102 protein-coding genes, 1 tRNA gene and 2 pseudogenes are annotated in these 113,217 nt (G+C 70.3%); 62 read left to right on the top strand and 43 right to left on the bottom strand.

Annotation, left to right across the window (positions count from 1 at the left end):
• Positions 1 to 186: 186 nt before the first annotated feature.
• The 15 genes and pseudogenes from VKV26_02910 to VKV26_02840 all read right to left on the bottom strand — a co-directional run bounded on the left by VKV26_02910 (position 187) and on the right by VKV26_02840 (position 19,481).
• The gene (locus VKV26_02910) at positions 187 to 4,029 is read right to left on the bottom strand and encodes an adenosylcobalamin-dependent ribonucleoside-diphosphate reductase (GenBank protein HLZ68838.1); all 3,843 of its coding nucleotides are present in this window, start codon (positions 4,027 to 4,029) and stop codon (positions 187 to 189) included.
• A gap of 251 nt (positions 4,030 to 4,280) precedes the next feature.
• A pseudogene (nrdR, locus tag VKV26_02905) lies at positions 4,281 to 4,715 on the bottom strand (transcriptional regulator NrdR).
• Between the two features lie 267 nt (positions 4,716 to 4,982).
• Positions 4,983 to 6,266, bottom strand: a complete 1,284-nt coding sequence (gene ftsZ / locus VKV26_02900) for a cell division protein FtsZ (GenBank protein HLZ68837.1) — start codon at positions 6,264 to 6,266, stop codon at positions 4,983 to 4,985.
• A gap of 180 nt (positions 6,267 to 6,446) precedes the next feature.
• On the bottom strand, positions 6,447 to 7,691 hold the full coding sequence (gene ftsA / locus VKV26_02895) for a cell division protein FtsA (protein ID HLZ68836.1): 1,245 nt from the start codon (positions 7,689 to 7,691) through the stop codon (positions 6,447 to 6,449).
• 54 nt (positions 7,692 to 7,745) lie between these two features.
• On the bottom strand, positions 7,746 to 8,522 hold the full coding sequence (locus VKV26_02890) for an FtsQ-type POTRA domain-containing protein (protein HLZ68835.1): 777 nt from the start codon (positions 8,520 to 8,522) through the stop codon (positions 7,746 to 7,748).
• Positions 8,523 to 8,541: 19 nt separating this feature from the next.
• Positions 8,542 to 9,486, bottom strand: a complete 945-nt coding sequence (gene murB, locus VKV26_02885; GenBank protein HLZ68834.1) for a UDP-N-acetylmuramate dehydrogenase — start codon at positions 9,484 to 9,486, stop codon at positions 8,542 to 8,544.
• Positions 9,483 to 10,871, bottom strand: coding sequence for a UDP-N-acetylmuramate--L-alanine ligase (murC, locus tag VKV26_02880; GenBank protein ID HLZ68833.1), 1,389 nt, complete (start codon positions 10,869 to 10,871; stop codon positions 9,483 to 9,485). The genes murB and murC overlap by 4 nt, the downstream gene beginning before the upstream one ends.
• A complete protein-coding gene (locus VKV26_02875) occupies positions 10,868 to 11,956 on the bottom strand; it encodes a UDP-N-acetylglucosamine--N-acetylmuramyl-(pentapeptide) pyrophosphoryl-undecaprenol N-acetylglucosamine transferase (protein HLZ68832.1) in 1,089 nt (362 codons plus the stop codon). The genes murC and VKV26_02875 overlap by 4 nt, the downstream gene beginning before the upstream one ends.
• Complete coding sequence (gene ftsW, locus VKV26_02870; GenBank protein HLZ68831.1) at positions 11,956 to 13,173, bottom strand: putative lipid II flippase FtsW; 1,218 nt, start codon at positions 13,171 to 13,173, stop codon at positions 11,956 to 11,958. The genes VKV26_02875 and ftsW overlap by 1 nt, the downstream gene beginning before the upstream one ends.
• Before the next feature lie 38 nt (positions 13,174 to 13,211).
• A complete protein-coding gene (murD, locus tag VKV26_02865) occupies positions 13,212 to 14,624 on the bottom strand; it encodes a UDP-N-acetylmuramoyl-L-alanine--D-glutamate ligase (GenBank protein HLZ68830.1) in 1,413 nt (470 codons plus the stop codon).
• Positions 14,625 to 14,626: 2 nt separating this feature from the next.
• A complete protein-coding gene (gene mraY / locus VKV26_02860; GenBank protein ID HLZ68829.1) occupies positions 14,627 to 15,589 on the bottom strand; it encodes a phospho-N-acetylmuramoyl-pentapeptide-transferase in 963 nt (320 codons plus the stop codon).
• Between the two features lie 113 nt (positions 15,590 to 15,702).
• Positions 15,703 to 17,484 (bottom strand): penicillin-binding protein 2, encoded by a 1,782-nt coding sequence (locus tag VKV26_02855; GenBank protein HLZ68828.1) that lies wholly within the window; start codon positions 17,482 to 17,484, stop codon positions 15,703 to 15,705.
• Between the two features lie 55 nt (positions 17,485 to 17,539).
• Positions 17,540 to 18,076, bottom strand: coding sequence for a hypothetical protein (locus tag VKV26_02850; protein HLZ68827.1), 537 nt, complete (start codon positions 18,074 to 18,076; stop codon positions 17,540 to 17,542).
• 33 nt (positions 18,077 to 18,109) lie between these two features.
• A complete protein-coding gene (gene rsmH, locus VKV26_02845) occupies positions 18,110 to 19,039 on the bottom strand; it encodes a 16S rRNA (cytosine(1402)-N(4))-methyltransferase RsmH (GenBank protein ID HLZ68826.1) in 930 nt (309 codons plus the stop codon).
• Complete coding sequence (locus tag VKV26_02840; protein ID HLZ68825.1) at positions 19,032 to 19,481, bottom strand: hypothetical protein; 450 nt, start codon at positions 19,479 to 19,481, stop codon at positions 19,032 to 19,034. Before VKV26_02840 ends, rsmH begins: the two co-directional genes overlap by 8 nt.
• Before the next feature lie 190 nt (positions 19,482 to 19,671).
• Here VKV26_02840 and VKV26_02835 point away from each other — a divergent pair, with 190 nt between their 5' ends.
• The 5 genes from VKV26_02835 to priA all read left to right on the top strand — a co-directional run bounded on the left by VKV26_02835 (position 19,672) and on the right by priA (position 24,048).
• Positions 19,672 to 20,166 (top strand): MogA/MoaB family molybdenum cofactor biosynthesis protein, encoded by a 495-nt coding sequence (locus VKV26_02835; protein ID HLZ68824.1) that lies wholly within the window; start codon positions 19,672 to 19,674, stop codon positions 20,164 to 20,166.
• Between the two features lie 4 nt (positions 20,167 to 20,170).
• Positions 20,171 to 20,464, top strand: a complete 294-nt coding sequence (locus tag VKV26_02830) for a hypothetical protein (GenBank protein ID HLZ68823.1) — start codon at positions 20,171 to 20,173, stop codon at positions 20,462 to 20,464.
• 32 nt (positions 20,465 to 20,496) lie between these two features.
• Positions 20,497 to 21,288 (top strand): tRNA (guanosine(37)-N1)-methyltransferase TrmD, encoded by a 792-nt coding sequence (gene trmD, locus VKV26_02825; protein HLZ68822.1) that lies wholly within the window; start codon positions 20,497 to 20,499, stop codon positions 21,286 to 21,288.
• Between the two features lie 90 nt (positions 21,289 to 21,378).
• A complete protein-coding gene (rplS, locus tag VKV26_02820; GenBank protein HLZ68821.1) occupies positions 21,379 to 21,735 on the top strand; it encodes a 50S ribosomal protein L19 in 357 nt (118 codons plus the stop codon).
• 54 nt (positions 21,736 to 21,789) lie between these two features.
• Positions 21,790 to 24,048, top strand: a complete 2,259-nt coding sequence (gene priA / locus VKV26_02815) for a primosomal protein N' (protein HLZ68820.1) — start codon at positions 21,790 to 21,792, stop codon at positions 24,046 to 24,048.
• Positions 24,049 to 24,329: 281 nt separating this feature from the next.
• Here priA and VKV26_02810 read toward each other — a convergent pair whose 3' ends face one another.
• Positions 24,330 to 24,566: a hypothetical protein gene (locus VKV26_02810; GenBank protein ID HLZ68819.1), complete on the bottom strand. Its 237-nt coding sequence runs from the start codon at positions 24,564 to 24,566 to the stop codon at positions 24,330 to 24,332.
• Between the two features lie 203 nt (positions 24,567 to 24,769).
• On the opposite strand from VKV26_02810, the gene VKV26_02805 reads away from it, so the two are divergent.
• The 4 genes from VKV26_02805 to VKV26_02790 all read left to right on the top strand — a co-directional run bounded on the left by VKV26_02805 (position 24,770) and on the right by VKV26_02790 (position 27,641).
• Complete coding sequence (locus VKV26_02805) at positions 24,770 to 25,300, top strand: metallophosphoesterase family protein (GenBank protein ID HLZ68818.1); 531 nt, start codon at positions 24,770 to 24,772, stop codon at positions 25,298 to 25,300.
• Positions 25,301 to 25,304: 4 nt separating this feature from the next.
• A complete protein-coding gene (locus VKV26_02800) occupies positions 25,305 to 26,504 on the top strand; it encodes a class I SAM-dependent methyltransferase (GenBank protein HLZ68817.1) in 1,200 nt (399 codons plus the stop codon).
• 62 nt (positions 26,505 to 26,566) lie between these two features.
• Complete coding sequence (locus VKV26_02795) at positions 26,567 to 26,968, top strand: TrkA family potassium uptake protein (protein ID HLZ68816.1); 402 nt, start codon at positions 26,567 to 26,569, stop codon at positions 26,966 to 26,968.
• A 13-nt stretch (positions 26,969 to 26,981) separates the two neighbouring features.
• Positions 26,982 to 27,641 (top strand): TrkA family potassium uptake protein, encoded by a 660-nt coding sequence (locus tag VKV26_02790; GenBank protein ID HLZ68815.1) that lies wholly within the window; start codon positions 26,982 to 26,984, stop codon positions 27,639 to 27,641.
• A gap of 242 nt (positions 27,642 to 27,883) precedes the next feature.
• On the opposite strand, the pseudogene VKV26_02785 reads toward VKV26_02790, so the two are convergent.
• The 3 genes and pseudogenes from VKV26_02785 to VKV26_02775 form a co-directional block, all read right to left on the bottom strand.
• A pseudogene (locus tag VKV26_02785) lies at positions 27,884 to 28,228 on the bottom strand (DCC1-like thiol-disulfide oxidoreductase family protein).
• A 192-nt stretch (positions 28,229 to 28,420) separates the two neighbouring features.
• Positions 28,421 to 28,654: a hypothetical protein gene (locus VKV26_02780; protein HLZ68814.1), complete on the bottom strand. Its 234-nt coding sequence runs from the start codon at positions 28,652 to 28,654 to the stop codon at positions 28,421 to 28,423.
• Between the two features lie 202 nt (positions 28,655 to 28,856).
• Positions 28,857 to 32,057 carry an AAA family ATPase gene (locus VKV26_02775; GenBank protein ID HLZ68813.1) on the bottom strand — a complete coding sequence of 1,067 codons (3,201 nt, stop codon included), beginning with the start codon at positions 32,055 to 32,057 and terminating at the stop codon, positions 28,857 to 28,859.
• 322 nt (positions 32,058 to 32,379) lie between these two features.
• Between VKV26_02775 and VKV26_02770 the strand changes: the two genes are divergently transcribed.
• Positions 32,380 to 32,928: a hypothetical protein gene (locus VKV26_02770; protein ID HLZ68812.1), complete on the top strand. Its 549-nt coding sequence runs from the start codon at positions 32,380 to 32,382 to the stop codon at positions 32,926 to 32,928.
• Between the two features lie 264 nt (positions 32,929 to 33,192).
• Here the strand turns inward: VKV26_02770 and VKV26_02765 are convergent, their stop codons facing one another.
• The 3 genes from VKV26_02765 to lon all read right to left on the bottom strand — a co-directional run bounded on the left by VKV26_02765 (position 33,193) and on the right by lon (position 36,828).
• Positions 33,193 to 33,597, bottom strand: coding sequence for an HNH endonuclease (locus tag VKV26_02765; protein HLZ68811.1), 405 nt, complete (start codon positions 33,595 to 33,597; stop codon positions 33,193 to 33,195).
• Between the two features lie 213 nt (positions 33,598 to 33,810).
• Complete coding sequence (locus tag VKV26_02760) at positions 33,811 to 34,308, bottom strand: CvpA family protein (protein HLZ68810.1); 498 nt, start codon at positions 34,306 to 34,308, stop codon at positions 33,811 to 33,813.
• A gap of 15 nt (positions 34,309 to 34,323) precedes the next feature.
• Positions 34,324 to 36,828 (bottom strand): endopeptidase La, encoded by a 2,505-nt coding sequence (gene lon, locus VKV26_02755; GenBank protein ID HLZ68809.1) that lies wholly within the window; start codon positions 36,826 to 36,828, stop codon positions 34,324 to 34,326.
• Between the two features lie 531 nt (positions 36,829 to 37,359).
• On the opposite strand from lon, the gene VKV26_02750 reads away from it, so the two are divergent.
• From VKV26_02750 to VKV26_02725, 6 genes are all read left to right on the top strand, one after another.
• Positions 37,360 to 38,289, top strand: a complete 930-nt coding sequence (locus VKV26_02750; GenBank protein HLZ68808.1) for an ABC transporter permease — start codon at positions 37,360 to 37,362, stop codon at positions 38,287 to 38,289.
• Between the two features lie 39 nt (positions 38,290 to 38,328).
• Complete coding sequence (locus VKV26_02745; GenBank protein HLZ68807.1) at positions 38,329 to 39,255, top strand: ABC transporter permease; 927 nt, start codon at positions 38,329 to 38,331, stop codon at positions 39,253 to 39,255.
• 167 nt (positions 39,256 to 39,422) lie between these two features.
• Positions 39,423 to 41,363: a peptide ABC transporter substrate-binding protein gene (locus VKV26_02740; protein HLZ68806.1), complete on the top strand. Its 1,941-nt coding sequence runs from the start codon at positions 39,423 to 39,425 to the stop codon at positions 41,361 to 41,363.
• Positions 41,364 to 41,498: 135 nt separating this feature from the next.
• Entirely contained in the window at positions 41,499 to 42,359 is an 861-nt protein-coding gene (locus VKV26_02735) for a histidinol-phosphatase HisJ family protein (protein HLZ68805.1), read from the top strand.
• Between the two features lie 426 nt (positions 42,360 to 42,785).
• Positions 42,786 to 43,637 carry an enoyl-CoA hydratase/isomerase family protein gene (locus tag VKV26_02730; protein HLZ68804.1) on the top strand — a complete coding sequence of 284 codons (852 nt, stop codon included), beginning with the start codon at positions 42,786 to 42,788 and terminating at the stop codon, positions 43,635 to 43,637.
• Between the two features lie 202 nt (positions 43,638 to 43,839).
• Positions 43,840 to 44,577 (top strand): cysteine hydrolase, encoded by a 738-nt coding sequence (locus VKV26_02725; protein HLZ68803.1) that lies wholly within the window; start codon positions 43,840 to 43,842, stop codon positions 44,575 to 44,577.
• A gap of 181 nt (positions 44,578 to 44,758) precedes the next feature.
• Here VKV26_02725 and VKV26_02720 read toward each other — a convergent pair whose 3' ends face one another.
• Positions 44,759 to 45,457 carry a hypothetical protein gene (locus VKV26_02720; GenBank protein HLZ68802.1) on the bottom strand — a complete coding sequence of 233 codons (699 nt, stop codon included), beginning with the start codon at positions 45,455 to 45,457 and terminating at the stop codon, positions 44,759 to 44,761.
• A gap of 193 nt (positions 45,458 to 45,650) precedes the next feature.
• On the opposite strand from VKV26_02720, the gene VKV26_02715 reads away from it, so the two are divergent.
• The 5 genes from VKV26_02715 to VKV26_02695 all read left to right on the top strand — a co-directional run bounded on the left by VKV26_02715 (position 45,651) and on the right by VKV26_02695 (position 50,473).
• A complete protein-coding gene (locus tag VKV26_02715; protein HLZ68801.1) occupies positions 45,651 to 46,445 on the top strand; it encodes a hypothetical protein in 795 nt (264 codons plus the stop codon).
• Positions 46,446 to 46,463: 18 nt separating this feature from the next.
• Positions 46,464 to 47,864, top strand: coding sequence for a hypothetical protein (locus VKV26_02710; GenBank protein ID HLZ68800.1), 1,401 nt, complete (start codon positions 46,464 to 46,466; stop codon positions 47,862 to 47,864).
• A complete protein-coding gene (locus VKV26_02705; GenBank protein HLZ68799.1) occupies positions 47,864 to 48,406 on the top strand; it encodes an A24 family peptidase in 543 nt (180 codons plus the stop codon). Before VKV26_02710 ends, VKV26_02705 begins: the two co-directional genes overlap by 1 nt.
• Positions 48,407 to 48,640: 234 nt before the next feature.
• Positions 48,641 to 49,279 carry a methyltransferase gene (locus VKV26_02700; protein HLZ68798.1) on the top strand — a complete coding sequence of 213 codons (639 nt, stop codon included), beginning with the start codon at positions 48,641 to 48,643 and terminating at the stop codon, positions 49,277 to 49,279.
• Between the two features lie 351 nt (positions 49,280 to 49,630).
• Positions 49,631 to 50,473 (top strand): response regulator transcription factor, encoded by an 843-nt coding sequence (locus VKV26_02695; protein ID HLZ68797.1) that lies wholly within the window; start codon positions 49,631 to 49,633, stop codon positions 50,471 to 50,473.
• Between the two features lie 379 nt (positions 50,474 to 50,852).
• Here VKV26_02695 and VKV26_02690 read toward each other — a convergent pair whose 3' ends face one another.
• Positions 50,853 to 51,242 carry an endonuclease domain-containing protein gene (locus VKV26_02690; GenBank protein ID HLZ68796.1) on the bottom strand — a complete coding sequence of 130 codons (390 nt, stop codon included), beginning with the start codon at positions 51,240 to 51,242 and terminating at the stop codon, positions 50,853 to 50,855.
• A 950-nt stretch (positions 51,243 to 52,192) separates the two neighbouring features.
• On the opposite strand from VKV26_02690, the gene VKV26_02685 reads away from it, so the two are divergent.
• From VKV26_02685 to VKV26_02635, 11 genes are all read left to right on the top strand, one after another.
• Positions 52,193 to 52,384, top strand: a complete 192-nt coding sequence (locus VKV26_02685) for a Flp family type IVb pilin (GenBank protein ID HLZ68795.1) — start codon at positions 52,193 to 52,195, stop codon at positions 52,382 to 52,384.
• Between the two features lie 26 nt (positions 52,385 to 52,410).
• On the top strand, positions 52,411 to 52,602 hold the full coding sequence (locus VKV26_02680; GenBank protein ID HLZ68794.1) for a Flp family type IVb pilin: 192 nt from the start codon (positions 52,411 to 52,413) through the stop codon (positions 52,600 to 52,602).
• A 108-nt stretch (positions 52,603 to 52,710) separates the two neighbouring features.
• Complete coding sequence (locus VKV26_02675) at positions 52,711 to 53,187, top strand: TadE/TadG family type IV pilus assembly protein (protein ID HLZ68793.1); 477 nt, start codon at positions 52,711 to 52,713, stop codon at positions 53,185 to 53,187.
• Between the two features lie 9 nt (positions 53,188 to 53,196).
• Positions 53,197 to 54,063, top strand: coding sequence for a Flp pilus assembly protein CpaB (gene cpaB / locus VKV26_02670; protein HLZ68792.1), 867 nt, complete (start codon positions 53,197 to 53,199; stop codon positions 54,061 to 54,063).
• Between the two features lie 35 nt (positions 54,064 to 54,098).
• Positions 54,099 to 55,301, top strand: a complete 1,203-nt coding sequence (locus VKV26_02665; GenBank protein HLZ68791.1) for a P-loop NTPase — start codon at positions 54,099 to 54,101, stop codon at positions 55,299 to 55,301.
• A gap of 482 nt (positions 55,302 to 55,783) precedes the next feature.
• Positions 55,784 to 57,337 carry a CpaF family protein gene (locus VKV26_02660; protein HLZ68790.1) on the top strand — a complete coding sequence of 518 codons (1,554 nt, stop codon included), beginning with the start codon at positions 55,784 to 55,786 and terminating at the stop codon, positions 57,335 to 57,337.
• Positions 57,338 to 57,456: 119 nt separating this feature from the next.
• Positions 57,457 to 57,849 carry a hypothetical protein gene (locus VKV26_02655; protein HLZ68789.1) on the top strand — a complete coding sequence of 131 codons (393 nt, stop codon included), beginning with the start codon at positions 57,457 to 57,459 and terminating at the stop codon, positions 57,847 to 57,849.
• 249 nt (positions 57,850 to 58,098) lie between these two features.
• Entirely contained in the window at positions 58,099 to 59,067 is a 969-nt protein-coding gene (locus tag VKV26_02650; protein HLZ68788.1) for a type II secretion system F family protein, read from the top strand.
• Positions 59,068 to 59,072: 5 nt separating this feature from the next.
• Positions 59,073 to 59,957 (top strand): type II secretion system F family protein, encoded by an 885-nt coding sequence (locus VKV26_02645; protein HLZ68787.1) that lies wholly within the window; start codon positions 59,073 to 59,075, stop codon positions 59,955 to 59,957.
• Positions 59,954 to 61,000 carry a Tad domain-containing protein gene (locus VKV26_02640; GenBank protein HLZ68786.1) on the top strand — a complete coding sequence of 349 codons (1,047 nt, stop codon included), beginning with the start codon at positions 59,954 to 59,956 and terminating at the stop codon, positions 60,998 to 61,000. The genes VKV26_02645 and VKV26_02640 overlap by 4 nt, the downstream gene beginning before the upstream one ends.
• Positions 60,997 to 61,977 (top strand): M23 family metallopeptidase, encoded by a 981-nt coding sequence (locus VKV26_02635; protein HLZ68785.1) that lies wholly within the window; start codon positions 60,997 to 60,999, stop codon positions 61,975 to 61,977. Before VKV26_02640 ends, VKV26_02635 begins: the two co-directional genes overlap by 4 nt.
• Positions 61,978 to 62,001: 24 nt before the next feature.
• On the opposite strand, the gene VKV26_02630 is transcribed toward VKV26_02635, so the two are convergent.
• Positions 62,002 to 62,694 (bottom strand): NAD(P)H-dependent oxidoreductase, encoded by a 693-nt coding sequence (locus VKV26_02630; protein ID HLZ68784.1) that lies wholly within the window; start codon positions 62,692 to 62,694, stop codon positions 62,002 to 62,004.
• Between the two features lie 250 nt (positions 62,695 to 62,944).
• Here VKV26_02630 and VKV26_02625 point away from each other — a divergent pair, with 250 nt between their 5' ends.
• The 6 genes from VKV26_02625 to VKV26_02600 all read left to right on the top strand — a co-directional run bounded on the left by VKV26_02625 (position 62,945) and on the right by VKV26_02600 (position 70,007).
• Positions 62,945 to 63,904: a universal stress protein gene (locus VKV26_02625; protein HLZ68783.1), complete on the top strand. Its 960-nt coding sequence runs from the start codon at positions 62,945 to 62,947 to the stop codon at positions 63,902 to 63,904.
• A gap of 66 nt (positions 63,905 to 63,970) precedes the next feature.
• Positions 63,971 to 64,918, top strand: coding sequence for a universal stress protein (locus VKV26_02620; protein ID HLZ68782.1), 948 nt, complete (start codon positions 63,971 to 63,973; stop codon positions 64,916 to 64,918).
• A gap of 166 nt (positions 64,919 to 65,084) precedes the next feature.
• A complete protein-coding gene (locus VKV26_02615; protein HLZ68781.1) occupies positions 65,085 to 66,125 on the top strand; it encodes a universal stress protein in 1,041 nt (346 codons plus the stop codon).
• Positions 66,126 to 66,211: 86 nt separating this feature from the next.
• On the top strand, positions 66,212 to 68,194 hold the full coding sequence (locus tag VKV26_02610; protein ID HLZ68780.1) for a PAS domain S-box protein: 1,983 nt from the start codon (positions 66,212 to 66,214) through the stop codon (positions 68,192 to 68,194).
• Complete coding sequence (locus VKV26_02605) at positions 68,194 to 69,387, top strand: ATP-binding protein (GenBank protein HLZ68779.1); 1,194 nt, start codon at positions 68,194 to 68,196, stop codon at positions 69,385 to 69,387. Before VKV26_02610 ends, VKV26_02605 begins: the two co-directional genes overlap by 1 nt.
• A 104-nt stretch (positions 69,388 to 69,491) precedes the next feature.
• Positions 69,492 to 70,007: a hypothetical protein gene (locus VKV26_02600; GenBank protein HLZ68778.1), complete on the top strand. Its 516-nt coding sequence runs from the start codon at positions 69,492 to 69,494 to the stop codon at positions 70,005 to 70,007.
• Positions 70,008 to 70,208: 201 nt separating this feature from the next.
• Here VKV26_02600 and VKV26_02595 read toward each other — a convergent pair whose 3' ends face one another.
• Positions 70,209 to 71,699 carry a cupredoxin domain-containing protein gene (locus VKV26_02595; protein ID HLZ68777.1) on the bottom strand — a complete coding sequence of 497 codons (1,491 nt, stop codon included), beginning with the start codon at positions 71,697 to 71,699 and terminating at the stop codon, positions 70,209 to 70,211.
• Between the two features lie 236 nt (positions 71,700 to 71,935).
• Here VKV26_02595 and VKV26_02590 point away from each other — a divergent pair, with 236 nt between their 5' ends.
• The gene (locus VKV26_02590) at positions 71,936 to 72,304 is read left to right on the top strand and encodes a hypothetical protein (protein HLZ68776.1); all 369 of its coding nucleotides are present in this window, start codon (positions 71,936 to 71,938) and stop codon (positions 72,302 to 72,304) included.
• A gap of 51 nt (positions 72,305 to 72,355) precedes the next feature.
• Here the strand turns inward: VKV26_02590 and VKV26_02585 are convergent, their stop codons facing one another.
• A complete protein-coding gene (locus VKV26_02585) occupies positions 72,356 to 73,756 on the bottom strand; it encodes a kinase (GenBank protein ID HLZ68775.1) in 1,401 nt (466 codons plus the stop codon).
• A gap of 42 nt (positions 73,757 to 73,798) precedes the next feature.
• Entirely contained in the window at positions 73,799 to 74,242 is a 444-nt protein-coding gene (locus VKV26_02580) for a pyridoxamine 5'-phosphate oxidase family protein (protein HLZ68774.1), read from the bottom strand.
• A gap of 193 nt (positions 74,243 to 74,435) precedes the next feature.
• On the opposite strand from VKV26_02580, the gene VKV26_02575 reads away from it, so the two are divergent.
• Genes VKV26_02575 through VKV26_02565 form a run of 3 tightly spaced genes read left to right on the top strand, consistent with a single transcriptional unit; the run spans position 74,436 to position 76,421 of the window.
• Positions 74,436 to 74,891, top strand: a complete 456-nt coding sequence (locus tag VKV26_02575) for a universal stress protein (protein HLZ68773.1) — start codon at positions 74,436 to 74,438, stop codon at positions 74,889 to 74,891.
• 36 nt (positions 74,892 to 74,927) lie between these two features.
• The gene (locus VKV26_02570) at positions 74,928 to 75,677 is read left to right on the top strand and encodes a hypothetical protein (protein ID HLZ68772.1); all 750 of its coding nucleotides are present in this window, start codon (positions 74,928 to 74,930) and stop codon (positions 75,675 to 75,677) included.
• 60 nt (positions 75,678 to 75,737) lie between these two features.
• On the top strand, positions 75,738 to 76,421 hold the full coding sequence (locus VKV26_02565; GenBank protein HLZ68771.1) for a response regulator transcription factor: 684 nt from the start codon (positions 75,738 to 75,740) through the stop codon (positions 76,419 to 76,421).
• A gap of 122 nt (positions 76,422 to 76,543) precedes the next feature.
• Here the strand turns inward: VKV26_02565 and VKV26_02560 are convergent, their stop codons facing one another.
• Complete coding sequence (locus VKV26_02560) at positions 76,544 to 76,987, bottom strand: Fur family transcriptional regulator (GenBank protein HLZ68770.1); 444 nt, start codon at positions 76,985 to 76,987, stop codon at positions 76,544 to 76,546.
• Between the two features lie 120 nt (positions 76,988 to 77,107).
• Between VKV26_02560 and VKV26_02555 the strand changes: the two genes are divergently transcribed.
• Together VKV26_02555 and VKV26_02550 are read left to right on the top strand one after the other, a co-directional pair.
• Complete coding sequence (locus VKV26_02555) at positions 77,108 to 78,055, top strand: phosphotriesterase-related protein (protein HLZ68769.1); 948 nt, start codon at positions 77,108 to 77,110, stop codon at positions 78,053 to 78,055.
• 130 nt (positions 78,056 to 78,185) lie between these two features.
• On the top strand, positions 78,186 to 79,067 hold the full coding sequence (locus tag VKV26_02550; GenBank protein HLZ68768.1) for an SDR family oxidoreductase: 882 nt from the start codon (positions 78,186 to 78,188) through the stop codon (positions 79,065 to 79,067).
• A 127-nt stretch (positions 79,068 to 79,194) separates the two neighbouring features.
• Here VKV26_02550 and VKV26_02545 read toward each other — a convergent pair whose 3' ends face one another.
• Positions 79,195 to 80,541, bottom strand: a complete 1,347-nt coding sequence (locus tag VKV26_02545) for a glutamine synthetase family protein (GenBank protein HLZ68767.1) — start codon at positions 80,539 to 80,541, stop codon at positions 79,195 to 79,197.
• A 273-nt stretch (positions 80,542 to 80,814) separates the two neighbouring features.
• Entirely contained in the window at positions 80,815 to 82,248 is a 1,434-nt protein-coding gene (glnA, locus tag VKV26_02540) for a type I glutamate--ammonia ligase (protein HLZ68766.1), read from the bottom strand.
• Positions 82,249 to 82,801: 553 nt separating this feature from the next.
• Here glnA and VKV26_02535 point away from each other — a divergent pair.
• The 3 genes from VKV26_02535 (at position 82,802) to VKV26_02525 (ending at position 84,687) form a co-directional block, all read left to right on the top strand.
• Positions 82,802 to 83,533 carry a response regulator transcription factor gene (locus VKV26_02535; protein HLZ68765.1) on the top strand — a complete coding sequence of 244 codons (732 nt, stop codon included), beginning with the start codon at positions 82,802 to 82,804 and terminating at the stop codon, positions 83,531 to 83,533.
• A 316-nt stretch (positions 83,534 to 83,849) separates the two neighbouring features.
• Positions 83,850 to 84,242, top strand: coding sequence for a VOC family protein (locus VKV26_02530; protein ID HLZ68764.1), 393 nt, complete (start codon positions 83,850 to 83,852; stop codon positions 84,240 to 84,242).
• Between the two features lie 34 nt (positions 84,243 to 84,276).
• Complete coding sequence (locus tag VKV26_02525) at positions 84,277 to 84,687, top strand: DUF3224 domain-containing protein (GenBank protein HLZ68763.1); 411 nt, start codon at positions 84,277 to 84,279, stop codon at positions 84,685 to 84,687.
• Between the two features lie 169 nt (positions 84,688 to 84,856).
• Here VKV26_02525 and VKV26_02520 read toward each other — a convergent pair whose 3' ends face one another.
• Genes VKV26_02520 through VKV26_02510 form a run of 3 tightly spaced genes read right to left on the bottom strand, consistent with a single transcriptional unit; the run spans position 84,857 to position 86,252 of the window.
• The gene (locus tag VKV26_02520) at positions 84,857 to 85,465 is read right to left on the bottom strand and encodes a methyltransferase domain-containing protein (protein ID HLZ68762.1); all 609 of its coding nucleotides are present in this window, start codon (positions 85,463 to 85,465) and stop codon (positions 84,857 to 84,859) included.
• Complete coding sequence (locus VKV26_02515; protein HLZ68761.1) at positions 85,449 to 85,631, bottom strand: hypothetical protein; 183 nt, start codon at positions 85,629 to 85,631, stop codon at positions 85,449 to 85,451. The genes VKV26_02520 and VKV26_02515 overlap by 17 nt, the downstream gene beginning before the upstream one ends.
• A gap of 18 nt (positions 85,632 to 85,649) precedes the next feature.
• The gene (locus VKV26_02510) at positions 85,650 to 86,252 is read right to left on the bottom strand and encodes a methyltransferase domain-containing protein (GenBank protein ID HLZ68760.1); all 603 of its coding nucleotides are present in this window, start codon (positions 86,250 to 86,252) and stop codon (positions 85,650 to 85,652) included.
• A gap of 107 nt (positions 86,253 to 86,359) precedes the next feature.
• On the opposite strand from VKV26_02510, the gene VKV26_02505 reads away from it, so the two are divergent.
• A complete protein-coding gene (locus VKV26_02505; GenBank protein ID HLZ68759.1) occupies positions 86,360 to 87,304 on the top strand; it encodes a LysR family transcriptional regulator in 945 nt (314 codons plus the stop codon).
• 54 nt (positions 87,305 to 87,358) lie between these two features.
• Positions 87,359 to 88,462: a zinc-binding dehydrogenase gene (locus tag VKV26_02500; GenBank protein ID HLZ68758.1), complete on the top strand. Its 1,104-nt coding sequence runs from the start codon at positions 87,359 to 87,361 to the stop codon at positions 88,460 to 88,462.
• 265 nt (positions 88,463 to 88,727) lie between these two features.
• On the opposite strand, the gene VKV26_02495 is transcribed toward VKV26_02500, so the two are convergent.
• Positions 88,728 to 89,303 carry a DNA-3-methyladenine glycosylase I gene (locus VKV26_02495; protein ID HLZ68757.1) on the bottom strand — a complete coding sequence of 192 codons (576 nt, stop codon included), beginning with the start codon at positions 89,301 to 89,303 and terminating at the stop codon, positions 88,728 to 88,730.
• Positions 89,304 to 89,467: 164 nt separating this feature from the next.
• On the opposite strand from VKV26_02495, the gene VKV26_02490 reads away from it, so the two are divergent.
• Positions 89,468 to 90,163 carry a phenylalanine--tRNA ligase beta subunit-related protein gene (locus tag VKV26_02490; protein ID HLZ68756.1) on the top strand — a complete coding sequence of 232 codons (696 nt, stop codon included), beginning with the start codon at positions 89,468 to 89,470 and terminating at the stop codon, positions 90,161 to 90,163.
• Here VKV26_02490 and VKV26_02485 read toward each other — a convergent pair.
• Both VKV26_02485 and VKV26_02480 read right to left on the bottom strand, forming a co-directional pair.
• On the bottom strand, positions 90,148 to 92,781 hold the full coding sequence (locus VKV26_02485) for a LuxR C-terminal-related transcriptional regulator (GenBank protein HLZ68755.1): 2,634 nt from the start codon (positions 92,779 to 92,781) through the stop codon (positions 90,148 to 90,150). The two genes, VKV26_02490 and VKV26_02485, sit on opposite strands and share 16 nt — an antisense overlap.
• Before the next feature lie 127 nt (positions 92,782 to 92,908).
• Positions 92,909 to 93,133 carry a hypothetical protein gene (locus VKV26_02480; protein ID HLZ68754.1) on the bottom strand — a complete coding sequence of 75 codons (225 nt, stop codon included), beginning with the start codon at positions 93,131 to 93,133 and terminating at the stop codon, positions 92,909 to 92,911.
• Positions 93,134 to 93,323: 190 nt separating this feature from the next.
• Between VKV26_02480 and VKV26_02475 the strand changes: the two genes are divergently transcribed.
• Entirely contained in the window at positions 93,324 to 93,875 is a 552-nt protein-coding gene (locus VKV26_02475; GenBank protein HLZ68753.1) for a helix-turn-helix domain-containing protein, read from the top strand.
• Between the two features lie 22 nt (positions 93,876 to 93,897).
• Complete coding sequence (locus VKV26_02470; GenBank protein HLZ68752.1) at positions 93,898 to 94,671, top strand: hypothetical protein; 774 nt, start codon at positions 93,898 to 93,900, stop codon at positions 94,669 to 94,671.
• A gap of 83 nt (positions 94,672 to 94,754) precedes the next feature.
• Here VKV26_02470 and VKV26_02465 read toward each other — a convergent pair whose 3' ends face one another.
• Entirely contained in the window at positions 94,755 to 97,031 is a 2,277-nt protein-coding gene (locus VKV26_02465) for an EAL domain-containing protein (protein ID HLZ68751.1), read from the bottom strand.
• Positions 97,032 to 97,489: 458 nt separating this feature from the next.
• Here VKV26_02465 and VKV26_02460 point away from each other — a divergent pair, with 458 nt between their 5' ends.
• Both VKV26_02460 and VKV26_02455 read left to right on the top strand, forming a co-directional pair.
• Positions 97,490 to 97,936 (top strand): hypothetical protein, encoded by a 447-nt coding sequence (locus tag VKV26_02460; protein HLZ68750.1) that lies wholly within the window; start codon positions 97,490 to 97,492, stop codon positions 97,934 to 97,936.
• Positions 97,937 to 98,248: 312 nt separating this feature from the next.
• Positions 98,249 to 99,808, top strand: coding sequence for an APC family permease (locus VKV26_02455; GenBank protein HLZ68749.1), 1,560 nt, complete (start codon positions 98,249 to 98,251; stop codon positions 99,806 to 99,808).
• Positions 99,809 to 100,138: 330 nt separating this feature from the next.
• Here VKV26_02455 and VKV26_02450 read toward each other — a convergent pair whose 3' ends face one another.
• From VKV26_02450 to VKV26_02435, 4 genes are all read right to left on the bottom strand, one after another.
• Complete coding sequence (locus tag VKV26_02450; protein HLZ68748.1) at positions 100,139 to 100,621, bottom strand: CinA family protein; 483 nt, start codon at positions 100,619 to 100,621, stop codon at positions 100,139 to 100,141.
• A 49-nt stretch (positions 100,622 to 100,670) separates the two neighbouring features.
• A complete protein-coding gene (locus VKV26_02445; GenBank protein ID HLZ68747.1) occupies positions 100,671 to 101,495 on the bottom strand; it encodes an SDR family NAD(P)-dependent oxidoreductase in 825 nt (274 codons plus the stop codon).
• A 447-nt stretch (positions 101,496 to 101,942) separates the two neighbouring features.
• Positions 101,943 to 102,014, bottom strand: a tRNA-Met gene (locus tag VKV26_02440).
• A 56-nt stretch (positions 102,015 to 102,070) separates the two neighbouring features.
• The gene (locus VKV26_02435) at positions 102,071 to 103,276 is read right to left on the bottom strand and encodes an acyl-CoA dehydrogenase family protein (GenBank protein ID HLZ68746.1); all 1,206 of its coding nucleotides are present in this window, start codon (positions 103,274 to 103,276) and stop codon (positions 102,071 to 102,073) included.
• A gap of 112 nt (positions 103,277 to 103,388) precedes the next feature.
• Between VKV26_02435 and VKV26_02430 the strand changes: the two genes are divergently transcribed.
• The 5 genes from VKV26_02430 (at position 103,389) to VKV26_02410 (ending at position 109,038) form a co-directional block, all read left to right on the top strand.
• Positions 103,389 to 104,198 carry an ABC transporter ATP-binding protein gene (locus VKV26_02430; GenBank protein HLZ68745.1) on the top strand — a complete coding sequence of 270 codons (810 nt, stop codon included), beginning with the start codon at positions 103,389 to 103,391 and terminating at the stop codon, positions 104,196 to 104,198.
• A gap of 20 nt (positions 104,199 to 104,218) precedes the next feature.
• Positions 104,219 to 105,841 carry a putative ABC exporter domain-containing protein gene (locus tag VKV26_02425; GenBank protein ID HLZ68744.1) on the top strand — a complete coding sequence of 541 codons (1,623 nt, stop codon included), beginning with the start codon at positions 104,219 to 104,221 and terminating at the stop codon, positions 105,839 to 105,841.
• Positions 105,842 to 105,963: 122 nt separating this feature from the next.
• On the top strand, positions 105,964 to 106,542 hold the full coding sequence (locus VKV26_02420) for a DUF1697 domain-containing protein (GenBank protein HLZ68743.1): 579 nt from the start codon (positions 105,964 to 105,966) through the stop codon (positions 106,540 to 106,542).
• 65 nt (positions 106,543 to 106,607) lie between these two features.
• Positions 106,608 to 108,461: an excinuclease ABC subunit UvrC gene (gene uvrC / locus VKV26_02415; protein ID HLZ68742.1), complete on the top strand. Its 1,854-nt coding sequence runs from the start codon at positions 106,608 to 106,610 to the stop codon at positions 108,459 to 108,461.
• Positions 108,462 to 108,555: 94 nt separating this feature from the next.
• Positions 108,556 to 109,038 (top strand): Uma2 family endonuclease, encoded by a 483-nt coding sequence (locus tag VKV26_02410; GenBank protein ID HLZ68741.1) that lies wholly within the window; start codon positions 108,556 to 108,558, stop codon positions 109,036 to 109,038.
• 208 nt (positions 109,039 to 109,246) lie between these two features.
• On the opposite strand, the gene VKV26_02405 is transcribed toward VKV26_02410, so the two are convergent.
• The gene (locus tag VKV26_02405; protein ID HLZ68740.1) at positions 109,247 to 110,014 is read right to left on the bottom strand and encodes a hypothetical protein; all 768 of its coding nucleotides are present in this window, start codon (positions 110,012 to 110,014) and stop codon (positions 109,247 to 109,249) included.
• Between the two features lie 225 nt (positions 110,015 to 110,239).
• Between VKV26_02405 and xerD the strand changes: the two genes are divergently transcribed.
• From xerD to VKV26_02390, 3 genes are all read left to right on the top strand, one after another.
• Positions 110,240 to 111,151: a site-specific tyrosine recombinase XerD gene (gene xerD / locus VKV26_02400; protein HLZ68739.1), complete on the top strand. Its 912-nt coding sequence runs from the start codon at positions 110,240 to 110,242 to the stop codon at positions 111,149 to 111,151.
• 276 nt (positions 111,152 to 111,427) lie between these two features.
• A complete protein-coding gene (locus tag VKV26_02395; protein ID HLZ68738.1) occupies positions 111,428 to 111,730 on the top strand; it encodes a nuclear transport factor 2 family protein in 303 nt (100 codons plus the stop codon).
• Positions 111,731 to 111,822: 92 nt separating this feature from the next.
• Positions 111,823 to 113,187, top strand: coding sequence for an ISKra4 family transposase (locus tag VKV26_02390; protein HLZ68737.1), 1,365 nt, complete (start codon positions 111,823 to 111,825; stop codon positions 113,185 to 113,187).
• The last annotated feature ends 30 nt before the right edge of the window (positions 113,188 to 113,217 follow it).

Here is a 113,217-nt window from a genome sequence, read left to right as displayed (position 1 = left end):
GCCTGCCGCGTGGGCGAGCGGACCACCGCGCCACACGCGCGAGTCGCTCAACCATCCACGGCGTCTCGCGCGAGGACACTGGCGCCGCGCTCCCCTCGCACACCCCCTGAAGCGCTCCAGGAGTCCCTTCCTCGTTTCGGGAAGGGACAGACGGCGCGAGCCGTCAGGGTTAGGCGCCTCGCCCTGCTACCCGCACTTCGTATAGCCGCAGCCGCGGCAGATCAGGCACCCCTCTGCATACTGCAGCACGGAACCGCATTCCGGGCAACCCACGCCCGAGCTAACGGTCGGCTTGCCGTTATAGTAGTGCCCGTTGCCATTGCCGTTGCCGTTCGTGTAGCCGGTTGCGCCCTCCGTGCCGGCGTAGCCCTCGGCCAGCGGCAGCGCTGCCTGCACGCCCGGCACCCCCGGCACCCCCGCCATCGGCAGCGCGGCCTGCTGGCCGGTGATGAAGCGCAGCTCCAAATAGCGGGCGATGTAGTCCACCAGCGAGGTAGCTGTCGGAATGTTGTGGTTGCGCGTCATGCCGTACGGCTCGAAGCGGCTGTTCTTCAGCTTGTCCAGCAGGCTGCCCATCGGCACGCCGTACTGCATCGCCATCGACATCAAGAGCGCGATCGTGTCCATCAGGCCGCTGACGGTCGAGCCCTGCTTCGAGACCTTGATGAAGATCTCGCCCGGCCGCCCGTCCTCGTAGAGGCCGACGGTCAGGAAGCCCTCCTGCTCGCCCACGGCGAACTTGTGTGTGATCGACTGGCGCTCGTCCGGCAGCCGCTCGCGCCGCGGCCGCGCCGGCTCGGCCGGCACCGCCGGAACGGCCTCGCCTGCCGCCGTCCCGGTCTTCGCCGGCTCGTGCGAGAGCACCTGCAGCGCCCGCGAGCCATCCCGATAAATCGTGATGCCCAGGCAGCCCTCTTCGTAGGCCAGCCGGTAGGCGCGGGCCACGTCCTCGACCGTTGCTTCGTTTCCGAAATTGATCGTCTTGCTCACTGCATTGTCCGTATGCCGCTGAAACGCGGCCTGAATACGGACGTGCCACTCGGGCGCGATGTCGTGCGCGGTAACGAAGACGCGCTTCACCCAGTCCGGCACCTCGGCGTGGTCGGCCAGGTGGCCGCCGGCCGCGAGGTCGTCCATCAGCTCCGGCGAATAGAAGCCCTCGCGCCGCGCCACTTCTGCGAAGTAGTCGTTGACCTCGGTCAGCTTCGTCGTCTGCGTCGGATTGTTGCGGTCCAAATAGTGCTGGCGGGTGAAGGCGAGGGCGAAGACCGGCTCCACGCCGCCGGAGCAGTCGGCGATGATGCTGAGCGTGCCCGTGGGCGCGATCGTGGTGCGCGTGGCGTTGCGCAGCCGCGGCCGCTCCGGATAGCGCTGCGACATGTTGTAGATCGAGCCGTCCCACTCGGGGAAGGTGCCGCGCTCGCGCGCCAGCTCGCCCGAGGCCTGGTCCGCCCGCTGCTGGATGAAGCCCATCACCTCTTCCGCGAAGGTGACGGCCTCTTCGGAGTCATAGGGGATGTTCAGCTTCATGCAGGCGTCGGCGAAGCCCATCACACCCAGGCCGATGCGGCGGATGCGATGGCTGACGTCCTCGATCTCGGGCAGCGGGTACTTGTTCATGTCGATCACGTTGTCGAGGAAGCGCACGCAGACCGGCACGACCTCGCCCAGCCGCTCGTAGTCGAACACCCGCTCCTCGCCGCGCCGCACCACGAATTTGGCGAGGTTAATGCTCCCTAAGTTACATGAGTCATACGGATATAACGGCTGCTCACCGCAGGGATTGGTGCTTTCAATAGGCCCCATTTTCGGCACCGGGTTGGCGCGGCCGGCGTTGATGCGGTCGATGAAGACGATGCCGGGGTCGCCGTTCTGCCAGGCGTTGGCCACGAGCTTGTCGAAGATCTCGCGGGCGTTGCGCGTGCCCGTGACCTGGCCGGTGTGCGGGTCGACCAACTCGTACGCTTCGCCGCGTTCCGCCGCCTGCATGAACTTCTCGGTCACGGCCACGGAGATGTTGAAGTTCGTGCAACTCACCATGTCGGCCTTGCACTCGATGAACTTCTCGATGTCCGGGTGGTCGACGGCGAGGATACCCATGTTGGCGCCGCGCCGCGTGCCGCCCTGCTTGATCGCCTCCGTCGAGGCGTCGAACACCTTCATAAATGACACGGGGCCGCTGGCCACGCCCGAGGTGCTGCGCACGAGTGAACCCTCGGGCCGTAGCCGCGAGAAGGCAAACCCGGTGTTGTGAATCATGGCGAGGCCAGATCGCCCGGCCGCGTAGGTGTTCCATCCGTCAACGGTCAGGTCGTAGTAGGGCTTGGCAACGGCGGCGCGTGCCACCGACTCGACTTCGAAGCCGTGCCTTGCGACACGCTGCAGCAGCGTGGCCAGTGCCGGATTATGCGGAGTAAGCCCCACGGCGATCCGCTCCAGCCCGACCCGTGACACCCGCTCACGCTCGTTGCACGACCAGTGGCTCAGATCGAGTGCGAACGGGCTGGCGACGCCTGGCCCACGCCTTCCCGCGAGTCCAAGCGCTGCCAGCGCATCACGCCAGGCATGGAAGGGCAGGCGCAGCGCTCCCTGGCCTGCTGGGGCGTTCAGAATGCGCGTGCGACGCCGGTCGTTCGCCATATAGGGGGCGATCTCGCCGGCGAGCGCCGGAACCTGAGCCGTGGTCCCGACGCGCACGGTATAGATCGTTCGCTTTCCCTTGCCGTGTGGCGCCTTGGACGCTACTCCGGGGTGAAAACCAAGCAGGCTCAGCAGTGCGGCCAGGTCGTCGGCCATCGCCGCGCTCACGGTCGAGTAGCTGACATGACCGCGCGAATCCACATACCCGTCGCTATCCAGAAGACCAGCCACGAAGGCGCGGACAACGGCCAACGGCGACTTCGCGATCAGCTCCGGTACGCGAATGCGACCATCTTTTGCGCCAAAGGTTTCCAACCCGCACGCCTCCAGCAGGTCGTGCACGAACCGTTGGTTCAGCGTCGCGACGGACAGCAGCCCGCGCCTATCGCGGGCGATGGAGACGTGGATACCATGCCGCGCGAGAATCGTGCGCACCCGCTCCAGCACGTCCTCGCTGCCGGAGAACCAGCGCACACGGTACTGGCGCAGCGCCGGCGCATAGCCAAAGGAGCCGTCCCCGAGCGTGAAGCCGATCAACCAGCCGAGATCCGCATCGGCGCTGAGGCTGCCTGCGCTCCGTGGCTCGCTCCAGGGCCAGAAGCTGTCGGGCCGGTCTGGGCCGAGCACGATGTCGCCCGGCGTCAAGCGGTCTGCGCGGACCTCCACGAGCTGCGTGCCTCGCACCGCCATGAAGGGATGCCAGGCGCTCGTCTGAACTTCGGCGCCGTCACGTAACCGGATGACAAGCTGCTCCGCCGCCGGCACTTCGAATCGCCAGACGTGTGTCACAGGGCGCAGACCGGTCTCGCCGCTTTGCGGATTCATCGAGAGCGTCTGGATGCCGAGATCGCCAACGTCATAGACGATGCCCGCGCCGTAGCGCTCACCGCTCCTCCCGTCCACCGTGGCACGGTTGAAGAGCACCTCGATCGGCTCGATGCCGCAGAACGTCGTCCAGACACGGGCGTCGCCGGCGATGCAGCCGCCCCCGCTCTGATGCACAAGGGCGGTGGCGCGGATCGTGTCGAAGATGCGGTCGATCGAGTCCTCCACCGGCAGCACGAAGCAGGCGGAAAGCTGCTGCAGCGGCCGGCCGGCGTTGCCCAGCGTGGGCGAGTTCGGCAGGAAGTCGAGGCTGGTCAGCGTACGGTAGAAGAGCTCCTCGACCTCGGCCAGGCGCGCGTCGTCGGCGCCGTAGTTGCGCTCGGCCTGCGCCAGGTTGCCCGCGACGCGGCGGAAGAGCTGCTCCGGCGTCTCGATCGGCTGGCCGTCGTCGTCCTTCGCCAGGTAGCGGCGTTCGAGCACGACGCGCGCGTTTTCCGAAAGCGACAGCCGTGCGCCGCCGCGCCGGGCGCCCTTACCGCTGCGGGAGTTGGACTCGATCACCATGATGTCACCCCTGTCGCGTTGGTCTGGCGTGAAGCCGAAGATCGCAAAGAGCGGAATCGCTGCTGTCCTGTCCGGGAGCGCGGGGCGAGACGGCCGGCGCCCTACGCCTGGGCGCGACGCCGGCTGCGGGCTTGCCGCTCGGCGCCGCGGGGCAGCGGCAAGATGCGCGGCGGCGCCAGCAGCCGTTGCAGCTCGTCTTCCGGCAGCAGGGTGAGCTGCTCGCGCGGGCGCAGGCTGCTCTGCGCCGCGTGCAGCTCGTCCAGCGTCTCGCGCAGCGTGTCCAAATCGGTGAAGGCGCGGTAGACGCAGGCGAAGCGCACGTAGGCGATCGGGTCCAGTTCCTGCAGGCCGCGCATCACCAATTCGCCGATGCCGGCGCTGGCGACCTCGGTCTGGCCCAGGCTGAGCACGGCCTCCACCACCTCGTCCACCAGCCCCTCGACCGCCGCCGCGTCCAGCGGGCGCTTCTCGCAGGCCTTGCGCACGCCGAGGAGGATCTTTTCCCGCGAGAACTCCTCGCGCCGGCCGTCCTTCTTGACAACCAGCACGCCGACCGGCTGCACGCGTTCGTAGGTCGTGAAGCGGTGGCCGCAGCGCAGGCAGGCGCGCCGGCGGCGGATCGCCGCGTCCACGGTGCGCGAGTCGGTCACGCGGGAGTCATCGTAGTCGCAGATCGGGCACTGCACCGGCAGATCGCCTCGGTTCGGCCACGCTTATGGAAAGCCAGATGCCACAACATCTGGTAGCCAGGAGCGCGAAATCGCCTACATCTTGTACCTGCAGAATGTCATTCTCCGGCAAATGACGCCATCCGTCAACCGGGCTAAGCGCCTGAGCAATAAGTTGCCATAACGGCCGGATCACCTCTCCGCTAGCCTCGCGGATGCACATAAGCGGCACTGCCGCCGGCATGCCGGCGGCAGTGTGGTGCGGGTGTTTCGGCGCTGGATGACTTAACGCGACGTCATGGAGCGACGTAAAAAGGTCGGCAGATCCGTGTCGCCGGCGCCGGGCAGCGGCTCGGTGCGCAGCCGCGGCTCCGGACGTTCCGCCGGCGGGGGCATGGGCGCCGGCTGGCGCGGCTCGGCGGGCTCCGCGCGGGCCACCCCGGGCCGCAGCGGGCGCGGGAAGCGCGGCAGTTCACTGTCGTCCAGATCGGGCAGCGCGGCCGCCGGCCGCGGCGCACTGGGCGCGGGGCGGATGCCGTTGCCGTTCGCCGCGGCCGCCGGCTCCTGCTCGGCCTGGTGCATGGCGGCCTCGCCGCCGCCCATGTCCGTCTCGGCCTCCGGGAAGCCGGTGGCGATCACCGTGATCTTGACCTCGTCGCCGAGCGATTCGTCCACCACGGTGCCGAAGATGATCTCGGCGTCGTCGTCGACGACGTCGGAGATCACCTCGGCCGCCATGTTCAGCTCGTGCAGCATCAGGTCGCGCGGGCCGGTGACGTTGAACAGCACGCCGCGGGCGCCGTGAATGTCCACGTCGAGCAGCGGGCTCTGGATCGCCTGGCGAGCGGCGTCCACGGCGCGGCTCTCGCCGCTGCCGTGGCCGATCGCCATCAGCGCCGGGCCGGCGTCGGACATGATCTTGCGCACGTCGTTGAAGTCGAGGTTGACCTCGCCGGGGCGCGTGATGATCTCGGAGATGCCGCGGATGCCCTGGCGCAGCACGTCGTCGGCCGACTTGAACGCCTCCTGCACGGTGACGCGCTTGTCGCACATCGAGAGCAGGCGATCGTTGGGGATCACGATCAGCGTATCGACCTTCTCGCGCAGGCGCATGATGCCTTCATCGGCCTGCTTGCGCCGCTTGGCGCCTTCGAAGGTGAAGGGCCGCGTGACGACGCCGATCGTCAGCGCGCCTTCCTGCTTGGCGACCTCGGCGATCACGGGCGCGGCGCCGGTGCCGGTGCCGCCGCCCATGCCGGCGGTGACGAAGACCATGTCGGCGCCGCGGATCGACTCGCGCAGCTCCTCGCGGCTCTCCTCGGCGGCGCGCAGGCCGACGGATGGATCGCCGCCCACGCCGAGGCCGCGGGTGAGCTTGTCGCCGATGCGGATCTTGGTTGGCGCTTCGGAGTGGACGAGCTGCTGCGCGTCCGTGTTCACGGCAATGAACTGGACGCCGAAGATCTGCTCCTGGATCATGCGGTTCACGGCGTTGCAGCCGCCACCGCCCACGCCGACGACCTTGATTGGTGGGAGGCCGTCGAGATCGGGCCTTGCCGTCTGCTTCATCGCTTCCTCGCCTCTCCTTTCGCGGACCCGGCCCACACCGCGGGGAACGGCGACCGTGCGCGGACACGTCATTGGTATGCTACATGAACGAATTGTGCAAGATCATAGCACGCAGCGCCCGTCCCCTTCAGCAGAGCAAAGCGTACAATCTGCTGTGCGCCGCTGCGGCGTGGCCGCAGTCTACTCCGGCAGAAAGCCCCGAATCATGCGGCGCACCCCGCTGAACCAGCGGGGCGCTGCGGCGTGCGCCGCCGCCGGCGCGGGGCGGACGTGCCTTCCCCCCTCGCGCATCGCCCAGTGTAGCAGACCGACGCCGGTGGCGTATGCAGGATTTGCGAGGCTGTCCGCCAGCCCGGCGAGCGGCAGCGGATACCCTATCCGAACGGGCATGTTGAGCACATCGTGCGCCAACGGCATGAAGCCGGGCAAGTTGGCGCTGCCGCCGGTGAGCACGAGTCCCGCCGAGATCATCTCGTTGTAGCCCGCCTGGCGCACCTCCGCGAAGATCATCTCCAGGATCTCCTCGCTGCGCGCCTGCAGGATCTTGCAGATGCCGCGGCGATGCACCTCGATCCGCCCTTCGCCGCCGAACGCCTCCAGCTCCACCACCTCCCCGTGCGAGACGGCGCTGGGCAGGGCGTTGCCGTGCTCGATCTTCGCCGCTTCGGCCGCCTCGAAGGGCACGCGCAGCCCGACGACCAGGTCGTGCGTGAGATGGTAGCCGCCCACCGGCAGCACGGCGGTGTGAAAGACGGCGCCGCCGACGAAGATCGCCACGTCCGTGGTGCCGCCGCCGACGTCCGCCAGCACCACGCCCTGCCGCCGCTCCTCGTCGCGCAGTACGGCGTCGGCGCTGGCCAGCGGCTCCAGCACCATGCCCTCGATCGCCACGCCCGCCTCTTCGACGCAGCGCGCCAGGTTGCGCATGGCCGAGACGGCGCCGGTGATGATGTGCGTGTCCACGTCCAGCCGCTGGCCGTGCATGCCGACGGGGTCGGAGACGTTGTCCTGGCCGTCCACGGCGTAGTAGCGCGGGATCACGTGCAGGATCTCGCGGTTGGTCGGCAGGCTCAGGTTACGGGCGCCGTCCAGCGCCCGATCCACGTCGTAGGCCGTGATCGCGTGGCCGCGGTCGGCGATCGCGGTGATGCCGCGGGTGTTCACCGAGCCGATGTGCGAGCCGGCGATGCCCACGTGCGCCCCGCCGATCTGCAGGCCGCTGGCGCGCTCCGCCTTCTCGACCGAGACGCGGATCGCCTCCGTCGCGTCGTGGATGTTCTCCACCATGCCCTTGGTGATCCCGGCCGAGGGCGCGACGCCGACGCCGAGCACACGCAGGCGCTCCTCCGCGTCCAGGTCGCCGATGATCGTCGCGACCTTCGTCGTGCCCACGTCGATGGCGGCGAATGCGTCTCTGCGTGCCACGGCCGGTTCTCCCTCTGGCTGGTACGGCGGGCGCCGGGTAGTTCATGCGATGCCTCAGCGGTAGTACGGCCGGTCGCCGTCGCGCAGGTCCAGCTCGTGCAGGCTGGCCGGATTGACCGCGGCCACGACCTGCTGCCAGACCGCGAGCTTGTAGTCCAGGTTCTCGCTGTCGCCGAGCTGGACCTGCGTGCCGCGGTCGGTGAGCACGCTGGCGCCCGCCTCGCGGTCGTACTGCACATGCACGGCGTGCTGGCCGATCGCGCCGGGAATCACCTGCGCGACCTTCACCGCGATCTGCAGCGCCTCCGGGTCCACGCGGCCGCCCACGCGCAGATCGCTGCTGGAGCCGGTGGCATCGACCATGGGCAGGCCGCCCGCATCGCTCGTCGTATCCAGCACCACGCCGTCCGCGTCGACCAGGTACTCGACGCCGCCGCTCGTCCATACGCCCGCGGGCTGCCGTTCGACCACCGCGATCGTGACCGTGTGCGGGAAGCGCCGCGTCACCGCCGCGCTCTTCACCCGCGGCAGGGCAAGCAGACGCTTGACCGCGCCGCCGGTGTCGGCGGTGAAGTAACGCTGGCCGGCGATCGCCGCCGTCTCGCGCAGGTCGTCGGGCGCGAGCGCCTGGGCGCCCGTCACGCGCACGTCGCTGATCACCAGCCACGAGGAGGTGTAGAGCCGCACGCCGCCGGCGCCGGCGAGGCAGAGCAGCAGCGCCGCGGCCAGCCACAGCCAACGCCGCGGGCGGAGGCGGGCGCGCCGGCGCTCCGCCGCCCGCGGCCCGCGCCGGCCGCTGCGGAAGCTCAGGTGCCGCGTCGGCGTGCTCACCCGCCCCGATCTCCTGCCATCAAAAGCCCTCGCCGATTAACGCCACTTCGGGGTGCAGCGCGATGCCGAAGCGCTCCTGCACGCGGGCGCCGGCCAGGTCCATCAGTTGCTTCACCTCGCTCGCCTTCGCCTTGCCGGCGTTGGCGAAGAAGTTGGTGTGCTTCTGCGAGATCTCTGCGTCGCCCAGGCGGCGGCCGCGCAGCCCCACCTGGTCGATCAGCCACCAGGCCGGGTGCTGCGGCGGATTCTTGAAGATCGAGCCGGCGTTGCGCCCGCGCGGCTGCGTCGCCAGCCGCTTCTCGTCCAGCTTCGCCACGTAGGCCATGATCTCGGCCGCGTCGCCGCGCCGCAGCGCGAAGTCGAGCGAGAGGATCACCCGATCCTGCAGCAGGCCGCGGGTGAAGACGCTGCCGCGGTACTCCAGCTTCAGATCGGCCGCGGCGATGCGGCGCTCGCTGCCGTCCGGCTCCAGCACCTCGATGCTCTCCAACACGTCGGCCAGACAGCCGCCGTAGGCGCCGGCGTTGTAGACCACGGCGCCGCCCAGCGTGCCGGGAATGCCGACGGCCCACTCCAGCCCCCACCAGCCGTCGCGACAGAGCCGCCGCGCCGTCGCGGCGAAGCTGGCGCCGCTCTCGCCGCGCAGGCGCACGCGGCCGTCGTCGAGCGGCTCCGGCTCCTCCAGGCGGCGGGCGTTGTTCTCGATCACCAGGCCGCGCACGCCGCCGTCCCCGACGAGCAGGTTGCTGCCCGAGCCGAGTACGAACAGCGGCACAGCCTGCGCCCGCGCCGCCCGCGCCGCCGCGGCCAGCGCCTCACGGCTCGTCGCCTTGAAGTAGAGGTCGGCGGGGCCGCCGATACCGAAGGTCGTGTGGCGCGAAAGCGGCTCGGCGCGCCGCAACTCGCCCAGGCCGTCGAGCGCGGCGGCGAGCGCCTCCAGGCGGGCGGGGTCCACGCCGCTCATCGCGTCAGCGCCTCCGCGAAGGCTCGGCCTACGGCATCTACCGTGCCCGCACCCAGGGTGATGACAACATCGCCCGCGCGGGTCTGTTCTCTAAGCCGGCGCACGGCATCGTCGGCGGAACTCGCCAGTAAGGGCCGGGGCCGAACAATCGCGTCCGCCAGGGCGGCGGCGTCGAGGCCCGCCTCGGCGGTCTCGCGCGCCGCGTAGGTCGGCAGCAGCAGCAGCAGGTCGGCGCCGGCGAAGCAGCCGCGGAACTCTTCAAGCAGATACTGCGTGCGGCTGAAGGTGTGCGGCTGGAAGACGGCGATGAGCCGCCGGCCGGGGAAGCGCTGACGCAGCGCGGCGATGTTCGCGGCGATCTCGGTCGGGTGGTGGGCGTAGTCGTCCATCACCGTGACGCCGCCGGCCTCGGCCACCAGCTCGAAGCGGCGGCGGGCGCCGTGGAAGCCGGCCAGCGCCGCACCGATCTGCTCGCGCGAGAGGCCGAGCGCGTCCAGCGCAGCCACCGCGCCCAGGCAGTTCGCCGCCATGTGCCGGCCCGCCAGCGGCGTCGTGAACACGCCAAACGGTGTGCCGCCGTGCAAGACGGTTAGCCGCTGCTCCACGCCGCTCGCCTCGACGCGCGCCGTCCAGTCCGCCGCGGCGTCGAGCGCGTACCTCTCGACCCGCGCCGCCGGGCGCGCGGTCGCCAGCACCGCCAGCAGCCGCGGACTGTCGGCACAGACGAAAACCCGGCCGCCCGCCTTCACCAGCTCGATGAAGCGGCGGAAGGCGGCCTCGATCCGCTCCGCCGTGCCGTAGTAGTCGAGGTGGTCGACCTCGACGTTGGTCACGATCGCGATATCCGGCGCGTAGTGGAGGAACGCCTCGGCGTACTCATCGGCCTCGACTACGATCTCGGCGCCCGTGCCCGGCGCGGCGTTGTGGCCGAGGTCCACGGCGTCGCCGCCGAGCAGGTAGCCTGGGTCGCGAGCGGCCTGCACGAGTGCGTAGGCGAGCAGACTGCTGGTCGTCGTCTTGCCGTGCGTGCCCGCCACGCAGACGGCGGTGCGCCCCTGCATCAGCGCCGCGACCATCTCCGCACGGATCAGGATCGGGATGCCGCGCGCCCGTGCCGCGGCCAGCTCCTGGTTCTCGCTCTTCGCCGCGACGGTGGTCACGACCAGCTCGGCCTCGCCGATATTCTCGGCCGCATGCCCCACGAACACCGTCGCGCCCTCCCGCTCCAGCCGCTCGGTGTAGCGCGAGGGCGCGATGTCGGAGCCGCTGACCTGCACGCCGCGCGCCAGCAGGATACTGGCGATCGCGGACATGTGCATGCCGCCGATACCGACGAGGTGCACGCGCCGCACGCGGGCGAGGTCGATGGCGGCCGCCGCGCTCATGCCGTCGCCTCCAGCACGATCGCGGCGATCGCCTGCGCGGCGTCGGGCCGGGCAAGCCTGTGCGCGGCTTCCCGCATGGCGCAGAGCCGGGCGCGGTCGTTCAGCAGGCCGAGCACGGTGTCGGCCAGGCGCGGCAGCTCCGCCTCCGGCAGCATGACGGCGGCGCCGCGCGCCTGCATGAAGGCGGCGTTGGCGCGCTGGTGGGCGCCCGCAAAGGTGCCGGGCACCAGCACCGCCGGCAGGCCGGCCGCGGCCGGCTCGGCCAGCGCCGAGGCGCCGGCGCGCATCACCGCCAGGTCGGCGGCGGCCATCGCCGCGGGCATCGCGTCCAGGTAGGCGACGGGGCGGTAGCGTTCGCGCAGTTCGTCGGGCAGCGCCGCTGCCCGACGCTGCGCCTCGGCCAGGCCGTCCGCGCCGGTCTGGTGCAGCACGGCGCAGCGCGGCAGCAGCGCCGGCAGCGCCGCGAGCACGGCGCGGTTGATCGCCCGCGCGCCCTGCGTCGCGCCCGTGACCAGCAGCAGCGGCAGGTCATCGGCAAAACCCAGCCGCTGCCGTGCCGCGCCGCGATCCTCGCTGAAGAAGGCGGCGCGCACGGGATAGCCGGTGACGCAGGTCTTGCCGCGCGGCAGGTAGGCAAGGCTGCCCTCGGAGGTGACGGCGATGCGCCGCGCCAGCCGCGCCAGAAAGCGCACGGCCCAGCCCGGCCGCACGTCGGGCAGGTAGAGCACCAGCGGCACGCCGCGCAGCCGCGCCGCGACCGAGACGGGCACACCGGCGTAGCCGCCGGTGGCGAGCACGGCCCACGGCCGGAAGCGCCCCAGCAGCCGCCAGGCCTCCGCCGTGCCCCGCGTAAGCTCCCAGGCCGAGCGGGCAAGCTGCCACGGCGCACGGCCGCGGACGGGGGCCGCGCGGACCGCGGCGAAGGGGATGCCGGCGGCGGCCGCCAGCCGCTCGACGTCGCCGCGCACGGTGCCGGCGAAGAGCAGCTCCACCGGCGCGCCGGCGCGTGCACACAGCGCCTCCGCCGCGCTGAGCGCGGGGTAGACGTGGCCGCCCGTGCCGCCGCCGGTGAGCAGAATCCGCATCAGGTGCGCCCCCGCTCGTATTCGTGGCGCCGGCGCCGGCTGCGGCCGCGCCTGAACATCGGCTGCTGACCGTGCGCCGGCGGTTGCGGGCCGCGGGCCATGCTGGCGATCGGCGGCGGCTCGAGCCGCGGTTCCGGCGCGGCTGCCGCGCGGGCGTAGCGCGAGATGTTGAGCAGCACGCCGGAGGCGGCCAGCGTCGCAATCAGCGCCGAGCCGCCGTAGCTCAAAAACGGCAGGGGAATGCCGGTCATTGGGATCGAGCGGGTGATGCCGCCGATGTTGATCACCGTCTGGAGGCCGATCCAGCAGGTGACGCCGATCGCCAGCAGGCGGCTGAACTCGTCCGGCGCCTTGAAGCCGGCGCGGAAGCCGCGCCAGATCAGCGCGGCGAAGAGCAGCAGCACCAGCAGGGCGCCGATGAAGCCCGCCTCTTCGCCGATGATCGCGAAGATGCCGTCGGTGTGGGCGCCGGGCACATAGAAGAGCTTCTGGCGGCTGGCGCCCAGACCGACGCCGCGCAGGCCGCCGCTGCCCAGCGCGATCAGCAGTTGCAGGATGTGGTAGCCCGCGCCGGAGGGATACTTCTCCGCGTCGAGAAACGCCTCCCAGCGCTGCGAGCGGTAGCCTTCCAAAAGCACCAGCAGCACGCCGCCGGCCACGCCCGAGGCGACCAGCGTGGAGACGTGGCGCAGCGCCGCGCCGGCGATAAAGAACATCGCCATCGTCGTCAGCGTGATCACGATCGTGGTGCCCATGTCCGGCTCGGCCAGGATCAGCCCGCCGACGAGGCCGACCATCATCACGAACGGCGCCACGCCGAGCGAGACCTGCTTCAGCTCCTCGCCCTTCGCCGCCAGCCAGGCCGCGATGTAGATCACCATCGCCAGCTTGGCGAACTCGCTCGGCTCCAGCGGCGGCAGCGGACCGAGCGCGATCCAGCGGTTGGCGCCGTTACTTCGCACGCCGATGTGCGGCAGCAGCACCACGAACAGCGTGATCAGCGAGAGCAGCATGATCAGCGGACTGAAGCGGCGCAGCCAGCGGTAGGGCAGCCAGGCGAAGAGGGCCAGCAGCCCCAGCCCGGCGGCCGCGCTCAACGCCTGGCGCAGGATGAAATAGTTGGGGTTGCCGAAGTCGTTCCAGCCCACGGCGAAGCTGGCGCTGTAGACGGCCAGCAGCCCCACGCCGGTGAGTGCCAGCACCAGCGCCAGCAGCACGTAGTCGGGCCGGCCCGGCTTGAGGCGCGCGGCGGTTCTCAGCGCGGCGATGGCGCACCGTCCTTCTGCACGGTCTGGCCGGCCAGCGCGCCGGCGAGGCGGCGGAACTCCTCGCCGCGCCGCTCGAAGTTGGGATAGGCATCGAAGCTGGTGCAGGCGGGCGAGAGCAGCACTACGTCGCCGGGCAGCGCCCGCCGCTGCGCCGCCGCCACGGCCTCCGCTAACGTGGTAACCCGCACGACGGCGGTGCGCGGCCCTTCGTCCGAATGCTCGGCGAAGGCGTTCGCCAGCAGCCGCGCCGCCTCGCCGAAGAGGATCACGGCCCGCGCCCGTGCGTTCGCCTCACGCACCAGCTCTTGCAGGGGCAGGTTCTTGTCGCGCCCGCCGAGCAGCAGGATCAGCGGCCCGTCGAACGACCGCATGCCGGCCAGCGTGCGCTCCGGCGAGGTGGCGATGCTGTCGTTCACGTAGGTGACGCCGCCCGCGCTGCCCGCGACTTCCAGCCGGTGCGCGACGGGCTGGAAGCGCCGCACGGCAGCCGCGACCGTCTCCAGCGGGATGCCGCAGGCCGTGGCTGTGGCCGCGGCGCAGAGTACGTTCTCGACGTTGTGCGCCCCGCGCAGCGGGACCTCGGCGCGGCCCAGAAAGGCCGTGTCGCGCCCGCCGCGCCGCGCGATCAGCGTCTCGCCGTCCAGGTAGAAGCAGTCGTCAGCGGCCATCGGCGCATTGAACCAGACGCAGCGACCTGCGATTTCATTACGGAAAGTTAGCGATACTGTATCGCTCGCATTGAGGATCGCGCAAGCGTTCGCCGGCTGGTTTTGCACCAACTGGCGCTTCAGCGCCACGTACTCCTCCCAGCGGAACTGGTCGAGGTGGTTCGGCGTGACGTTGGTGATCGCGGCCACCTCCGGCCCGTGCTCCAAGAGCTGCAGTTGCGTATGGCTGATCTCCAGCACCGCCCAGCTCTCGGGCGTGCCCGCGTCGAGCTGCGCCAGAAGCCCCGCGCCGATGTTGCCGCCCAAAATGTGCGGCCGGCCCGCGGCGCTGAAGGCGGATGCGACCAGCGAGGTCGTCGTCGTCTTACCGCTTGAGCCGGTGATGCCGCAGACCGGCCCCGGCCAGCGGCGCAGGAACTCGCGCAGCATCGAGCTGACCGGCCGGCCCAGCGCCTGCATGCGCAGCACGAACGGCTCGCGCTGCAGGAGCACACTCTGCGAGACGTAGAGCGCGTCGAAGCCGTCGGCCGCGGCCGCGTCGATCGGGCCAAGCCGTGTCTCCGCGCCCAGCGCGTCCAGTTCGATCACGGCGCCGGCGATCGCCGGCGCCTGGCGCGTGTCGAAGACCGTGACACGGGCGCCCCGTGCGCTGAGGAAGCGCGCCAGGTCGCGCCCTTCGATGCCGGCGCCGAGCACGGCGACCGGCCGGCCCTGCAGCTCGCCGTCGTTCATCATCACGACACCTTGATCGCCAGCGCCACGCCGATCATCGCCCCGGCGATGCCGGCCAGCCAGAAGCGGATCACGACCTGGACCTCCGACCAGCCGCCCATCTCGAAGTGATGATGCAGCGGCGCCTTGCGCAGGATGCGCTTGCCGTGGCTGTACTTGAAGTAGCCGATCTGCAGCACGTCGCTCGCCGCCTCGACCACGAAGACGACACCGATGATCGGCAGCACCAGCCACTGCTCCGTCATCAGCGCCACGACGGCGAGGCTGGAGCCCAGCGCCAGGGCGCCCGTGTCGCCCATGATCACCCGCGCCGGGTAGGCGTTGTGATAGATGAAGCCCAGCGTGGCGCCGACCACGGTGAAGCAGAAGGCGCCCAGGAACGGCTGCCCCTGGACGGCGGCGACGATGCCGTAGGCCGCGAAGGCGAAGACGCTGGTGCCGCCGGCCAGCATGTCCAGTCCGTCGGTCACGGCCACGGCGCTGGTGGTGAGCACGATGATCAGCACCGCCAGCGGGACGATGCCCCAGCCGAGGTCCAGGTGGCCGTAGTAGGGCACGGCCACGCGGTGGACTTTGAGCGGGAAGTAGAGCACGAAGCCGGCGACGAGTGCCAGCAGCGCCACCAGGCCGAACTTCAGCCGCCAGCTCAGCCCGGCGCGGGCGCGCCCCTGCAGCGAGCCGAGGTCGTCCACGAAGCCGATCAGCCCCGTGGCGCCGATCATGGCGAAGGGCAGCAGGATCGACCAGCGCCCGGCGAGGTTGAAGGGCACCGTCACCAGCAGCACCGTGAGGAAGATGATCAGGCCGCCCATCGTGGGCACGCCGGCCTTGATCTGGTGCGAGCTGGGCAGATACTCGCTGATCGCCTTGCCCAGCTTGCGCGCCTCGAGCTGGCGCACCACCGGCCCGCCGAGCAGGATGGCGATGATCAGCGCCACCACGCCGCTCACCAGCGCCCTGGTCACGAACGCGCAACCGTCGCGGCCGGCGCCGCGTGTCCCGCGAGTTGCGGCCGTGTCTGCCGCGTTTCCCATGCGTGCGCCGGCCGCGGTTGGCCGGGCGAAGCGATCGGCATTGCTTATCTCCCCGCGGCGTTGGTCTCGGTCGCGGCGGGAAGCGGCCGGTCCGGAGGAACGTCCAGATACGTCAGGATCTCGCTGGCCAGGTGCGAGAACATCGGCGCCGTGAGCACGCCGCCGAAATCAGCGCTCTTCAGGTTATCCAACTTGACGTAAATGAGCACGCGCGGATGGTCGAACGGCGCGAAGCCGATGTACGAAGGGATCGTCACCTCCTGCGCGTAGGCGTCGCCGGCGCTGGTCTTGGTTTTCACGGTCGGCACGTAGGCCGTGCCCGATTTGCCGCCGGCCGTGTAGCCGGGCACCGGCGCGAAGGTGTTCGCCTGCAGTACCAGCTTCATCATGTCGCGGATCGTCGCCGCCGATTCGCTGGAGATCACGCGGCGGCGCACCGTGGGCTGCGTGACGCGCGTGGTGCCGTTGCTGCGCACGTCCTTGACGACATACGGCTGCATGAGATTCCCGCCGTTCACGATCGCGGCCACGCCGGTGATCATCTGCAGCGCCGAGACGGAGATGCCCTGGCCGAAGCTGTTGGAGGCGAGGTCGGCCAGCGACCAGGCGGTGTCGGCGTTGCTGCGCACGATGCCGCTGGCGTCGCCGCTGAGGCCGGAGCCGGTGGGCTCGCCGAAGCCGAAGGCGCGCACATACTGGTAGAAGAGGTCCGGCCCCAGCACTTTGGTCGTCAGCCAGAGCGTGCCCAGGTTGAGGCTGCGCACCAGCACCGTGGTCATCGTCGTGGGGCCGTTGCAGGAGTAGTCCCAGTTGTGGAAGATGCGCTGCGACACCACCACCTGGCAGGTGTCGATGTAGGTCGTGTTCGGGTTCACCTTGCCAGAGTCGATGCCGGCGGACATGGTGAACAGCTTGAAGACGGAGCCGGGCTCGTAGATGTCGGTCACGGCGCCGTCTTTGAAGCCCTCGCCCTGCGGGTCGGCGCTGAGGTCAAGGGTCGAGAGCTTGAAGCTGGGCTCGTCGTCCATCGCCAGGATCGCGCCAGTGTTGGGGTCCATGACGATGCAGGTGCCGCCCGTGGCGTGCGTCTTGTCGATGCCGGCCTTCAACTCCTGCTCGCACATCTGCTGGATGTTGCGGTCGATCGTCAGCTCCACGTCGCTGCCGGGCTGCGGCGCCACGCTCTTGCGCACGCCGGCGGCGATCGGGTTGCCGAGCGCGTCGCGCTCGTACTCCGAGCTGCCGGGCAAGCCGGTGAGCAGGCTGTTCTCGTCCAGCTCCAGGCCGGTGAGGCCGCCGCCGTCGCGCCCGACGAAGCCGAGCAAGGGTGAGGCGAGATCGCCTTCAGGATTGACGCGCTTCTCGCGCGGCTGCGCGAGCACGCCGGGCAGGCCGAGCGCGGCGATGCGGCGGCCCGTGTCGTAGTCGACGTCCTGCGCGATCGTGGCCGGGCCGGTCGTGGCGTCGCCGAGCAGCGAGAGGATCTGCTCCGGCGTGCGGTTGAGTAGCGGCGCCAGCGCCTGGGCGCCGCGCTGGGCCGCGGCCGCGTCCTGCCAGATATGGCGGTCGACGCCGATGTCGTAGGTAGCGATGCTGACGGCCAGCGGGAAGCCGTTGGCGTCGAGGATGGCGCCGCGGTGGGCGGGCACGGTCGTCTGGTCGAGATGCTCGCCGGCGGCCTCGCTGCTGTAGCCCTTGTGCTGCACGATCTGCAGGAAGACGAGCCGCGCCACCAGCCCGCCGCCGGCGAGCAGCAGCGCCAGCGCCACGGCGGCGGCGCGCCATGGCGCCGGCTGGGCATGCGCTCTGCGGGAGATCGTCGCCATCGCTGCGGTGCTCGCTGTGCGGATTTTGGGGAGGGAGCGGGAGCAGGCCGGGCCGTTACGGCGGCGGACCGACGGAGGGGACCGGGCCGGGCGGCACGATCGTCGGCACGGCGGTTGGCGCCGGCGTGGCGCTCGGCGCGCCGGCGGGCGGGTAGCTCTGATCGGCCGGCGTCGGCGGCGCGGCGACGCTGCTCTCCGCGGCGCCGGCAACCGCGGTGAGCGTCGGCGCCAGGCCGTGCGGCAGGAAGACGCCGGCCGGCGCCGGCACGTTGACGGTGACAGCGCTGGCGCGGCCGGCGGGCACCATGCCCAGCCGCGCGGCCTCCTGGCGGATGCGCGTTTCGGATCCAAGATCGGCGATCTGCGCCTGCAGCGTATAGGTCTTGGCGCGCAGGTCGTCGAGCTGCTGCTGCGCGTGCTCGATCTGGTAGCCAGTCGAGGTCGCGTCGCTGTTCTGCAGCACGGGCAGGAACATCGCGCCCAGGATCATGCCGCCGGCGAGCAGCAGCGCGAGCAGCACGCCGGCACGGCGCAGCAGCGGCGTCTCGCCCGCCTGCTCACCGCTCGTCGCCCGTCTCTGCGCCAGCGCCATGCTCCGCCCCGCCCCTTCCGCTCCCGTACCCGGCTAGATCCGCTCGGCCGCGCGCAGCCTGGCGCTGCGGCTGCGCGGGTTGCGCTCGCGCGCGGCCACGCCCGGCATGACGGGGCGCCGGCCGAGCGGCCGAAAGGTCTGCGTGTGCCCGCACCGGCAGGCCGGGATGCCCGGCGGGCAGATGCAGTCGCGGCTCTCGCGCTGCAAGAACTGCTTGACGATGCGGTCTTCCAGCGAGTGAAAGCTGATCACGGCCAGCCGCCCGCCCGATCGCAACAGCTCCGGCGTGCGTTCCAGCGCTGCACTCAGCGTCTCCAGCTCGCGGTTGACGGCGATGCGCAGCGCCTGGAAGGTGCGCGTGGCGGGCGAGATGCGCTGTCCCGGCCGCCCGGCCACCCGCCCGACGATGCGGGCGAGCTGGCCGGTCGTCTCGATCGGCCGTTCGCGCACGATCGCGCGGGCGATACGGCGCGAGGCCGGCTCCTCGCCCAGCCGCCAGATCAGGTTCGCCAGCTCCGTTTCGTCGGACTCGTTCACCACCTCGGCCGCCGTCTCGCCTGAAGAGCGGTCGAAGCGCATGTCCAGCGGGCCGTCGAGCCGGAAGCTGAAGCCGCGCGCGGCCGTGTCGAACTGCAAGGAGGAGGCGCCGAGGTCGAGCAAAAAGCCGTCGCAGGGCGCGAGACCGGCGGCCAGCGCGTGCGGCAGGGCCTGTGCGTAGCTGTCGTGGATCAGCGTCACGCGCTCGCCGAAGGGCGCCAGCCGCTCGCCGGCGAGCACCAGCGCGTCGGCGTCGCGGTCGAGGCCCAGCAGGCGGCCGTCCGGGGCGCTGGCTGCGAGCAGCCGCGCGGCGTGCCCGCCGAGGCCGACGGTGCCATCGACGTAGCGGCCGCCGGGCCGCGGCGCCAGCGCGGCGATCGTCTCCTCCAGCAGGACCGGCTCGTGCACCGCGCCGCGCTCAGACATCGCCGCCCGGTCCCTTACGCTCATCAAGTTGCTCAAGGTGCTGCGGGTAGAGCGCCTCGGCGCCGGCCAGCTCGGCCTCGCAGACGGCGGTGTCCCAGATTTCAAGGTAGTCGCCGCAGCCGAGCATCGTCACCTGGCCTTCGAGCCCGAGCCGCTGGCGCAGCGCGGCGGGTACCAGCAGGCGAGAGGATTTGTCCAGCTCGCCCTCGTAGGTGCGGCCGAAGAAGGCGCGGCGCAGTTGTTGGCCGCGCTCGGTGTGCGCGCCCTGCGCCAGGATCAGCGCCGCCGTCCGCTCGTAGGCATCGGTCGTGTACACTCGCAGGCAGCGGGGCGGGGCGGGCGCCAGCACGGCGCCGCCGGCGAAGGCGTCGCGAAAACGGGTGGGCATCGGCACGCGGCCGCGGTCGTCCATGGCGTACTCAAACCGGCCCAGAAAGAGCATGGAAGCGTCGCCTCAGGCAGGAAACTGAGCCGGGATTCGGCGGTGTATGAAGACGCAAGTTGCTATGGAATAACGCTGAGACCGTGATTGTATCGCGGTCCCACCGTGGTCCACATTCTCCCACCGCCCCCCATCAAAGTCAACGCGATTCCCGCGGGCCCCGGGCGCGCGGCGGCGCAGAGGTTCCGCGATGGCGTTCACGGTCGGCGTCCTCACCCTCAGCGACAAGGGCTCGCGTGGCGAGCGGGAAGATACCAGCGGCGCCGCGATCCGCGAGCTGGTGGCCGGCGCCGGCGGCACAGTCGCAAAGTACGCGATCGTGCCCGACGAGGCGGAGCAGATCGCCGCGACGCTGCGCGAGTGGGTCGATGCGGGCGGGCTGGACGTGCTGCTCACAACCGGAGGCACCGGCCTCTCGCCGCGTGACGTGACGCCGCAGGCCACACGCACCGTGCTCGATTATGAGGCGCCGGGCGTTGCCGAGGCGCTGCGGATCGAAGGCCTGCGCCACACGCCGATGTCGATGCTGAGCCGCGCCGTGGCGGGCGTGCGCGGCCGCACGTTGATCGTCAACCTGCCCGGCAGCGAGCGCGGCGTGCGCGAGAACCTGGCCGTGCTGCTGCCCGTGCTGCCCCACGCCGTCGAAACCCTGCGCGGCGCCGCGGGCGATCACGTGGCAGGATAGATCCATGGGCTACGAACGCTGGGACAACAAGACGCTGAACCTGACCGATGCGTTTGACGACGAGGCGGAAGCGTTGGCCGCCGTGCGCGACGTGATCCTGCGGGATGGCCCATCAGCTATCGCCAACTGGGCGCTGGACCGCGTGGACGGCGCCTCGCCGCCCCTGGGCCGGCAAGACGCTGGTAGACCGCGCCCTGGGCAAACACCGCGGCCTGAAGGGTGGCTGCTTCGTGACCTGTGCCCGCCGTTGTGCCAGCGGCGGGCGTTTTGCTGTCTAATCGCTGTGGGGCCGTGCTGATCAGCCCGCGGCCCGCGGCGAGCGACGGCGGCATGCGTATCGACATCCTCACGCTCTTCCCGAACATGGTGGCGGCGCCGCTGGGCGAGAGCATCGTCGGGCGGGCGCGCGCGGGCGGGCTGGTCGAGATCGCCGTGCGCGACATCCGCGACTACGCCGCCGGCCGGCACAAGGTCTGCGACGACTACCCCTACGGCGGCGGCGCCGGCATGGTGATGAAGCCCGAGCCGATCTTCGCCGCCGCCGAGGCGCTGGCCGCCGCAGACCCGCGCCGCGGCCCCGTCGTGCTGCTCTCGCCCGGCGGGCGGCGTTTTACCCAGACGATCGCCGAGGAGTACGCCGCACACGAGCGGCTGACGCTGATCTGCGGCCACTACGAGGGCGTGGACGAGCGCGTGCGCGAGCATATAGCCACGGACGAACTGAGCGTCGGCGACTTCGTGCTCTCCGGCGGCGAGCCGGCGGCGATCGTGGTGGTCGACGCCGTGGTGCGCCTCTTGCCCGGCGTGCTGGGCGGCGCGGAGTCGCTGGCCGAAGAGTCGCACGCCTCGCATGGCGCGCACGGCGGCGGGCTGCTGGAGTACCCGCAGTACACGCGGCCGGCCAACTTCCGCGGCTGGCAGGTTCCTGCTACACTTTTGAGCGGCCATCACGAGGAGGTGGCGCGCTGGCGCCGCCGGCAGGCGCTTTTGCGCACGGCCCTGCGCCGCCCCGACCTCCTCGCCCGCGCCGAGCTTGCCGCCGCCGAGCGCGAATGGCTCGCCGGCGAGCTTGACGCCGCGCAGCGCCGCGAGGAACCAACCGGCCCGGATAACGACAGATAACCAAATCGGATCGCTGCTGTCCGCCGGACAGCGCAGGTCACTCCGCCGGCCCACGGCCGCCGCGGCGTGGGGCAGCAGGAGGACACTCCCATGGACATGAGCAGTTTCGTCGAGCTTCAGCCGAACCCCAACATCCCGGAGTTCGGCGCCGGCGACACGATCCGCGTCAGCGCCAAAGTCGTCGAGGGCGACCGTGAGCGCACCCAGGTCTTCGAAGGTGTGGTGATCCGCAGGCGCCGCGCCGGCAGCAGCAGCAACTTCACCGTGCGCCGCATCACGCACGGTGTCGGCGTCGAGCGCACCTTCCTCTTGTATTCGCCGCGCGTGGAGAAGGTCGAGGTCGTGCGCCTGGGCAAAGTCCGCCGCTCGCGCCTCTACTATCTGCGCGGCCTCACCGGCAAGGCCGCCCGCATCAAAGAGCGGGCGCGGCCGGCGGTGCGCAAGTAGCCGGTATCGTGCCCGCTGTATTCGCCCACCGCGCTCTCCGGCGGTAGAGCCTCCGTGCCGTTCGCCGAAGTCGCCGTCAACGCCCCGCAGCGGTTTGGCCAGACCTTCAGCTACGCCGTGCCCGCGGGTCTGCGGCTGGCGCCGGGCGACGCGGTGCTGGTGCCCTTCGGTCCGCGCCGGCTGCCCGGCATCGTCATCGACGTCGGCGAGCAGGCCGCCTACCAGGGCGAGCTGCGTCCGATCGAGCAACGCCTGGGCGACGAGCCGCTGCTCCTGCCGCACCAGGTCCGCCTCGCCCGCTGGCTGGCCGAGCGCTACCTCGCGCCGTTGCCTGCGGCCCTGGCGATGGCGCTGCCGCCCGGCGCCCGCGCGCCGGCCGATCTGCTGCCGCCCGCCCGCGCCGCGCTGCCCGGCCTGCGCCTGCTCGGGAGCGCCGAGCAGGCCCTGCGCGTCCTGGCGCAGTTGCCGCCCGCCACGGCCGGCCGTGCCCTGCGCAGCGTGGCCGCGCTGCTGGAAGGCGGCGGCATGCGCTCGCTGCGAGAGCTGAGACGCGCCCACGGTCTCACCCCGGCGGTGGAGAAGGCGCTCATCGAAGCAGAGATTGTTGAATCTGCGGCGCTGCCGTCCGAGCCGCCGCGCTGCGCATCAGCCGAGGAACAGGCGCCGCGGGCGCACCGGTTGACCCCGGACCAGCAGCGCGCCGTGCAGGCGATCGGCCAGGCGATGCGCAACCGCTTCGCCGGCATTGGCGGGCCGGGTTCTTTCCTGCTGCACGGCGTCACGGGCAGCGGCAAGACGGAGGTCTACCTCGCCGCGCTCGACATCGCCCGCGCCCACGGCCGCCAGGGCATCGTGCTGGTGCCGGAGATCGCGCTCACGCCGCAGACGGAGCGGCGCTTCGCCGAGCGCTTCCCCGAGCGCGTGGCCGTGGCGCACGGCCGGCTCAGCCGCGCCCGCCGCCGCGCCCTCTGGTTCGCCGCCCGCGCCGGCGAAGTCGATGTCGTCGTCGGGCCGCGCTCCGCCCTGTTCGTGCCCGTGCCGCGCCCCGGCCTGATCGTGCTGGACGAGGAGCACGAGCCTTCCTACAAACAGTCCGACCCGGCGCCGCGCTACCACGCGCGCGAGGCCGCCGCCGAGCTGGCGCGGCTCAGCGGCGCCGTGCTGGTGCTGGGCAGCGCCACGCCCGACCTGGGCAGCTACCGCCGGGCGCAGACGCACGATGCCGCCCTGCTGCGCCTGCCGCAGCGGGTGGCGCCGCGCGCCGACGGTACGCCCGAGCCGGTGGCGCAGCCCGCGCTGGACGTGATCGACATGGCGCGCGAGCTGCGCGAGGGCAACGCCAACGTGCTCAGCCGCGCCCTGGACGCGGCGCTGGCGCACACGCTGGCCGAGGGCGAGCAGTCGCTGCTCTTTCTCAACCGCCGCGGCAGCGCCACACTCTTGCTCTGCCGCGACTGCGGCTACGCGCCGCGCTGTCCGCGCTGCTCTGTCTCCTACGCGTTGCACGCCGCGGCGGGCAAGCTGCTCTGCCACCACTGCCGCCACGCGCGCGGCGTGCCCACGCGTTGCCCAAAATGCCAAGGCCAGCGCTTCCGCCCGGTGGGCATCGGCACGCAGCGGCTTGAGGAGCTGGTGCGGGAGCGCTTTCCCGCCGCGCGCGTGCTGCGCTGGGACGGCGACACGGCGGGCACGCCGGCGAAGCATGCGGAGATGGCGGCCGCGGTGGCCGGGCATAAAGTCGATATCGTCGTCGGCACGCAGATCATCGCCAAGGGGCACGACTTCAGCGGCGTGACGCTCGTGGGCGTGGTCAGCGCCGACCTCTCGCTCAACATCCCCGACTTCCGCGCCGCCGAGCGGACCTTTCAACTGCTGGTGCAGGTGGCGGGCCGCGCCGGCCGCCGCGCGCGGCCCGGCCGTGTCTTCGTGCAGACCTACGCCCCCGGCCACTACGCCGTGCGCGCCGCCGCCGAGCAGGACTACGCCGCCTTTTACGCGCGCGAGGCCGCCTTTCGCCGCCAGCTCGCCTATCCGCCCTATGGCGCGCTGACGCGGCTGGTGCACGCCAACCGCAACGAGGCGGCGGCCGAGCAGCAGGCCGAGCGTTACGCGGCGAAGCTGCGCGCTGAGCGCCAGCGGCTCGGCCTGCCGGGGCCGGAGATCGTCGGCCCGGCGCCTTGCTACCTCAGCAAGCTGGCCGGCCGCTTCCGCTGGCAGATCCTGCTGCGCGGCGGCGCGTTTCGCGAGCTGCTGGCCGCCGTGCCCCCGCCTGCCGGCTGGATCATCGATGTCGAGCCGGTAGACGTGCTGTGAAGGCGGGCGGGTGGCCCTCAACCTCGCCCCCTGACCCCTCTCCTTCTCCCAATGATCCGTATCGCGTGGAACGCGATGTCCAATCAGAAGAAGGAGAGGGGCGATCCGGGGGAGGAAGTTCCGGGGCTGCGGCGCGTTTGCAGGCTGCTGTAGAGGCGCACGCCGCGCGCCCTTCGCGCCGGCCGAGCCACGCCTTCAGCCCCAAACTCCCGGACTGCGTCCCCCATCGCCCAATCCTGGGCGAGGGGGACAGGGGGTGAGGGCCGAGAGCCGCGATTGGCTCAGCGGCCGGCGCGGCCGCCGCGCCGGCCAGTGGCCCGGTGCTGCCGTTGCCCCTGGGCGTTGTGACGGCTGCCGCGTGTGCCGGCCGGCGGCGTGGCGCTGGGGCCGCGCCGCGGCGCCGGCGGGGTGCTCGGCGGTGGTGTCTGCGCCAGCGCGGCGCCGGGCAAGACGGTGGCCAGCGCCAGGACACCGCCGAGGACACCGGCCAGGGCCAGCCGGCTTTGAGTTCCACGCATCGCTCTGCCTCGCTTTCATGCTTCAGCCGCGGGGCGCGGCTCGCGCCCGCTCCCACGCGGCGTACAGGCAGACTCTGCACCCGGCGCATAACCTGTGCGTTGGCCGCAGATGTGCGTATTCACATGCAGCGTCGCCGTCGCCTGCCGCGCCCGCGGCGATCGGCGATCTATGATGGCGGAAAGCCCGACATGAGGCGGCGCCCTTGCTGATCGGCCTGATTTCAGACACGCACATTCCGGAATCCGCGCCGGAGATCTGGCCACAGGTCTACGAGGCATTCAAGGGCGTCGACCTGATCCTGCACGCCGGCGACCTGCACGTGCTCGACGTGGTGAACCGGCTGGAGCGGCTGGCGCCGATCTACGTGGCTCGCGGCAACGGCGACGACGGCGGCGCCGGCCGCCCCGTGGTGCCAGAAGACCCGCGCCTGCGCGACTCCTGGGTACTGGACCTCGCCGGCTTCAAGGTCGGCATGACGCACGCCTTCGAGTTCCCCGAGTGGCCGCCCCACCGCACCTTCGACACGATGTTGCAGTATGCCTTCGGCGGGCCCGTGGACATCGTGATCTGCGGTCACACGCACGTGACGATGGTGGAGAACTACAAGGGCGTGCTGATCGTCAATCCCGGCAGCCCCATGTTCCCGCGCAACATGAACACTTCGCTGGGCAACATCGGCTTCCTGGAGCTGGCGCGCGGCCGCGCCCGCGCCTGGATCGAACAGCTCGTCTAGCCGCGTGCTCACGCTGGAGACGCTGGCAGCGCTGCGTACCCCGGCCGGCGAGATGCTGCTGGCGGAAGCCGGCGCCATCGCGGCCGAATGGCCCGACCCGCTGCGCGCCATCACCCGCCTGCGCCGGCGCCATCCGCCGGAACTGGCAGCGGCCGCGCTGGAGACGGTGCAGCTACGCGCCCGTGCCGCCGCAAAGTTCCCCGAGGCGGCGCGCATGTTCTTCACCGCCGAGGCGCTGGAGCAGGCGAGCAGCGCCGCCGCCGCCGCGCACATCGCCGCGCGTTTCGCCGGCCAGGCAGGGTCCATTCAAGATGTCCTCGACCTGGGCTGCGGCCTCGGCGGCAACACGATCGCGCTGGCCCGCGTGGCGCGCGTCACGGCGATCGATCGCGACCCCCTGCGCCTTGCCCTGGCGCGGGCGAACGCCGAGGCCTGCGGCGTGGCTGAGCGCATCAGCTTCATGCAGGCCGACCTGCTGGACGACTCGCTGCCGGCGGCCGGCGCGGCCTTCTGCGACCCCGGCCGCCGCACGCCCGACGGCGCTCGCCTCTTCGACCCGCGCCGCTGGCAGCCGCCGCTCGATGCCGCGCTGCGACTGGCGGCGCGCTTCCCCGCCTTCGGCATCAAGGCCGCGCCGGGGATCCGCGACGCCGACCTGCCGCCCGGCTGCGAGGCCGAGTTCGTGCAGGAGGGGAGCACGCTCGGCATCGCCATGCTCTGGCTGGGCGCCTTCGCCGGCGCCGAGCGCCGCGCCACGCTGCTGCCTTCGGGCGAAACTCTGGGCTTCACGCCCCTCGAACCGGTGGCCGTGGCCGCGCCGCGTGCCGTGCTTTACGAGCCGCAGCCCGCCGCGATCCGTGCCCGCCTGCTGCAGCAGCTCGGCCATGCGCTTGACGCCACGCGCATCGACGAGACCACGGCGTTTCTGAGCGCGGACGCCGCGCGGCCGACGCCCTTCGCCACGGCCTACGCGATCGACGAGTGGCTGCCCTTCAACCTCAAGGCGCTGCAACGCCGCCTGCGCGCGCTGCGCGTCGGCCGCGTCGTCGTCAAGACGCGCGCCTCACCGCTCGACCCGCAGCAGCTCGAACGCTTGCTGAAGCTCGACGGCCCCGAAGAGCGCGTGCTCGTGCTCACGCGCGTGCTGGGCCGGCACGCGGCGCTGATCTGCCGGCGCGTTGACACGTCCGAGCGGGCTTCCTAGCATGTGGGAGGTTTCACAAACGTGTTACGCGGCGGGAGCGAGGCGGCGGCGCGGAGAGGCAAATGAAGGTGATCATCATGGGCTGCGGCCGTGTCGGCGCCCAGCTCGCCACGACGCTCGACCGCGAGGGGCACGACGTCACGGTGCTGGACACGACCAGCGCCGCCTTCGCCCGCCGCCTGCCGCCGGAGTTCCGTGGCCGCGCCATCGTCGGCAACGGCATCGACGTGGACGTGCTGCGCCGCGCCGGCATCGCCACCGCCGACGCCTTCGTGGCCGTGACGCAGGGCGACAACCGCAACGTGATGGCGGCTCAAGTCGCGCAGCACATCTTCAACGTGCCGCGCGTGGTCTGCCGCATCTACGACCCGATCCGCGAGGAGATCTACCACACGCTGGGCATCGAAACGATCAGCCCGACGAAGGTCGGGGCGCAACTGCTGAAAGACGCGCTGCTGCGCTGACGGGGCGATCACCGTGTACATCATCATCGTCGGCGGCGGCAAGGTCGGCTTCTACCTGGCCAGCGAGCTGGTGGCCGAGGGGCACGAGATCCTGGTGATCGAGCAGGAGCCGGCCAAGGTCGCGCGCATCAACGACGAGCTGGGCGACGTGGCCGTGCAGGGCGACGGCTGCGAGGCGGCCGTGCTGGAGAACGCCGGCACCGGCCGCGCAGACATGTTCATCGCCGTGACCGGCGACGACGAGGATAACCTCGTCTCCTGCCAGGTGGCGCGCAAGAAGTTCGACGTGCCGCGCACGATCGCCCGCCTGAACAACCCGAAGAACGCGCTGATCTTCAAGAAGCTCGGCATCGATACGACCGTGAGCGCCACGGCGGCGATCATGGCGCACATTGAGCAGGAGCTGCCGACGCATCATCTGATTCCGTTGCTTAGCCTGCGCGGCAGCGGCCTGCAGATCGTGGAGGCGCAGATCACGGACGACTCGCCCTCACTGGGCCGCAAGCTGAACGACCTGCTCCTGCCGCAGCAAACGCTGATCGCGCTGGTGATCGACGCCGGCGGACACCCGCACGTGCCCAACGCGGAGACCCAGCTCAGCACCGGCGACAAGGTGCTCGCCGTCACCCGCCCCGACGCCGAAGACACGCTGCGGCAGATTTTGATCGGCTGAGCGAGCGGCCCTCATCCTCACCCCCATCCCCCTCTCCTTCTCCCAATACTGGGCGAAGGAGAGGGGGCGATCCTGGGGAGGAAGGTCCGGGGCTGCGCCGGGTTAGCCGGTTCTCGTAGGGGCGCACGGCGTGCGCTCTTCGCGGCGCGGGCGCGACAGAGGCGTTCGCCGGCCGAGCTGTTTCGTGTGGGGCAAGGTCACAGGGTCATGCGTCCCTACGGTATGTGCTGCGGGCGCCCCAGCTACTCGCCTTCGGGCAGGCAGCGGGCGCCCGGTCGCGCACAGGCGGGCGTGCTGCCGAAGCGGGCGAACAGCCCGCGGTGCCCGGCCACCCAGGCGTAGCCGCGTTCGGCGAGCCAGCGCACGCCGGGCAGATTCATCGCCCGACCCAGCGCCGGCCATGACCCGCCGAGTTCTCGGAAGCTGCGCGCCACGGCGCCGGCGCCGCGGAACACGCGCCCGTTCCGCGCGATGGCGTAGATCTCCCGATCGACCTGTGCCCTGGTCAGGCCGAAGCGCTCCCGCACGCCCGGGGTCTGATTCGGCAGCGCCAGCACACGGCCGGCGGGATCGCGCGCCCGGATCCATTCCGCGCAACGCGTTCAGAACCCTCACCAGCCGTCGAACAGCACGACGAGCCGCGCCCGCTCCCAATCGCTTTGCACGCTTCCTGCCTTCGGGTGAAAGCCCGCTCCTGCCTGAACGGTAACGCACGCCCCCGGCGGCGCCATAGTGCTCCGAGGCCGGATGCCGGCTCTGATCGGGCAGGAAGACAGGGTTCAGCCCGAAGCTCGCAGGCCGCGCGCCCGCCAGGCGAGTCGCAGAAAGCGCGCCGAGAAGTCGCGGCTCCAAAAGCGGGCACGGCGCGGGGCGCGCTGCCCGCCCACGGCCGCCGATAGTTCGCGCTCGCGCAGCAGGGCGGCATCGCGCGCACTGCGGGGTTGAACGACTGCGCGGCGGTACTGCCAGTCGATCTCGCTCGACAGCCGGGTCAGCGGTCCGTGCGGCTCCATCGCGATCCTCCATCCCTCACTGCGCTGCTCTCAGGTGAACGTTGCCGTTGATCTGAAGGTAGCGGCAGCCGGAAACGCTGCCATCCCGGCAGCGCACCATTTTCAGCCGAGGATGAGCGCAGCAGCGGCGGGGCGGGATGGCGGCAACTATGCAGCCAGGGCGACCTGAACCTGCAGATCCTGACCAGGGCAGAGCGCGCGGCTACACAAGGTCGCGGCGCACTGCATAGGCGGTGGCGTCGGCGCGGCCGTGGGCGCCGATCTTGCCGTAGAGGTTGGCGACGTGCCGCTCAACCGTATGCACCGAGAGCACAAGCGCTGCGGCGATCTCCGCGTTGCTCCGGCCCGCGGCCAGCAGCCGCAGCACCTCGGACTCGCGCGCGGAGAGCCCATCGGGCAGCGCGGGGCGAACCGCCGCCGTGGCCGGCGCCTGCTCCAGCAGCGCCCGCGTCTTGCCGGCCCAGTAGTCCATGCCGATCTCATCGTAGAGGGCGCGCGCTTGCTCCAGCAGCTCGCGGGCGCGGGCCGCATCGCCCCGCCGGCCGCGCCGCCGCAGCAGCCCGGCGAAGTCGCGCGCCGTGTCCGCCGTCGGCACCTTCATGCCCGTGCGCGTGTTCAGCGCCAGCGCGGCCGCGAAATGCCGCTCAGCATCGTCGAGGCGCTCGAGTGTCTCGGCGAGCTGCCCCAGGAAACGGTCAACGGCGCCAAGGGCATACTCGATGACCGGCATCGGGACGGCGTTCTGCCCTGCTGACGGGAGCATCATTTCGTAGAGGACGCCGGCCACGCCTCGCTCGCCCAGCTCATGGCTGACCTGGGCGAGCACGATGAGGGTTGGCAGCCACACCCAGTTCCGGGCCAGCGTGCGCACGCCGCGCTCGGCGAGTGCGGCGAGGATCGATCGTGCCTCCTCTTGCCGCCCCGTCTCGGCGAGCAGCAGCGCGATGGCCGCGTGTGAGAGCGGGAACTCCGGGAGTTCCCGCGCAACCTCCCGCAGCGCGTCTTCTCCGGCCTCAAACTGGCCAGACTGGCGGCCCTGCGAAAACGCATGCAGAGCGGTCATGAGTCGAAACCAGGGGTGTTGAACGCGGAGGGTCAGGACGTCCATCTCTTGCCGGTGCCGCGCTGCATCCTCGAGCCGCCCGTCGCGAAACGCCTGGAACTCGCGCCAATTGATCCCGGTAAGCCGGTACTGCGGTTGGCGAAGCGACTCGACCAAACGGACGATGATGTCGATCTCCCGATCGGCGGCTGCCATCTCTCCACGTCGCACCAGGTTGCGAATGCGCCAGCGACGGCCCTTGTAGCGCAGGTCGGGGTCGGCGATCCGCTCCGCCACCTCGATCAGCTCGGCTGCCACCAGCTCGGGTTCGGTCAGGTCTTCGGCGCCCCCCAGCGCCCAGTAGCGTTCGTTCAGGGTGAAGGCCAGCGTCCGCGCGTCGCCCAGCCGGCGCGCCATCGCCACGGCCTCCGCTGTCAAGGCGAGGCTGCGTGCCTCGTGATCGCCGCGCCACAACAGCACCTCGGCCAGCAGCCCGAGCACGCGGGTTTTCACGGCGCTGTCTCCCTCGGCAAGTCCTGTCAGCGCGTCTTCGAGCAACTCGATCGATGGTGTGGCGTCGCTGCCGGCGCCGGAGACCTCCGCATAGCCCAATGCCGCGCGCGCCCGTTGCTCGGCCGTGCCGCCGGCCCGCGCGGCGCGCAGAAACGTCTCCTTCCACGCGGGAAACGCGGCGGCCCGCCACTGCGCCTCGCCCAGCGCCAGCAGCAACTCGCAGTGTTCCTGCGCCGTGGCCGCGGCGCCCGCGGCCACCGCCTCCAGCGCGCCCTGCCAGTGTGCGGCTGCTTCCTCCCAGGCGAAAACCGTCAGCGCTGCCTCCGCCGCCTGCTTCGCGTACGCCAGCAGCTTCTCCGGGTCGGCCGCGGCGCCGGCCTGGCGGTAGTGCCCGGCGAGTGCCGCGGCGTGCGGCGCCAGGTGGCGGGCATGAACGCGTTCCAGCGCCTCGGCGGCGCGCAGGTGCAGCCGCTGGCGGCGCGGCAGGCTCAGCTCCTCTAGCAGCGTCTGGCGCAGCAGGGCATGCGCGAAGCGGTACTGCCCGCCCTCTTCGTGCAGTACGCCTGCCGCCGTCGCCTCCTCCAGCGCCGCCGTCAGCGCCGTCCAGTCGCCGGCATCCATCGCCAGCAGCACCTCGAAGCCGTTCTCCTCGCCCAACACTGCCGCCGCCTGCAGGGCGCGGTTCGTCTCCGGCTGCAGCCGCGCCAGGCGCCGGCCGATCACCTCGCGCACGCCCTCGGGAATGCCCCAGGCGGCCACGGCGGCGTGTGGGTCAGACAGATCCCGGCCCTGCTCGCGCAGGTGGCGCACCACCTCCTCGATGAAGAACGGGTTGCCCTGCGTCTCCGCCGCCACGGCCCGCGCCACCGCGTCCGAAGGCGCCGCGCCCGCGAGGCCGGCGATCAGGGCGCGGGCGTCTGCCTCGTCCAGCGCGTTCACGGGAACGCGTTCATACAGCCGCTCACGGCGCAGCTCGGCGAGCACATCGGAGAGCGGGTGGCCGCGGCTGAGGTCGGTGGTGCGGTAGGCGCCGACGACGAGCAGGCGGCCTTCGGCGGCGCGGCGGGCCAGGTGTTGCAGCAACAGCAGCGTGGGCTTGTCGGCCCAGTGCAGGTCGTCGAGCAGCAGTACGGCGCCGCTCTCGGCAGCATGGGCGATGACGAGCAGCGCGTCGCAGACGGCCTCGAACAGGCGGTAGCGGTCGGGCTCGCCGGCCGGCGGGAGCAGCTCAGGCAGCCGCCCGCGCAGCTCGGGCAGCAGCCGGGCAAGGTCCACGGCGCCGTCGCCGAGCTGGGCGGCCAGCGTCTCCGGCGGCGTACGACGGATGTGACCGCGCAGCGCCTCGACGAAGGACAGGTAGGGCGGCAGCCCTTCATCTTCATAAGCGCGGCCCGCGAGCACGTCCCAGCCCTGGCCGCGCGCCTCTACGGCCAGCTCGGTGAGGAGGCGTGTCTTACCAATGCCGGGCTCGCCGGCCAGCAGAACGACGCCGCCCCTGCCGGCCGCGGCCGCATCGAGCCGCTGATGCAAGGCGCCGCGCTCGCGACTGCGGCCGACCAGACTGGAGCGCTGCGCCGGCAGGGCAAACGGCGGCGCGGGCGGGGCGATGGCCGCGGCGGGCGGCCGCGCCGGCCCGCCGAACGTCGCCTGCTCCGCCGCGCTCAGCGCCAGCGCCTCGGCCAGCCGCCGCAGCGTGTGCGGAGAGGGATAGCGCCGGCGCCCGCGCTCCAGGGCGACGATCGCCGCTGCGGTGAGTCCTGCCCGCTCGGCCAGCTCTTCCTGCGTGAGACCGGCGCGCTCGCGGTAGCGGCGCAGCCGGGCGCCGAAGGTCAGCTCCGCATCGGTCATCGTGCAACGGCGCTCCCGGTGGTCTGGCGCTCGAACGGACCGGCACAGCCGCTGCCGGCGGGACGCACACGAGCATTGCGCGACGGGCAAACGCTCAGCGCCCATCATGCTCCGCCTACGTATGCGCTTCAACTGTGCGGGCGAGTGTGAGGGTAAGTGTCAAGGTAGCGTGCATGGCCGGCGTGCGGCCGCGGGGCGATGCTGGCAGCACCGGATGGGACATGGCGCCTGCCCCGCCGGACGGCATCGGAACCCGGACACCTCGATCGGCACGCACCTCCTGGCTGGCCATGCCAGCAAAGCACTGTAAGGAGCCGAACCCGTGCGATACCTCACTCTCTCCAGCCACGTGCTGCGGCACGGAAAGTTCGCCCTCATCGCCGGCGGCCTGGGCCTCGCGACGGTCGCGGCCGTGCGCGCCGGCCCTGCCACGACGCCGGGCGTAATCTCCGCCTGTGTGAACAACAGCAGCGGCACGATTCACATCGTCGACGCGACGACGACCTGCGCGACGAACGAGATGTTCGTCAGCTGGAACAGTCAAGGCATCCAGGGACCCGCCGGCCCCGCCGGCCCCGTTGGCCCCGTCGGTCCGCAGGGTCCGGCCGGCCCACAAGGCCCTTCGGGCGTCACCGGCTACCACATCGCCTCCATCGTCGATCAAGATGTCGGCAACTTCACGCAGTTGGAAGTCGATTGCAACGCGGGCGAGCATGTGCTGGGCGGCGGGGCCGAGGCGCTTGGGACCGTCTCGATTCTCAACCGCACGAGCCCCAACGGTAACGGCACGGGCTGGATCGCCGTGGGCCATCAGCCCGGCTTCACCAGCGTTGGGCTGTCCGTCTATGCAATCTGCGCGACGGTGAGTTAGTCCACCGCGAAGCATCGCGCCCGGCCGGGGTTCGCCTCTCACGGCGAACCCCGGCCCTCGTCTGCTCCACCGTGGCCCGCCCGTGCGGCGGGCTGTGCTGCGTGCCGGGCTCGGTCCAGCGCCGCACATCTGCAAGCTGGCTGAAGGCAAGAAGTACCTTACGCGGCCTGCCGCGCGCGGCGGCGGCCATGGCGCTGGAGATAAACGGGCGGAGGCCGAAGCTTGGCCTCCGCCCAGCGTCTGCCCGGAATCGAACAGCCGCGCTCACGAGAAGCCCGCGGCCGCTTCGTCCCAGCCGGGGATGAACTTGCGCCAGCCTTCTTGGCGTTCGAGGTACTGGTAAAAAATGTAGTAGCTGCTGACGTGCGGGCGCGCCGGCTCGCGGATCAGGCGCATGCGCGCCTCGGTCGGCGTGCGGCCGGCCTTGCGGTGGTTGCACGTTTTGCAGGCGGCCACCAGGTTCTCCCAGGTGTGCCGCCCGCCGCGGTGGCGGGGAAAGACGTGGTCCAGCGTCAGCTCGCGCAGTTGCTTGCCGCAGTACTGGCAGGTGTAGCGGTCGCGCACGAAGACCTCGCGCCGCGTCAGCCGCATCTGCGGACGCGGCCGCTTGACCATGTAGACCAGGCGGATCACCGAAGGCAGGGGGAAGAACGCGCGCGGGCTGCGCATCATGCCGCGCCCGTGTTCGAGAACCTCCGCCTTTCCCCGGTTGAGGAGGGTGAAGGCCCGACGGGCGTTGCAGACGTTCAGGGGCTCGTAGTTCTGATTGAGAACAAGTACGGAAGGCTCCACTAACGCACGCTCACGCGGCCGAACGGTCATCTGCGCTGTGACAGCATTCTAGCATCGGCCGCGGCAGGGCAGCAACGGCGCGGGCCGCCGTCAGAACACACGCACCTTGGCACGGAACAGGCCCGGCAGCAGGTTCAGCAGCCAGGGCACGCCCTTGAGGAAGACCGGCGCCAGCAGCGACTTGTCGATCGCCGACGCCGCCCACACGGCCGCGGGAAAGACGACGAAGGCGATCAGCAGCAGCTCGACGATCACGCAGGCCTTGACGAAGCCGAAGATCAGCCCCAGCGCCTGGTCGGCCGAGCCCAACTTCAGCAGGTTGCCCGCCTGGTCCGTGGTGCCGCCGATCAGGTGCGCGGCCAGCACGCAGGCCACGAAGATCGCCAGGAACGCTACCAGCCGGTCGGTGTCCTGGCTGTCGTAGACGATCTTCACGTCGTCCGCCAGCCGCGGATAGAGGTGCCCGGCCAGCGTCACGCCGATCAGCGCCCCGGCGAGCGCGATCAACTCCCGCACCAGGCCCGTGGAGAGCCCGTTGAAGGTGAACCACACCACGATCAGGATGATCACGAGATCGACCCAGTTCACGGCCGGTCTCCGCTGTCAGTTCGGCAAGGGTGAGGTCGGACGCGGCTCGGGCGGCACCGGTGTGCGCAGCCGCGGCAGCGCCACGCCACGCGGCCGGCCGGCGGGCGCCGGCGTGGGCACCGCTGCCGGGCGGTTCTGGCGTGCCCGCGGCGCCCGCGCCGCCTGGCGCTCTACCGGGCGCTCGGCGTGCCAGCCATGGAAGGCCGTGCTCAGCACGTCCCGCATGTCGCGGGCGAACACGAAGGTCAGGCCGCGGCGCACGCTCACCGGCACTTCATCCAGATCGGGCCGGTTCTTCTGCGGCAGCACAAACGTCGTAATGCCGGCGCGGTGCGCGGCCAGCACCTTCTCCTTGACGCCGCCCACCGGCAGCACGCGGCCGCGCAGGGTGATCTCGCCCGTCATCGCCACCTGGCGGTCGATCGGCCGGCCGGTGAAGACGGAGATCAGCGCCGTCGCCATCGTGATGCCGGCCGAGGGGCCGTCCTTCGGCACCGCGCCCGCGGGCACGTGCACATGGATGTCCTGCTTCTCCTGCTCCTGCAGCGGCAGCCCCAGCTCGGCCGCGCGCGAGCGGGCGTAGGAGAGCGCCGCCTGCACCGACTCGCGCATCACTTCGCCGAGCTGGCCGGTGAGGATCAGGTTGCCCTTGCCGGGCATCAGCGTCACTTCCACGCTGAGCACGTCGCCGCCCTGCTCCGTGCGCGCCACGCCCGTGGCCACCCCGATCTCGTCCCGCTCCTCGGCCATGCCCCAGAACGCCTTCTGCGCGCCGAGGTAGCGCTTGAGGCTCGCCGGGCTGAGGCGCACCGTGCGTGCATTGCCCTCGGCCACGCGCCGCGCGACCTTGCGGCAGATCTGGCCGATCTCGCGCTCCAGGCCGCGCACGCCGGCCTCGTGCGTGTACTCGCGCACGATCGTGCGCAGCGCCGCGTCTGAGAAGATGGCGGCTTCCGCTTCAAGGCCGTTCTCCGCCACCTGCTTCGGCACGAGGAAGCGGCGGGCGATGTGCAGCTTCTCGTCCTCGGTGTAGCCGGAGAGCTCGATCACCTCCAGCCGGTCGCGCAGCGCCGGGATGATCGGATCGAGCATGTTCGCCGTGGTGATAAACAGCACCTGCGAGAGGTCGTAGGGCACGTCGAGATAGTGGTCGGAGAAGGCGGTGTTCTGCTCCGGGTCCAGCGCTTCCAGCAGCGCCGAGGAAGGGTCGCCGCGGAAGTCGGTGCCGACCTTGTCGATCTCGTCCAGCATAAACACCGGGTTGACCGTGCCCACGCTGCGCATCATGTGCAGGATGCGGCCGGGCATGGCGCCGACGTAGGTACGGCGGTGGCCGCGGATCTCCGCCTCGTCGCGGATGCCGCCCAGGCTGACGCGAGCGAACTTGCGGCCCAGCGCCTCCGCGATCGAGCGGCCCAGGCTGGTCTTGCCCACGCCGGGCGGCCCGACGAAGCAGAGGATCGGGCTGCGATGCTTCTCCCGCGCCAGGCTGCGCACGGCCATAAACTCGAGCACGCGCTCTTTGACGCGGCGCAGGCCGTAGTGGTTGTGGTCGAGGATCTCGGCGGCGCGCTTCAGGTCGAGGTTGTCCTGCGTGCGCTTCGTCCAGGGCAGCGCCACCAGCCAGTCCACGTAGCCGCGGATCACGCTGGTCTCCGGCGCGGCCAGCGGCATCTGCTCCAGCCGGCGCAGCTCCTCCTCGGCCTTCTCCGCGACCTCCTGCGGCATGCCGGCGGCGGCGACCTTCTCGCGCAGGTTGGCGACCTCGCGCGCCTGCGGGTCGATCTCGCCCAGCTCCTTCTGGATCGCCTTGAGCTGCTCGCGCAGGAAGTACTCGCGCTGCGACTTATCGACCTCCTCCTGCACCTGGTTGTGGATGCGGCTCTGCAGCTCCAGCACGTCAAGTTCGCGCGCCAGGATGATGTTGATGCGCTGCAGCCGCTCGCCCACATCCAGCGTGGAGAGGATCGCCTGCGCCTCGCCGTCGTCCAGCTCCAGCGAGGAGGCGACGAAATCGGCCAGCCAGCCCGGCTTCTCGATGTTCATCGCCATCACGTAGGCGTCTTCAGGCAATGTGGGCGAGAGCTGCACGACCTTCTCGAACAGCGCCAGCACGGCGCGCATCAGCGCCTCGGTGGCGACGGGGCGCTCGTCATCTTCGAGGATCGGCGTGACGCGCACCTGGTAGTACGGCTCGGTGAAGACGATCTCGTCGATACGCAGCCGGCGCTGGCCCTGGGCCCAGACCTGCGTGGTGCCGTCGGGCAGACGCAGGGCGCGGTTGATCACCGCCTCGGTGGCGATCGGGTAGATGTCTTCGAGGCGCAGGTCGGTCAGCGCCGCGTCGCGCTGGGTGACCACCGCGACCTCATAGCCGCGGGCCGTCGCTTCGTCCACGGCGCGTACGGAGGTGCGCCGGCCGACGAGGATCGGCGCGGCCACGTTGGGAAAGAGCACGCCACGGCGGCGTGGCAGCAGCGGCAGCAGGAAACTGCGCGGCTGAGAGCGTCTACGGGGCACGACACCTACCCTGGCAAGCGCACTGCCTATGCGAACAGGCGTTCAACGGCAGAAAACGCGCGGAAAGCTCAAGCAAGCGATGCAAGCGCGCCGGATCTGCCGTTCACATGCCCATTCGCCGGCGGTTGCTGCACGTTCGACTATACGTGCCGGCACAACGACGTCGGCGGGTTCTTATGCGTTGCTGGTCAACTCGACGGCCGTTTACGCCGCCAGCATGCCGGCTCGTTTATATGGTATCACGCCGTGGGGGCACGGCCGGGCGGGGCGCCTATCCCTGGTTTCGCCTGTCCTCAGACAACCCTTCTCCGTGGGGAAGGGAGACGCGGCGTACTTCAGATCGCCGCGGGGCGGCGATGTCGAAGCAACGCGGGGCTAGGCGACGGCCGGCGGCAACGCCGATGTTCCCTGATCTTCTCGGCGGCATGGCGGCCTTCACTTGCCCAAGGACGCTCAGGGGAGTATAACTCGTGTAATTTTCCGAAGCGGCGCGCCCGAGTGTACACGGGCGCAGGGGCGGAGGCGTGGGCGATGCTGCGCTACACCATTTTCCGGTTGGCGTGGATGGTGCCGTCGCTGCTGGCGCTCTCGCTGATCACGTTCGTCTTCATGCACCTCACACCCGGCAGTCCCCTGCAGCCCGACGCGGCCAACAACCCGCTCACCCCCGCCGAGCAGAAGGTCCTGGCCAAGCAGTTTGGCCTGGACAAGCCCGTCTGGCAGCAGTACGTCACGTTCCTCGGCAAGGCGGTGCGCCTCGATTTCGGCAAGTCGTACGTGTTCAAGACCCGCTCCGTCACCGAGATTCTCAAGAAGCAGACCAAGGTTTCGGTTGAGCTGGGGCTGGTCGCCCTGGCGATCGCGGTGATCGGCGGCCTGGGCCTGGGCATCATGGCCGCGATGAACCAGAACGGGCCGGCAGACTACATCTGTACGTTCTTAGCAATGCTGGGCATCGCCTTGCCCAATTTCGTGCTCGGCGTCTTTTTGATCCTGCTCTTCGTGCTCGTCTTCCACCTGATTCCGCGCACGGGCGGCTGGACCAGCCCCGTCGACGTGATCCTGCCCGCCATCGCCCTCGGCATGACGCCGCTGGCGACGATCGCCCGCTACACCCGCTCCAGCATGGTGGACGTGATCCGCTCCGACTACGTGCGCACGGCCCGCGCCAAGGGCTTGACCGAGCCGCGGGTGATGCTGGTCCACGTCGTCAAGAACGGCCTGATTCCGCCGCTGACGATCATGGCGCCGATCTTCGCGGCCGTGCTCACCGGCTCGCCGGCGATCGAGTCCATCTTCCGCATTCCGGGTATAGGGCAGTATTTCGTCCAGAGCTTCACCTCGCGCGACTATCCGATGATCATGGCGATCATCCTGCTGCTGGGGGTGTTCATCATCGCGCTGAACCTGATCGTGGACCTGCTCTACGGCGTGGTCGATCCGCGGATCCGTTACTCATAACGAGGGCGCGAACGCGCGGGAACGCAAGGGAGAACGGCCATGGCGATGCAGGATACGCAGCTCTCGACGCTGACCGCCGGGCGCGAAAGCGTGCTCGAGGCCGAGGGCATCGCGCTGCAGCGCGCGAACCTCTGGCTGGACGCCTGGCGACGGCTGATCCGCAACTGGCTGGCGATCGCCGGCCTCGTCGGCGTGATCGCGCTGATTCTGGTCGCCGTGCTCGCCGACCAGTTCATGCGCAACGGCGGCTACGCCCGCCAGCACCTGGCCGACCACGGTGTCGCCCCGAGTTCGCACTACTGGTTCGGCACGGACCTGATCGGTCGCGACCTGTTCAGCCGCATCATCTACGGCTGCCGCATCGCCATGGAAGTCGGGCTGCTGACGATGTTCTTCGCCACGATCATCGGCGTGACGATCGGCAGCATCGCCGGCTTCTACGCCGGGCAGGTGGATAACCTGCTGATGCGCGTGGTGGACATCATGTATTCCATCCCGACGCTCTTCTTCGCCATTCTTGTCATGTCGGCCCTGGGCCGCAGCGTACCGCACCTGATCATCGCGCTCTCGCTCACGAGCTGGCCGATCATGACGCGCTTAACCCGCGCACAGATGCTCTCGCTGCGCGAGAAAGAGTACATCAAGGCGGCGCGCCTCTCCGGCGGGCATAGCTGGCAGATCATCCTGCGCCACCTGCTGCCCAATTCGATGACGCCGATCATCGTGGCGATCACCTTCGGCATTCCCACGGCGATCTTCACGGAGGCCACGCTCAGCCTGTTCGGCATCGGCGTGAACCCGCCGATCCCGAGCTGGGGCCAGATGGTCTCCGAGTCGGTCAAGGAGTTCCGCTCGTACTGGTACATGGCCTTCTTCCCGGCGACGGCGCTGGCGATCACCATGCTTTCCTTCACTTTCCTGGGAGACGGCATCCGCGACGCGCTCGACCCGCGCGCGAACAACTGACCGTTCCACCGGTACGTCATCGAGGCGGCGCTGCCCGACGGCGCGCCTCGTGAGAAAGGGGGGCCACGGAGAGGAAGAGCGTTCAGCCACGAAGGCGCGGTGAGATCGTCGTACCCGGCCTCACCGTTGGGTGAGGACCGCAGCAGACGAACGCAGGAGGAGACCCCGTGACCGAAGAGATTCCACAGACAACGGACGGGTTGCCGGTGCTCGACGAGGCGGATCAGCTGCGGCGGTTCCAGCGGAACCTTGCGCGTGTGAAGATCGATCGTCGTGTGGCGCTGCAGGTCTTCGCCGCCGCCGGCGGCGCTGCGGCGCTGGCCGCCTGCGGCAGCAGCAACAACAACAAGACAGCGAACGCCCCGGCGAACAACGCGGCGGCGAAGCCGGCCGCCAGCGCCCCGCCGGCCGCTGCCGCCACCTCCGCGGCGCCCTCGGGCAGCGCCGCGGCCAAGCCCGCTGCCAGCGCTCCGGCAGCGGCGGCAACCGGCGGCTCGCCGTCAGCCTCCGGAGCATCGTCCCTGGAACCCGGCCCCGTGCCGGCCGGCGTGAAGCTCGCGGCCGACCAGACCTTCCTCGTCAACGTCGAGCAGGATGCATCGAGCCACGACTTCAACAAAGACCTCTACTGCCAGGGCGACGTGGCGATCTGGGCCGGCCTGCTGAAGTTCAACCCCGATCTGAAGCCAGTGCCGGACATCGCCGAGTCGTGGGATGTCAACGCCGACGCAACGCAGTTCACCTTCCACATCCGCAAGGATTCGAAGTGGACCGACGGCACGCCGGTCACGGCGAAGGACTTCGACTACTCGTTCCGTCGCCAGCTCAACCCGGCGACGAAGGCGCCCTACGCCTCGTTCCTCTACGACGTGATCAAGAACGGCGAGGCGTACAACACGGGCAAGATCACCGATGACTCCACGCTGGGCATCAAGGTGGTCGACGACTACACGCTGCAGCTCACCACCGAGCACCCGGCCGGGTACGCGCCGGCCATCCTCGCCTACTCGGCGGCGCTGCCGGCGAACAAGGGCGCCGTGGAAAAGTTCGGCGACAAGTGGACCGAGGCTGCCAACATCGTCACCAACGGCCCCTTCAAGCTGACGAAGTGGGACCATGGCGTCGGCTGGGAGCTGGCCAAGCACGACGGCTACTGGAACGCCAAGAACGTCCATCTCACCAAGGTTACGCGGCCGATCATCGCCTCGGACGCTGCTCAGTCGGCCTACGAGAACAACGAGATCCAGTGGACACAGCGCGTCGGCCCCGGCGACTACAAGCGCATCCTCGGCGACGATAAGCTGAGCAAGCAGGTCGTCAAGTACTTCCTCGACGGCACCTGGTACCTGGTGCCGGAGGCGGACAAGGAGCCGTTCACCGAGCCGAAGGTGCGCCAGGCGATGGCGCACGCCGTCGACCGCGACTCGATCATCAAGAACGTGCTGCAAGGGCTGGGCAGCCCGGCCTTCACCTTCAACCCGCCGGGCACGCCGGGCTTCAACCCGGCCAAGTACGAGGAGTTCACCAAGTTCGACCCCCAGCTCGCCAAGGACACGCTCAAGGGCACCAAGTACGAGGGCGGCAAGAACTGGCCCAAGATCACGATGACGCAGCGCAAAGAAGGCGACGCCGAGGCGCAGGCCGGCGATGCGATCATCCAGATGCTCGGCGACAACCTGGGCATGAAGATCGACCACGAGATCGGCGACCCCAAAGAGGTCTACAACCGCATGTGGCAGCGCAAGCTGCAACTGATCTGGATCCGCTGGTATGAGGACTACCCCGACGCTAACGACGAGGAGAACCTGGTCTTCTGGTCGAAGGCGGGCGGCGACAGCGGCCACCGCCAGGCCTGGCACGACGACAACTTCGATAAGCTTGTGGTGCAGGCCGCTGCGGAGCCGGATGCCAAGAAGCGGGCCGACCTCTACGCCCAGGCCGACCAGATCCTGGCGCAGCAGGCCGGCGTGATCTTCGTCTACTACCCGCAGAACATGGGGCTGCTCAAGCCGAACATCGGCGGCATGCCGAAGGACAGCAACGGCAACCCGACGCCGAGCTGGAACATCTTCGTGCGCATGCTGGAGTTCCTGTATGTGACGGCGTAGGGTTTTCGGCCCTCACCCCCAACCCCCTCTCCCAATCCTGGGAGAGGGGGCTTTTCCTGATTGGCGCTGGCGCCTGTACGATCGGGGCGCCGGCCGGTTGCGGCCGATAGCCAAACCCGGCACGCGGAGGCGCAGGTGCTGATCGACGCGCACACGCACTTGCAGCCGCACGGCGGCTGCCGGCCGGTGGACCGCGCCCTGATCGAGCGGTACGCCGAGGCGGCGCTCGCCGCCGGCCTCGACGGGATCGTCTTCACCGAGCACCTCTTCCGCTTCCGCGAGGCCTACGATCTGCTCGACGGCTGGTGGAATGCCGACCCGAATCCCCAGCTCGCCGCCACCACCGCGGCGTACTGGCGCGACCACGTCAACCTGCGCCTGTCCGAGTACGTGGCGCTCATCGAAGACGCGAAGAGCGCGGGGCTGCCGGTGTTTCTCGGTATCGAGATGGATTGGATTCCCGGCAAGGCCGCGGTGCTGCGGCGCATGCTGGCGCCGTACGCCTGGGACCTCGTGCTCGGCGCCGTGCACTGGGTCGGCGCCTTCGGCTTCGACAGCGATGAGTTCATCGACGAATGGGACCGGCGCGACGTGGACGCCGTCTACGCCGAGTACACGCGGCTCCTCGTCGAGCTGGCCGGTAGCGGCCTCGCCGACGCGATCGCCCACGCCGACCGGCCCAAGGTCTTCGGCCACCGGCCGAGCGACCCGGCGCCGTTTCATGCAGCCGTGGTCGCCGCGGCCGTGCGCAACGGCCTCGCGCTGGAGATCAACACGAAAGGGCTGCGCTCCGCCGCGCGGGAGCTGTATCCGGCGCCGGAGCTGATCGCCCTGGCGCACGCGGCCGGCGTGCCGGTCACGCTCGCCTCGGATGCACACGTCGCGGAAGGGCTCGGCCAGGATTTTGCCGTCGCGATCAGGGCGGCGCGGGCGGCGGGCTACGAGGGCTACGTGCGCTTCGAGCGGCGGCGGCGAATCGCGCAGCCGTTCAGGTGAGCGGTCAGCAGCGCGCGGCTCACCTCAGGTCGTTTGATTTCATAGCGTTGGACCTGCCCACGACGCCGTTGATCGCCGCTGGCGCGGCGACGGGCCGTTCACGAACGGTCCCGACCGAGCCTGGGGCGCCTCCACGGGGCCGTGACCCCGCCGCAATCGCGCACGGCACTGCCCGAGATATGAACATGCGTGTTCGTTCTGTTAGGTCATTGTAGATTCTCGTGTGTGTGAGGCGGCGCGCGGGATCGGAGACAGCACCGCACCCGGCGCAGGCAACGACCGTTGGTAGGGGCGGTTCGTGAACCGCCCGTCGCGGCGGAGGCCGCGACACGCAGCGTGCCGCTCTTCCCAGCCGGCGCGGTTCGCGGCCATACTGGGCGCGGGCGGCGCCGCCTGCACCGACTCGCGCCGCCGGGAGAGCAGCGCATGGCCGAACCGCTCGTGCTCAGCGAACCCATCGAGGGCGGGGTGATCATCCGCCTCAACCGCGCGGAGAAGCGCAACGCCGTCAACGACGCCCTCGCCGCCGCCGCGATCGCCGCGATCGACGCAGCCGACGCCGACCCCGAGGTGCGGGTGATCGTCTTCACCGGCACGGGCAACTCCTTCACGGCCGGCCAGGACATGGGCGAGGCCTCGGGCCGCGCGGCCCCCTCCCCGACCCTCCCCCATGGCGATGGGGGAGGGAGAACGACTCAGCAACTAACCCTGCAGAACCCCTCCCCCAACGCGTTGGGGGAGGGGCAGGGGAGGGGGCCGAGCCCGGGCGGCTCCGGTGGCCTCAGTGCGCGGCTCGGCCGCGTGGAGAAACCGATCGTCGCCGCGATCAACGGCTTCTGCATGGGCGGCGGCACGGTCACCGCCTTGCAGTGCGACATCCGCATCTGCAGCGACCGCGCCACCTTCAAGTTTCCCGGCGCCTCGTACGGCCTCGTCGTGACGGCCAGCCTGCTGCCGGCCGTGGTGGGCCAGGCGCAGGCCAAAGACCTCGTCTTCACCGGCCGCGCGATCGACGCCGCCGAGGCGCTGGCGATGGGACTGGTGAACAAGGTCGTGCCGCATGAGCAACTGGAAGCCGTGGCGCTGGAGTACGCCCGCATGATCGCTGCCAGCTCGCCGCTGGCGATCCGCCACGCCAAGCGCGTGATCAACGCCGCCGCGCTGGACGCCGCGGCGATCGCGCTGGAGCGCGACGCCAACCGCGAGTTGCGCGGCGGCCCGGACCACACCGCCCGCTTCGGCGCCGCGACCGATCGCGTCGTCGGCCCGCGGGCGTAAGGCGAGGCGGCGCGTGCAGTCTGCCACCTCCCCTAACACTATGAAAAATCCGTGGAGGAGATCTCCCCAACATCTCCTGCACGTCTCTGGTCCGCGGCACAGGTCAAGCCGGGACCCGCACGCGTGCATGTGGCTGCGTCCCTCGCCGCGGTGCTACACTTGGCTGCGCTGCGTTTCCGCCGTTTGCCGCGGGAGGGGTGTCATGTCGTCGGCGGCTCAGCTTCTTGTTATTCCGGCCACCCCAGACCCGCTGACCCTGGACGTAACACGCACCGCCGTGCTCGTCATCGACATGCAGAACGACTTCGGCGCCGAAGGGGGCATGTTTCAGCGGGCCGGTATCGACATCACGCCCATCCAGGCAGCGGTCGCCCCGACCGCCCGCGTGCTGGCGGCCGCGCGGGCGGTGGCCCTTCCGGTCATCTACCTGACGATGGAGTTCCGCCCCGACCTGTCCGACGCTGGCGCCCCGGACTCGCCGAACTTCCTCCGCCACCGGCGCTTCGGCGTCGGCGAGCGGGTGACCGCGCCCGATGAGTCAGAAAGCCGCGTGCTGGTGCGCGGGACTTGGAACACAGCGATCCTGGACGCGTTGACACCGCAGGCTGGGGACATCGTGGTCGCCAAGCACCGCTACAGCGGCTTCTACCAGACCGACCTGGACATCATCCTGAAGACGCTGGAGGCCAGGTATCTGATCGTGACGGGCTGCACGACGAGCGTGTGTGTGGAATCCACCATCCGCGACGCCATGTTCCGCGATTACAGTTGCCTGCTGCTTGCCGACTGCACCGCGGAGCCGTTGGGGGCCGAGTGCAGTCGCAGCAACCACGAGGCGTCCCTGCTCACCATCCAGGCGCTGTTCGGCTGGGTCTCGACCTCTACCGAGTTGCTTGCTCGTCTGCCCGTTCCCCGAGCGACAGGGAGCGGCACCGCGTAGCCACCACGACGGCATGCACTCGTCTCCACCGGGCGCCAGCCATGCACGCCGCGGCCGGCATGGGAGCAAACCAGCCTCTTGGGCTGGTCACCCAGACACCGCAACCGGTCTGAAGACGCCAAATTCTGCTGAAGAATCCCCGCCGTTTACCGCTGAGAGTAATAGCCGCCTTTCCGGCCGCCTACTGCTTCGCCGCCTGCGCCTTTTGGTCCAGCAGGTCGATCAGCGGCTGCAAGGCAGCCAGCGAGGCGTTGCCCGCCGGGAAGAATTCGCCCACGCCGAGGATGATGCGCCCGCGCCGCCAGGAGAGCGAGTAGCCGGTCTGGCCGTTGCTGGTGACCTCGATCGCAAACGACTGGTCACCGAGCGGCCGCGGCAGCGTAACCTCGTGGTACTGTGTGCCGGCCTCCGGGCGCGGATACTGGTCGAAGTACTGCTTCGCGCCGGCGGCGTCCTGCCACACGTCGATCGTGATCGCCGCCCCGGAAGGGCTCTCCTGCGTCGTGAACTGGCGCAGATAGCCGCCCAGCCGGCCGGTCTGGTTCATCCGCTGCAGCACGGCCGCCGGATCGGCGAAGCCGTTCACCGCGACCTCGTTCGGTTGGTAGGCCTCAAACTGGCCGAAGCCGAAGCCGGGCGGCAGCTCGCCGGGCCGCGGCCGCACCTGCTCGGTGATATCGGTGACGGCCTTCGGCGGGGCGCCGGGCGGCCGCAGCGTCACGGCCGGCGTCGGGCTGGCGCCCCGCTCCGCCGTGGCCGTCTGTGCCGGCGGCGCGGTCGGCCCGGCGGCGCGGGGCGAGTTGCGCTTGTGGTTCGAGCCGCCGCACGCGGTCAGCACGAGCGCCGCGGCCACGAGCGCGAGCATGATCGGACGGCGCATACCTCACCCCGGCGCGTACCGCGCCGAAGAGCAGGATAGCGGCGGCCGCACGCCGCGAACAGAGCGGCCGGCCTGAACCGGGCCCGCGCAGGAGCCGAACAAGATCCCAACAATGCGCCGACGGGATCTGGATCGCCCGCTGTTATGGTCAGCTTCGGCAGGCGTGTGCCTCGCCTTGCCCGGAGGGCAGGCCGTGAACAGTACCACCACCAACTCCGTGCCGGCACCACCAGACAGCCCCCCGGCGGACGGCGCCGTGGCCGGCGCCCCGGGCGATCCGCTGCTCAACCTGCGCGATCGCATCGCCGCCGACGGCAGCGTCGAGCGGCGCTGGCGTATGCCGCGTCTCGGCAGCCCCGCCCTCTGGCTGCTCGACGAGCCGCTGCTGTTCGGCGCCGTGCTCGTCGCGGTGCTGCTGCTGGGGCTGGCGCTCGGCGCCCGCCTCTTCCACTCCCAGGACACGCGGCGGCTGATCGTGCCCACGGTCGTCGTGCAGCAGAACCCGCCGGCGCCCACCGTCGTGCGCGCCGCGCCTGCGACTCCGCCGGCCGTCAGCACCGAACCCACCGTCGCGCCGGCGCCGGCCGCACCGGCGGCCCGCCCCGCGGCGCCTGCGCCGGCCGCTGCCGCCCCGCAGGCGGCCACCGCCGCCACGCCCGCCGGCGTGCCGCCGCCCGCGGCCGGGTCGGCGCCCGCGGCCGCACCTGCCGGCGGCTCGTCGCTCTCCAACATCGTCGGCAACGCCGCCCGGCAACCCGCACCCGCCGCCGGCGTGCCGCCGCCCGCGGCCGGCTTTCCGGTGGGCGGCGGCGCGGCCACGGGCGCCGGCTCGGCAGGAGCGGCCGCCGGCGGCAGCGCGGCGCGGACGAGCCAGCCGCCCGATCTGGACGCGGCCTTTGAGAACGTCGTCACCCAGGGCCGGCGCGCCGCCACCGCGGCCGCCCAGCGCGGCCCTGCGCCTGCCCAGCCCGCCGCACCGCAGCACTAACGCAGCACGAGGACGAGCATGGCCGGTCTGATCGCCGTGGAACCAGGCGCCGGCGCGGCGCCCGCCGCGCAACCGGCGCCCGCCGAGCCGATGCCCCGCGCGCCGCGGTCGGTGGCGGAAACGGGCGTCTCGCCGGTCTACCTCGACGAGCTGGCGCTGAAGACGATCCACAACGCCGGTCCCTCCACGCTGGATGAGCTGATGCGGCGCATGGGCCTGTCGCTCCCCGTCGTGCAGGAGGTGAAGGAACGGCTGACCCGGCGGGGGCTGATCGAGGCGGCGGGCATCCCCGGCTACGCCGGTCCGGACTACTCCACCTTCGGCTACCGCTTCTCGCTCAGCGAGCGCGGCGAGCAGCGCGTCGCAGCGGCGCTGCAGCGTTCGCGCTACGTCGGCCTGGCGCCCGTGCCGATCGAGCAGTACGCAGACCTGGCGCGCGTGCAGTCGCTGCGCGCCTGCCCGGCCACGGCCGACCAGATCTACGACGCGCTCTCGCCCTTCGTTCTGCAATCGATCGTGCGCCGCGCCCTCGCGCGCGCCTTCCACGCCGGCCGGCCGGCGCTGATCTACGGCGACACCGGCAACGGCAAGACCTCGATCGTCGACGCCTACGCCCGCAGCTTCGGGCAGGCGGTCTGGATTCCCGCCGCCCTCTACGCCCACGGCCACACCATCCGCGTCTACGACTCCGCCGTGCACCACCAGATCGAACCCGAGGCCGCGCCCGCCGACGAGGCGCCGGCGGCGAACGGCCGGCGTCCGATCGACCTGCTGCGCGCGGAGAGCGGCCCGCCCGACCGTCGTTGGTTGCGCGTGCGCCGCCCCGTGGTCTCCGTCGGCGGTGAGCTGGTCGCCCAGCACCTCGAACTCGCCTATGACGCCGAGGGCGGCTACTACCAGGCGCCGCCGCACGTGCAGGCGCAGGACGGCATCCTGATCATCGACGACTTCGGCCGCCAGCGGCTGCGGCCCGAAGACCTGCTCGACCGCTGGATCGTGCCGCTGGAGCGCGGCTACGACCTGCTTTCGCTCGACGCCGGCGAACGGCTGCTGGTGCCCTTCGAGACCTGCGTGCTCTTCTCCACCAACCTTTCGCCCACCGACCTGGCCGACGAGGCGCTGCTGCGGCGCATTCCCTACAAGGTCAACATCCCCAACCCCAATGGCCAGGAGATCGCCGAGATCACCCGCCGCGAATGCGACCGCCGCGGCCTCACCGTCTCCCCCGCCGCGATCGACTCGCTGGTGAAGGCGCTGTTCCGCCCCGGCCAGCCCACGCCGAAGGGCGTCTTTCCGCGCGATCTGCTCTCGATCATCGAAGACGGCGCCCGCTTCGACGGCGCCGCGCCCGAGCTGACGCCCGAGGCGATCGAGGACGCCTGCCAGGTCTACTTCGTCAGCGAGGATGTGCGCCGGTGATGCAGAGCCGCTTCGCCCTGCCGCCGCGCACGCTGCGCCTGCCGCGCGCCCGGCAGGCGGGCATCGCGCTGGCGCTACTGCTCGTGGCCGCGCTGGCGCTGCGCCGCGCCCAGAACCCGTTGCACGGGCTGATGCTGCTCGGCTTCGGCGCCGTGTTCGTGCTGCTGGCGGCCGAGGACCTGCGCTCGCGGCTTTTGCCGAACCGGCTCACGCTGCCGGCGATCGCCGCCGCGCTGGTCCTGGCCGGCGCCTGGCCGGGGCACGGCTGGCCGTCGTCGCTTGCGGGCGGCGCCGTGGGCTTCGCGCTGATGCTCGCCGCCTTTCTGCTGCTGCCCGGCTTCGGCGCGGGCGATGTGAAGCTCTGCGGCCTGATCGGCCTTGTGTGCGGCTGGCCGCTGGTGCTGACGGCGTTGACGCTGGGCGTCTTCTGCAACGGGATAGCCGGCCTGGCGCTGCTGCTGAGCGGCCGGGCGGGGCGCCGCAGCGTGATGCCGTACGGCCCCGGCCTGATCCTGGGGGCGCTGCTCGTGCTGCTGCGTTAGCGGCGCAGGCGGCGACGCATGGGGGGTGTGCCACGCGATATCTGCGCTGGATCCTCGCCTTCCTGATCCTGGTGGAGCTGGCGGCGATCGGCCGCAACGCCGCCGGGGTGCCTTCGATCCACGCGCAGATGGGCGCCGCGCACCAGGCCACGGCCCAGTCCCGGGCGCCCTGAGGCCCGCCGGCGCCGAAGACGGCGCCCCGCACGACCGTACTCCGGCCAGAGGAGCGACCCTATGCTGCGTCCCGCCGCGCTGCGCACCGACACCGCCGCCGCACTCTGGCGCGTGCTGAGCACGGCGGCGCTGGTCAGCCTCTTCACCGTCTTCGCGATCGCGCACTTTCAGCGCTGGCACAGCGAGGGCAGCGTGCGCGGCCTCGGCCTGGTGCTCGACCAGGCGCTGCTGGCCGCGCTCTTCCTGCTGCGGCGCCCCGCGCGGCGGGTGAGCGGCGCGCCGGCCGACTGGCTGCTGGCGCTCGGCGGCACCTGGCTGGTGCTGGCGCTGCGCCCCGCCGGCCGGCCGCTGTTCGGTCTGGATGCGCCGTATCTTGCGCTGCAGCTCGTGGCGCTGGCCGGCACGCTGCTGGCGCTGGGCGTGCTGGGCCGCTGCTTCGGCATCGTCGCGGCCGACCGCGGCCTCAAGACGAGCGGTCCCTACGCCCTGGTGCGGCACCCCGTCTACGCAACCTATCTCGTCGGGCAGATCGGCTACCTGCTGCAGAACCCGAGCGCCTGGAACCTGGGCGTGATCCTGCTGGCCACGGCCTGCCAGCTCGGCCGCATTCACGCGGAGGAGCGGCTGCTGCGCGCGGACCCGGCCTATGCGGCCTACGCGGCGCGGGTGCGCTGGCGCCTGCTGCCGCACGTGTACTGAACGCTGCGGAGGCATGGCATCCATCGTGATTGATCTCCGGCAGCATGCTGCGACGAGCTGTACATGTCGGTTGCGTTCGGGTGGCCGCGCTCGGGCACGCGGCGGGGGAGGACGCCGGGCCGCAAGCGGACCGAATCCTGTTCAAATCTCGCCGGCCAGGCGCAGCGGCGCTCGACCCGGCACAATTCGACATAAATCTGCTATTCGAAACTATAGAATTCCGACGCAACAGTTGCTGTATTGTTTCGTTATGCCAGGCGACGCCCGCGATTGTCGCGGACGCAATAGGGAACTTCCCTAATTTTTCAGCAGGGCCGGGCGGACCGCCCCAGGGCGCGGGGGAGTGGCAGCATGGCGATCCTGGTTGTCGACACCGATGCGGACCTGATCGACTTGATCTGTTATACCTTCCGCCGCGGCGGCCTGGACGTGATTCCGGCCTACGACGGCAACGCCGCGCTCAAGCTGTGGCAGACCAAGGGGCCGGAGCTGCTTTTGCTCGACCTGGAAGTGCCGCGCGTCAGCGGTTGGGAGGTCTGCAAGCAGGTCTGCCGCGACGGCTCGACGCCGGTGATCGTGCTCTCCGCGCTCAATGCCGAGAAGACGATCGCGCAGGCGCTGGAGCTGGGCGCCGACGACTACATCACCAAGCCGTTCAGCTTCAACCTGCTGCTGGCGCGCGTGCGCGCCGTGTTGCGCCGCGTGCAGCGCGTGGGCGGCGCCGCCGTCGCCGGCTGGCAGGCGCTCAGCTCCGGCGACCTGGTGCTGGATACGCGCTCGCACTCGGTGACGCGCGCCGGCCAGCCGCTGCGTCTCACCGTCACCGAGTTCAAGCTGCTGCAGGAGCTGATGGTGCACGCCGGCCAGGTGTTGCCTTACCAGACGCTGGTGGACCGCGTCTGGGGCTACGACGACCCGGCCGACGCGGGGCTGCTGCGCGGCCATGTGCTGAACCTGCGCCGCAAGCTGGAGGACGGCCGCAACGGCGTGACGCTGATCCACACGGTCTACGGCGTGGGCTACTCCTTCCGTCGCGAGTCGCCGGAGGAGCTGGCCGAGGCGGCGCTGCCGGTGCGCTCGATGATCGCGGCTAACGGCGGCGAGCTGGCGCGGGCGATGCGCGACACCCGCGCCCGCATCCCCGCGCGCCCGGACCTCAGCGCCGTGGGCGAACGCGAGGCGAGGCCCTCATAGCCTGCGGCCCTCATAACCCCCTTCCCCTTCTCTCCCATACCGCCCTCAACCCCCTCGCGGTCTCAAGGCCTCGTGTGTATGGGAGAGAAGGGGCGATCCGGCGTGAAGCGATCCAGGGCGGCATGCGGTTGCCCGGAGCGCTGTTTATCGCGCCTGCGGCCGCGACAGGCCGCTCACGAGCTGCCGGAGTCTGGGAGCCCAATACTGCCCGAGCCAGCACCCCACGATCGCCCCTTCTCTCCCATACGCTCTTGATCCGTAGCGGATCTCCAGCAGATTGTGTATGGGAGAGAAGGGGAAGGGGGTTATGAGGGCCCCCGCGGGCGAGCGTCGTCAGCGCGTCGAATCGCCCGGCATGCCCGCACCGTCCGCCGCGCCTTCAGCCCCCGCGTGCCCCGTGCGCCGCGGCGGCGCGCGCGATCGTCGCCAGCGCCGCGCCGGTGTTGTTCAGAACTTCGGCGTTGTCCAGGCGCAGGACGCGCACGCCGGCGGCGGCAAGCTGCTTGCTGCGCTCGGCGTCGCGGGCGCGCTGCTCCGGCGCGGCGTGCACGGCGCCGTCCACCTCGATCGCCAGCCGGCGTTCCGGGCAGTAGAAGTCGAGCACGAAGCCCAGCACGGCGTGCTGGCGCCGGAACTTGAGCCCGCCGAGCCGCCGGTCGCGCAGCCGCTCCCAGAGCAGCGCTTCGGCGGGTGTCGGCTGCTGGCGAAAGGTGCGGGCGGCCTCGCGTACGGCGGGGCCGACGGCACGGAAGCGGCGCTCTGCCCTCATAACCCCCTTCCCCTTCTCTCCCATACACAATCTGCTGGAGATCCGCTACGGATCAAGAGCGTATGGGAGAGAAGGGGCGATCGTGCGGTGCAGGTGCAGATGGTTTCGGGTTAGGGCGTGTCCGATAAATCATCCAGCCGCAATAAGTTACAGTAGTTGGCCATCCCGACCGGCTGCTCTCACGCCTGACGAACTGATTGAGAGACCAGCAAATCACGCACTTTGCTGAGGCTGAGCCAATTGTCGGACACGCCTTAGCGAGATTTACCCTGGCATCGTGACCGCCGGTTCTCGGGCGGCGCGGCAGGGAATCTCGCGCCCCGATTGTCGCGCCGTTGGCGCGAACAACGCGGTGGTTGAGGATGCCCGCGGAGCGGCCATGGGCGTGCGCTCGTCGCCGCGGCGCTTTCCTTCGGTTAGCGCCGCGCCGCCTCGCCCACCTCCCATGGCTCGCCCCTTCTCTCCCATACGCTCGTGAACAGCCGCGGATCTCCAAGCCGCTGTGTATGGGAGAGAAGGGGTCGGGGGTTGTGAGGGCCGCTTTACAGAATCCCCACCTTTCCGCCCGCATCCGCATAACTTGCCAATGGTTAGGAAACCGCAAGGCCAGACTGCGCCCCATACACTGCGGCTGGTCGAGGGAGGTTCCGACTGCGACGGACTTCCCGCCCGCACCCGGACGCGGCCGCCGCCCTGGCGCCGCGGCGCCGCCCTCGACACGGCCAGGCCCGCCTCCCACCCACCGCGTTGCGCCACCCGCGCGGCCGGCGGCGCGAGACGGGCCGCAAACGGCGGCAGCGCCGCCGGGCCACTGTCGAGGGAGAGCAGCCGGCACGCGCCAATCCGGCGGCCGAGGACGAGGAGGTCGGGACGGGAGCAACGAAGCCACGCGCGACAGCCGCGCCACCCAATCTGCCGAGACATCATCATCAACAGGAGCACAACTGAAAATGCAGTACGCAATCACCCTCGTGAACGAGCTGGTTAACCGCCTGCAGACCCGCGAGGAAGGGCAGGGGCTGGTTGAGTATGCGCTCATCATCGCGCTGGTGTCCATCACCGCCATTGCAGCCCTTGGGATTCTAAGTGGGGACATCAACGGTGTGTTCACGAGCATCGGCGGCACCCTGGCGGGAGCCTAAGTGCGTTGATGCCGACGGAGTTCACCATGCGTTCCCTGATCACTGTCGTGAGTGAGCTCGTCTACCACCTTCGCAGGCAGCAACATGGGCAGGGATTAGTCGAATACGCGCTCATCCTCGCCTTTGTCGCGATCGCCGCAATAGGAGCTCTAGGGATCCTGAGCGGAGGAATCAACGGTATCTTCACGAGCATAGGCGGCACCTTGGCTGGCGCATAGCCTAGTGCGCGGACTGGGCGGCGTCTTCGGTCATGGTCTCTGCTTGTCAGAGTCAACTTCGAAGACGCCGCCTTGCCAACTATCCAGTGTTCATGGACTGAGTCGGTGATGATGAAGCATCGCTATTCTCGGTGGTTCCTTCAGCCTCGCTGTAATGATGGTCGATTTTCACTTCGTAACCGCTCCGATCAATCTGGCGTTGCACTCGTTGAATTCGCTCTTATAGTACCAACATTTCTGTTACTCATCTTCGGAATGATTGACTTCGGTCGAGCCTACTCAACGTCAATCACCCTGACTAACGCAGTCCGTGAAGGTGCTCGCTACGGCATCACCAATCCTACTGACACCGCAGGCATCATTGCGAAGGTTCAAAACGCTGCTGGCCCATACAACACTGGGAGCCTGACCGTTCCAAATCCAACCTGTAGCGCGAGCTGTTCGAGCGGCCAATCTGTGGTCGTGACATCGAGCTACAGTTTTTCATTCATCACGCCGCTCGCGGCCATCGCCAACTTCATTTCGGGCGGCTCGATTCCGTCCACGTTCACGATCAACAACTCCGCCACCATGCGCATCGAGTGAGGTCTGACCATGGCCGTCACCTGGACCCCGCGCGATCCCGCCGCCATCGCCTCGTCGGGCAGCAACCGGCGTATCCTGCTGATCTCGCTGGTGCTCGGCCTGCTGGCGGCGCTGCTGCTCTGGCGGCTGCTCGCCTCCACCCAGGCGAAGACGGTGCAGGTCAACACCGTGCCCGTCGTCGTGGCGAAGCAGGACATCCCCGCCCGCACCACGATCACCGCCGGCATGCTGGACGTGAAGCAGGTGCCGAAGGGCGTGCGCCTGGGCAGCGCCTTCACCGATACGAAGGCCGCCGTCGGCCAGGTCGCGCGCGTGCAGGTCAACGCCGGCGAGCAGGTGCTCAGCGACCGTGTCGCCGCCTCGGTGCGCGATCTCGACTTCGCCGCCCAGGTGCCGGCGGGCATGCGCGCCGCCTCGATCACCGTGGCCGAGGTCGTCACCAACGGCGGCCTGATCGAGCCCGGCGATGAGGTCGACGTGGTCGGCGTCTTCGAGGTCCAGGGCGGCGCGGCTGCCAACGGCGCTTCGTTTGCCAAGGATGCCGGCGGCACGGTCAAGCACTTTGCCGCCGTCACCGTGCTCACCGACGTCAAGGTGCTGGCCGTGGCGCAGCGCAGCGACGACGGCGTGAGCAGCAAGACCAGCACCAAGGCCCAGCCCGACGCCAAGAGTGTCACCCTCGCCGTCACGCCGGACGACGCGCAGAAGCTGTTTTTGGCCGACCAGATGGGCACGCTGCGCCTCTCACTGCACAAGCTGGGCGAGCACGACGCGCCGCAGCTCAACCCCGTGCCCAACACCCTGCCCGCGATCGGCGGCGGCGGCAACAGCCAGGCGCAGCCCGGCCAGACGCAGCCCGGCGGGGCCACGCAATGAGCACCAGCGCCAGCCAGGCTCGGGAGACCACTTCGATGAGCACAGCGCCGAAGGCCGTCATCCTCGACCCCAGCGCCGAGAACCGCGCCGAGGCGCACCGCGTGCTGGCGATGGCGGGCGTCAACGTCATAGCCGAGGGCGGCCACGGCGTCGAAGGCCACACGCTCGTGGGCGAGTCGCGCCCCGACTGCGTGCTGCTCTCTTTAGAAGCGCCGGTCGCGCGCGGCCTGCAAACGCTGGAGGCCGTCGCCGCCAGCTTCCCGGCCACGCCGGTGATCGCCTACTCGACCATCGCCGACGGCCCCTCCGTGCGCCAGGCGATGCTGGCCGGCGCCGCCGACTATCTGAGCTTTCCGCTCGCCGGCAAGGACTCGATAGAGAGCATCGGCCGCGCCCTGGAGCGCGCCGCCAGCCAGACGCCGGCCGCGGGCCAGGCGAAGGGCGCTGGCGCCGGCATGATCGTCACCGTCTTCGGCGCCAAGGGCGGCACGGGCAAGACCACGATCGCCACGAATCTGGCCGTGGCGCTGGCGAAGACGCAGGACGCCGCCGTCGCCGTCGTCGATCTCGACCAGCGCTTCGGCGACGTGGCGATCATGATGGATACCAAAGTCGAGACCAGCCTGGCCGACGCCGCGCGCGACGCGGCGCAGCTCGACCGCGGCTCGATCAAGCGCTACCTGACGAAGCACGAATCGGGCGTCTTCCTGCTGCCCGCGCCCACCGAGCCGACCGACTGGGATGCGGTTACGCCGCCGCAGATCGTGCAGATCGTGCGGCTGCTGGCGCAAACGCACGACTACGTGATTCTCGACACGCCCGGCGCCTTCAACGAGATCATCGCCGCCGCGCTCGACCTCGCCACGATCGTGCTGCTGATCACCAGCCCGGAGATGTCCAGCGTCAAGAACTCCGGCCTGGTGCTGAAGATGCTGCGCTCCTGGTCCTTCCCCGAGGAGAAGCTGCGGCTCACGGTCAACCACGCGAACCGGGTGAACAGCGTCTCGGCCGCGGACGTGGGCAAGACGCTGGACATGAGCGTCTTCTGGTCGGTGCCGCACGACGAGGCGGTGCTGCGCAGCGTGCAGGTGGGCAAGCCGGTGGTGACGCTGCGGCCCAACTCGAGCGCCGCGGGCAACATCCGCAAGCTGGCCGAATCGATCGGCGGCGCCGCGGCGAAGTCCGCGAACGGTCAGAAGCACGGCCTGATCCGCCGGCTGGTGCCGCTGGGAGGCTGAGCGAGGCCGTCGGCCCCCACCCCCCGTCCCCTTCCCCCAATCCTGGAGGGAAGGGGGCTACTTTCGGGGCATGAGGGCTGAAGGCACGGCGCAGAGTCCCGCTCTCCTGGAAGGAGGGGACTCTGTGGATGGACGAGTGGGGCTGAGGGCGAAGCCGCCCAGCGTCTCCCCTCTCCCCCTCTCCCCCACTCCCAGGAAGGGAAGCGGAGATCGCGGGACGGCGGATCGAGACCGCGGCCGCGGCGCAGAGTCCCCTCTCCCAGGAGAGGGGGATCTACCGCGGGAGGCTTGGGGCTGAAGGCGGGGTGCAGAACCTCCCCAGCTCCGGCCCGAAGCTCCCCTCTCCCAGGAGGAGGGGAAGCTTCGGACGGACGCGTGGGGCTTGAAGGCGCGGCACTGAGTCCCCCCTCTCCCAGGATTGGGAGAGGGGCCGGGGGTGAGGGCCGACGGTGAGGGCCAGCATGAACGGACTGGTGATGTAGATGGAACCCGAGTCCTTCCCACGGCCGCCCGCGGCCACCGGCCTGCTCGACGGCGCGCCGGCCGGGCCTGCCGGCTCCGTTGCAATGCCCCATGAAGTCGACAACATCGACAACGGGACAGCAGGCGGGGACGCGGGCGCCGCCTCGCAGGCCGCTCGCTGGTACGACCGCGGCCGCGACCCCTCCCTGCCGGCCGTGCGGCATGCGCGCTTCCTGGACGGGCTCACCCCCGGCTCGACGGGGATGCTGGGCAGCGGCAGCCTTGAGCACGGGCTGGAAGAGGCGCGCGAGCGCGTGCACCGCCGCCTTATCCAAGAGCTGGACGCGACGCGGCTGGAACGGCTCGGCACCGAAGAGGCGCATGCCGCGGTGCGCGAGGCCGCCCGCCGCGTGGTCGCCGTCGAAGCGCCGGAGGTCGTCGGCCTCGGCCGCGACGAGGTCGTCTCCGCCGTCACCGACGAGGTGCTCGGCCTCGGCCCGATCGAGCCGCTGCTGCGCGACAGCGGCATCACCGAAGTCATGGTCAATGGTCCCGACCAGGTCTGGGTGGAGCGCAACGGCCGCCTCTCGCGCAGCGGCGTGCACTTCCGCGACGACGCGCACATCATGCGCATCGCCGAGCGCATCGTCTCGCGCATCGGCCGGCGCGTGGACGAGGCGGCGCCGATGGTGGACGCCCGTCTGCCCGACGGCTCGCGCGTCAACATCATCATCCCGCCCGTGGCGCTGAAGAGCCCGACGATCACGATCCGCAAGTTCCGCGCCGACAAGATGACGCTGGAGCAGCTCATCTCCGTCGGCTCAGTCACGCCGGAGGCGGTGGCCGTGCTGCGCGCCTGTGTGCGCATCCGCCGCAACATCATCGTCTCCGGCGGCACCGGCTCCGGCAAAACCACGCTGCTCAACGCCGTCTCCAGCGCCATTCCCGACGACGAGCGGCTGGTGACGATCGAGGACCCGGCCGAGCTGCGCCTGCAGCAGCCGCACGTGGTGGCGCTCGAGGCGCGGCCGCCCAGCATCGAGGGCAAGAACGCCGTCTCACAGCGCGACCTGGTGCGCAACGCCCTGCGCATGCGCCCCGACCGCATCGTCGTGGGCGAAGTCCGCGGCGGCGAGGCCTTCGACATGCTGCAAGCGATGAACACGGGCCACGAAGGCTCGCTCAGCACCGTCCATGCGAACTCACCGCGCGACGCGCTCGCCCGGTTGGAGAACATGGTGCTGATGGCCGGCATGGAGCTGCCGCTGCGCGCCGTGCGCGAGCAGATCGCCTCCGCCGTGCACATGCTCGTGCATTTGAACCGCTTCAGCGACGGCACCCGCAGAGTCACGCACATCAGCGAGATCACCGGCATGGAGGTGCAGACGATCGCGCTGCAAGACATCTTCGCCTTCGAGCACGAGGGGCTGGACGGGCAGGGCCGCGTGCGCGGCACGCTGCAGTCCACCGGCATCCGCCCGACCTTCTCGGAGGAGTTCTACCTGGCCGGCATCCCGCTGCCGGCGGAGACGTTTCACAAGCCGCCGCCAACGCCGCGCTGGGGGCGGGCCTAACCCTGCTTTGCTTCAATATCGCCGCTCTGCGGCGATCTGAAGAATGCCGCGTCTCCCTTTCCCTCATGTGCCATGGGGTTGAAGCGGCCGTGAACGCGTAGGACTGAAAGGAGCCTGGCATGCGGTACGTGCGATGGATGGTGATTGCCCTGTTTCTCGTGCAGCTCGCGGCGCTGAGCCACGGCGCGGCGGGCGTGCCCAGGGCGCGGGCCCAGGTGGCGGCCGCGGTTGGCTTCGACCCGGCCAGCGGCGCCATGACCGACCTGCGCGTCGTCAGTTTCTCCGGCTTCGGCTCGGGCGAGACGCTGGACTTCACCTTCACCGACCCGACCGGCGCCGCCGCGAACGTCGGCGACGGCACGACCTGGTACGCCGTGACCCAGGACGACGGCACCGGCTCGTTCGAGTTCACGCCGTCCGACTGGCTGACGCCGCTGGCCGGCACCTGGACGGTGACGATCACGGGCGAAACGTCTGGTATGCAGACAACGGCAATCTTCGTCGTCGTCTAGGCTGGTCGCCCGGCCCCGCCGCCTGACCTTGCTTTTGATTCGGCATCGCCGCCGCGCGGCGATCTGGAGCAAGCAGCGTCTCGCTTCCCGGCACCGGTCGGGTGGGGATTGAGCACAACCGCTCGACCTCACCCCACCCCTCCCGCCGCGGGAGGGGACAGACGGCGCTAGCCGTCAGGGGTAGGCGCTCCGGGGGGCCAGCGGCGCTGGGAACGCTCGCCGCAGCCGTCAGCCAAAGTGAGGAAGCCCGTGGTCCTGCTCACCGCCGCGATCGCCGCCGCCTGCATCGCCCTCTTCGGCTACGCCATGGCGATGCGCGCCGCCATGGCCCGCCGCGCCCGCAGCGGCCGCCTGGCGCTGGCCGGCCAGCCGGGCATGGGGCCGGGCGCCAACGCCTTCAGCATCGGCCAGGACCCGGCGCTGCGCAAAAGCCGCTTCGGCGTCAGCGGACCGTTCACGCGGCTGCTTTCGCGCGCCGCTTCGATGCAGTGGCTGGCGGAACAGCTCGAACGCGCGGCCTGGCGACTCACCGTCACCGAGTTCTTGATGATCACGGTCGTCAGCGGCATGGCCTTCGCCCTGCTCGGCTCGGCCTTCAGCCGGCTGCTGGCGCTGCCGCTGGGCCTGCTCGGCCTCTACCTGCCGCTGTTCGTGCTGCGCATCGCCGTCTCGCGCCGGCGCAAGAAGTTCGTCAAGCAGCTCGTGGAGATGCTGCCGCTCGTCGCCAACGCGCTGAAGGCCGGCGTGGCGCTGATGCAGGCGCTCAACCATGCTTCCGAGCAGCTCAAGCCGCCGATGTCGGACGAGCTGCGCCGCGTAATCCGCGAGGTGCAGCTCGGCGCCACGCCGGAGCTTGCCTTCAGCGCCTTGAACGAGCGCATGAACGACCGCGACCTCGACATCGTGGTCAGCGCCATCCTGATCCAGCGCGGCACCGGCGGGAATTTAGCCGAGATCCTGGACAGCGTGGCGCACACCATGCGCGAGCGCATTCGTATCCGCGGCGAGATCAAGACGCTGACCACGCAGCAGCAGTTCAGCGGCTACATCCTCGCGCTGCTGCCCGCCGGCCTGCTGGCCGCGCTCACCGCGATCAACCACACCTATATGGCGCCGCTCTTCACCACGACGGGCGGCCGCATCACGCTGATCGTCTGCGGCGCGGCGCAGCTCCTCGGCTTCTTCATCATCCGCAACATCGTCAACATCGAGGTGTAACGGCCGTGCTGCTGATCGCGCTGCTTGGCTTCGTCGCCTTCGTCCTGCTGGCCTACGCCGCGCTCACCCGGCCGGCGCCGGCGGCGCGTCGCCGCCTGGGCGAGCTTGCGCTGGGCCGGCCGCGCCTGCCGTCGCTCGAGCGGGAAGGCCCAACGCGGGGCGAGGCGCTGCGCCGCTGGCTGCGCGAGGCGCTGCCCGGCCGCACGCGCGACCGCATGGCCAGGGCGCTCTACGCCGCCGGCCTGGGCCTCGACCCGGAGACGGCGCTGATCCTCTGGGCGCTGTTCGGCGCCGGCCTACCCCTGCTGATCCTGCTGGAGCTGAGCGCGGGCAAGGCGGGACTCGGTGGCCGCGGCGTGCTCGCCGTGGGCGCCACGGCGGTGGCTTCGCTCTACGGCCCGCTGGTGCTGGTGCGGGCGCGGGCGCGCGGCCGCCGGCACAAGCTGCTGCGCGCCATGCCGGACATGATGGACCTGCTCACGACGTGTGTGGAGGCGGGACTCGGCATCGACGCGGCGCTGGCGCGCGTGGCCGAAAAGGTGCGCGAGCCGCTGCGCACGGAGCTGCGCCGCACGCTGGGCAGCGTGGCGATTGGCCGCAGCCGCAAGCAGGCGCTGCAGGACCTGGCGGCGCGCAACGGCGTGCCGGACCTGAGTTCGTTCGTCACGGCCGTGGTGCAGTCGGAGACGGTGGGCAGCAGCCTGGGCGAGACGCTGCGCGTGCAGGCCGAGGTCGTGCGCGTGGCGCAGAAGCAGCGCGCCGAGCAGGCCGCGCAGAAGGCGCCGATCAAGATCATCTTCGTGCTGGCGCTGCTGCTCTTCCCCACGATGTTCGCCGTGATCCTCGGCCCGGCTGTGATCGGCTTCGTGCAGCGCGGAGGCCTGCTATGAACCGCTCGAACCCCGCACTACGCCGGCGAGGCTGGCTGCACCGCGGCGAAGAGGGCCAGGCGCTCGTGCTCTGGGTGCTCTGCCTCACCGTGATCATCGGCATGACCGGTCTTGTGCTGGACGGCAGCAACCTGCAGAACAACCGCCGCCACCTGCAAAACGCCGCCGATGCCGCCGCCTTCGCCGGCGCCTACCGCCTGCCGCAAGATCCCACTGCCGCTACGACCGAGGACCTGCAATGGCTGACGGCCAACGGCAGCAGCGGCGGCGAGGTCACCACCAACGTTGTCAGCCAGACCTACGTGCCCAACGACACGATCACCGTCTCGCTTACACGCACGGTGGGCTACTCCTTTATGCGCGTGCTCGGCCTGACCAGCGGCAGCGTGGGAGCCAGGGCGGTGGTAGTGGTCGGCACGATCACGCAGGGAGCCGTCGGCTGCGGCGGCTTCGTGCCCTATGCGATCTGGTTTGAGAACAAGGACGGCACGCCTCTAGCAGTTGGTGACGTGGTCGTCTTCCGATCGAATGCCTGGGTGCAGAAGAGCGTACAAGCCGTCCCCGGACCCGACTGGACGGGCACATCGAAGGATTTTAAGGGCTTCTTCAGGACGGGCAGCAATTTCGTGAGCGGCTGCGGCAGCAGCAACCCCTTCGTTGCCGACGGCGATATCTTGACGAAGGGCGGCGACGCCTGCGGCAGTGTCACAGATCCGACGAAAGAAGCCTATTGGATTAACCTGATCAACCAGGCCTACATCAACCAGACACCAATCATAGTAACCGTCCTCAATTACGAATCTGGCAACGGCAATGTGAATGTTACGGTCGAGACCTTCGCGGCCTTGAATGTGAACATCTCCCAGAATGCAGGAACGCTGCCGATCAACCCGCCGAACGCCTGCTCGAAAGACATTTACGGACAGATCACCCAGCTCAGCACCACGCTCGCCGGCTTCAACACCGGCACCGGCACACCGCCGCCGCCGGGCGGCTCCTGCGGCACCGGCATCGGCGTCTGCATGCCGAAGCTGATCCAATGAGCGTGGCGCCAGCCGAACACGGCGAGACTGTTCGACTGCTGGTGCCGGCCGCGCCTCGGGAATCGGACCCGCGGCGCTGGCAGGAGCGTGCCGCGCGGCGCCGGCGCGGCCGGCTTGTGCTGGCGACGATCGCGATCGCGGCGATGCTCGGCGCCGGCCTGCTGCTCAGCCCCCGCCTCTCGCGGCGCCGCCTCACGCTGGTGCAGAGTCCGGACGCGGCGGCGCCCGCCCCGCTGTCCGCCGCAAGCGACGCCGACCCGGAGTCGGTGCCGGCCGGCCCGCCGCCCGTCGACGCGCCGCGGCAGATCGTGCAGGCGCTGGCCGGCCACGCGGCAAACGCCGCCGGTGCAGCAGGCGCCCCCGGCCCGGCCGCCGGCCCCGCGCCCGCCGCGGCCGCGGACGCTAGCACGGAGGCCGCGTCCGACGCCGCTGCCACGAATGCTGAGCCAGCACCGTCCGGGGTCGGCGGACCTGCCGCGGGCGATGCAGCCGCCGTGCCGGCGGCGCCGCCCGCGGCGATCAGCGCCGCACCGACCGCGGCAGCCGACGGCCGCTCCTACCTGAATACGACTGCGCCGCCTGCCGTCGCGTCATCGGCAGGCGCCGTGATCGTCTGGCCGGCGCGCGGGCCGATCACCAGCCTCTTCGGGCCGGCGCATCCGCTCGGCATCGACATCGGCATTCCGCAGGGCACGATCGTGCAGGCGATGGCCGACGGCCGCATCGCCTTCGCCGGCGGCAACGCCTGCTGCAGCTACGGCTACTACGTCGACATCGACCACGGCGACGGCATCATCACCCGCTACGGCCACCTGCTCTACGTGCCCGCGCTCGCCGTGGGCCAGCCGATCCACGCCGGCGACCCGATCGGCCTCTCCGGCACCACGGGCAACAGCACCGGCCCGCACCTGCATTTCGAGGTCCGCCTCAACGGCTTCCCCGTCAACCCGCTGCTGGTGTTGCCCGGCGGACGCTGACGGACGCGATGCCCGCCCGCGCGTTCAGGCCCGCCGTCCCGCGGCCGCTTGCGGGCGCTGCTGCTCCCACGCCGTGCGCCCCAGGCGCAGCCAGTCCGTCACGCGGGCCACGCGTTGGCCCAAATCGCGCGCCGCCGCCAGTTCGGGCGGCCGCGCCAGGCGGTTGCCTTCCGCGCCGGCGATCACGGTGGCGCCGTAGGGCGCGGCGTCGTTGGCGAGGATCGGCGCCCCCTGTCCCGGCGTCACCGTGATCATGCCCAGGTGCATCATCAGCGTCAGGATCGAGTGCAAGCCCTGCTCGTTGCCGCCGTGCGCCGTGGCCGAGGCGGTGAAGGCCGCGCCCACCTTGTCGCGGAAGCGCTCGGCGTACCAGGGGCGCGAGCGGTCGTGCTGCGGCGGGTTGCTCGCGGTCAGGCAATCCTCGAAGAAGCGCTTGATCGGTGAAGCCATGCTGCCGAAGTACGACGGCGCGCCGACGATCAACGCGTCCGCGGCGGTGAGGCGCCCGAGCAGCGGCGCCCGGCGCAGCGCCACGGCCTGCTCATCCTCACCCGGCCGCGGCATGTCGATCGGATCGTCGCCGATCTCCAGCAGGTGCACGTCGGCGCCGGGTTCCTGGAGCACCCCCTCCGCGATCGCTTCGGCCAGGTCCTTGAGTACGCCGAAGCGGCTGTAGTACAGGATCAAGACTTCACTCGCGGGTCTGGCAGCGGACATCGCAGCATCTCCCGCGGCGCCTGCCCTGTGCGCCGCCCGGCCTCCTCCGGCCTTGTTGCATCATCGCGCCGCGCGCCCGCCGCGTCTGTCCGGCAACTGCCCCCTCTGCAGCCCGGCAATCGCCCGACACGTTTGCCTGCCTGTGTCTGACAGACCGCCGGCCGCGTGCAGTGGAGACTGGTCTCGCGGCCAGCGGCATGCGCGGCGTCTGCAGGGACGCGCCAGCTGCCGGCGTTGCGGGAGGATAGTGATGCAGATGCTGACAGCGCTCGATCTGCGGCAGCCGCACGAGGCAACCGTTGCCCTGGCCGTGCGCGCGGCGCAGCGGCTGCAGGCCGATGTTCACCTGCTGACCGTCATTTCGCCGCACCACGAGCACGGCACCTTCGTGCCGGCGGTTCCGTTCGGGGGAGCAGCCTCGCGGCCGGCGGCCGACCCGAGCGGCGGGCTGATTCCCTACCCCACGCCGCCGTCTGCCGCCGATGTCATCGTCGAGACGCGCACACAGGCGGCCGTCCGCGCCGTTGACGAAGCGCACGATCGCCTGGCCAACCTCGGCAAGCGCTTCAGCGGACGTCCCGTCACCCTCGCCGTCGAGATCCATGAGCGGCCGGCGGCGGCGATCGCGGCCTACGCCCGCCGGCAGCCGATCGATCTGGTGGTGATGGGCACGCACGCGCGCGGCGCCGTGCGGCGCACGGTGCTGGGCAGCGTCGCCGAAGGCGTGGTGCGCGAGCTGGAGATTCCCGTGCTGCTGGCCGGCCCGCACATGCAGATCGATCACACGACGGGCTGGACGACGCTGATCGTCTGCGTGGACGGCTCGCCCTTCGCGGAGTCGATCCTGCCGCTGGCCGCCTGGGTGCGCCGCCTGGACCTGCGGGTGGTGCTCGTCTCCGTCGCGCCCGTCGATCCCGTGGCGGTGCCGCCGGCCGATGTGCTGGAAGGCAACTACGTGCACGGCCTGGCGGAAGCCCTGCGCCGGCAAGGCGTCGATGCGCAGTGGGATGTCCTACATGGCGACGATGCCGCGCGCGCGATCAGCGACTACGCCGCCTCGTGGCCCGGCAGTGTGATCGCCCTGGCGACGCACGCGCGGCACGGCCTGCCGCGGCTGTTCTCCGGCAGCGTCGCCATGCGCGTGGTGCAGCAGGCCCGCGGCCCCGTGCTGGTCCTGCATCCGCGCACGCTGCTCGGGGAACACCGCTGACGGGCCGAGCGGCGCAATGCCCTGAGCATGACTCCATGCTTTCGATTCAGGGACGAGGAAGAACGCATGACCGATCACGTCGTTTTGCTGCCGCTGGATGGCTCCGAACTGGCGGAGGGCGCCTTGCCGCTCGCCCGCGCCGTCGCAAGGGCGCTGGGCTTCGGCATCCGCCTTGTCAGCGTCGTCGACACCGGCCCCGCCTGGCCACACGCCCGCGCGACGGCGGAGCACGATCGGCTGCTGGAGGCCGAACAGGAAAAGGCCAAGCACTATCTGCACCAGCAGGCCGCCAGGCTGGAAACGTCGGGCCAGCCGGCCGGCGTACTGCTGGCGCAGGGCGAGCCGATCGAGCAACTGCTTGCCGCCGCCGAGGATGCCGACGTGGCGCTGGTCGTGATCGCCACCCACGGCCGCGGCGGCCTGCAACGCTGGTACCTGGGCAGCGTGGCGGATAAGCTGATGCGCCTGGCACCGCGCCCCGTGCTGCTGCTGACGCCGGAGCCGTCCGCCGATCGTACGGCCGCGGCGCCGCTGCGGCGGATCGCAGTGCCACTGGACGGATCCGAGCTCGCCGAGGCGGCGCTGCCGGTTGCCGCGCGCCTCGCCCAGGCGACGGGCGCCGCGCTGCTCCTGATCCGGGCGCAGCCGTTCGTGCTGACGGCGACGGAACCCTATGCCTATGTCCCGGACCTGGCCGAGATCCAGGCAGAGATCGATCAGGCCGACCAGGCGTATCTGCAAGAGGTGCGCACGCGTCTGCAGTCCATACCCGAGGTCGAGACGGTGCTGCTGCGGGGTGCGGCCCCGCTGGCCCTGCTGGACTACTTCAAGACCGAGCCGGCGGACCTGGTGGTGATGACCACGCACAGCCGCGGTGGCGTCAAGCGGCTGGTGCTGGGCAGCACGGCCGATCGGATCGTGCGCTCCGGCGTGCCCACGCTGCTGTTGCGGCCCGATCTGCAACCCGGCGCTGCCATCTCCTTCGAGACAGCCGGCGCGGAGCGGCCGGCGTAGCACGGCTCGCCCCGTGGGGCAAAACCGGCCCGCCACTGTCTCTGCCTGCCCGGCATACGTGAGCGCCTCCGTTCGGCAGTGTTGAGAGACAGACGGCCCGCGACGCGCGGAGCTTTTGGCGCCCGGCGCCCGCACGCGGGGTCGGGCCGGCGCAGGAGCGGTGGAGATGGTTGCGGAGCGGATCCTGGTGTGTCTCGATGGCAGCGGCGTGGCCGAAGCGGTGCTGCCCCTGGCAATGGCGATCGCGCGCGGCACGGGCCAGAAGCTGGTGCTGCTCGCCGTCGTCGAGGCCGATCCGCGGCTTGCGCCCACGAGCGACGGCGATCGCGAGGCGGCCGCGCAGCAGCGGCGCCAGGCGCTGGAGCAGTACCTGATCCGCAGCGAACGGCGCCTGCGCGAGGACGGGCTGCAAGTCGCCACCGCGCTGATGTGGGGCGATCCGGCCGGCGAGATCCAGGGGGCGGCCACGGCGCTGAATGCGTCGCTGATCGCGATGGCGACGCACGGCCGCGGCGAATTGGCCCGCTGGGCGCTCGGCAGTGTCGCGGATGATGTGGCCAGCCGCGGCAACCGCCCCGTCCTGCTGGCTAACAGATGGTTTCAAAACCGGCGTTCAGGTGCGATCGCACACCTACAAGCGGGAACTCGAGCCGGTTTTGAAACCATGTCTAAGTACGACGGTGGGGAGCGGCAGGCTCCGGCTTCCATCCAACGCATCCTGGTGCCCCTGGACGGCACCGCGCTGGCCGAAGCCGCGCTGGCGCCGGCGACCGAGCTCGCCCGCGCGCTCGGCGCCCGCCTGCTGCTCGCCCGCGTTGTGCAGGAGTACGCCTCGTGGACGCCGGGCCATGGCCACGTGCCCGACGCCGGGGCCACCGAGCGCCGCCAGACCGCGCGCGCCGAAACCTACCTCAGCGGCAAAGCCACAGGGCTGCCGCCGAATCTGCCGGTCGAGTCCCTCGTCCTGCACGGTGCGGCGGGCGCCGAGCTGATCGCGCTGGCTCGCGCCGCCGGCGTTGACCTGGCTGTGATCGCCTCGCACGGCCGAACCGGGCTGAGCCGAACGCTGCGGGGCAGCGTCGCCTTTGACCTGATCGCCGCCGGGCTGCCCACCCTGATCGTGCCGCAAGGGGCGGTCACGCCACCGGCTACCGACTCGTCCGACACGAATGGACGCGCGCTCCATTCCGCCCGCGCGACGTCCTGATCGTGCTGACTGCGCACCGTATCATGGCTGCGGATGGCCGCATGGCCGAGCGGGTCCGGCGGCAAGCTGCGCGCCTGGAGAGATGGATGACGGAGAGCAACGGCGTGCCGGCGGGAACCGAACGAACCGCGTCGGCCGACGACGCGCGCTTTCGCAACCTGCTGGAGGCTGCGCCCGATGCGATCGTGATCGTGGATGCCGCCGGCAAGATCGCGATTGTCAACCAGCAAGCCGAAGCGCTGTTCGGCTATCGCCGCGATGAACTGCACGGCCGGCCGATCGAGCTGCTGATCCCCGCCCGCTTCCACCATCGGCATGTCGCCGATCGCCAGGGCTACATCGCCGCGCCGCACACCCGGCCGATGGGTGTCGGCCTGGAGCTGTACGGCCAGCGCAAGGACGGCGGCGAGTTTCCGGTCGAGGTGAGCCTGAGCCCGCTCGACTCGGACGGCCAGTTGCTGATCACCAGCATCGTGCGGGACATCAGCCGCCGCCGCCAGATCGAGGCGATCGTGCGCGAGCAGGACCAGCGGCTGCGCGCCCTGCTCGAGGGGGTGCGCGACTACGCGATCTTCATGCTCGATCCGGACGGCCGCATTGCAAGCTGGAACGCCGGCGCCGAGCGCATCCTCGGCTACCAGGCCGATGAGATGCTGGGGCAGCACTTCTCGCGCTTCTATCCACCCGAGGCCGTGGCCACCGGCGCGCCGGAGCGCGAGCTACAGGCCGCGCGCGACGAGGGGTACGTGCACGATATCGGCGTGCGCGTACGCAAGGATGGCTCGCGCTTCTGGTCCGAAGTCGTGCTGACGGCGTTGCGCGACGAGCACGGCGGCCTGCAGGGCTTCGCCAAGGTCACGCAGGATATCACCGCGCGCCTGGAAAGCGAGCGCGAGCTGCAACACGCCAAGGAGGAAGCCGAGCAGGCGAATTTGGCCAAGAGCGAGTTTCTTTCGCGCATGAGCCACGAGCTGCGCACGCCGCTGAACGCCGTGCTCGGCTTCGCGCAACTGCTGGAGTTCGATCCGCTTGAGCCGCAGCAGCAGAAGAACGTGGAGCGGATCCTCAAGGCCGGCCGCCACCTGCTGGAGTTGATCAACGAGGTGCTCGACATCGCGCGGATCGAGTCCGGCCGCCTGCCGCTTTCGCCGGAGCCGGTGCGGCTGCGTGAGGTGGTCACGGAGACACTGGATCTGGTGCGGCCGCTGGCCGCTGAACACGAGATCAGCGTGTCGCTGGCCGGCGACGCCGAGATCGACGGCCGCTTTGTGCTGGCCGACCGCCAGCGGCTCAAGCAGATCTTGCTCAACCTGCTCTCCAACGCCGTGAAGTACAACCGCGACCAGGGCAGCGTGAGCGTCGTCTGCTCCGCGCCCGCCGCCGGCCGCCTGCGTATCAGCGTGCGCGACACGGGCCGCGGCATCCCCGCGGCCAAGCTCTCCCGCCTGTTTCAGCCCTTCGATCGCCTGGGCGCCGAGACGACCGAGGTCGAGGGCACGGGGCTCGGGCTGGCGCTTTCGCGGCGGCTGGCGGAGGCGATGGGCGGCACGATCGGCGTGGAGAGTACGATCGGCGCCGGCAGCGTCTTCCACATCGAGCTGATCGAAGCCGCGGATCCGCTGCTGCAGCAGACGTTCGCCGCACCTGCCGGCGAGCCGCGACCGGAACCGTCCGGCCGCACACAGCGCGTGCTCTACATCGAGGACAACCTCTCCAACCTGGAGCTGGTCGAGCAGATCCTCGAACGCTGGCCGGGCGTTGGCTCGCTCGCCGCCATGCAGGGTCGCCTCGGCCTCGACCTGGCGTTCCAGCACCGGCCGGACGTGATCCTGCTCGATCTGCACCTGCCGGATATGAACGGCCTTGACGTGCTGCAGGTGCTCAAAGCGAACCCGGAGACGGCGGCGATCCCCGTGGTCATTCTCAGCGCCGACGCCACGCCGGGGCAGGTCGAACGGCTGCTCACCGCCGGCGCCCACGCCTATCTGACCAAGCCGCTGGACGTGGCGGAGTTTCTGACCGTCGTGGCGGACGCCCTGCAGCGGCACGCCGGATCGCGGGAGGGCTGATGGCCGAATCCAGCCTCGCCGGCGCCCGCATCCTCGTCGTCGACGACGAAGAGGCCAACGTCGACCTGCTGCAGCAGTTGCTGGCGCGCGCCGGCTTCCAGCATGTGGCCGGCCTCACCGATCCGCGCGCCGTGCTGCCGCGGATCACGAGCGAAAGCTTCGACCTGGTGCTGCTCGACCTGCTGATGCCGCACCTGGACGGCTTTGCGGTGCTGGAGCAGATTAAAGGCGCACTCACGCCGGACGATTATTTGCCGATCCTGGTGCTCACCGCCGACGTGACGCCGCAGACGCGGCAGCGGGCGCTCGCCTCGGGCGCGAAGGACTTTTTGACCAAGCCCTTCGACCGCGTCGAGCTGGTGCTGCGCGTCAGCAACCTGCTGGAGACGCGGTTGCTCTACCTGCGCCTGCGGCAGCAACGGGAGGCGCTGGAACAGCTCTACGCCCGCGCCCGCAGCGATCTGCACGACCGCGACGCCGCGCAGTCGGTGCTCTCGCACGATCTCGGCCAGCCGCTGGCGGCGATCCGCGCGGTGAACCGGCGGCTGCGCCGTCGCGCCGAGGCGGGCACACCGCCGCCGGCGTCCGAGCTGGCCGGCCAACTGGCGCTGATCGACGAGGCCTCAACCGCGATGCTGGGGATGCTGCGCGAGCTGCTCGACCTGGCGCGCTTGCAGGCCGGCCGGCCGCTCGACCTCGACTACGCGCCGGTTGACCTCAACGCGCTCGTGCAGGCGCAGGTGACCCTCCACCAAGCGACGACGAGCCGGCATCAGATCCGCGTGGCCGAGCCGGACGGCCCGATCACGGGCGAGTGGGACGAGCAGCGGCTGGCCCGGGTGATCTCCAACCTGCTCTCCAACGCCGTGAAGTTCAGCCCCGCCGGCGGCACGATCACGGTCGAGATACGGCGTGAGCAGCAGGACGCGGCGCGGCAGGCGGTGCTGCGCGTGCGCGACGAGGGGATCGGCATTCCCGCCGACGAGCGGGAGCGGTTGCTGCAGCCCTTCTACCGGGCGCGCAACGCCGCGGGCACCCTGCGCGGCAGCGGCATCGGCCTGGCAGCGTCGCGGCAGATCGTCGAGCAGCATGGCGGCTCGATCGCGCTGGAGAGCCGCGAAGGCGCCGGCACGACGGTCACCGTGCGGCTGCCGCTGGACGAGGCCGACGAAGACCCGGACCTCCGCAACTGAGCGGCATGGCGCTGACCGTTGATCGCCTTCAGCACTGTCATGCGCTGCCCGACAGACGCGCGGTTCGCGCCCGCCTACGCTCGGCGTACGAGGGAGGTGGCGCGATGACGACGACCATGAGCCCCGCCCGGCCAGTCGTCGGCTCCGAGCGTGACGGCTACCGTCGTGCCGGACACCGCCGTCCGAGCGCGCGGAAGGACCGCGGCGGAGCCGACTCGCCGGCGCACACCACGGCCGGGCGCATCGTCACGCGGCGGCAGGCAGCGCTGGCGCTCGATCCGACGGTGCGGGCGTTGTTGCCGCGGCTGTCTGCCCGGCTGCTGGTGATGCAGCCGTCGCTCACCATCTACGACACCATCTGGCCGGCAACACCGGAGGCCGGCGCCTGCTGGACGTTGACGGCGCGGATCTTCGGGCCGGTGATGCACATCGTCTGCTCGTACGCGGTAACCCTTTGCTTCGACGCGGAAGACCGGCCGCACCATTTCATCGTCAGCGGCGCCACGCTTGCCGTGAGCGAGGACGCATCCGGGCCGGCGCTGGCCAGGGCGATCGCGGCGGCCAGGCGAGCCGGCCCGCTCTGCACGGCGTCGCCAAACGTGCAGCCCTTCGCCCTGTGACCGGGGCAACCTAGGGCCCACGAAGACGCCGCTGGTTCTCTCACCAGCGGCGTCTTCGTGGGCCCTGCCGGCGCGGCGGTGGTGCCGCTCACGGACCAGCGCGGCGAGGTCGCTACGCAAAGAGAGGGCCGGCGCCCGCTCGGGGTGTGAGCGGGCGCCGGCTGAGGAGAACGGTGCGGGAGACTGGCCTCCCGCGCCCGTTCACTTGACGGTGAGCGTGCCGGTCATCTCGGCGGGATGCACGTCGCACTGGAACTTGTAGCTGCCCGGCTGCGTCGGCGTGAAGGTCACGCTGCCGCTCTTGCCGCCCTCGAGCAGCGCGGTCTGCACGTCCTTGCCGTCCGCGCCCTTCAGGCCGATCACGTGCAGGTTGTGCATGGCGCTGCCTTTGTTGGTGAGCGTCAGCGTCAGCGCCTCGCCGGCCTTCACGCTGAGCTGCTTCTGGGTGAAGGCGTTATCCGTCGCCGTGATCGCGTTGCTGCCGCCCGCCGCGGCCTGGCCGCCGCTTTGCGCCTGCGCCCCGCTCTGCGCCGGCTGCGCGGGAACCTGCGCCGTGGGCATAGGCATCGGCGCGTTCATGTCGTGCACCGCGGCGCCGCTCACCGGCGGCTGGCCGACCTGGATGACGCCGATCGCGCCCTTCGAGGCATCGGCGAAGGAGTGGGTGACGAAGGGGTAGGTGCCGGCGTTGGGCATCGTCATCTCGAACATCGCGCCGCCGCCGGGCGGCACGTTGTAGGTCTGCACGCCGACCAGCTTGTTCGCCGTGTTGCCGTCGGGGTAGACCGCGCTGAAGATCGTGCCGATCACGTGGAAGGCGCTGGTGTCCACCGGCCCGGCGTTCACGACGTAGAGGCGGACCAGCTGGCCCGGATCGGCCGTCAGCGGGTGCTCGCGGTACTGGTTGAACATGCCGTTGAAGACGACGTAATCCGGCGTGCCGGCCAGCATCTTGTTCACGTCACCGACGTAGACATCGCCCTGCTGCTTCAGGTAGTACTCGGACTGCACCAGCACGTACTCTTTGGCGGGCGGCAGCGGCGTGGGCGGATCGACCACGATCGCGCCGAACATGCCGTCGGCGATGTGCTGGATCACCGGCGCGGCGCTGCAGTGGAACATGAACACGCCGGGCCGGTTCGCCGTCCAGCTGAAGCTGAACGATTCACCGGGCAGCACGGTCTTGTAGTTGGCGCCCGGATCGATCTCCGCGGCGTGGAAGTCCATGCCGTGGCCCATCGTGCCGTTATTCGTCAGCGTGAACTTGACCGTGTCGCCCTGGCGCACGTGCAGCGGCTTCGCCGGGATGCTGTCGCCGAACGACCAGCCCTGGAAGTTGATCCCCTTGGCGATGCCGATCATCGTGCTGTCGCTCGCGGTGAGCGCGATCTCCTTCACCGGCGTGTCGGCCAGCGGCGGCAGCGTGGCGTCGAACGGCTGCGCCTGCGCCTGGTCCGAAACCTGCATCGGGAGAGTGCTCGCGGCCGGCCGGCCGGCCCCGGCCTTCAACTGATCGATCTGGTGTTGCAGGCCCTGCGTATCGCCCGCCGACCAGTCGCTCAGAATCGCGGCCTGCACGGCCAGCGCCGCCCAGACCGCGCCTACCAGCACGGCAAGGGCCAGTAATGTCTTGCCGGAGGGGAAGGGGAAGCCTCTCCTCGGTGCGGCAGGCTGCTGTGAAACTAACGCCATCGCTGCGCCTCCACTACGATCGGTCCGGCGCTCGCCTGAGGAGGGCCGGATTCTTCTGTCTGCAGTGTCAATGCCGCGGAGCTGCGCGTCTGCCGGGCCAGATCGGAGAAGCGCCGGTCGTTTTCCCTGACAAAGCGACGCCCCTCGCTACGGCATTACCCGACAGACGGCGGCGCGTAGAACCCTGATGCTGATCGGAGCGGGCGCGGCGGCTGCCGCTTCCCTTCGGCCAGCGGATGACGGCGACGAGCAACCAGCCCGGCGGCGAAGTTCAGCGCCCCACGCTCAATCGCACGCTGGGCCTGGCCGAGGTCACGGCCGGCGGCGTGGGCATGATCGTCGGCGCCGGCATCCGCGTGCTGATCGGCGCGGCGGCGCTGGTCTTCTTCGCCTTCCTCGGCTTCGACGAGGTCAACACCGTGGCCGAGGAGACACGCGACCCCACGCGCACCGTGCCGCGGGCGCTGCTGCTCGGCCTGTTCGCCGTGGCGGCGATGCTGGCCAACCTGGAGACGCGGGCGTTGCGGCTGGGCGCCGTGCTGACCGTGCTTTTCATCGTCGCCGGGCTCGGCCGCGCCCGTGGGGCCGCCGCTCGCGACCGCTGATGCGCTGAGCCGGGGCATGTGCCGCCCGGCCCGCACCCGCGGCTGCGATCGCTATCCTCTGGCGGCGCGCGGAAGCCCGTGCAGCGCGCCCAGGGCGGCGCGCACGGAGCCGGTTTCCGCCAGCCGCCGCGCTCCCGCCGGCATTGCGCCGGTGCCCAGCACGTACATGGCGAACGGCGTACGCGGCGGCAGGCAACCGGCCAGCTCGTGCAGCTCCGGCGGCCCGCCGAGCACGGCGCCGATCCCCTGCCGCAGCCAGTGCGCGGCCTGGTCCGCGGCGCTCGTTACGTCCGCGGCCTCGATCGGCACGGCGCCGCGCCGGCTGGCGAGCGCCGCCGCCACGGCCGCGCGCAGCGGGCCTTCGTCGCCGGACACGAGCGTCACGCTGGGCCGCGCGCGCCGCGCGTAGCCCGCGGCGAGGCGGAAGCGCGCCCGCGCCGTCAGCGCTGCCCGGCGCCGCTGCGCCGGCGGTACCTCGCGCTCGTCCAGTTGGAAGCTGTACACCTTGCCGCGCACATAGGCGCGGTAGCACAGGTAGAACGGCAGCACGGCGCCGAGCGTCGTGTCGCCGCTGGCGGCCATGAAGGCGGCCACGAACTCATCAGCCAGGTCGGGACGGCCGTGCGCGTCGAGATCCATCGCCAAAAAGGCGATGTCGGCGGCCACATCGGCGTGGCGGAAGCGCTCGTTGAACTCGATGCAGTCGTAGATCTGGATCGTCTCGCCTTCGACGCAGACGGCAGAGAGGCGCAGATCGCCGTGGCCGTCGCGCGCTCTGCCCTCGGCAATGCGCTGCCGCCAGAGCGGCCGCAGGCGCAGCAGATCGGCGTAGGCCGCCGCGGCGATGCGCCGGTACTGCGCCGCGGTCAGCGTGCGGTCCACGTATGGCAGCGTCTGCGCGAAGTTCTCCTGCCAGTTGGTGAGCAGCATGGCGGGCCGGGCGCCGTCGTCGATCGCGGCGCCGCGATCTGCCTGCCGGTAGAAGCGGGCGAGCCGCTCCGCCAGCCGCGCGATCAACGCCGAGGAGAGCGCGTCCCGCTCCACGAGCCGGTCGAGCATCCCCGCCTGCGGCAGGCGCCGCATCAGCACGGCGTAGTCGGCCGCGGCGTCCGCGTCTCCCGCCCCGGCCAGCGCGAAGCCGCCGGGCGCCTTGACTACGGCGGCGATGCGCAGGTAGACGTCGCTGGTGAGCCGCCGGTTCAGCTGCAGCTCGGCCTCACAGGCGCGGCGCCGCTGCGCCGGCGTGGTGTAGTCGAGGAAACCGAAGTCGAGCGGCTTCTTCAGCTTGCAGACGCGCGTGGCGCCCAGCAGCACGTAGGAGCCGTGCGTCTGCACCAGCTCGGCGCGGCCCTCCCCCGGTCCCAGCGCGTCGGGCGCGAGCAAGGCCGTCACGTGCGCGGGCAGCGGGGAGGCGTCCACCCGCCCGGCCGCGGCGCGGCGTCTCGGCGGCATCGTGGCGTTTGGCTCCTTCCGGCGGCCGCGCTCAGGCTCAGTCTACCCGCCGCGGGGCTGCGGCACCTCACTCTCCTCGTAGCGGCCGCTGATCTCCCGCACCGGCACGCGGTAGACCACGAGATGTTCCGGCCCGTCCAGGTAGGGCGCGATGCTCGGCGGCTGGGCGCCGGCCTGACGCACGATGGCGGCCAGCGCGGCATCGCGCGCCGACTCCTCACCGATCTCCTCGAAGCTGCCGTGCACCATCACGCTGCGCCAGCGGGCGGGGGTGATGATCTGATCGACCTGCACGCAGACTTCTGGATGGCGGCGCATGCCACGCACCTTTTCGCCATCGCGCGACTGCAGGTAGAGGTTCGCGCCGTCGTAGCCGTAGTTGACGGGATAGATGAAGACGCGCTCGCCGTCCCAGACGCCGAGCCGGCCGATGCGTTCCTGGCGCAAGACCGCTCGCGCGTCCTCGTCTGTCAGTGTGCCCAGCATGGCCGTTCTCCCCAACCGCCGGAAGCCGAACCAGCGATCCGGTGTACAGGCTAGCGCCGCGGGGGCAGGGTGTCTGCCGGGCAACGCCAGACGCGGCGGGCGTAGCTTGCCCGACTGACACTCAGCCGGCGACGCGTTGAGATCGAATTGGACACAGCGCCACTACCGCTGCCAGCTTCGCAGGAGGCGCGCCATGCGACCGCCCGTGGTTCTCATTCCGCTCGATGGATCCGCCGAAGCCGAGGCCGCGCTGCCCGAAGCCGAGGCGGCCACGCGGGCGATGGGCCGCAGTCTGCGGCTGCTCGGCCTCAGCGCCGCCGCCGGCCCCGACGAGGCACTGCCCGAGTCGCCGCAGCAGCTTCGCGCGCTTGAGCGGCGCGAGCGGCTGGAGGACTACCTCCATCGCACGGCGCGGGCGCTGCAGCAGCGTGGCATTATGACCGAGGTGCTGGTCGCCGGCGGTGAGCCGCTGGCGGCGCTGCGGGAGGCCGTGGCGGCGCCCGAGGTCGTGCTGACCGTGATGGCGCGGCCGCGGGATGACGATCCGCGGTCGCTGGCGCCGAACGAGGCGGAGCGCGTGCTGATCGCGGCCGCGGCCGGCGCCGTGCTGGTGATCGCCCCGCGGCGTGCGGCACCGCAGCCCGCGTGAGCCGGTCGCCCGGCACCCGGCTCGTGGTGGAAGCGCATGCTACTGTACGGGCAGCGGCGCCTGGTCGCGGGCAAGCAGATCGCCGCGGATGGCAATCGCGCGATCGTGCCGGTTCACGCCCTGCTGCGCCTGCGGCTCGGCGCGGTGGGCAGGGTCGCCCTGTACGGCGAGCTCTGCACGCCGATCGGCGTGCTCGAACGCTCCGCCGGGCGGCGCTGGCACGGCGTGCCGGTCGTCGCCCGCGGGCCGGCCGGGTTGCTGGCCGGGCTGCTCGTCGCCGGCCTGCCGCGCACACGCTTCCGGCGCGCGATCGTACAGCGGCAACCGGGAGGAACGGCCATGGTTAACCAGGACAGCCGGGGGCAGACCCGAACGGAGAACGAAAGCAGCTGGCCCGATGCCCAGCTCTTGTCGGCCGTGGGCCGGGCCGCCGGCGCCGAGACGATCGCGGGCGCCCTGGCCGCGGCGGCCCGCCCCGAGGCGGCGGTCGGCCAGGCGATCGCCGCGCACGGTTTCACGGCGGTGCCGCTGCTGGAGACGATGTTCGGCGGCGGCTACGGTATCGGGCTGGGCGGCGGCACGGGGCCGCGGCCGGACGGCGCCCCCGGCAGCAGCGGCGGAGGCGGCGGTGGCGGCGGCGGCGGGCGCAGTCGGGCTGTTGCGATCGTAGTAGTTGGCCCGGACGGCGTGCAGGTGCGGCCGGTGGTGGACGTCACCAAGCTCGGCCTCGCCGCGATCGCCGCGGCGCTGGGGCTGCTCGGCATCGCGCGCTGGCGGCGGCGTTAGGCGGGCGGTGCAGGGCTCCCCGAACGGATCCGATCGCCGCGTCGCGAGTGAAGGGCGAAAATGACGACCTCGACCGAGCACACCCCGCTGCGCATCGTTCTGGCCGATGACCACGCCGTGCTGCGGGCGGGCCTGCGCGCCCTGCTGGAGGACGAGCCGGACTTCGCGATCGTGGGCGAGGCCGGCAACGGCGCCGAGGCGGTCACGCTCGTTGAGCGGCGGCGGCCCGACGTGGTGGTGATGGACCTCGACATGCCGGAGCTGGACGGGCTGGAGGCCACACGCCGCATCAGCGCCGCGGGGCTATCCACGAAAGTGCTCGTGCTCACGATGCACGACGAAGAGGCCCATATCCTCAAAGTCCTGGAAGCCGGCGGCTCGGGCTACGTGCTGAAAAGCGCCGCCGAGCGCGAGCTGATGCAGGCGATCCGCACCGTCGCGCGGGGCGAGGTGTTTCTCTATCCCGCGGCCACGCGCCTGCTGCTGCGCAGCTACCTGGCCGGCGAGCGCGGTGCGGCGGAGAGCCGGCCGGCGCGGGGCCGCCTCTCCGAGCGCGAGGAGCAGGTGCTCGCGCTGACGGCGGAGGGCTACAGCAACCACGAGATCGCCGGACGGCTCTATCTCTCCAGCAAGACGGTCGATACCTACCGCCAGCGCATCATGGAGAAGCTCGACCTGCACCATCGCTCCGAGCTGGTGCGCTACGCCCTGGACAAGGGCTTGCTGAAGCCGGGCGGCGCCTGAATCGCCGGCCCTCGCCCGCGCTTCGGCTCGCGGTCGCCTGCGGATCGGAGATGGCTGCCGCGCGGCCGCAGGAATGCCCCCACTGCATTTATTTGTCCTACGCCCTACGCCCTGTGCGACGGTCAGGCGGGCCGCGCGCCGTTCGCCTTCGCGCTCTGGCAGGCGCCGCAGCGGCCGAACAGCTCCACACGGTGATTGTCGATGGCGAAGCCGGTCTGCTCGGCGGCGTGCTGCACCGCCAGCTCGATCGCCGGGTCGTCGAACACGCCGACGCCGCCGCAGTCGGAGCAGACGACGTGGTGATGGTGGCCGCCCTTCACCAGCTCGTACTTGTAGGTGCCGGCGCCGAAGTCGATCTTCGCCGCCAGGCCGAGGCTCTGCAGCAGGTCCAGCACGCGGTAGACCGAGGTGAGTCCGGTCTTCTGACCGGCGCCGCGCAGGCGCAGGAAGATCTCGTTCGCGTCGAGGCAGCAGTCTTCACGCTCCATCGTCTCGACCACGGCGCGGCGCGGCCCGCTGAGCCTCAGGCCGGCCCGTCGCATGCGCGCGTCGATCGTCGCGTCCATCGTTGCTCTGCCTCCGCCAATATTGTACCCGACACGCACGATCCGCTCATGCGGTCATGCCCTGGCCGAATCGCGGTACCATACGCAGCGCGGGCGCAGCGGCCCGCGGAGGAGACGGCGATGGCGACGATCCAGGCGGTGACCGGCCCGATCGACACCGGCAAGCTCGGCCGCGTGCTGATGCACGAGCACATCATCACCCTCTCGCCGGGCGTCATCGAGAACTGGCCCGGTCTCTGGGACCGTGAGACGGTGAAGCAGCAGGCGATCGTGAAGCTGCAGGACGTGCAGCGCCGCGGCATCGACACGCTGGTGGACCTGACCACCGTGGACCTGGGCCGCGACGTGGCCTTCGTGCGCGAGATCGCCGCCGGCGCCGGCGTGAACGTGATCGTGGCCACGGGGATCTGGTGGCAGCCGCAGCGCTACTTTCACAGCCGCGAGGTTGACGCGATCGCGGACCTGTTCGTGCAGGATATCGAGCGCGGCACGGCGGGCACGAACATCCGCTGCGGCATCATCAAGTGCGCGACCGACACCGAGGGCGCCACGCCGCCGATCGAGAAGATCCTGCGCGCCTCGGCCCGTGCCCACCGCCGCACCGGCGTGCCGATCTCCACGCACACCTACGCCGCCGGCGAGATGGGCACCGTGCAGCAGGACATCTTCGCCTCCGAAGGCGTCGATCTCTCGCGCGTGATCATCGGCCACAGCGGCGACTCGGAGGACCTCGGCTATCTCAAGCGGCTGATGGACCGCGGCAGTTCCATCGGCATGGACCGCTTCGGCATCGACCGCCTGCTGCCGACCGACCGGCGCGTGGCCACCATCGCGGCGCTCTGCAAAGAGGGCTACGCCGGCAAGATGGTGCTCTCGCATGACGCGAGCTGCTTCTCCGACGCGCGCGACGCCGAGACGGTGCGCAGGCAGTGGCCGAACTGGCACTATAACCACATCCCTGACGATGTGCTGCCGGCGCTGCGGGCGCAGGGCGTGAGCGAGGCGCAGATCTCGCAGATGCTGGTCGACAATCCGCGCCGCATCTTCGAGCAGCAGGGGGCGTATTAGGCGGGCGAGGAACGAGGAAATAGGACGTAGAAAATAGGAAATAGTGCGTCTTCTTCGTTGCTATTTTCTGGTTCCTCTATCCTATTTCCTCCGGCTCCCGCACGCTGACCGACCTACCAGGAGGTGCCTCATGGTCGCGCAGGGGGTGTTCGGCAACCAGGTCCGCGGCGCCACGGTGGTTGTCACCGGCGCCACCAGCGGCATCGGCTACGAGACAGCGCGGGCCTTCGCCGGCGCCGGTGCCAGCGTTGTCGTCGCCGGCCGGCGCAAGGACCGCCTGGACGAACTCACCGCCGCGATCGAGAAGACGGGCGGCCAGGCGCTTGGCGTGCAGACGGATGTCTCCGACTTCGCCCAGGTGGAGGCGCTGATCGCGCGGGCGCGCGAGCGCTTCGGCCGGCTCGACGTGCTGGTCAACAACGCCGGCGTCGGCCTGGCCGCCGCCTTCGCCGATGTCACGCTCGAAGAGTTCCGCCGGCTGATGGACGTGAACTTCTGGGGTGTGGTGCACGGCTGCCGCGCCGCGCTGCCGGTGATGACCGAGCAGCGGCGCGGCGTGATCATCAACGTCGCCTCGATCATGGGCAAGCGCGGCATGCCCTTCAGCACAGCCTACTGCGCCAGCAAGTTCGCCGTGGTCGGCTTCACAGAAGCGCTGCGCACGGAGCTGGCCTCCAGCAACATCGCCCTGAGCGTCGTCTGCCCCGGTGCGGTCGAATCCGAGATCTGGCAGGCGGCGGGCAACCGGCTTGGCGGGCAGTTGCCGGAGTTCCCCAAGTACCCGGCTAGCCAGCTCGCGCAGGTGATCGTCAACGACGCGCGCTGGCCGCAGCCGGAGATCGTGCTCTCGCTCGACGCGCAGGCGATCGACTTCTTCAGCACCTTCGCCCCGCGGCTGATGGACTGGACGCTCTCGGCCGCGGCGCCGTTCATGCAGGCGCTGCAAGGCATGCAGGGCGGCCCGGCGGCCGGTGCCGGCAAACCTTCTTCACTCCGAGGGAACAGGGAGTAGCGGAGTAGGGGAGTAGAACTCCTCTTCAAGCAACACCCCTCCATACCTTCCCCCTCTCCATTTGATGGAGTTGATGGAGTTGATGGAGTTGATGGAGTTGATGGAGAGGGGCCAGGGGGTGAGGCGGCTACAGCACCGGCAAGTAGCGCTTCAGCTCGAAGTCGGTGATTGCGCTGCGGTACGCCTCCCACTCGATCAGCTTGTTCTGCACGAAGCTCTCCATCAGCCGCTCGCCCAGGGCGTTGCGCAGCAGCTCGCTGCCCGCGGCTTCTTCAATCGCCTCGTGCAGATCGCCGGGCAACTGGCCGATGCCGCGCCGCTCGCGCTCCTCCGCGCTCATGGCGAAGACGTTCGCCTCCACCGGCTCCGGCAGCGGGTACTCCTTCTCGATGCCGTCGAGTCCCGCGGCCAGCATCGCCGCGAAGGCGAGATAGGGGTTGCAGGCCGGGTCCGGCGCGCGGTACTCGGCGCGCATCTGGTCCGGCCGGCCGGTCTTCAACTCGGGAATGCGCACCAGGTTCGACCAGTTGCGCCGCGCCGCCCAGGTCAGGTAGACGGGCGCCTCATAGCCGGGCAGCAGCCGCTTATAGGAGTTCACCCACTGGTTGGTGACGAGCGTGATCTCGCGCGCGTGGCGCAGCAGGCCGGCCACGTAGCCTTGCGCTGCGGCCGAGAGGTGATAGGCTGCCGTCTCGTCGAAGAACGCGTTGGCTTCGCCGCGGAACAGCGACTGGTGCGTGTGCATGCCGCTGCCGTTCTGGCCGGCTAGCGGCTTCGGCATGAAGGTCGCGTAGACGCCGTGGCGCAGGGCCACCTCTTTGACCACCATGCGGTAGGTCATCGCCGCGTCGGCCATGGTCAGCGCGTCGGTGTAGCGCAGGCCGATCTCGTGCTGGCTGGCGGCGACCTCGTGATGGCTGTACTCGACGCCGATCCCCATCGCTTCCAGGGCCAGCACCGTCTCGCGGCGCAGGTCGCTGGCCACGTCCAGCGGCGTCAGGTCCAGGTAGCCGCCGTCGTCCAGCCCCTCGGTGCCCTCGGCGTTCTTGAAGTAGAAGAACTCCAGCTCCGGCTCGACGTAGAAGGTGTAGCCGAGCTTCGCGGCGCGCTGCAGGTTGCGGCGCAGCACGTAGCGCGGGTCGCCCTCGAAGGGCGTGCCGTCCGGCAGTTGCACGTCGCAGATCAGCCGCGCCACGGCCTGCGAGCGCGGCCGCCAGGGCAGCACCTGGAAGGTCGTGGGGTCGGGCATGGCGATCATGTCGGTCTCGTCGTGGCGGGCGAAGCCCTCGATCGCCGAGCCGTCGAAGATCATGCCCTCGTCCAGCACGTTCTCCAGCTCCTCGACCGTGATCGCCAGGCTCTTGAGCGAGCCGATGATGTCGGTGAACCAGAGGCGGATGAACTTCACGTCCTGGTCGCGGGCGTGTTGCAGGACGTACTCTTTGGTTTCCTGGCGCTCTTGCTCGTCGTTCATAGGAGCTCTGTCCTTGCATGCGGAGCTCTCGGCCCTCAACCTCTCCCGTCTCCTTCCCCCATTCGTTGCACGATGGGGGAAGGAGACGATCGAGCGTCGGGCGTTCCAATCAGCTATCGGTTAACCCGACGACGTCCGCGTCGTGCTGCGCCCGATCGCCCCTCGCCCAGGATTGGGAGAGGGGAAGGGGGTTGAGGGCCGAACGGCCCGCGGAGCCGCTCGCTCCACGGGCCAGTCCGAATCGCCTCGATTGTTGCCCCATGCCCCGGTCGGCTACGCGTCGAAATACTGCGCGTACTCCCACGGGTGCGGGCGCAGGCGCAGGCCGTCCACCTGCTCGCGCTTCATCTCAAACCACATGTCCAGCACGTCGGTGGTGAACACATCGCCCTCGAGCAGGAAGGCGTGGTCCTCCTCCAGACACTTCAGTGCCTCGTCAAGCGAGCCGGGCACGGTCGGGATCTCCCCCGCCAGCGGCCCTTCCAGCTCGTAGGTGTTCACGTCCAGCGGCTGGCCGGGGTCGATCTGGTTGCGCACGCCGTCCAGGCCGGCCATCGTCATCGCCGCGAAGGCGAGATAGGGGTTGCAGGACGGATCGGGCGGGCGGAACTCGATGCGCTTCTGCTTCGGGCTTTCCGAGATCATGGGGATGCGGCAGGCGGCGCTGCGGTTGCGGGCGGAGTAGACGAGGTTCACCGGCGCCTCGTAGCCGGGCACCAGCCGCTTGTAGCTGTTGGTCGTGGGAGCGCAGAAGGCCATGAGCGCCCGCGCGTGCTTCAGCAGACCGCCGATGTAGTACTTGCACATCTGGCTGATCTTGGCGTAGCCGTTGGCGTCGAAGAAGAGCGGCTCGCCGCCCTTCCACAGGCTCTGGTGGCAGTGCATGCCGGAGCCGTTGTCGCCGAACAGCGGCTTGGGCATGAAGGTCGCGACCTGGCCGTGCCGTCGCGCCACGTTCTTGACGATGTACTTGTACATCATCAGCTTGTCGGCCATCTTCGTCAGCGTGTCGAAGCGCATGTCGATCTCGCACTGGCCGGCGGTCGCGACTTCATGGTGATGCACTTCGACGGGGATGCCGGAGGCGACCATCGTCAGGATCATCTCGCTGCGCAGATCCTGCAGCTGGTCGTGGGGCGGCACGGGGAAGTAGCCCTCTTTGGCGCGCAGCTTGTAGCCCAGGTTGCCGCCGTTCTCGATGCGGCCGCTGTTCCAGTTGCCCTCCACGCTGTCCACGGCGTAGAAGGCCTCATTGGTGGAGGCGCCGTAGCGCACGTCGTCGAAGACGAAGAATTCGGCCTCGGGGCCGAAGTAGACCGTGTCGGCGATGCCGCTGGAGCGCACGTGCGCCTCGGCCTTGGTGGCGATGTGGCGCGGGTCGCGCGTGTAGCGCTCCTTTTTGATCGGGTCGTGCACATCGCAGACCAGCGAGAGCGTGGGCACGGCGGTGAACGGGTCGAGCACGGCCGTTGCCGGGTCCGGAATCAGGATCATGTCCGATTCCTGGATCTTCTGGAAGCCGCGGATGCTGGAGCCGTCGAAGCCGAGGCCATCGCGCCAGACGCCGGCGTTGACGTCGTCGTGGCCGTCGATCTCGTTCACATGGATCGAGAAGTGCTGCCAGGTGCCGGGCAGATCGACGAACTTGAGGTCCACGATCTGGACGTTGTTCGCCTTGACGAACTGCTGAATCTCCTTCGGGGTCAACGCCGCGCCTCCTCCGACTTTCGGGACTCTCAACTCTGGGCAAAGTTGCGGCCCGGCCTCGACCAGGGCACACCGCTCAGCCTACGCCGTGGATGTTTCCTGCGTGTTTCAATGCCGTTTCCACGCGGGGAAATCACGGGCTGCCCCTGCCGCACGCCGATCGCTGACCCCGCAAGCGAGAGCCCTCGCATGACCCTTCCTCACGACACACGTGAGACACATGACCTGAGGGGAAGGGAGGCACCGCACTCTTCAGAACGCCGCGGAGCGGCGATGTGGAATCACCGCGGGGTTCGGCGCGCGGCCTTCGCGGATAACGGAAGCGCAGAGCAGGCGTGTTATACCCTTGAGGCGCGAACAGACGTGCTGCCGTTATGGTATGCTCTCGGTAAGAGACGGTTTGCTTCTGGCGAAGACGTCCGGCGCACAGCGCGGCGGCGATCGGCGCCGAACACGGTATCGACGTAATCGGCCTTGTTGTCGGCCTTGTAATGGGATAGTATCCAGGCGAAGGCGTTAGCGCCTGATCATTTACCCCGCGGAGGGTGCGGCTATGATCCTCGTCGTCGACGACGACCCGAAGATCCGCCGGCTGCTCAAGGTCGAGCTGCGTGCGCATGAGTATCGCACTGCCGAGGCCGCCAACGGCAATGAGGCGCTCGACCAGTTCGACAAGCGCAAGCCCTGGCTGGTGCTGTTGGACCTGATGCTGCCCGACATGGACGGCCTCGAGGTGCTGCGCCGCATCCGCGAGCATTCGCCCACGCCCGTCGTCGTCGTCAGCGCCAAGACAGCCGACCTCGACCGCATCAGGGGCCTGCAGCTCGGCGCCGACGACTACATCGTCAAGCCCTTCAACCCCGAGGAAGTCGTCGAGCGCGTCAAGGCCGTGCTGCGCCGCACCCGCCAACCCCGCCGCCGCACCGAGGGCCGCCGCGTCGACCTCGACAACGTCGTGATCGATCTCGACGGCCACAGCGTCACGGTCGAGGGCCGGCCGGTAGCGCTTTCGCCCAAGGAGTGGCAGTTGCTGGAGCAGCTCGCCACCCATCCTGGCCGCACCCTCCTGCACGAGGACCTGCTGGAGAGGACCTGGGGGCAGCAGTACCGCGACGACGTGCAGTTCCTGCGCGTCTGGATCAGCCGTCTGCGCCAGAAGATCGAGCGCAATCCCGCGCAGCCGCGCCTGATCCGCACCGTGCAGGGTGTCGGCTACGTGCTGGACACCTCGCCGCAGCCGCCGGATTTTCCACCGGCGCTGGTGGCGAGTTCGAACAATAACTGAGCGAGCCACCAGCGCGAACCACTCCCATGTCAATCGTTGTGCCGCGTGGGCGCGGTCGGTGTGCTGCGCCTGCGGTTCCCTTAGACATGGTTTCAAAACCGGCTCGGGTTCCCGCTTGCAGAGATGCGATCGCACGTGCCCGCCGGTTTTGAAACCATCTGTTAACCGCGGCGGGGCGCCTCGCCCGCGCGCCCGCAGGCGTCCCAGGCGCCTTCCTCTACTCGACGTAAGAATTCAGAACATACGTGCGTCTCCGCTGTAATGTGGTAACACCTCGGGGCGCTCCGGCGCCCCGTCCGGCGGGAGGCGCACAACCATGGCACGGCCAGCGGCGAATCATATGCCGACGCTCTATCCCGGTCTTTCCTACCGCGATGCCCCGGCGGCCATCGCCTGGCTGGAGCGGGCGTTCGGCTTCGAGGAGCTGCTGCTGGTGCCGGGGCCGAAGGGCACCGTCGCCCACGCCGAGCTGAAGCTGGGCAACGGCGTGCTGATGCTCGGCAGCCTGCGTGACACCGATACCGGCCTGCGCCAGCGGGCGCCGTACGTCTTCGTCGCCGATGCGGACGCGCACCACGCCCGCGCGGCCGCCGCCGGCGCCGAGATCACGCTGCCGCCGCACGACAACGACTACGGCGGGCGTGGCTACGCGGCGCGCGACCTCGAAGGCAACGAGTGGAGCTTCGGCTCCTACCGCCCGGCGCTCTGACGCCGAACGCGGGTTCAGGGAAACGGGACAGACGATGACGGCGGTTGCGGGACAGATCGCGCACGCACGACTAACGCTTACTGCCGCCGAGCAACGGCCGTTCGCCGCTGCAGACGGCGGCCCGCGGCTGAGCAGCGCCAGCTTCGCGATCAGGTACGAGGGCGATCTGGCAGGCGCGGGTGTGCTGGAGGAGCTGCGCATCGACTTCGCCGACGGCTCGGCCAGCATCTACGGCATCGAGCGCGCCAGCGGCAGCGTGGGCGGCAGGACGGGCAGCTTCGTGCTGGAGCACGTCGGCGCCTGCCGCAACGGCGTGCTCACCTCCAAGCGCACCGTCGTGCCCGGCTCCGGCACCGGCGAGCTTTCCGGCCTGCGCGGCGTGATCGATCTCGCCTGCGCTGACTCCGCCGCCTGCGCGATCAGCTTCCACTACTGCTTCGACTGATCCGGCAGGATCAGCGCACGGTTGCGGCTTTGCGCGCGCGGAACAGCAGCACGGCCGACTGCGCCGCGCCGGTGCGGGCGTTGCGGCAGCGGTCGAGCACGGCGACGCGGGCGAAGCCGGCGGCGGTGACGTGGTCCAGAAGGTCCCCTTCCGGTTCAGCGCCGCCGATTCAACGGAACCAGTCGTCCAGGCTGTGCCCTTCGCCCTCCGGCAGCGGCGCGGTCAGGATGATCTCGGCCGCGACCAGCCGCCCGCCCGGCCGCAGCACGCGCCCCGCCTCGCGCAGCAGCGCCGTCTTGTCGGGGTTGAGGTTGAAGATGCCGTTGACCAGCACGGCGTCGGCCGACTCGTCCGCCAGTGGCAGGGCGCAGCCGTCCGCCAGCCGTATCTCGACCTGCGGCATCCTCGCCACGTTCGCCACGCGCCGCGCCCGTTCCACCATTTGCGGTGCGAAGTCGACGCCGATCACGTGGCCCGTCTCCCCCACGGCCCGCGCCGCGAGCAGGCTGTCGAGCCCCGCGCCGCAGCCCAGGTCGACCACCGTCTCGCCGGGGTGTAATTCGGCCCGCGGCACGGGGCAGGCGACGCCGGCGAACGCCTCCGCCGCCTCCGCGGGCAGCGCCGCCAGCAGCTCCGGCGCGTAGCCCACGGCCTCCGCAAAGGCGCGGCCAACCGGGAAGCCGAAGTCCCGCGCAGGTTCGGCGGCAACGCCACTGTAGCGCTCGCGTACGGCCGCCTGCACCGCGTCGGGCGAGAGGCCGTCAGGTAGTTGGGACATCGCTGCGTTCCTGCCGGCCGGGCTTGCGGGCGCTGAAGCCGACGCCGCGCGTCTCGAACTCGCGCGCGTCCGACTCGTGCGGCGATCCGGAGAAGACATCCACCATCTCACCGAGCTCGACGTCGGCGAAGCCGGCGCCACGCACCACGTCCAGGTACTCCTCCACGAGGAGTCCGCCGGCGATTCAGCCGGTCCAGAGGTCGATCTCGGCTTTGGCCTCGTCGGGCACCGGGATCTGCACCATCACGTCGGCGATCTGCAGGCGGCCACCCGGCTTGAGCACGCGCCACAGCTCGCGGTAGACCGCGGCCTTGTCCGGGCAGAGGTTGATCGCGCCGTTGCTGATCGCGATGTCGACGGAAGCGTCCGCCAGCGGCAGGCGCTCGGCGCGGCCCTCGCGAAACTCGAGGTGCGAGAGCCCTGCTTGCGCGGCCGCGGCGCGTGCCTCCGCCAGCATCGCCGGTGTCATGTCGACGCCGATCACGCGGCCGCCTGTTCCCACCTGGCGGGCGGCGTGCTGCGCGTCGAAACCGGCGCCGCAGCCGACGTCCAGCACGGTTGTGCCCGCGGGCAGCGTGCCGAACTGGAAGGGATTGCCCACGCCGGCGAAGCGCCGCACGGCCGCGTCGGGCACCGCCGCTACCCAGGCGTCCGGATAGCCCAGCAGCGCCGCCAGCGGCCGGCCGGTGTGGAAGTGGAAGCCGCGATCGGGATCCGTCGCGACCTCCGTGTACTTGTCCTGCACCGCGCAGCTGAGCGCGTCGAGATCGAGCGGCGTGGTAACCATCGCGGCCGCCTTTCGCTGGCGTGCGTCTTCACGGACACGATCATGAAAGCGCGGGCGTAAAATGCGTGGTAGATGCGGTATTGCATGGAAAGCATGAGGATAGACGCATGATTGAGCCGACGCTGCGTCAGCTCGCCATCTTCCGCAGCGTCGCGCGGCTGGGCAGCCTGACGCGCGCGGCGGAGGCGCTGGATCTCGGTCAGCCCGCCGTTTCCCAGCACGTCGCGGCGCTGGAGCGGGCGCTGGGCGCGCGGCTGATCGTGCGCGCCGGCCGCGGCGTGCGGCTCAGCGAGGCCGGGCAGATCGCGGCCGAGTACGGCGACCGCATCCTGCGGCTCAGCGAGCAGCTGCAGGCGGAGATCACGGCGCTGACGGGCCTCAGCGCCGGCCGGCTGGTGGTGGGCGCCGGCCAGACGCCGGGGGATTACCTGCTGCCGGCGGTGCTGGGCGAGTTTCACCGCCGCTACCCCGGCGTCAGCGTCGAGCTGGAGATCGCCGACACGCGCCGCGTCACCGACTGGCTGATGCGCCACGTCTACGACCTCGGCTTCATCGGCGACCGCGTCGAGCACCCCGATCTGCCGCTGGAGCCGTTCGTCGAAGACCGCGTCGTGCTCTTCGTCGCCAGCGGCCACCCGCTGGCCCGGCGCACGGTCGTGACCCTGGCCGATGTCCTGGAGGCGGGGCTGATCGCGCGCGAGCCGGGCAGCGCCACGCGGGCCACGGGCGAGCGGGCGCTGGTCGCCGCCGGCATGGCGCCGCGCTTCGTGATGGAGCTGGGCAGCAACGAGGCGGTGAAGCGGGCCGTGCTCGCCGGGCTGGGCGTCGGCCTCACCTCGATTTACGCGCTGGAGGTCGAGCTGCAGGCGGCGCGGCTGCGCGTGCTGCCCGTGCCGGAATTCGACGGCCGGCGTATGCTCTACATCGCCCGGCACCGCAGCGCTCCGCTCACCGCCGCGCAGGCCGCCTTCCTCGAGCTGGCGCGCGCCGTGAAGGAGACGGACCTGTTGCGCCACTTGGCGCGGCGCTCAGGCCGCCACGCGCCGGTGTAGAATAGGCGCCGCGCCGGGCGGCGACAGCCGGCGATACACGGCAGGAGGCGTCAGGTGAACGGACGTGCGGCGATCTATCACGGCCCGGAGCAGCCCTTTGAGCTGCGCGAGTTCCCGTTGCCGCCGCTCGAAGCGGACGCGATCATGGTCAAGGTCGCGATGGCGGGCATCTGCGGCTCCGACCTGCACATCTGGCGCGGCGAGATTCCCGCCCGCTTCCACCTCCCCGCCGGCCACGAGATGACCGGCCGCGTCTACCAGCTCGGCGAGCACGTGCGCAGCGATTCGCTGGGCAAGCCGCTGCGCGAGGGCGACCGTATCGCCTACGCCTACTTCTATCCCTGCCGCCGCTGTTACGTCTGCCTGCGCGGCGAGCCGGCCGCCTGCCCCAACCAATCACCCGCCGTGAAGCTGGGCGAGGCGCCCTACTTCACCGGCGCCTTCGCCGATTACTACTATCTGCGTCCGGGCCACTGGGTCTACCGCGTGCCCGACGAGCTGCCGGACGAGCTGGTGGCGCCGGTCAACTGCGCCCTTTCGCAGGTGATGTACGGCCTGCACAAGGCGGGCGTGCGCCTGGGCGACACGGTCGTCTTGCAGGGCGCGGGCGGGCTGGGGCTGAACGCCGCCGCCGTGGCGCGAGAGATGGGCGCGGCCAAGATCATCGCGATCGATGGCGTCGCCGGCCGGTTGGCGATCGCCAAACGCTTCGGCGTGGATCACACCATAAACATCAACGAGGTCGATACGCCGGAAAAGCGCATCGCCGCGATCAAAGACCTGACGGACGGCGTCGGCGCGGACGTGGTCTGCGACTTCGTCGGCTTCACCGCGGTGATCCCGGAAGGGATCGAGATGCTGCGCTTCGGCGGGACGTATCTCGAAGTCGGCACGATCAGCACGGACGCGAGCGTAACGTTGCAGCCGGCGCGGTTGGTCTTCCCCAGCAAGAAGATCATCGGCATCTATCACTACGAGCCGTGGACGATCCCTACCGCGCTCGACTTCCTGCAGCGCACGCGGCACACGTACCCGTTCGAGGCGATCGTCTCGCACAAGTACCCGCTGGAGCAGATCGACCGGGCCTTCGCCGAAGCCGAGTGGCTGAACCGCGCCGCCAACCCGACAGCCGTGACACGGGCCGTGATCGCGTGGTAGGCGAGGCGTGGCGGGCCCTCATCCTCACCCCCTTACCCCTCTCCTTCTCCCAATACTGGGAGAAGGAGAGGGGCGATCCCGGGTTGGAGCGATCCGGAAGGCGCAGGGTTAGCACGTTTGTGTAGGGGCGCACGGTTACCCCTGCGCCGTCCGATTCGTGCTCCGCCCGATCGCCCCTTTCCCTCATCCCAAAGCGCTCCCCGCGCGATGTCAGAGATTGGGGGAAAGGGGACGGGGGATAGAGGGCCGGGCGCGCCGAGCCGCTTCAATCCAGCTTCGCCAGCTCCCCGTGCCGGAAGCAGCTCGTGAGGTGGTCGTTGACCATGCCCGTCGCCTGCATGAAGGCGTAGCAGATCGTCGAGCCGACGAAGCGGAAGCCGCGCTTTCGCAACGCGGCGCTGAGCGCGTCGGACTCGGCCGTGCGCGCCGGCACCTCCGCCAGGCTCTGCCAGGCGTTCTGCCGCGGGCTGCCGCCCACGAACGGCCACAGCCAGGCGTCGAAGCTGCCGTGCTCCGTTTGGAGATCGAGAAACGCCCGTGCGTTCCCGATCGCGGCGGCGATCTTCAGCCGGTTGCGCACGATGCCGGCGTTGCCGAGCAGTTCGGCGACCTTCTCCGCTCTGTAGGCGGCCACGCGCGCCGGCTCGAAGCCGTCAAAGGCGGCGCGGTAGTTGTCGCGCTTCGCCAGGATCGTCTCCCAGCTTAAGCCGGCCTGGGCGCCCTCGAGCACGATGAACTCGAACAGGGCGCGATCGTCGTGCAGCGGCGTGCCCCACTCCGTGTCGTGGTAGGGCAGGCTGAGCGCGCTGCGCGCCCAGCCGCAGCGGGTTGGTTCGGCCATGTCGTCCTGCTCCGGTGCAACGCGCCCTGCGCGCAGCACGCCCCTCATACTACGCTCTACGCTCTACGCCCTACGCCCTGTTCCCTGTTTCCTGTCACCTGTACCCTGTCACCTGTCACCTGTCACCTGTTACCTGTTACCTACGCACCGCCGGAGGCTGCCGCGTGGCCGAACCCGCCGAGCTGACGTTCACGATCGCGCCGGAGGTGCTGGCGCTGGGCCTCGGCGGCGCCTACCTCGTGATCGACGGCATCGCCAGCCGCGCCACGCACGCGGCCTTCGAGGCGCTGCTTGAGGCCGAGCTGCCGGCGCTGCGCGAGCAGTACGCCGCGCCGGATTTTGCGAAGACAGACCCCGTGCTGGCCGGCTTCCGCGAGCTGCACACGCGCGTGGGCCGCTCCAACCGCCGCTTCGTGGCCTCGCCGGAGGCGCTGCTGGGCCGCTTTCAGCGCACGGGCGCGCTGCCGCGCGTCAACCTGCTGGTGGACATCTATAACCTCGTGAGCCTGAAGACGCGGTTGGCGCTCGGCGCCCACGACGTGGCGCGGATCGAGGGCGGCGTCTGCCTGCGGCTCACGGACGGCAGCGAGGGCTTCCGGCCGCTGGGCGCGGCCGAGCCGGAGCCCATCTTCGCCGGCGAATACGCCTACTGCGACGCGGCGAACGACGTGCTCTGCCGCATGGAGGTCGTGCAGGTAGAGAAGACGAAAGTCACCGAAAGCACGACCGCCGCCTTCTACATCGTGCAGGGCAACATGCACACGCCCGCCGCGAGCATCCGCGCCGCCGTCGAGGAGTTGACCGCGCTGACCACGCGCTTCTGCGGCGGCACGGCGCGGCTGCTCTACACGCCGGCATAGATCGCGGCGTACTCCACCAGCCCGTGCCGCAGTGCGTAGCCAGCGGCTTCGGTGCGGTTGGCGCAGCCGGTCTTGTTCAAGATGCTGCGCACGTGCTGGAAGACGGTGTTCACACTGATCACGAGCGCAGCGGCGATCTCGCGGTTGCTTTTGCCCAGCGCTACGAGCCGCAGCACCTCGACTTCGCGGGCGCTGAGGCCGTTGGGCAGCCGCGCGGGAGCTGCCGTGGGTTGCGGCGGCGCGACGGATACGGCTTGAGCGGCCGGCTCGGCGGGGATGGGCAGCGCGAGCGCCAATGCGATCGCTTCGTCTTCGGAGAGCGCCCGCCCCTCGGCCCAGGCTGCGGCGAACGCCTCCTCGCCCAGCTTGCGCTTGAGCGAGGCCATCGTGCGCTCGTGCAGCCCTGTGCTGATCGCGGTGTTCGGGGCGCCAGCCCGCTCGCGCAGCGCCTCGCCCGCGCCGAACAGCACGGCCGAGCGGCGCGGATCGCCCAGGCGGTTGGCCATGGCGCCGAACGTGCCCAGGGCGAAGCCGCGACTGGCCAGGTGCCCCTGCTCGCGGGCCAGCTCGATCGCCTCGATCAGCAGCTCGCGGGCGCGGGCGGAGGCGTTGCGGCTGTTGAGGTAGACGGCGCGCAGGATCAGCGTCTCCATCAGCCGCGCGCTCAGACCACGCGCACGGCTGATGCGGCGGCTCTCGGCGAGCAGCTCGGCGCCGCGGCGCTCGTCGCCCAGCCGGTCCGCCACGGCGCCCAGCAGGTCGAGCGTGCGTGTGGCCACGATCCAGTCGCCGCTCGCGCGCCCCAGCGCCAGCGCCTCGGCGAGGGGCGCCTCCGCCGCCTCATACTCCTCGTGCCGAAAGCGCTGCATGCCCAGCTGCTGCAACCCATGCGCGAGGTACCAGGGATCGCCGTAGGCGCGCAGGGCGCGCAGGCTTTCGTCGAACAGTCGCAGCGCCGTGGCTTGATCGCCAGCCACATCCGTGTAGATCGCCGCGTTGATCGTCGCCAGCGCCCACTGCGGGCGGTCGCCGGCCGCAAGGAAGAGGCCCGCGGCCTCGTGGCTGCGCGCCCGCCCCTCGGCGGTATCCGGCAGGTTGGCGCCCAGCGCCGACCACGCCCGGCCGGCGCCGCGCTTGTCGCCGTGTGTCTCCAGGATGCGTGCCGCTTCCCGCAGCGCCCCGGCCAGCTCCGTCGCCAGGATCCCCTCGGCCTGGTTGAGCCGGGCCTTCACCGTGATCGCCCCGGCCCACGCCCGCTCGAACTCCGCCGCGTCGGACAGGGCCAGCGCCCGTTCGGCCCAGTCGCGGCCCGCGCGCAGCTCCGTCCGCCGGCGCCAGTACCAGCCCAGCGCCGCGACGAAACGTAGGGCGATCTGTGTCTCCCTGTGCGCGATCGCCCACTCCAGCGCCGTTGCCAGGTTCTCGCGCTCGGCGGCGAGGCGGTCCGCCCACACCTCGGCCCTGCGGTCGGCCTCCAGCGTGTCCGACTCCTCGGCGAGATCGAGATAGCAGCGCGCGTGCCGGCGCAGCGCCGCCTCGGCTTCTCCTGCGGCCTCGAGCCGCTCGATCGCCAGCTCGCGCACCGTCTCCAGCAGGCCGAAGCGCGGCTCGCCCTGCAGATCGGCCAACGGCGTGACCAGGTGCTGATCGACGAGCGCCGCGATCGGCGCCAGGGCGTCGGCATCGGCGCCTGGCGGCAGGCAGACGGCGGCGACGACCTGCAACCCGAAGCCACCCGCGAACACCGCCAGCCGCCGGAAGACCGCCTGCTGCTCGGCGCTCAGCAGCTCGTAGCTCCAGGCCAGCGTCTGGCGCAGTGTCTGCTGCCGCTCGGGCAGGTCGCGCGGCCCTTCCACCAGCAGGGCCAGCCGCCGGTCCAGCCGCGCCAGCAGCGCCGCCGGTGAGAGCGTGCGCACCCGCGCCGCGGCCAGCTCCAGCGCCAGCGGCAGCCCGTCCAGCCGCCGGCAGATCGCTGCGATGGCTGGGGTGTTCTCCGCGTCGAGCGTGAAGCCGAAGCGCGCCGCGGCGGCGCGGGCGCAGAAGAGCTGCACCGCCGGGCTCGCCTGCACGCTGCTGAGATCCGTTTCGCCCTCTGCCGGCAAGGCCAGCGGCGCCACGCCGTATTCGTACTCGTCGCGCAGGCGTAGCGGCGTACGGCTGGTGACCAGCAGCGTGAGGAGCGGGCAGCGCTCCAACAGCGCGGCGAGCAGCGGCGCCGCCTCCGCCAGCTGCTCGAAGTTGTCGAGCAGCAGCAGCAGGCGCCTGCCATCGAGGGCGCGGACGAGATCGTCCAGCGTCGCCGGAGCGTGCGTCTCCAGCAGCCCCAGCGCCCGCGCCAGGGCGCCGAGCAGCAGCACCGGCTCACGCAGCGGCGCCAGGTCGACGAAGACGAGGCCATCGGGGAAGGCGTCCGCGACCGCGCGGGCAGCGGCGATGGCGAGCCGCGTCTTGCCCGAGCCGCCGGCGCCGGTGAGCGTGACCAGCCCCACGTCGTCGCGCAGCAGCAGCGCTCGCACGGCCGCCAGCTCGTCGTCGCGGCCCAGCAGCGGCGTGCGCGGCGCGGGCAACGCGGCGGGAGTGAACGGGCTCGCGGCGTGCGCGTGGTTTCTGCTGGACATCGCGCTTTGCCTCGCGTACGAGACGGCCGCGCCGGGCGCCTTCCCGGCGAGACGCCTCCGTCCACGATAAACGATCGGTGAGGCGCATTTCGCGCACCCGCACACCCAGCCTGCGCGATGCCGCCCTTCACGCTCGCCGCCAGGCCCGCGCCCGCGCGAAATGGGCGCGTAGCCAGCAGGCGAGCGAGCGGGCGGCCCGCGGCGGGCGGTTCGCCCTGGCGCCGTGCCGCATCGTGGCCGCTCGCTCGGCGGCCAGCAGATCGAGTTCCCGTAGCAGTGCGGACCGGCGTTGCGCAGCGCGCAGCTCCTGCCGCCGGCGTTCCTGCGCCTCCTGAATGCGTCCGAAGTCCATGGCTTCGCCCTCTCTCCATCCGCGCTGCGGCTGGCGCCGGCCAAGCGGGTACACTAAGCAGCAGGCGCCAGCTACAAGCGTGTGCAGATCGCGCTGCTTGTGTGTGTTTGTTACGCTGCGTATATGAAACGATGACGTCTCACAGAAGAGTCTATCATGTTCCACCGCGGCCGGCGAGGTCCGTGTGCCGATGGATCGAAAACTGCTTGACGCAACCCTGGCCGTGCTGGCCGAGGGCGGCCTCGAGGCGGTCAGCCTCGACCGCGTGGCCGAACAGGCGGGCGTCTCCCGGGTCACGCTCTGGCGGCAGGGCGTTTCCCGCGAGTCGCTGATCGCCGCCCTGCTCGAGCGGCTCGCCGCCGACTACCGCGAGGCGCTCTGGCCGATCCTCACGGCCGAAGGCAGCGGCCGCGAGCGGCTGCGCCGGGCGCTGGAGGCGCTCTGCAGCGTGGCCGACCGCCACCTGCCGCTGCTGCTGGCCTCGGACACGGCCTTTCACCAGTCCGGGGCGCCGGGCTTCAACTTCAACGGGCCGATCGAGCGCCTGCTGCGCGACGGCCTCGCCGACGGCTCGTTGCAGCCCGCGGGCGATCCGCGGGAGTTGGCGAACGTGGTCTTCAACGCGGTCTGCTGGCCCTACGTGCACCTGCGCGGCCGCCATGGCTGGGCTTCAGAGCGGGCGCGCCCACAACTCGTCGGCCTGGTGCTGCGCGGCATCGGCCCGGACACGGCGCAGGCGTAGCCACGGCCCTGGAGCGGAACCGATGCACCTGGAACTGGTCCCGCTGCTGCGCGTCGAGCGCGAGCTGTACCACACGCCGCGCGGCTTCGCGCGCTTCCGCAAGTACCTGGCGACGATGCAGGGCGGCACAAACGATGTGGAGTTGCTGCCGCTCGTCGCGCTCAACCCGATGGGCAAAGAACACGTCGCCGCCGTGCTCGACGCGCTGCTGGCGCTCGACGCGGAGGCGGTCGCGGCCGAGGCCGCCGCCGATGCCGGCCGCCGGCTGGCGGGCGAGGCCGGCTCGCTCAAGGTCGGGCTGGTCGTCGCCGACGACGCGCAGGGCGGCTGGACGCAGCGCGAGCTGACCGACGCCAAACACCGCTTCGAGATCGACGCGGCGCTCAAGCGCGGCTGGGCGACGGTGTTGCTCTGGAGCAGCGAGACGCCATCGCGCGAGACCGTGCGCCGGGAAACGCTCGCCGCGATCTTCCGCGCCTGCTATGTGCGCCGCCACGGCGAGCCGCGCACGCTCGGCCAGATGCTGCGCCAGGAGGGCCAGGTCGCCGCCTTCGCCGAAACGCCGCCGCCCGACCGCTCAGTGCAAGAGCTGGCCGCGATCCGTGCCGTGATCGACCCGCGCCGCGAGGAGACCGCCTATCCGGTGATCATCGCCTGCCTCTACGGCGACGCGGCGGCGCAGGCCGTCGGCTATCCGCGGCTGGGCTTGCCGGAGGGCGCCGGCTTCATGCTGGCGCTGCACGAGGCGCTGCAGGGAATAGGGACGAGGGACGAGGAATCAGGAACGAGGAAATAGGAACGAGGAAATAGGAAATAGGGGTGCGGTGGCCTCGTCCCTCGTTCCTATTTTCTGTGCTCTATTTCCTCGTCCCGGCGTCCCTACGCCCCCTGTTCCCTGTTCCCTGTTCCCTGTTCCCTATGAGTTCGCAGCTGCTCGTGCATACGGGCGGCCAGCATGCCGGCGGGCATCGGCCGGCCGACGAAGAAGCCCTGCGCCGCGTCGCAGCCCAGCGCCACCAGCGCGTCCCAGGTCTCCTGGTTCTCCACGCCCTCGGCCACCACCACCAGGCCGGCGTTGTGCGCCAGCTCGATCACGGAGCGCACGACGGCGTGCGCGGGCGGGTCTTCAACCATGCGGCCGACCGTCGCCCGGTCGATCTTGATCTCGTCCACGCCAAGCTGGGCCAGGTGCGGCTGTGTGAACTGGCTGGAGCCGAAGCCCTCGACGGAGAGGCGCACACCCGCCGCGTCGAGCTGCTGCAGCATGGCCACGGCGCGGCGCAGGTCTTCGGCCACGCCGCTGTCCGTGATGCCGAAGGTGAGCCAGCCCGGATCGACTTCGAGGTGTGAGAGCAGCGTGGTGAGCGTGTCGGAGAGCAGCGAGTTGTAGCCGAGCTTGGGCGAGAGGTTGACCGTGACGCCCAGCTCCAGTCCCTCCAGCCGCCAGGCGCGGCACTGGCGCAATGCCGTGGCCAGCACCCAGCGTGTCAGCGGCGCGATCAGCCCCGCCTGCTCGGCCAGCGGGATGAACTGGTCGGGCATCAGCAGGCCGCGCTCCGGGTGCTGCCAGCGCGCCAGCGCCTCGGCGCGCACGATGCGGCCCGAGGGCAGCTCGACCACGGGCTGATAGTGCAGCAGCAGCCAGCGCTGGGCCAGGGCGCGACGCAGCTCGGAGAGCAGCGCCAGCCGGTTCGGGTCTTCCGCGGCCTGCGGCTCGCCGAAGCGGGCGGTGTCGCTGCCGCTGCGCTTGGCGGCGTACATCGCCAGGTCGGCGTGGCGTACCAGCGTCTCGGCATCGGCGCCGTGGTCGGGGAAGAGGGCGATGCCGGTGCTCACGTGCATGGTGAGGTGGCGGCCGTCGATCACGAAGGGCTGCTCGAAGGCGCGCACGATCTTTTGCGCCACGATCTCGGCCTCGGGGTTGCGGGCGCCGGGCAGCACCACGGCGAACTCATCGCCGCCCAGCCGCGCCAGCGTGTCCGAGTCGCGCAGGGCGCTTTGCAGCCGCGGCGCGGCCTGCTGCAAGAGCTGGTCGCCGGCATGGTGGCCGAAGCGGTCGTTCACCTCTTTGAACTGGTCCAGGTCGAGGAAGAGCAGGGCCAGCGGCGAGCGCTGCCGATAGGCGAGGCGGATGGCGTGCTGCAGGCGGTCTTGCAGCAGGATGCGGTTGGGCAGGCCGGTGAGCGCGTCGTGCAGCGCCTGGTGCTGCAACAGCTCCTCGGCCTGCTTGCGCGCCGTGATGTCGCGCGCGGTGACGATAATCCCGTCCACGTGGGCATCGTCCAGCGAGTTGCGCAGGATCGCCTCGATATACCTCCAGGCGCCGTCGCCAGACTGCTGACGATACTCGACCGTGCGCTGGTGCCCCGGCGTGGCGGAAACCTCGTCGAGGGCGCTGTGCAGCCGCTCGGCGTCCTCACGGGCGATCGTTTCGAAGATGCTGCTGCCGAGCAGGCGCTCAGCGGGGTAGCCGATGCTGCGCTCGGCGGCGGGGCTGAGGAAGGTGATCGTGCCGATCGGGTCGAGCACGAGGATGATGTCGGAGCTGCGGTCCACCAGGGCGCGGAAGCGCGCTTCGCTGGCGCGCACCCCCTCCTCAGCCGAGCGGCGCGCCAGCAGGTGGCCGGCCTGCGCCGCCAGCAGGCTGAGCAGGCGCGTGTCTTCGGCGGAGAAGGCGGCGCCCGGCGCGTAGCGGCGCACGATCACGACGCCGAGCTTCTGCGTGCCCGCCTCCAGCGGCGCGCCGAGCGTGGCGCGCAGGCCCGTCCGGCCGCTGGCGTCGCCACCGTCGAAGACATCCACCATCAGCGGCGAGCCGAGCTGCCAGACCGTGCCGGTGATGCCCTGCCCCGGCTGCACGCGTTCCGGCGGCGGCGGCGTCGCTTCGCCGCCGTGGGCCACGGCGCGCAGCAGGCCCTCACCCGAGTCCCAGAGATAGACTGAGGCGCTTTCGCCCTCGCTGATGCGCAGCGCGGCCTCGACGATGCGTTCGCCCAGCTCTGACGTGGAGTGCGCCAGGCCGGCGTCCAGCGCCAGCTCGTGCAGGGCGAGCAGGCGCACGGCCTGGTGCATCGCCGGCACATACGGCTCCTGCTGCGGGGTCTCGGAGGTCAAGAACTCCTCCGTGGCATCTGCCTCACCAGCCGTCGTCGTCATGGGCGCCGCGCCTCATTATTACATAACCGCGTCGTAACCGGGCAGCGGCGCCGGAAGGCCGAACCGCGGCGCCGTGCGACTAGGCGAACGCAAGAGCTCACCGCAAGTATCGCGGCGGCGCGGCGAAACTTTAGCACGCCGGACGCGCGGCAGACCCGGCGGCGCGGCCGGCGTAACGTACGGTAAACCGCCTGGAAATCTGCAGGAAACGGCGAAGCTGCGCCCTGGCGAGCGTTATGGAGCTGGCGACACATAAAACGGCGACGCAGCCGGATACTGCCCTGCAGAAACATAGATTTCACATTGGGGACACACTGGCGAAACCGCGAAACACGACGATGAGAACGCCTCGACCGAGAAGCCGGAAATGCTGCGCGGGCTGTGCATGCTGCCGGCGAACGGCGATCGTTGCGCCATTTTGTGCGCATTTCGTCACAGACCTGGTCATTGGAGCGACGATGAAGCTGCAGCAGGCAATGCTGGTGAAACTGCGCGGCGGGGCGCTGATCGGCGCCACGGTGGCGCTGGGCATCTCCTGGTCGTTTGCGCTCGTCCACATCAAGACCGGGGCGCTGCCGCTGCTCTGGGCGGCGGCCATGCCGCTGCTGGCCTTCTACTATCTCTCCGGCCCGCCGCGCGCGGCATGGAAGCACCTGCCCGCCGCCGCGCTCAGCATCTACGCGCTCGTGCTCTGGCGTGTCTCCAGCGGCTACGGCGCGATCGGCGGCGTTGCCACGGCGCTGGGCGTGGCGTCCAGCCTCGCCGTCTTCTGGCTGGCCGCCCGCCTGCACACGGGCACGGCCGCCGGCAGCGCGGCGCCGATCGTCGTTCCGCTAGCCACGTCGTCGCGGCGCGGCAACGCGGCCAAACGGCGCCGCCTGCGCGCCGCCGGCGGCCGGCGCTAGCCTGCTGCTGCACGACAGACCCTGCGACCGGGGCGAAAGAGGACTTGCCCCTACGACCATCGGCGTTACCCGAGGTAAGCGTGATGCCCGCACTGAAATCTACGTCCGCATAGCGGACTCCACATTCGGGGTGAGCGCCATGGGCGCGTAAGCGCCCATCCAGTACCCAAGCTTGCCCCGTACGACCAGCGGAGCTCTTCGAGGCAAGCGTGATGCCCGCGGTGAAATCATCGTCCGCGCAGCGGACTTCACATTCGGGGGTGACAGGGGGCTCGCTCCCTATGACCAGCGGAGATCTTTAAGGAGGAGCGTATGGCGGCCAATCCACCGGCGGCGTCCGAAGGCGGCCCGCAGCCTACCCTGGGCCTCACCGGCCTGACCGTGAACGCGATGGCGCTGATCGCGCCCGGCGCCTTCCTCTGGACGACGTTCCAGGCGCAGGCCACGCTGGCGAACGGCTCGAGCCGCACGGCGTCGGATATGTGGTTTGCGCTGATCGCCTCGATCGCGATCGCCTTTTTGACCGCGCTCTGCTACTCGGAGCTGGCAAACCTCTACCCGCGGGCCGGCGCCGGCTCGTCCTACTACTTCGCCGAGGCCGCCTTCCTCGACAAGGAGAAGGCGCACCATCAGCGCTGGGCACGCGCGGCGAAGATGACCGCCGGCTGGATCTCGCACCTCTACTACTGGGTCTATCCGGGCATCCTCGTCGCGTTTATCGCCACGCTGATCGTCTACGTCGTCGGGTTGTACAGCTCGACGGCGGTAAACATCAACGTCCAGATGCTGATCGCGGTTGTCGCGGCGGCATTGATCGGCTTTATCGCCCTGCGCGGCATCAACGGCTCGACGATGACGGCGCTGGCGATCAACGTGATCCAGCTCGTGACGCTGCTGCTCGTCTCGGTGCTGGCGATCGTGTTCCGCGCCACGCACGGCGGCCTGCAGTACGAGCACAGCGGCGTGATCGACGTGCTCACGCCGCACCACTTCAGCAGCGTGGTCTACCAGGGGACGATCGCGATCCTGTTGCTGGTCGGCTTCGAGTCGGTGACGGCGCTGGGCGCCGAGGCGAAGAACCCGAAGCGCCACATCCGCCAGGCGATCCTGCTCTCGCTCACGATCCAGGGCATCTTCGCCTACCTGTTCGAGTACTTCGCCGCCAACTACTTCATTGGCAGCCACATCGTCGGCACGGCGCCAGACGCCAACACGCCCGCGCCAACCGGCTATGCCGCGGCCGCGGCCTCCGGATCGCCGCTGGGTGACTTCCTCAAGTACATGGGCGATCACTGGTTCAGCAACCTCGGCATCGCCTTCGCCACGATCGTGGCGGTCACGGTGGTGCTGGCGCTGGTGGGCAGCATCCTCTCGGCGATGAACACCGGCGTGCGCATCACCTACGTGATGGGCCGTGACAAGGAGATGCCGGGCCTGCTCGGCTTCCTGCACGGCAAGTACGCCACGCCGCACTACGGCGTGCTGTGCATGGTGATCGTCTCGGCGTTGTTCGGCGCCTACGGCGTGCGCAGCGCCGACAACCTGCTGCAGATCACGCTCGCCTCCAACGTCGGCACCTTTATCCTGTACGGCTTCACCTGCCTGGTGACGCTCGTGGCCTTTTGGAGCCATGCCGACCGCGACTTCCTGCGGCACAAGATCGTTCCGGCCGCCGGCGCGGTGCTGAACATCTTCATGATGCTCGCCGTGTTCTACATCGCCCTTTCGGCGGGCGGCAACTCGGCCCAGGACGGCCAGATGGCGATCCTGATCGTCGGCGTGTGGGTGGTGCTGGGCATCCTCTGGTTCGTCTGGAACTCGGCGCGGCAGGGCCGCTCCATGCTCAGCGCCTCGGTGCAGACGGGGGCGTAGGCGGTCGGCCCTCACCCTCACCCCCGACCCCTCTCCCTCTCCCAATCGTGTATATCGCGTGGAACGCGATGGTACATCGAGAGAGGGAGAGGGGCGATCATTGGCAGGAAGTTCCGGGGCGGGATTGGGTTAGCAGGCTGCTGCGGGAGCGCACCGCCAGCGCCTTTCGCGCCGTCGGTCGCGCCTGCGGCGCGTCGTACCGTCCGGCGCCGCCTCGCGCCAGCGCTACCGGATCGCCCCTCTCTCCCATACGCGCTTGAACAGCCGCGGATCTCCTCCAGATTGGGTTAGGGAAAGTGGGGACGGGGGAGCGAGGGAGCTCATCTGTGCTCAGCGCGCCAGGCCTTGCAGGAGCAGCTCCAGGCCCGCGGCGGCGAAAGCCTGCATGTTGCGCAGACGGTCGGCGTCGCCGGTCTCCAGCGTAATCGCGCGTTCGCTCGCGCCGGCGAGCGCGAGGCAGCTGTGGCCGGCGGCGTCGCCGTAGCGGTTGCCCGTGGGGCCGGTGGCGCCGCTCTCGCTTAAGCCCCAACTCGCGGCGAAGCGCTCACGCGCCGTGCGCGCCAGCAGCAGCGCGTACGGCTCGGTTGAGGCGCGCATGCCGCTGAGCGCCTCGTCCGGAATCGCCAGCAGCGCCGTGCGCGCCGCGTGCGTATAGACGACGGCGCCGCCAAGAAAGTAGGCCGAGGCGCCGGGCACGGCGAGCAGCGCCGCCGCGATCAGCCCGCCGGTGGACGACTCGGCCACGGCGATCGTCTCGCGCCGCTCCTTGAGCAGCGCCGCGGCTTTTTCGGCCAGCGGCAGCAGTTCGTTCAGCATCGCGTCCTCCGGGGACATCGGGCGGCAGCCATCGGCGCCGATGGGCTCAGATCAGCGCCGCCGGCTGCAGCTTGAACTCTTCGAGGAACTGGGGAATGTGGTCGATGCGGCCGGTGATCGTCTTTGGCTCGCTGCGGGCGATGAAGCAGACCGCCTCCGCGATCATCTCGACGGGCGACTCGCGGTCGCGGGTGTTCTGGTTGGTGATGCCGAGGAACTCGGTGCCGGGCGTCTTGACGAGGCCGGGGGAGATCGCGTTCACCGCCACGTTGTCGCCGTAAACTTCCGAGGCGAAGCCGGTGGAGAAGCGTTCCATCGCCGCCTTGCACATGCCGTAGACCGTGCCGCCGCGCGCGGCCGCCGCCGTGTAGGGCTGCTGCGGGTGGTAGGCGGCGCCGGAGGAGATGTAGATGATGTGGCCGCGGCCCTTCGCCTTCATGCCGGGATAGACGAGCTGTGCCAGCTCCGTGGGGCCGAAGACCTGCACCTCGAACATCAGCCGCAGCCGCTTTTCGACGAACTCGGCCGTGGGCGCGTAGTAGGTGACGGCCGCGTTGTTGACGAGGAGATCGACCGGGCCGTAGGCCGCCTGCGCCTGCTCGATCAGGCGGTGACGGTCTTCGCTGCGCGAGAGATCGGCCCTGATCGCCTGCGCCTCGCCGCCGGCGTCGCGGATGTGCTTGACGGTCTCGGTGATCGTGCCGGGCAGCGGGTGCTCGCTCTGCTCCACGGTGCGGGCCGCGACCACGACTTTGGCGCCCTCCATCGCCAGGCGGCGGGCGATCGCCTCGCCGATGCCGCGGCTCGCGCCGGTGACGACCGCGACGCGCCCGGCCAGGGCGCCGTTGGGGTTAACCTTCGCCTCACTCATCGCCTCGCTCCCGTTCTGCGTGTTTGCCGCCCGGCGGCCGCTGCCGTACCGGGTCGGGCTGCGCGCCAGCGCCAGCATAGCGGAATCGGGCCCGTAGCGTGCCGGCGTGGCTAATTCCCGCAACGACCTGCCGTCGCCAGGTCACAGGCCCCCCGTCTTCGCGATCTGCGTCGCGGCGCCGCCTCGCCCTTGCCCGCCGGCGGCGCGTCGATGCGTTCGGTGATGGAACAGCTCGGGCATTCGCAGATCAGTCTGACAATGAACACCTAAGTGCGCCTTGCGCCCGAGCTGTTGCGCGACAACGCGGCCAGGCTGAACGAGGCGCTGGGCGGTTCCGCTACGGGCTGACAGCAACCGGCCGCCCGGTTGCTGTCAGCGTTGGTATCAAATCCACGGACGCGAAGAAAAAACGCCCCGAATCCAGGGCGTTTCACGCGTGAATCCCGGTAGCAGGGGAGGGATTCGAACCCCCGACCAAGGGCTTATGAGTCCCCTGCTCTACCGCTGAGCTACCCTGCCAGGCGCGATCGATCGTAGCAAGCGCCCGCTTGGGGCGTCAAACACGGCGGCGCTGCTCAACCCCAGCGCGGCTCTGCCGTGGGGTCGATGCCCAGCGCCGCCTTGCCCAGCCACTCGCGCGTCACGTCCTGGCTGATCGGATGGAAGGTGCCGGCGCGCACGTCGCGGTAATAGCGCTCCAAAGGCGTCTTCTTGTACAGCCCCAGCCCGCCGACGATGCCCATCGCCTTGTTTACGACCTCGATCGCATTGGGCGTGGCGAAGTATTTCGGCTGCAACAAGCGCACCATGCCCGCCATCGTGTGGTGCTCGCCGCGCATCCACTCTTCGGCCACCGTGTGCGTCAGCGCCCGCGCCGTGGCCAGCATCACGTCCATGTCCGCCAGCGCGAACTGCACCGCCGGCATATGCGCAATGCTGCGCGCCAAAACCGACGGCCGCCGCTGCTTCGCGTACTCCACGGCGAAGTTGCGCGCCGCCGTGGCCACGCCCGTGTAGACCGAGGCGATGCTGACGCTGAACCAGGCGAACAGCGCCAGGCCGCGCTCGTCGAAGTCGCCCGCCGGCCGCTTCTCGACCAGCATCAGCTCCGGCACCAGGCAGTCGCTCAGCTTCAGGTCGTGGCTGCCCGTGGCGCGCATGCCCAGCGCGTCCCAGGTCTCGATAATCTCCAACCCGGGCGTGCCCTTGGGAATGGCGAAGGTGCCGACTTCGTCCGGGGCGCCGTCCGTGCCGGGCACGGTGGCGCTGACGAGGAAGAAGTTCATCGCCGGCGCCATGCTGGCGAACATCTTGCGGCCGTTGAGCTTGTAGAAGCCGGGCAGGTGCTCCGCTTTCGTCACGGGGAAGCCCCAATTGCCGCCGGACTCCGGCTCCGTCAGGCTGCCGCCCAAGAGCCAGCCGTTGTCCGCCACCGACTTCAAGATCAACTGCCGCGCCGCGTCGTCGGGCAGGCCGCCTTCGAGCAGGGCGCCGATGCCGAACAGGTGCATGTTCACGGCCACCGCCGTCGAGCCGTCGCCCTGCGCCAGCCGCTCCTGGCAGCAGGCGAAGTCGAGCAGGCTGGCGCCGAGGCCGCCCAGGCTCTCGGGGATCGTCAGCGCGAGATATTTGGTCTCGCGCATCTTCTGAAAATTTTCGAAGGGGAAGGTGTTCTCGCGGTCGTGCTCGGCTGCCCGTGTGGCGAAGTCGTCCGCCAGCTCACCGGCGAGCGCCACGAGCCGGGCGCGTTTCTCCAGCGCGGGGTCCGCGGTGGTCGTCATGTCCTCTGCCTCGGCGCCTGCACGGCGCTGCCTCTGAATCGAGTCTAGTAAGCGCTCGTTTGAGCGGTCAATCGCACGTGGTGCGGTGCGGTCGGGTTGCTATGCTGGCCGCATGATGCAGCCCTTCGGCAGCGATCGCCTCGGTCGCGACGGTACGGCCGACGGCCCGGCGATCGAGACGCACGGCCTCGGCAAGCGCTTCGGCGAGACGGTTGCGCTGCGCGACCTCGACCTGCGCGTCGCGCGCGGCGAGATCGTCGGCTTCCTCGGCCCCAACGGCGCCGGCAAGACCACGACGATGCGCATGCTCGCCGCGCTGCTGAAACCGAGCGCGGGCACGATCCGTATCGGCGGTGTCGATGTGCTGCAGCAGCCGCTGGCGGCGCGGCGCGTGGTCGGTTTCGTGCCGGAGACGCCGTTCCTGTACGAGAAGCTGACGGGGCGCGAGTTTCTGAGCTTCACCGCGGGCCTCTTCGGCGTGAAGGATCCCTCCTCCCAGATCGAGCGCCTGCTGCGCCTGTTCGAGCTGGAGGAACGCGGCGACGACCTCGTCGAGGGCTACTCGCGCGGCATGCGCCAGAAGCTCGGCCTTGCCGGCGTGCTGCTGCACGAGCCCGAGGTGCTGCTGCTCGACGAGCCGACCAACGCGCTCGATCCGCGCAGCGCCCGCACGGTCAAAGACCTGCTGCTCGGCCTGCGCGACCGCGGCCGCGCGGTGCTGCTCTCCACCCACGTGCTGGAGATCGCCGAGCAGCTCTGCGACCGCGTGGCGATCATCGATGCAGGCGCCCTGATCGCGTCGGGCACGCTGGCCGAGCTGCGCCAGCGCACCGGCGCCGGTGACGCCAGCCTCGAAGACGTCTTCCTGCGCCTCACCGGCGGCAACGAGGAGCGCGAGCTGGCGCGCTACCTGGCGGGCTGAGCGCCGGAGGGGATGCGGCGATGTTGCTGCTGATCCTGCGCACGCGGCTGAAGATCTGGCGGCGTTCGTTGGGCGCGCGGCGCGGCCTGGCGCGCTATGGCCCGGCCTTCAGCGCGATCATCTCTCTGGTCGTCGGCGCGTTCACCCTGCTCGGCGGCGCCGGCATTGCCTCCGCCACAAAGGATCAGTACCCCGGCCGCGAGGCGGACCTGCTGCTGCTGCCCTTTCTGGCGCTGCTACTGTTCGTGCTGCTCAGCGGCATCGGCACGGCGCTCAACGAGCTGTTCGTCGCCTCCGACATCGAGCTGTTGCTGACGGCGCCGCTGCCGGATCTCGTGCTCTTCGCGCTCAAGCTGTTCGATACCACCTATCCGTCGCTGCTGACGGCTGCCTGGATCGCCTGCTCGCTCGCCGGCTTCGGGATCGGCACAGGCGCGTCGCCGCTGTTCTACGCCGCGGCGCTGCTGTCCTGCCTGCTGCTCACCGCGCTGCTGGCGGCGTTTAACCTGGGCCTCGTGCTGCTGCTGGCGCGCGTCTTCCCGGCGAAGCGGCTGCGCGAGGCGGTGCTGCTGGCCGGCAGCGCCCTGGGCGTGGGCGTCTGGTTGCTCTGGTACGCCTCCAGCCGCCGCGGCCTCTTCAGTCAGAACTCGCTGGACAAGGTCTCGGCGCTGGGCGGCTGGGTGCGCTGGACGCCGCCCGGCTGGGCCGCCGCGCTCGCCGCCGAGAGCTACCGCGGCCGCTGGCTGCAGGCGGGAGTCGCGCTCGTCGCGCTGGCGGGGTGCCTGGCGCTGCTCGTTGCCGTCGCCTACGCCCTGTTCACCCGCGTCTTCCTCAGCGGCTGGTCGAGCGCGCGGGAGGCCGGCCCACGGCGGCGACGGAGCCGCGCCGCCGCGCCCGCCCGCACCCACTCCGTGGCCCTCTCGATCGCGATCAAGGACTGGCGCACGACGCTGCGTGACTGGCCCTATCTCAGCACGTTGCTGCCCTCGCTGGCCTACGCGATCGGCTATCCCTTCATTCTCGTTCGCCTGCCGGCCGGCCACGGCGCCGCTGCACACTGGCTCAGCCTGGCGCCGCTGCCGATCGTGCCGCTGCTGATGACGCCGGTGCCGGCGCTGGCCGCCGTAAGCCGCGAGGGCCCCGCCTTCGACGTGCTGCGCGCCGCGCCGCTTGAACCCGGCGGCCTGCTGCTGGGCAAGACGATCGCCGTGGCCACGCCGGTGGCCGTGCTGACCGCGCTGGCGGGCATGGCGCTCGCCTTCTTGCACCAGGCGCCGGCTGGCGCCCTGATCGTGGCGGCGCTGGGCGGCGCCTGGCTGGCCGCGGGTTGCAGCGCGGCCGGCGTGGCCGTCGGCGCCTTCCAGCCGCGCTTCGACCAGGCGGCCACGCGCGGCCACCAGAGCGGCCTCTCGGCGGGCTGTCTGCTGTACACGGGCGTGGCGCTGCTGTTCATGACGGGCAGCGTGGCGCTGGCCGCCGCCGCGATCCTCGCGGCGCTGAGCAGGCTCGGCGGCGCGGGCACCCATGTCATGGTCGCCGGGATCGGCCTCGTGCTGTTCGCCATCGGCCTCAGCGCCGTGCTGGCCGTGGCCGGCGTCGCCCTTGACCGGCTGCGGCGGCTGCTGGAGCCGCAGGACGTCTGAGCCGCGGCGACGGGCTGGTGCGGCGGCAGCGATCGGCCGGCCGCTCATGACCTCCGCGGGTCACGGTCGGGCTTGCGACGGCGACGGGCGACACGGTACAACAGCGGCATGCCCGCGGCGCCGTGGTCGCCGCGCACACGGAAGGGGAGTGGCTGCACACGACCGTCTATCTCGCCCTGCTGCGCGGCATTAACGTCGGCGGCCACGCAACGGTCGCCATGACCGACCTGCGCGGGCTGCTGGCGGACCTCGGCTTCGCCGACGTGCGCTCGCTGCTGCAAACCGGCAATCTCGTCTTCCGCGGCGAGCAGTCGGCGGCCGCGGAGATCGAACGGCGACTGGAGCTGGAAGCGGCCCGGCGGCTCGATCTGCACACCGATTTCATGGTTCGTAGCGCCGAAGAGTTGACCGGTGTGATCGATGACAATCCCTTCCCCGATCTCGCCGCGCACGACCCCGCCCATCTCGTCGTCATGTTTCTGAAGCATGCACCTGGCGACGCGGCCGTGGCGGCGCTGCGTGCGGCGATTACTGGCCGAGAGACCGTCAGCTCCGGCGGTCGCCACGCCTACATCAGCTATCCAGACGGGATCGGCCGCTCGCGGCTGACGAACACGCTGATCGAGGCGAAGCTCGGCACGCGCGGCACGGGCCGCAACTGGAACACCGTGCGCAAACTGGCCGCGCTGGCCCGGACCTGAGCGGGGCGGGGCGCCGTACGAACGAACGTTCAAGATTCCTGCACGCCGGCGTATACTGGTTATGTATGCCAATCAGCAAGTTCGCAGACCAACTCAAGGCGCTGCCGGCCAAGCCGGGCGTCTACATCATGAAGAACGACGCCGGCGAGGTGATCTACGTCGGCAAGGCCACGCGGCTGAAGGACCGCGTGCGCTCCTATTTCGGCTCACCGCGCAGCCTGGAGGCGAAGACGCGGCGGCTGGTCAAGCAGATCGCCGACTTCGAGTACATTCTCTGCCGCAGCGAGCAGGAGGCGTTGATCCTCGAATCGACGCTGGTGAAGAAGCACCAGCCCTTCTTCAACATTCGCCTCAAGGACGACAAGCACTACCCCTATCTCAAGGTTGACCTGCAGGATCCGTGGCCGCGCGTCTACATCACGCGCAAGGTCGAGAACGACGGCTCGCGCTACTTCGGGCCGTACGCCAGCGCCGGCTCCGTGCGGCTCACGCTCGACCTGGTCAAAAAGCTCTTCCCCTGGCGGTCGTGTACCAAGACGATCACCGGCGTCGACCCGCGCCCCTGCCTCGACTACTACATCCACCGCTGCATCGCGCCCTGCACCTCGTACTGCACCAAAGAGGAGTACGACGCGGTGATCCAGCAGGTGATCAAGTTCCTCGAAGGGCGCACCCAAGAAGTCGTGGACGAGCTCTCCGGCAAGATGGAGGAAGCGTCCGAGGAGTACGACTACGAGCGCGCGGCGATGTACCGCGACCAGATCAAGGCCGTGCAGCGGGTGATGGAACGCCAGCAAATGGCGACGACGAAGCCCGTGGACTGGGACGTGTTCGGCATCACCCGCGCCGACGACGAGGCCTGCGTGCAGGTCTTCTTCGTGCGCGGCACGAAGGTGATCGGCCGCGACCACTTCGAGCTGCAGGGCACGCGCGAGGAGCGCGACGCATCGGTGCTGCAGAGCTTCCTGCAGCAGTTTTATGAGTCGGCCGTCTACATTCCCGCCGAGATCCTGCTGCCGGTCGAGCCGGCGGACCGGGCGTTGATCGAGGACTGGCTGAGTGAGAAGCGCGGCAAGAAGGTGAGCGTCGCGGCGCCGCAGCGGGGCGAGAAGAAGCAGCTCGTGGACCTCGCCAACGAGAACGCGCGCGAGACGCTGGAGATGCTGCGCGTGAAGTGGCTGGCGGACAAGGGCAAGACCGGCGCGGCGCTGGACGAGCTGCGCGACGAGCTGGACCTGCCCAAAGCGCCGCGCCGCATCGAATGCTACGACATCTCGCACACGCAGGGCACGAACCAGGTCGCGAGCATGGTCGTTTTCATCGACGGCCACCCGCGGTCCAGCGAGTACCGCCGCTTCAAGATTAAGCACGGCGACGGCAACAACGACGTGGAGAGCATGGCCGAAGTCCTGCGCCGCCGCTTCAAGCGGGCCGTGGCCGCGCGCGAGGCCAAAGACAATGACGAGGCCGCGGCCGAGAACGCCAAATGGGCGGAGCTGCCCGACCTGCTGCTGATCGACGGCGGCAAGCCGCAGCTGGGCGCGGCGCTGGACGTGCTGCGCGACCTGGGCCTGGGCGACGTGCCGGCGGCGGGCCTGGCGAAGGAGAACGAGGAGCTGTTCGTCTCCGACGCGAGCGAGCCGGCGATCCTGCCACGCACCTCGCAGGCGCTCTATCTCGTGCAGCGCATCCGCGACGAGGCGCACCGCTTCGCCATCACCTTCCACCGCCAGGTGCGGCAGAAGACGAGCATCAAGTCGGCGCTGGACGAGATCCCCGGCATCGGCCCCACGCGCAAGCAGGCGCTGATCAAGAAGTTCGGCTCCGTGCGCGGCATCCGCGAGGCCAGCGTGGACGACCTCAGCGGCACGCCCGGCATCACCCGCGCCGTGGCCGAGCGGGTGAAGGCGGCGCTGTAGGCTGCGCGGCGTTCCTGCCGATCAGCGCACCGACTCCTCTGGCTATACTCAGCACATGAGGTGGCTCTGACGTGGCGCGCATGGGAGCACAGCAATGGTCGCGGATTTGGTAGATCGGCGCTTCACGCTCGAAGAGTACGAGCGCATGGTCGAGGCGGGCATCTTCGACGAGGATGAGCACATCGAGCTGCTCGATGGGAGGATCGTCTGCATGACGGCGATGGGAGCCCGCCACTCCGTTTGCGTGATGGACCTGCACGACTGGTTCTACGATCGAGTACGCGGCCGGGCGAAGGTGCGCACGCAGATTCCGATCCGCCTGCCGCCGAGGGCTTCGCCGGAGCCGGACGTAGCGCTCGTGCGGCTTCGGGCCGATAACTATCGCTCCGGGCACCCCAACCCGGAGGATGTGCTGCTGGTGATCGAGGAGGCGGACTCCTCGCTGGCGATCGATCGCTTCGAGAAGCTGCCGCTGTACGCCGCGGCCGGCATTCCCGAGGCATGGATCTTTGACCTGAATGGCGACCGGGCGCTGGTAAACCGCGAGCCGCGCGGGACGGGGTCTACACCAGCGTGACGATCGTGGAACGGGGCGGTACGCTCTCGCCGCTTGCCTTCCCGGATCTGACGCTGCCGCTGAACGCGTTGCTGGGACTGACCGCGGAGCAGGAGTGATCGCACGTTCAGCAAACCGTCCGAAACCTTCCGGATGAGTGCGAGACAACAAACAGCCCCCGGCCAGCGATTGGCCGGGGGCTGTGCGGTTCGACGGGACAACTACAACATTAGCTGGCGGCGCCGAGCTTGAGGGCGTCGATCGCCTCACTCGCCTGGCGGCGGTTGAGCTCGGCCGGCAGGCAGTGGTAGCGGCTGCGCACCCACTCCTCCAGCGTGCCGTCGTCCATCGCCTGGGCGCCGCGGGCGATCGCGTAGATCGCCTTGATCTGCGGCTCGGTGGCCGGGCGGTCCGTCCAGGCGCCGCCGCCGAGCTGGCCCTGCGCGACCGGCGCCGTGCCGTTGCTCTCGGGGGCGCGGCGGGCCGGCTGGGCCTGCGCTCGCGGTGGCTGCGCCTGGCCGCCGCGGGTGCTGCGGATGTCCACCGGCGCATCCACGACTTTGCCCTCGTCGCCACCAAAGTCGAAGTCCTCGCAGAACTGGGTGCCGAAGCCGAGCGCGGCCAGCGCCCGGCCCAGCGCCTTCGTCTCGGCCTTCTCGATGAAGTCACGCCAGTCGTCGGCTGTCTCGCTGCCCCAACCGGTGGCGCTGCCGCGGCCGGGCACGGCAACGTGCGCCTTGAACACGGCGAGGTTGCGGTCCAGGTCGAGCGTGGCCAGCTCGGTGGCGATCTCCGCGTCCGGATGCTCGCTGCGCAGCCAGAGCAGCCGCCACTTGACCTCCATGTAGTCCAGCTCGATCGTCTTCCACTGGCCGTCCGGCGTTTTCTGCCGGCGGCTGAGCTTGGTCAGGTAGCGGGCGGGGTCGAAGCCCGCGGCGGCCTGGTGGCCGGCGTGCTCCGTCTGTTTCTCCGCGGCTGGCGCCTGCTGCTCGCTCATCTCCTGCTCCTTCTATCCGATGCACGCGTACGCTGTTCATCCCAGCGCCATGAGCGTAGTATATAGAACACACGTTCTGAAGTCAACGCTTATGGTTGATTTTGCGGGTGTGGATCCGAAAAAAGAGTCACAGGGGGCTGTTATCTAATAACTACTTTGGTGTAATTCTATGGTAGCCTGTTGGACAGCACCCGCAGCGCCGCCGAGGCCGCGAGGAGGATCGCCGTGGAAGACGCCATCACCCACTTTCTGCAGTTCCTCACCGTCGAGAAGGGCGCCTCGCAAAACACCGTCGCCGCCTACCGCAACGACATCCAGCAGTTCGCGACCTTCTGCGCCGCCGGCCGCACCAACGGCAGCCGCCCGAGCTGGTCGCAGATCGACCGCCCGCGCATCCAGGAGTACCTGCGCAGCCTGCAACAGCGCGACTACGCCGACGCCACCGTCGCGCGCAAGGTGGCGGCGATCAAGTCGTTCTTCGGCTTCATGCACGCCGAGGGGATCACGCCCGGCGACCCGACGGAAAACCTGGCCTCGCCGCGCGTGGGCAAGTCGCTGCCCAAGCCGATCTCGCCGGAAGAGGTGGACGAGCTTTTGGAGCAACCGCTGCGCCGCGGCACGCCGGAGGCGAAGCGCGACAAGGCGATGCTGGAGCTGCTCTACGCCACCGGCATGCGCGTCACCGAGCTGGTCTCGCTGAACCTGACCGACATCATCCTCAACGACGGCACGGCCTACGTGCGCTGCCTGGGCAAGGGCGCCAAAGAACGCACGGTGCCGATCCACACACACGCCGCCGAGTCGCTGCTCATGTACCTGCGCGAGGCGCGGCGCAAGATGGTGCGCACGCCGGGCGAGAAGGCGCTGTTCGTCAACCGCCGCGGCGAGCGGCTGACGCGCCAGGGCTTCTGGCTGATCCTCAAGGGCTACGCCGAGTCGGCCCACCTGCGCGGCACGGTGACGCCGCACACGCTGCGCCACAGCTTCGCCACGCATATGCTGCGCGGCGGCGCGCCGCTGCGCCACGTTCAAGAACTGCTGGGCCACGCCAACATTTCGACCACCCAGGTCTACACCCAGCTTGCCAACGACCATGTGCGCGAGGTCTACGACCGGGCGCATCCGCGGGCGGTGTGAGCCGGCGTGGCCTCACCCCCAACCCCCTCTCCAGCGACTGGAGAGGGGGCTTTTGTGTGTGCGAATTGGCGCTGCGCGTTCGTTCATACAGGTGGTGTACCGTACGGCTTCTGGTATCCGTGTCGGATCAGTAGGAAGCGAGATGCAGCCGTGCGGCGAACTCTCGGCGTTGGGCTCGTTTGCGCCGCAGCCGTGCTCGCTTGTTGGGCGTACGGCGCGGACGCGCAGCAGCCGGCGCCCAGCCCCACACCCGCGCTGGCGTCCGATCCGGTCGCGGTGGTGCAGGCGTTCTTCGACGCGATCAATCGCGGCGACGCGGACGGCGCTGCCGCGCTGTTCACCGAAAGTCCCTATTATGACGGGCTGAATATCTGCCAGGCACCGAAACCCTGCACAACCAGGGAGGAAATTGCGTCCGGTCTGAGTACAGGAATTGTCCCCTACCGGCCAATTACTGTGGATCTGGAGCAAGTGGACCCCACCTCGGTCATCGCCCGTGGACAGGGGGAGTTAGGCCGTGTCAACGATGCATACTTCGAGGGTGTGCCCAGAAGTTGTGGAAGCACGGTGCAGGGATGAGACGGAGGCGAGGCGTGGCGATGCAGTAGGGTAACGAGGAAAACAGAGCGACCGACCGTAGTGAGGACGGTCGGTCGCGCAGGAAGGGGCCGATGACTTCCCGCCTTCCCGTCGTGATCGTACTGCCTGCCCTCGCCCGTGCCGCAAGTGCCCTGGCCAGCGAGCTCAGCCGCTTTGCCGGTGAGCACCCCGAGTGCAGCCTGGACGCGTTGGAGAACGCCGTGCTGGGCGCCCTGCGCACGGCGGCGCCTGCCTTGCTCGCGGCGACGCTGGCAGGCAGTCATCGCCGCCTCCAGGACACCAGTGTGGCCCCGCCGCCACGCTGCCCGCAGTGTCACCAGCCGGCGGCGGTGCATGACTGGCGCCCGCGCACGCTGCAGACCCGTGCCGGGCCGCTGCAGTTCGCGCGGCCCTGGGCGCAGTGCGGGCCCTGCGGCCACGGCTTCAGCCCCACCGATACCGCGTTGGGGCTTGCCGGACCGCAACGCCTGAGTGCGGGGCTGCGCCAGCTCCTCGTCGCCCTCGGTGGCGAGACGAGCTTTCGTGCGGCCGCGCGCCTGCTGACCCAGACCACCGGCCTCGTCGTCAGCGCGGAGACGGTGCGCAGCGTGACCGAAGCCGCCGGGGCCGTCGCGCTGGCGCAGCAGGCGCAGCAGGCCGCGCACGTCGCGCAGACGGCGACGGCCCCAGCACCCCACGCGCCCGCGCCGGATCAACTCGTGGCGGAAGCGGACGGGGTGATGGTGCGCTTTCAGGACGGCTGGCATGAGGTCAAGGTCGGGGTCGTGGGTGGGTGGGACACCGTGGCCGCACAGCAGGGACCGGCGCCGCACCTGCAGGCGCCGAGCTATGTGGCGCTGCGGGGGCAGCCGGCCGTCTTCGGGGCGCAGTGGGGCGCGGAGGCGGCGCGGCGTGGGGCCGTGGACGTGGTGGGCTGGTACGGGCGGGGGAACCGTCTGGCACGCTTGCGGCACGCCGTCGTGATCGGCGATGGCGCGGCCTGGATCTGGGAGCAGGCCGCGGCGCAGTTCGGCGACCGTACGGAGATCGTGGACTTCTACCACGCCTGCGAACACCTGACGACCGTGGCGGGGCTGCTGGCGGGCGTGGGCAGTGCCGCGGCGACGGCGTGGGCGACCGCACGGCGGGAGGAACTGCGGAGCCAGGGGGTGGCCGCCATTCTGCCGCACCTGGCCACGCCCACCGGGCTCGACGCCGGGGCGGCGGCCAAGCTGCGCACGGAGCGGGGCTACTTCAGCGGGAATGCCGCGCGGATGCAGTACCCGGCGTTTCGTGCAGCAGGCTTGCCGATCGGCTCGGGGGCGGTGGAGAGCAGTGCCCGGCATGTCATCCAACAGCGGCTCAAGCGGGCCGGGGCACGCTGGTCGGATGCTGGCGGCCAGGTCATGGTTGCACTCCGCGCCCAGCACGCCACGCAACTCGCCCAGGCCGCCTAATCACTTGACCCATTACAACTTGTCACACCC

This window comes from Dehalococcoidia bacterium (assembly GCA_035310145.1).
Taxonomy (GTDB): Bacteria; Chloroflexota; Dehalococcoidia; order CAUJGQ01; family CAUJGQ01; genus CALFMN01.
This window is presented reverse-complemented; position numbering and strand designations above follow the sequence as displayed.

Excerpts from the sequence above, each read along its gene's own strand:
- VKV26_02910 (HLZ68838.1), bottom strand. The coding sequence starts at position 4,029 with ATGGTGATCGAGTCCAACTCCCGCAGCGGTAAGGGCGCCCGGCGCGGC.
- ftsZ (HLZ68837.1), bottom strand. The coding sequence starts at position 6,266 with ATGAAGCAGACGGCAAGGCCCGATCTCGACGGCCTCCCACCAATCAAG.
- murB (HLZ68834.1), bottom strand. The coding sequence starts at position 9,486 with ATGAGCGGCGTGGACCCCGCCCGCCTGGAGGCGCTCGCCGCCGCGCTC.
- murC (HLZ68833.1), bottom strand. The coding sequence starts at position 10,871 with ATGAGCGCGGCGGCCGCCATCGACCTCGCCCGCGTGCGGCGCGTGCAC.
- VKV26_02875 (HLZ68832.1), bottom strand. The coding sequence starts at position 11,956 with ATGCGGATTCTGCTCACCGGCGGCGGCACGGGCGGCCACGTCTACCCC.
- murD (HLZ68830.1), bottom strand. The coding sequence starts at position 14,624 with ATGAACGACGGCGAGCTGCAGGGCCGGCCGGTCGCCGTGCTCGGCGCC.
- VKV26_02855 (HLZ68828.1), bottom strand. The coding sequence starts at position 17,484 with ATGGCGACGATCTCCCGCAGAGCGCATGCCCAGCCGGCGCCATGGCGC.
- VKV26_02850 (HLZ68827.1), bottom strand. The coding sequence starts at position 18,076 with ATGGCGCTGGCGCAGAGACGGGCGACGAGCGGTGAGCAGGCGGGCGAG.
- rsmH (HLZ68826.1), bottom strand. The coding sequence starts at position 19,039 with ATGTCTGAGCGCGGCGCGGTGCACGAGCCGGTCCTGCTGGAGGAGACG.
- VKV26_02840 (HLZ68825.1), bottom strand. The coding sequence starts at position 19,481 with ATGCTCTTTCTGGGCCGGTTTGAGTACGCCATGGACGACCGCGGCCGC.
- VKV26_02835 (HLZ68824.1), top strand. The coding sequence starts at position 19,672 with ATGGCGTTCACGGTCGGCGTCCTCACCCTCAGCGACAAGGGCTCGCGT.
- VKV26_02830 (HLZ68823.1), top strand. The coding sequence starts at position 20,171 with ATGGGCTACGAACGCTGGGACAACAAGACGCTGAACCTGACCGATGCG.
- trmD (HLZ68822.1), top strand. The coding sequence starts at position 20,497 with ATGCGTATCGACATCCTCACGCTCTTCCCGAACATGGTGGCGGCGCCG.
- rplS (HLZ68821.1), top strand. The coding sequence starts at position 21,379 with ATGGACATGAGCAGTTTCGTCGAGCTTCAGCCGAACCCCAACATCCCG.
- VKV26_02810 (HLZ68819.1), bottom strand. The coding sequence starts at position 24,566 with ATGCGTGGAACTCAAAGCCGGCTGGCCCTGGCCGGTGTCCTCGGCGGT.
- VKV26_02795 (HLZ68816.1), top strand. The coding sequence starts at position 26,567 with ATGAAGGTGATCATCATGGGCTGCGGCCGTGTCGGCGCCCAGCTCGCC.
- VKV26_02780 (HLZ68814.1), bottom strand. The coding sequence starts at position 28,654 with ATGGAGCCGCACGGACCGCTGACCCGGCTGTCGAGCGAGATCGACTGG.
- VKV26_02775 (HLZ68813.1), bottom strand. The coding sequence starts at position 32,057 with ATGACCGATGCGGAGCTGACCTTCGGCGCCCGGCTGCGCCGCTACCGC.
- VKV26_02765 (HLZ68811.1), bottom strand. The coding sequence starts at position 33,597 with ATGCGCAGCCCGCGCGCGTTCTTCCCCCTGCCTTCGGTGATCCGCCTG.
- VKV26_02750 (HLZ68808.1), top strand. The coding sequence starts at position 37,360 with ATGCTGCGCTACACCATTTTCCGGTTGGCGTGGATGGTGCCGTCGCTG.
- VKV26_02745 (HLZ68807.1), top strand. The coding sequence starts at position 38,329 with ATGGCGATGCAGGATACGCAGCTCTCGACGCTGACCGCCGGGCGCGAA.
- VKV26_02730 (HLZ68804.1), top strand. The coding sequence starts at position 42,786 with ATGGCCGAACCGCTCGTGCTCAGCGAACCCATCGAGGGCGGGGTGATC.
- VKV26_02725 (HLZ68803.1), top strand. The coding sequence starts at position 43,840 with ATGTCGTCGGCGGCTCAGCTTCTTGTTATTCCGGCCACCCCAGACCCG.
- VKV26_02720 (HLZ68802.1), bottom strand. The coding sequence starts at position 45,457 with ATGCGCCGTCCGATCATGCTCGCGCTCGTGGCCGCGGCGCTCGTGCTG.
- VKV26_02710 (HLZ68800.1), top strand. The coding sequence starts at position 46,464 with ATGGCCGGTCTGATCGCCGTGGAACCAGGCGCCGGCGCGGCGCCCGCC.
- VKV26_02705 (HLZ68799.1), top strand. The coding sequence starts at position 47,864 with ATGCAGAGCCGCTTCGCCCTGCCGCCGCGCACGCTGCGCCTGCCGCGC.
- VKV26_02700 (HLZ68798.1), top strand. The coding sequence starts at position 48,641 with ATGCTGCGTCCCGCCGCGCTGCGCACCGACACCGCCGCCGCACTCTGG.
- VKV26_02695 (HLZ68797.1), top strand. The coding sequence starts at position 49,631 with ATGGCGATCCTGGTTGTCGACACCGATGCGGACCTGATCGACTTGATC.
- VKV26_02690 (HLZ68796.1), bottom strand. The coding sequence starts at position 51,242 with ATGAGGGCAGAGCGCCGCTTCCGTGCCGTCGGCCCCGCCGTACGCGAG.
- VKV26_02685 (HLZ68795.1), top strand. The coding sequence starts at position 52,193 with ATGCAGTACGCAATCACCCTCGTGAACGAGCTGGTTAACCGCCTGCAG.
- VKV26_02680 (HLZ68794.1), top strand. The coding sequence starts at position 52,411 with ATGCGTTCCCTGATCACTGTCGTGAGTGAGCTCGTCTACCACCTTCGC.
- VKV26_02675 (HLZ68793.1), top strand. The coding sequence starts at position 52,711 with ATGATGAAGCATCGCTATTCTCGGTGGTTCCTTCAGCCTCGCTGTAAT.
- cpaB (HLZ68792.1), top strand. The coding sequence starts at position 53,197 with ATGGCCGTCACCTGGACCCCGCGCGATCCCGCCGCCATCGCCTCGTCG.
- VKV26_02665 (HLZ68791.1), top strand. The coding sequence starts at position 54,099 with ATGAGCACAGCGCCGAAGGCCGTCATCCTCGACCCCAGCGCCGAGAAC.
- VKV26_02660 (HLZ68790.1), top strand. The coding sequence starts at position 55,784 with ATGGAACCCGAGTCCTTCCCACGGCCGCCCGCGGCCACCGGCCTGCTC.
- VKV26_02655 (HLZ68789.1), top strand. The coding sequence starts at position 57,457 with ATGCGGTACGTGCGATGGATGGTGATTGCCCTGTTTCTCGTGCAGCTC.
- VKV26_02640 (HLZ68786.1), top strand. The coding sequence starts at position 59,954 with ATGAACCGCTCGAACCCCGCACTACGCCGGCGAGGCTGGCTGCACCGC.
- VKV26_02635 (HLZ68785.1), top strand. The coding sequence starts at position 60,997 with ATGAGCGTGGCGCCAGCCGAACACGGCGAGACTGTTCGACTGCTGGTG.
- VKV26_02630 (HLZ68784.1), bottom strand. The coding sequence starts at position 62,694 with ATGTCCGCTGCCAGACCCGCGAGTGAAGTCTTGATCCTGTACTACAGC.
- VKV26_02625 (HLZ68783.1), top strand. The coding sequence starts at position 62,945 with ATGCAGATGCTGACAGCGCTCGATCTGCGGCAGCCGCACGAGGCAACC.
- VKV26_02620 (HLZ68782.1), top strand. The coding sequence starts at position 63,971 with ATGACCGATCACGTCGTTTTGCTGCCGCTGGATGGCTCCGAACTGGCG.
- VKV26_02615 (HLZ68781.1), top strand. The coding sequence starts at position 65,085 with ATGGTTGCGGAGCGGATCCTGGTGTGTCTCGATGGCAGCGGCGTGGCC.
- VKV26_02610 (HLZ68780.1), top strand. The coding sequence starts at position 66,212 with ATGACGGAGAGCAACGGCGTGCCGGCGGGAACCGAACGAACCGCGTCG.
- VKV26_02605 (HLZ68779.1), top strand. The coding sequence starts at position 68,194 with ATGGCCGAATCCAGCCTCGCCGGCGCCCGCATCCTCGTCGTCGACGAC.
- VKV26_02600 (HLZ68778.1), top strand. The coding sequence starts at position 69,492 with ATGACGACGACCATGAGCCCCGCCCGGCCAGTCGTCGGCTCCGAGCGT.
- VKV26_02595 (HLZ68777.1), bottom strand. The coding sequence starts at position 71,699 with ATGGCGTTAGTTTCACAGCAGCCTGCCGCACCGAGGAGAGGCTTCCCC.
- VKV26_02590 (HLZ68776.1), top strand. The coding sequence starts at position 71,936 with ATGACGGCGACGAGCAACCAGCCCGGCGGCGAAGTTCAGCGCCCCACG.
- VKV26_02585 (HLZ68775.1), bottom strand. The coding sequence starts at position 73,756 with ATGCCGCCGAGACGCCGCGCCGCGGCCGGGCGGGTGGACGCCTCCCCG.
- VKV26_02580 (HLZ68774.1), bottom strand. The coding sequence starts at position 74,242 with ATGCTGGGCACACTGACAGACGAGGACGCGCGAGCGGTCTTGCGCCAG.
- VKV26_02575 (HLZ68773.1), top strand. The coding sequence starts at position 74,436 with ATGCGACCGCCCGTGGTTCTCATTCCGCTCGATGGATCCGCCGAAGCC.
- VKV26_02570 (HLZ68772.1), top strand. The coding sequence starts at position 74,928 with ATGCTACTGTACGGGCAGCGGCGCCTGGTCGCGGGCAAGCAGATCGCC.
- VKV26_02565 (HLZ68771.1), top strand. The coding sequence starts at position 75,738 with ATGACGACCTCGACCGAGCACACCCCGCTGCGCATCGTTCTGGCCGAT.
- VKV26_02560 (HLZ68770.1), bottom strand. The coding sequence starts at position 76,987 with ATGGACGCGACGATCGACGCGCGCATGCGACGGGCCGGCCTGAGGCTC.
- VKV26_02555 (HLZ68769.1), top strand. The coding sequence starts at position 77,108 with ATGGCGACGATCCAGGCGGTGACCGGCCCGATCGACACCGGCAAGCTC.
- VKV26_02550 (HLZ68768.1), top strand. The coding sequence starts at position 78,186 with ATGGTCGCGCAGGGGGTGTTCGGCAACCAGGTCCGCGGCGCCACGGTG.
- VKV26_02545 (HLZ68767.1), bottom strand. The coding sequence starts at position 80,541 with ATGAACGACGAGCAAGAGCGCCAGGAAACCAAAGAGTACGTCCTGCAA.
- VKV26_02535 (HLZ68765.1), top strand. The coding sequence starts at position 82,802 with ATGATCCTCGTCGTCGACGACGACCCGAAGATCCGCCGGCTGCTCAAG.
- VKV26_02530 (HLZ68764.1), top strand. The coding sequence starts at position 83,850 with ATGGCACGGCCAGCGGCGAATCATATGCCGACGCTCTATCCCGGTCTT.
- VKV26_02525 (HLZ68763.1), top strand. The coding sequence starts at position 84,277 with ATGACGGCGGTTGCGGGACAGATCGCGCACGCACGACTAACGCTTACT.
- VKV26_02520 (HLZ68762.1), bottom strand. The coding sequence starts at position 85,465 with ATGTCCCAACTACCTGACGGCCTCTCGCCCGACGCGGTGCAGGCGGCC.
- VKV26_02510 (HLZ68760.1), bottom strand. The coding sequence starts at position 86,252 with ATGGTTACCACGCCGCTCGATCTCGACGCGCTCAGCTGCGCGGTGCAG.
- VKV26_02505 (HLZ68759.1), top strand. The coding sequence starts at position 86,360 with ATGATTGAGCCGACGCTGCGTCAGCTCGCCATCTTCCGCAGCGTCGCG.
- VKV26_02495 (HLZ68757.1), bottom strand. The coding sequence starts at position 89,303 with ATGGCCGAACCAACCCGCTGCGGCTGGGCGCGCAGCGCGCTCAGCCTG.
- VKV26_02485 (HLZ68755.1), bottom strand. The coding sequence starts at position 92,781 with ATGTCCAGCAGAAACCACGCGCACGCCGCGAGCCCGTTCACTCCCGCC.
- VKV26_02480 (HLZ68754.1), bottom strand. The coding sequence starts at position 93,133 with ATGGACTTCGGACGCATTCAGGAGGCGCAGGAACGCCGGCGGCAGGAG.
- VKV26_02475 (HLZ68753.1), top strand. The coding sequence starts at position 93,324 with ATGGATCGAAAACTGCTTGACGCAACCCTGGCCGTGCTGGCCGAGGGC.
- VKV26_02470 (HLZ68752.1), top strand. The coding sequence starts at position 93,898 with ATGCACCTGGAACTGGTCCCGCTGCTGCGCGTCGAGCGCGAGCTGTAC.
- VKV26_02465 (HLZ68751.1), bottom strand. The coding sequence starts at position 97,031 with ATGACGACGACGGCTGGTGAGGCAGATGCCACGGAGGAGTTCTTGACC.
- VKV26_02460 (HLZ68750.1), top strand. The coding sequence starts at position 97,490 with ATGAAGCTGCAGCAGGCAATGCTGGTGAAACTGCGCGGCGGGGCGCTG.
- VKV26_02455 (HLZ68749.1), top strand. The coding sequence starts at position 98,249 with ATGGCGGCCAATCCACCGGCGGCGTCCGAAGGCGGCCCGCAGCCTACC.
- VKV26_02445 (HLZ68747.1), bottom strand. The coding sequence starts at position 101,495 with ATGAGTGAGGCGAAGGTTAACCCCAACGGCGCCCTGGCCGGGCGCGTC.
- VKV26_02435 (HLZ68746.1), bottom strand. The coding sequence starts at position 103,276 with ATGACGACCACCGCGGACCCCGCGCTGGAGAAACGCGCCCGGCTCGTG.
- VKV26_02430 (HLZ68745.1), top strand. The coding sequence starts at position 103,389 with ATGATGCAGCCCTTCGGCAGCGATCGCCTCGGTCGCGACGGTACGGCC.
- VKV26_02425 (HLZ68744.1), top strand. The coding sequence starts at position 104,219 with ATGTTGCTGCTGATCCTGCGCACGCGGCTGAAGATCTGGCGGCGTTCG.
- uvrC (HLZ68742.1), top strand. The coding sequence starts at position 106,608 with ATGCCAATCAGCAAGTTCGCAGACCAACTCAAGGCGCTGCCGGCCAAG.
- VKV26_02410 (HLZ68741.1), top strand. The coding sequence starts at position 108,556 with ATGGTCGCGGATTTGGTAGATCGGCGCTTCACGCTCGAAGAGTACGAG.
- VKV26_02405 (HLZ68740.1), bottom strand. The coding sequence starts at position 110,014 with ATGAGCGAGCAGCAGGCGCCAGCCGCGGAGAAACAGACGGAGCACGCC.
- VKV26_02390 (HLZ68737.1), top strand. The coding sequence starts at position 111,823 with ATGACTTCCCGCCTTCCCGTCGTGATCGTACTGCCTGCCCTCGCCCGT.